This is a genomic window from Nostoc sp. FACHB-110 (assembly GCF_014697425.1).
Lineage (GTDB): Bacteria > Cyanobacteriota > Cyanobacteriia > Cyanobacteriales > Nostocaceae > Nostoc_B.
Genome location: NZ_JACJRU010000005.1, coordinates 1 through 115343 on the forward strand (window position 1 = coordinate 1; position 115343 = coordinate 115343).

96 protein-coding genes, 1 tRNA gene and 2 pseudogenes (1 of these 99 running past the window's edge) are annotated in these 115343 nt (G+C 40.3%); 49 read left to right on the forward strand and 50 right to left on the reverse strand.

What is annotated here, in order from left to right; all coding sequences use genetic code 11:
- The 3 genes from H6G69_RS07030 to H6G69_RS07040 form a co-directional block, all read right to left on the reverse strand.
- Window positions 1-609 carry a PD40 domain-containing protein gene (locus H6G69_RS07030; RefSeq protein WP_190683764.1) on the reverse strand — a complete coding sequence of 203 codons (609 nt, stop codon included), beginning with the start codon at window positions 607-609 and terminating at the stop codon, window positions 1-3.
- Window positions 610-746: 137 nt separating this feature from the next.
- Window positions 747-2117 carry a DUF3370 domain-containing protein gene (locus tag H6G69_RS07035; protein WP_190683767.1) on the reverse strand — a complete coding sequence of 457 codons (1371 nt, stop codon included), beginning with the start codon at window positions 2115-2117 and terminating at the stop codon, window positions 747-749.
- A 102-nt stretch (window positions 2118-2219) separates the two neighbouring features.
- A complete protein-coding gene (locus H6G69_RS07040) occupies window positions 2220-2975 on the reverse strand; it encodes a TetR/AcrR family transcriptional regulator (protein WP_199335808.1) in 756 nt (251 codons plus the stop codon).
- Between the two features lie 129 nt (window positions 2976-3104).
- Between H6G69_RS07040 and H6G69_RS07045 the strand changes: the two genes are divergently transcribed.
- Genes H6G69_RS07045 through H6G69_RS07055 form a run of 3 tightly spaced genes read left to right on the forward strand, consistent with a single transcriptional unit; the run spans window position 3105 to window position 4445 of the window.
- Complete coding sequence (locus H6G69_RS07045) at window positions 3105-4058, forward strand: Rieske (2Fe-2S) protein (protein ID WP_190683779.1); 954 nt, start codon at window positions 3105-3107, stop codon at window positions 4056-4058.
- Window positions 4059-4080: 22 nt separating this feature from the next.
- Complete coding sequence (locus tag H6G69_RS07050; RefSeq protein WP_190683780.1) at window positions 4081-4302, forward strand: type II toxin-antitoxin system HicB family antitoxin; 222 nt, start codon at window positions 4081-4083, stop codon at window positions 4300-4302.
- Entirely contained in the window at window positions 4302-4445 is a 144-nt protein-coding gene (locus H6G69_RS07055) for a type II toxin-antitoxin system HicA family toxin (RefSeq protein WP_190683782.1), read from the forward strand. The genes H6G69_RS07050 and H6G69_RS07055 overlap by 1 nt, the downstream gene beginning before the upstream one ends.
- Before the next feature lie 60 nt (window positions 4446-4505).
- On the opposite strand, the gene H6G69_RS07060 is transcribed toward H6G69_RS07055, so the two are convergent.
- Window positions 4506-5768: a CCA tRNA nucleotidyltransferase gene (locus H6G69_RS07060; RefSeq protein WP_190683783.1), complete on the reverse strand. Its 1263-nt coding sequence runs from the start codon at window positions 5766-5768 to the stop codon at window positions 4506-4508.
- Window positions 5769-5853: 85 nt separating this feature from the next.
- Between H6G69_RS07060 and H6G69_RS07065 the strand changes: the two genes are divergently transcribed.
- The 8 genes from H6G69_RS07065 (at window position 5854) to H6G69_RS07100 (ending at window position 14019) form a co-directional block, all read left to right on the forward strand.
- The gene (locus tag H6G69_RS07065; RefSeq protein WP_190683784.1) at window positions 5854-6102 is read left to right on the forward strand and encodes a Ycf34 family protein; all 249 of its coding nucleotides are present in this window, start codon (window positions 5854-5856) and stop codon (window positions 6100-6102) included.
- A 114-nt stretch (window positions 6103-6216) separates the two neighbouring features.
- Window positions 6217-6867 carry a tRNA (adenosine(37)-N6)-threonylcarbamoyltransferase complex dimerization subunit type 1 TsaB gene (gene tsaB, locus H6G69_RS07070; RefSeq protein ID WP_190683786.1) on the forward strand — a complete coding sequence of 217 codons (651 nt, stop codon included), beginning with the start codon at window positions 6217-6219 and terminating at the stop codon, window positions 6865-6867.
- A 125-nt stretch (window positions 6868-6992) separates the two neighbouring features.
- Window positions 6993-7898 (forward strand): polysaccharide deacetylase family protein, encoded by a 906-nt coding sequence (locus H6G69_RS07075; RefSeq protein ID WP_190683788.1) that lies wholly within the window; start codon window positions 6993-6995, stop codon window positions 7896-7898.
- A gap of 143 nt (window positions 7899-8041) precedes the next feature.
- Window positions 8042-8917 (forward strand): polysaccharide deacetylase family protein, encoded by an 876-nt coding sequence (locus tag H6G69_RS07080; RefSeq protein ID WP_190683791.1) that lies wholly within the window; start codon window positions 8042-8044, stop codon window positions 8915-8917.
- 93 nt (window positions 8918-9010) lie between these two features.
- Complete coding sequence (locus H6G69_RS07085; protein WP_190683794.1) at window positions 9011-9583, forward strand: ureidoglycolate lyase; 573 nt, start codon at window positions 9011-9013, stop codon at window positions 9581-9583.
- A 62-nt stretch (window positions 9584-9645) separates the two neighbouring features.
- On the forward strand, window positions 9646-10419 hold the full coding sequence (locus H6G69_RS07090) for a xanthine dehydrogenase family protein subunit M (RefSeq protein WP_190683797.1): 774 nt from the start codon (window positions 9646-9648) through the stop codon (window positions 10417-10419).
- On the forward strand, window positions 10407-13019 hold the full coding sequence (locus H6G69_RS07095; protein WP_190683801.1) for a molybdopterin cofactor-binding domain-containing protein: 2613 nt from the start codon (window positions 10407-10409) through the stop codon (window positions 13017-13019). Before H6G69_RS07090 ends, H6G69_RS07095 begins: the two co-directional genes overlap by 13 nt.
- A gap of 34 nt (window positions 13020-13053) precedes the next feature.
- Entirely contained in the window at window positions 13054-14019 is a 966-nt protein-coding gene (locus H6G69_RS07100; RefSeq protein ID WP_190683803.1) for an XdhC family protein, read from the forward strand.
- Window positions 14020-14029: 10 nt separating this feature from the next.
- On the opposite strand, the gene H6G69_RS07105 is transcribed toward H6G69_RS07100, so the two are convergent.
- The 3 genes from H6G69_RS07105 to H6G69_RS33645 all read right to left on the reverse strand — a co-directional run bounded on the left by H6G69_RS07105 (window position 14030) and on the right by H6G69_RS33645 (window position 18043).
- Window positions 14030-14527, reverse strand: a complete 498-nt coding sequence (locus H6G69_RS07105) for a YbjN domain-containing protein (RefSeq protein ID WP_190683806.1) — start codon at window positions 14525-14527, stop codon at window positions 14030-14032.
- 19 nt (window positions 14528-14546) lie between these two features.
- On the reverse strand, window positions 14547-17810 hold the full coding sequence (locus H6G69_RS33510) for a DUF4157 domain-containing protein (RefSeq protein ID WP_199335810.1): 3264 nt from the start codon (window positions 17808-17810) through the stop codon (window positions 14547-14549).
- Window positions 17811-17905: 95 nt separating this feature from the next.
- Window positions 17906-18043 (reverse strand): hypothetical protein, encoded by a 138-nt coding sequence (locus tag H6G69_RS33645; RefSeq protein ID WP_206757640.1) that lies wholly within the window; start codon window positions 18041-18043, stop codon window positions 17906-17908.
- A gap of 169 nt (window positions 18044-18212) precedes the next feature.
- Between H6G69_RS33645 and shc the strand changes: the two genes are divergently transcribed.
- The gene (shc, locus tag H6G69_RS07120) at window positions 18213-20120 is read left to right on the forward strand and encodes a squalene--hopene cyclase (protein WP_190683809.1); all 1908 of its coding nucleotides are present in this window, start codon (window positions 18213-18215) and stop codon (window positions 20118-20120) included.
- Window positions 20121-20475: 355 nt separating this feature from the next.
- Here the strand turns inward: shc and H6G69_RS07125 are convergent, their stop codons facing one another.
- Window positions 20476-21348, reverse strand: coding sequence for an S-methyl-5'-thioadenosine phosphorylase (locus H6G69_RS07125; RefSeq protein ID WP_190683812.1), 873 nt, complete (start codon window positions 21346-21348; stop codon window positions 20476-20478).
- A gap of 184 nt (window positions 21349-21532) precedes the next feature.
- Here H6G69_RS07125 and H6G69_RS07130 point away from each other — a divergent pair, with 184 nt between their 5' ends.
- Complete coding sequence (locus tag H6G69_RS07130; RefSeq protein ID WP_190683815.1) at window positions 21533-21736, forward strand: hypothetical protein; 204 nt, start codon at window positions 21533-21535, stop codon at window positions 21734-21736.
- Window positions 21737-21760: 24 nt separating this feature from the next.
- Here H6G69_RS07130 and H6G69_RS07135 read toward each other — a convergent pair whose 3' ends face one another.
- The 3 genes from H6G69_RS07135 to tnpA form a co-directional block, all read right to left on the reverse strand.
- Window positions 21761-24268: a U32 family peptidase gene (locus H6G69_RS07135; protein ID WP_190683818.1), complete on the reverse strand. Its 2508-nt coding sequence runs from the start codon at window positions 24266-24268 to the stop codon at window positions 21761-21763.
- Between the two features lie 139 nt (window positions 24269-24407).
- Entirely contained in the window at window positions 24408-25103 is a 696-nt protein-coding gene (locus tag H6G69_RS07140) for a diacylglycerol/polyprenol kinase family protein (protein ID WP_190683820.1), read from the reverse strand.
- A 43-nt stretch (window positions 25104-25146) separates the two neighbouring features.
- Window positions 25147-25578 (reverse strand): IS200/IS605 family transposase, encoded by a 432-nt coding sequence (gene tnpA / locus H6G69_RS07145; protein WP_190683823.1) that lies wholly within the window; start codon window positions 25576-25578, stop codon window positions 25147-25149.
- Window positions 25579-25628: 50 nt separating this feature from the next.
- Here tnpA and H6G69_RS07150 point away from each other — a divergent pair, with 50 nt between their 5' ends.
- Complete coding sequence (locus H6G69_RS07150; protein WP_190683826.1) at window positions 25629-26075, forward strand: helix-turn-helix domain-containing protein; 447 nt, start codon at window positions 25629-25631, stop codon at window positions 26073-26075.
- Window positions 26076-26145: 70 nt separating this feature from the next.
- The gene (gene yidD, locus H6G69_RS07155; RefSeq protein ID WP_190683829.1) at window positions 26146-26394 is read left to right on the forward strand and encodes a membrane protein insertion efficiency factor YidD; all 249 of its coding nucleotides are present in this window, start codon (window positions 26146-26148) and stop codon (window positions 26392-26394) included.
- Between the two features lie 91 nt (window positions 26395-26485).
- Here the strand turns inward: yidD and H6G69_RS07160 are convergent, their stop codons facing one another.
- Both H6G69_RS07160 and H6G69_RS07165 read right to left on the reverse strand, forming a co-directional pair.
- On the reverse strand, window positions 26486-29653 hold the full coding sequence (locus tag H6G69_RS07160) for a GAF domain-containing protein (RefSeq protein ID WP_190683832.1): 3168 nt from the start codon (window positions 29651-29653) through the stop codon (window positions 26486-26488).
- 513 nt (window positions 29654-30166) lie between these two features.
- Window positions 30167-30781 (reverse strand): annotated as a pseudogene (locus H6G69_RS07165) (ATP-binding protein); the annotation flags it as partial.
- Window positions 30782-31015: 234 nt separating this feature from the next.
- On the opposite strand from H6G69_RS07165, the gene H6G69_RS07170 reads away from it, so the two are divergent.
- From H6G69_RS07170 to H6G69_RS07200, 7 genes are all read left to right on the forward strand, one after another.
- Window positions 31016-33694 (forward strand): type I restriction-modification enzyme R subunit C-terminal domain-containing protein, encoded by a 2679-nt coding sequence (locus H6G69_RS07170; RefSeq protein ID WP_190684348.1) that lies wholly within the window; start codon window positions 31016-31018, stop codon window positions 33692-33694.
- A gap of 36 nt (window positions 33695-33730) precedes the next feature.
- Window positions 33731-34855, forward strand: a complete 1125-nt coding sequence (locus tag H6G69_RS07175; RefSeq protein ID WP_190683835.1) for a DUF4145 domain-containing protein — start codon at window positions 33731-33733, stop codon at window positions 34853-34855.
- A gap of 71 nt (window positions 34856-34926) precedes the next feature.
- Window positions 34927-36351 (forward strand): class I SAM-dependent DNA methyltransferase, encoded by a 1425-nt coding sequence (locus tag H6G69_RS07180; RefSeq protein ID WP_190683838.1) that lies wholly within the window; start codon window positions 34927-34929, stop codon window positions 36349-36351.
- The gene (locus H6G69_RS07185; protein WP_190683842.1) at window positions 36351-37994 is read left to right on the forward strand and encodes a restriction endonuclease subunit S; all 1644 of its coding nucleotides are present in this window, start codon (window positions 36351-36353) and stop codon (window positions 37992-37994) included. The genes H6G69_RS07180 and H6G69_RS07185 overlap by 1 nt, the downstream gene beginning before the upstream one ends.
- Before the next feature lie 102 nt (window positions 37995-38096).
- Complete coding sequence (locus tag H6G69_RS07190; protein ID WP_190683845.1) at window positions 38097-38363, forward strand: DUF2584 family protein; 267 nt, start codon at window positions 38097-38099, stop codon at window positions 38361-38363.
- A 4-nt stretch (window positions 38364-38367) separates the two neighbouring features.
- Complete coding sequence (locus H6G69_RS07195; RefSeq protein WP_190683848.1) at window positions 38368-39207, forward strand: hypothetical protein; 840 nt, start codon at window positions 38368-38370, stop codon at window positions 39205-39207.
- Window positions 39200-39379, forward strand: a complete 180-nt coding sequence (locus tag H6G69_RS07200; protein ID WP_190683851.1) for a hypothetical protein — start codon at window positions 39200-39202, stop codon at window positions 39377-39379. Before H6G69_RS07195 ends, H6G69_RS07200 begins: the two co-directional genes overlap by 8 nt.
- Before the next feature lie 193 nt (window positions 39380-39572).
- Here H6G69_RS07200 and H6G69_RS07205 read toward each other — a convergent pair whose 3' ends face one another.
- The 7 genes and pseudogenes from H6G69_RS07205 to H6G69_RS07235 all read right to left on the reverse strand — a co-directional run.
- Window positions 39573-39863, reverse strand: a complete 291-nt coding sequence (locus H6G69_RS07205) for a helix-turn-helix domain-containing protein (protein ID WP_242072000.1) — start codon at window positions 39861-39863, stop codon at window positions 39573-39575.
- A 106-nt stretch (window positions 39864-39969) separates the two neighbouring features.
- Window positions 39970-41280: a replicative DNA helicase gene (gene dnaB / locus H6G69_RS07210; protein WP_190683857.1), complete on the reverse strand. Its 1311-nt coding sequence runs from the start codon at window positions 41278-41280 to the stop codon at window positions 39970-39972.
- Window positions 41273-42139 carry a DUF6262 family protein gene (locus H6G69_RS07215; protein WP_190683860.1) on the reverse strand — a complete coding sequence of 289 codons (867 nt, stop codon included), beginning with the start codon at window positions 42137-42139 and terminating at the stop codon, window positions 41273-41275. The genes dnaB and H6G69_RS07215 overlap by 8 nt, the downstream gene beginning before the upstream one ends.
- A 28-nt stretch (window positions 42140-42167) precedes the next feature.
- Window positions 42168-44828, reverse strand: a complete 2661-nt coding sequence (locus H6G69_RS07220; RefSeq protein WP_190683863.1) for a site-specific integrase — start codon at window positions 44826-44828, stop codon at window positions 42168-42170.
- 23 nt (window positions 44829-44851) lie between these two features.
- Window positions 44852-46288, reverse strand: a complete 1437-nt coding sequence (locus H6G69_RS07225; protein ID WP_190683866.1) for a site-specific integrase — start codon at window positions 46286-46288, stop codon at window positions 44852-44854.
- A complete protein-coding gene (locus H6G69_RS34640) occupies window positions 46285-47457 on the reverse strand; it encodes a tyrosine-type recombinase/integrase (protein WP_190683870.1) in 1173 nt (390 codons plus the stop codon). The genes H6G69_RS07225 and H6G69_RS34640 overlap by 4 nt, the downstream gene beginning before the upstream one ends.
- Window positions 47458-47562: 105 nt before the next feature.
- A pseudogene (locus H6G69_RS07235) lies at window positions 47563-48477 on the reverse strand (YifB family Mg chelatase-like AAA ATPase); the annotation flags it as partial.
- 66 nt (window positions 48478-48543) lie between these two features.
- On the opposite strand from H6G69_RS07235, the gene H6G69_RS07240 reads away from it, so the two are divergent.
- Entirely contained in the window at window positions 48544-48894 is a 351-nt protein-coding gene (locus tag H6G69_RS07240; protein WP_190683873.1) for a histidine triad nucleotide-binding protein, read from the forward strand.
- Window positions 48895-49123: 229 nt separating this feature from the next.
- Here the strand turns inward: H6G69_RS07240 and H6G69_RS07245 are convergent, their stop codons facing one another.
- Both H6G69_RS07245 and H6G69_RS07250 read right to left on the reverse strand, forming a co-directional pair.
- The gene (locus H6G69_RS07245; protein WP_190683877.1) at window positions 49124-51694 is read right to left on the reverse strand and encodes a PAS domain S-box protein; all 2571 of its coding nucleotides are present in this window, start codon (window positions 51692-51694) and stop codon (window positions 49124-49126) included.
- A gap of 186 nt (window positions 51695-51880) precedes the next feature.
- On the reverse strand, window positions 51881-52576 hold the full coding sequence (locus tag H6G69_RS07250) for a rhomboid family intramembrane serine protease (protein WP_190684351.1): 696 nt from the start codon (window positions 52574-52576) through the stop codon (window positions 51881-51883).
- A gap of 363 nt (window positions 52577-52939) precedes the next feature.
- Here H6G69_RS07250 and H6G69_RS07255 point away from each other — a divergent pair, with 363 nt between their 5' ends.
- The 8 genes from H6G69_RS07255 to H6G69_RS07290 all read left to right on the forward strand — a co-directional run bounded on the left by H6G69_RS07255 (window position 52940) and on the right by H6G69_RS07290 (window position 61801).
- Entirely contained in the window at window positions 52940-54388 is a 1449-nt protein-coding gene (locus H6G69_RS07255) for a site-specific integrase (protein ID WP_190683879.1), read from the forward strand.
- A 102-nt stretch (window positions 54389-54490) separates the two neighbouring features.
- The gene (locus H6G69_RS07260) at window positions 54491-54643 is read left to right on the forward strand and encodes a hypothetical protein (RefSeq protein ID WP_190683884.1); all 153 of its coding nucleotides are present in this window, start codon (window positions 54491-54493) and stop codon (window positions 54641-54643) included.
- A gap of 1043 nt (window positions 54644-55686) precedes the next feature.
- On the forward strand, window positions 55687-56205 hold the full coding sequence (locus H6G69_RS07265) for a Ycf51 family protein (protein ID WP_190683887.1): 519 nt from the start codon (window positions 55687-55689) through the stop codon (window positions 56203-56205).
- A gap of 752 nt (window positions 56206-56957) precedes the next feature.
- Entirely contained in the window at window positions 56958-58142 is a 1185-nt protein-coding gene (locus H6G69_RS07270) for an iron-containing alcohol dehydrogenase family protein (protein ID WP_190683890.1), read from the forward strand.
- 19 nt (window positions 58143-58161) lie between these two features.
- Window positions 58162-58335: a hypothetical protein gene (locus tag H6G69_RS07275; protein WP_190683892.1), complete on the forward strand. Its 174-nt coding sequence runs from the start codon at window positions 58162-58164 to the stop codon at window positions 58333-58335.
- Window positions 58332-59543: an aspartate aminotransferase gene (locus tag H6G69_RS07280; RefSeq protein WP_190683895.1), complete on the forward strand. Its 1212-nt coding sequence runs from the start codon at window positions 58332-58334 to the stop codon at window positions 59541-59543. The genes H6G69_RS07275 and H6G69_RS07280 overlap by 4 nt, the downstream gene beginning before the upstream one ends.
- Window positions 59544-59802: 259 nt before the next feature.
- On the forward strand, window positions 59803-60813 hold the full coding sequence (trpS, locus tag H6G69_RS07285; RefSeq protein ID WP_190683898.1) for a tryptophan--tRNA ligase: 1011 nt from the start codon (window positions 59803-59805) through the stop codon (window positions 60811-60813).
- 58 nt (window positions 60814-60871) lie between these two features.
- Window positions 60872-61801 (forward strand): methylenetetrahydrofolate reductase, encoded by a 930-nt coding sequence (locus tag H6G69_RS07290; RefSeq protein ID WP_190683901.1) that lies wholly within the window; start codon window positions 60872-60874, stop codon window positions 61799-61801.
- 52 nt (window positions 61802-61853) lie between these two features.
- Here the strand turns inward: H6G69_RS07290 and H6G69_RS07295 are convergent, their stop codons facing one another.
- Genes H6G69_RS07295 through moaC form a run of 3 tightly spaced genes read right to left on the reverse strand, consistent with a single transcriptional unit; the run spans window position 61854 to window position 63992 of the window.
- A complete protein-coding gene (locus H6G69_RS07295; RefSeq protein WP_190683905.1) occupies window positions 61854-62237 on the reverse strand; it encodes a response regulator in 384 nt (127 codons plus the stop codon).
- 7 nt (window positions 62238-62244) lie between these two features.
- Window positions 62245-63432, reverse strand: coding sequence for a sigma-54-dependent Fis family transcriptional regulator (locus H6G69_RS07300; RefSeq protein ID WP_190683908.1), 1188 nt, complete (start codon window positions 63430-63432; stop codon window positions 62245-62247).
- 47 nt (window positions 63433-63479) lie between these two features.
- Complete coding sequence (moaC, locus tag H6G69_RS07305) at window positions 63480-63992, reverse strand: cyclic pyranopterin monophosphate synthase MoaC (protein WP_190683910.1); 513 nt, start codon at window positions 63990-63992, stop codon at window positions 63480-63482.
- 37 nt (window positions 63993-64029) lie between these two features.
- On the opposite strand from moaC, the gene H6G69_RS07310 reads away from it, so the two are divergent.
- Window positions 64030-64103 (forward strand) — tRNA-Arg (locus H6G69_RS07310).
- 64 nt (window positions 64104-64167) lie between these two features.
- Here the strand turns inward: H6G69_RS07310 and H6G69_RS07315 are convergent.
- Both H6G69_RS07315 and H6G69_RS07320 read right to left on the reverse strand, forming a co-directional pair.
- Window positions 64168-65361, reverse strand: coding sequence for an MFS transporter (locus tag H6G69_RS07315; RefSeq protein WP_190683914.1), 1194 nt, complete (start codon window positions 65359-65361; stop codon window positions 64168-64170).
- Between the two features lie 42 nt (window positions 65362-65403).
- Window positions 65404-66705: a glycosyltransferase gene (locus tag H6G69_RS07320; RefSeq protein WP_190683917.1), complete on the reverse strand. Its 1302-nt coding sequence runs from the start codon at window positions 66703-66705 to the stop codon at window positions 65404-65406.
- 179 nt (window positions 66706-66884) lie between these two features.
- On the opposite strand from H6G69_RS07320, the gene H6G69_RS07325 reads away from it, so the two are divergent.
- A complete protein-coding gene (locus H6G69_RS07325) occupies window positions 66885-68288 on the forward strand; it encodes a serine/threonine-protein kinase (RefSeq protein WP_190683920.1) in 1404 nt (467 codons plus the stop codon).
- Between the two features lie 30 nt (window positions 68289-68318).
- Entirely contained in the window at window positions 68319-68804 is a 486-nt protein-coding gene (locus H6G69_RS07330; RefSeq protein WP_190683923.1) for a hypothetical protein, read from the forward strand.
- Here the strand turns inward: H6G69_RS07330 and H6G69_RS07335 are convergent.
- The 5 genes from H6G69_RS07335 to H6G69_RS34340 all read right to left on the reverse strand — a co-directional run bounded on the left by H6G69_RS07335 (window position 68770) and on the right by H6G69_RS34340 (window position 73612).
- The gene (locus H6G69_RS07335) at window positions 68770-71358 is read right to left on the reverse strand and encodes a DUF3769 domain-containing protein (protein ID WP_190683926.1); all 2589 of its coding nucleotides are present in this window, start codon (window positions 71356-71358) and stop codon (window positions 68770-68772) included. The two genes, H6G69_RS07330 and H6G69_RS07335, sit on opposite strands and share 35 nt — an antisense overlap.
- Window positions 71359-71694: 336 nt before the next feature.
- Window positions 71695-71811 (reverse strand): photosystem II reaction center protein I, encoded by a 117-nt coding sequence (locus H6G69_RS07340; RefSeq protein WP_015114068.1) that lies wholly within the window; start codon window positions 71809-71811, stop codon window positions 71695-71697.
- A 323-nt stretch (window positions 71812-72134) separates the two neighbouring features.
- Window positions 72135-72845, reverse strand: a complete 711-nt coding sequence (locus tag H6G69_RS07345) for an acyltransferase (protein WP_190683929.1) — start codon at window positions 72843-72845, stop codon at window positions 72135-72137.
- A gap of 125 nt (window positions 72846-72970) precedes the next feature.
- The gene (locus H6G69_RS07350; protein WP_190683932.1) at window positions 72971-73117 is read right to left on the reverse strand and encodes a hypothetical protein; all 147 of its coding nucleotides are present in this window, start codon (window positions 73115-73117) and stop codon (window positions 72971-72973) included.
- A gap of 366 nt (window positions 73118-73483) precedes the next feature.
- The gene (locus H6G69_RS34340; protein ID WP_277883358.1) at window positions 73484-73612 is read right to left on the reverse strand and encodes a hypothetical protein; all 129 of its coding nucleotides are present in this window, start codon (window positions 73610-73612) and stop codon (window positions 73484-73486) included.
- A 993-nt stretch (window positions 73613-74605) separates the two neighbouring features.
- Here H6G69_RS34340 and H6G69_RS07355 point away from each other — a divergent pair.
- Complete coding sequence (locus H6G69_RS07355) at window positions 74606-76642, forward strand: tetratricopeptide repeat protein (protein WP_190683935.1); 2037 nt, start codon at window positions 74606-74608, stop codon at window positions 76640-76642.
- Between the two features lie 14 nt (window positions 76643-76656).
- Here H6G69_RS07355 and H6G69_RS07360 read toward each other — a convergent pair whose 3' ends face one another.
- Window positions 76657-77178 (reverse strand): COP23 domain-containing protein, encoded by a 522-nt coding sequence (locus H6G69_RS07360; protein ID WP_242072001.1) that lies wholly within the window; start codon window positions 77176-77178, stop codon window positions 76657-76659.
- A gap of 136 nt (window positions 77179-77314) precedes the next feature.
- On the opposite strand from H6G69_RS07360, the gene H6G69_RS07365 reads away from it, so the two are divergent.
- Window positions 77315-80383 (forward strand): filamentous hemagglutinin N-terminal domain-containing protein, encoded by a 3069-nt coding sequence (locus H6G69_RS07365; RefSeq protein WP_190683939.1) that lies wholly within the window; start codon window positions 77315-77317, stop codon window positions 80381-80383.
- A 115-nt stretch (window positions 80384-80498) separates the two neighbouring features.
- Window positions 80499-82289, forward strand: a complete 1791-nt coding sequence (locus tag H6G69_RS07370) for a ShlB/FhaC/HecB family hemolysin secretion/activation protein (protein WP_190683942.1) — start codon at window positions 80499-80501, stop codon at window positions 82287-82289.
- Window positions 82290-82511: 222 nt separating this feature from the next.
- Here H6G69_RS07370 and modB read toward each other — a convergent pair whose 3' ends face one another.
- Window positions 82512-84323 carry a molybdate ABC transporter permease subunit gene (gene modB, locus H6G69_RS07375; protein ID WP_190683945.1) on the reverse strand — a complete coding sequence of 604 codons (1812 nt, stop codon included), beginning with the start codon at window positions 84321-84323 and terminating at the stop codon, window positions 82512-82514.
- Window positions 84324-84532: 209 nt separating this feature from the next.
- Window positions 84533-85351, reverse strand: a complete 819-nt coding sequence (gene modA / locus H6G69_RS07380; RefSeq protein WP_190683947.1) for a molybdate ABC transporter substrate-binding protein — start codon at window positions 85349-85351, stop codon at window positions 84533-84535.
- A 286-nt stretch (window positions 85352-85637) separates the two neighbouring features.
- On the opposite strand from modA, the gene H6G69_RS07385 reads away from it, so the two are divergent.
- Window positions 85638-85844 (forward strand): capsule biosynthesis protein, encoded by a 207-nt coding sequence (locus tag H6G69_RS07385; RefSeq protein ID WP_190683950.1) that lies wholly within the window; start codon window positions 85638-85640, stop codon window positions 85842-85844.
- A gap of 38 nt (window positions 85845-85882) precedes the next feature.
- Here the strand turns inward: H6G69_RS07385 and H6G69_RS07390 are convergent, their stop codons facing one another.
- Both H6G69_RS07390 and H6G69_RS07395 read right to left on the reverse strand, forming a co-directional pair.
- Window positions 85883-87499, reverse strand: coding sequence for a serine/threonine-protein kinase (locus tag H6G69_RS07390; RefSeq protein WP_190683953.1), 1617 nt, complete (start codon window positions 87497-87499; stop codon window positions 85883-85885).
- Between the two features lie 152 nt (window positions 87500-87651).
- A complete protein-coding gene (locus H6G69_RS07395) occupies window positions 87652-89706 on the reverse strand; it encodes an outer membrane protein assembly factor (RefSeq protein ID WP_190683957.1) in 2055 nt (684 codons plus the stop codon).
- Window positions 89707-89878: 172 nt separating this feature from the next.
- Here H6G69_RS07395 and H6G69_RS07400 point away from each other — a divergent pair, with 172 nt between their 5' ends.
- Window positions 89879-91219, forward strand: a complete 1341-nt coding sequence (locus H6G69_RS07400) for a lipid-A-disaccharide synthase-related protein (RefSeq protein ID WP_190683961.1) — start codon at window positions 89879-89881, stop codon at window positions 91217-91219.
- Between the two features lie 82 nt (window positions 91220-91301).
- Here the strand turns inward: H6G69_RS07400 and H6G69_RS07405 are convergent, their stop codons facing one another.
- A complete protein-coding gene (locus tag H6G69_RS07405) occupies window positions 91302-92024 on the reverse strand; it encodes a response regulator transcription factor (protein WP_190683964.1) in 723 nt (240 codons plus the stop codon).
- A gap of 295 nt (window positions 92025-92319) precedes the next feature.
- Between H6G69_RS07405 and H6G69_RS07410 the strand changes: the two genes are divergently transcribed.
- From H6G69_RS07410 to H6G69_RS07425, 4 genes are all read left to right on the forward strand, one after another.
- On the forward strand, window positions 92320-93867 hold the full coding sequence (locus H6G69_RS07410) for an ATP-binding protein (protein ID WP_190683967.1): 1548 nt from the start codon (window positions 92320-92322) through the stop codon (window positions 93865-93867).
- 270 nt (window positions 93868-94137) lie between these two features.
- Complete coding sequence (locus H6G69_RS07415) at window positions 94138-94569, forward strand: response regulator (RefSeq protein ID WP_190683970.1); 432 nt, start codon at window positions 94138-94140, stop codon at window positions 94567-94569.
- 253 nt (window positions 94570-94822) lie between these two features.
- The gene (locus H6G69_RS07420) at window positions 94823-96157 is read left to right on the forward strand and encodes a hybrid sensor histidine kinase/response regulator (RefSeq protein ID WP_190683973.1); all 1335 of its coding nucleotides are present in this window, start codon (window positions 94823-94825) and stop codon (window positions 96155-96157) included.
- Between the two features lie 23 nt (window positions 96158-96180).
- Window positions 96181-97308: a HAMP domain-containing sensor histidine kinase gene (locus tag H6G69_RS07425; RefSeq protein ID WP_190683975.1), complete on the forward strand. Its 1128-nt coding sequence runs from the start codon at window positions 96181-96183 to the stop codon at window positions 97306-97308.
- Between the two features lie 241 nt (window positions 97309-97549).
- Here the strand turns inward: H6G69_RS07425 and H6G69_RS07430 are convergent, their stop codons facing one another.
- Window positions 97550-98005: a response regulator gene (locus H6G69_RS07430; RefSeq protein WP_190683977.1), complete on the reverse strand. Its 456-nt coding sequence runs from the start codon at window positions 98003-98005 to the stop codon at window positions 97550-97552.
- A 9-nt stretch (window positions 98006-98014) separates the two neighbouring features.
- On the opposite strand from H6G69_RS07430, the gene H6G69_RS07435 reads away from it, so the two are divergent.
- Both H6G69_RS07435 and H6G69_RS07440 read left to right on the forward strand, forming a co-directional pair.
- Window positions 98015-98254 (forward strand): hypothetical protein, encoded by a 240-nt coding sequence (locus H6G69_RS07435; protein ID WP_190683980.1) that lies wholly within the window; start codon window positions 98015-98017, stop codon window positions 98252-98254.
- Window positions 98255-99032: 778 nt separating this feature from the next.
- A complete protein-coding gene (locus H6G69_RS07440; RefSeq protein WP_190683982.1) occupies window positions 99033-100235 on the forward strand; it encodes an AAA family ATPase in 1203 nt (400 codons plus the stop codon).
- Here H6G69_RS07440 and H6G69_RS07445 read toward each other — a convergent pair.
- A complete protein-coding gene (locus H6G69_RS07445) occupies window positions 100232-100513 on the reverse strand; it encodes a hypothetical protein (RefSeq protein ID WP_190683985.1) in 282 nt (93 codons plus the stop codon). The two genes, H6G69_RS07440 and H6G69_RS07445, sit on opposite strands and share 4 nt — an antisense overlap.
- Window positions 100514-100731: 218 nt before the next feature.
- Between H6G69_RS07445 and H6G69_RS07450 the strand changes: the two genes are divergently transcribed.
- From H6G69_RS07450 to H6G69_RS07465, 4 genes are all read left to right on the forward strand, one after another.
- Window positions 100732-101706, forward strand: coding sequence for a threo-3-hydroxy-L-aspartate ammonia-lyase (locus H6G69_RS07450; protein ID WP_190683987.1), 975 nt, complete (start codon window positions 100732-100734; stop codon window positions 101704-101706).
- A 249-nt stretch (window positions 101707-101955) separates the two neighbouring features.
- A complete protein-coding gene (locus H6G69_RS07455; protein WP_190683991.1) occupies window positions 101956-103263 on the forward strand; it encodes an amino acid permease in 1308 nt (435 codons plus the stop codon).
- The gene (locus H6G69_RS07460; RefSeq protein WP_190683993.1) at window positions 103245-103790 is read left to right on the forward strand and encodes an RNA 2'-phosphotransferase; all 546 of its coding nucleotides are present in this window, start codon (window positions 103245-103247) and stop codon (window positions 103788-103790) included. Before H6G69_RS07455 ends, H6G69_RS07460 begins: the two co-directional genes overlap by 19 nt.
- Before the next feature lie 52 nt (window positions 103791-103842).
- Entirely contained in the window at window positions 103843-104607 is a 765-nt protein-coding gene (locus H6G69_RS07465) for a prolipoprotein diacylglyceryl transferase family protein (RefSeq protein ID WP_190683996.1), read from the forward strand.
- Between the two features lie 52 nt (window positions 104608-104659).
- Here H6G69_RS07465 and H6G69_RS07470 read toward each other — a convergent pair whose 3' ends face one another.
- From H6G69_RS07470 to H6G69_RS07515, 10 genes are all read right to left on the reverse strand, one after another.
- Complete coding sequence (locus H6G69_RS07470) at window positions 104660-104995, reverse strand: helix-turn-helix transcriptional regulator (RefSeq protein ID WP_190683999.1); 336 nt, start codon at window positions 104993-104995, stop codon at window positions 104660-104662.
- Between the two features lie 373 nt (window positions 104996-105368).
- A complete protein-coding gene (gene ssuE, locus H6G69_RS07475) occupies window positions 105369-105935 on the reverse strand; it encodes an NADPH-dependent FMN reductase (protein WP_190684000.1) in 567 nt (188 codons plus the stop codon).
- 30 nt (window positions 105936-105965) lie between these two features.
- Complete coding sequence (locus H6G69_RS07480; protein WP_190684004.1) at window positions 105966-106568, reverse strand: carbonic anhydrase; 603 nt, start codon at window positions 106566-106568, stop codon at window positions 105966-105968.
- A 28-nt stretch (window positions 106569-106596) separates the two neighbouring features.
- Window positions 106597-107757, reverse strand: coding sequence for an FMNH2-dependent alkanesulfonate monooxygenase (ssuD, locus tag H6G69_RS07485; protein ID WP_190684007.1), 1161 nt, complete (start codon window positions 107755-107757; stop codon window positions 106597-106599).
- A gap of 286 nt (window positions 107758-108043) precedes the next feature.
- Entirely contained in the window at window positions 108044-109111 is a 1068-nt protein-coding gene (locus tag H6G69_RS07490) for a methyltransferase (protein ID WP_190684010.1), read from the reverse strand.
- An 82-nt stretch (window positions 109112-109193) separates the two neighbouring features.
- Window positions 109194-110225 carry a methyltransferase gene (locus tag H6G69_RS07495; RefSeq protein WP_190684013.1) on the reverse strand — a complete coding sequence of 344 codons (1032 nt, stop codon included), beginning with the start codon at window positions 110223-110225 and terminating at the stop codon, window positions 109194-109196.
- Window positions 110226-110414: 189 nt separating this feature from the next.
- On the reverse strand, window positions 110415-111440 hold the full coding sequence (locus H6G69_RS07500; RefSeq protein WP_190684016.1) for a GDP-mannose 4,6-dehydratase: 1026 nt from the start codon (window positions 111438-111440) through the stop codon (window positions 110415-110417).
- Between the two features lie 1025 nt (window positions 111441-112465).
- Window positions 112466-113962 (reverse strand): aldehyde dehydrogenase family protein, encoded by a 1497-nt coding sequence (locus tag H6G69_RS07505; protein WP_190684356.1) that lies wholly within the window; start codon window positions 113960-113962, stop codon window positions 112466-112468.
- A gap of 111 nt (window positions 113963-114073) precedes the next feature.
- The gene (locus H6G69_RS07510; RefSeq protein ID WP_190684019.1) at window positions 114074-114775 is read right to left on the reverse strand and encodes a cyclase family protein; all 702 of its coding nucleotides are present in this window, start codon (window positions 114773-114775) and stop codon (window positions 114074-114076) included.
- A gap of 60 nt (window positions 114776-114835) precedes the next feature.
- Window positions 114836-115343, reverse strand: the end of a protein-coding gene (locus tag H6G69_RS07515; protein WP_190684022.1) for a UPF0182 family protein. It continues 2495 nt past the right edge of the window; the window shows 508 of its 3003 coding nt (coding positions 2496-3003); the start codon falls outside the window, past its right edge — the gene reads right to left on this strand; its stop codon occupies window positions 114836-114838.

Below are 115343 nucleotides of genomic sequence, written 5' to 3' on the forward strand. Positions count from 1 at the left end.
TTAACGCCTGTGGACAAGCAGTAGCCGACTACCTTGATTGAAGCAGGAAGAAAACACTAAACTAATCAACTTTCTTTGAGTAAGTTTAGGTAAGTTTTTCGGAGCAGTTTTACCACCATTAAAGAGAGTTTCTGGGGCTGGTTCTTCGGCAATTACAGCTAGTCGCCGACTGTCAGGAGACCAGACAAAATCGGCAACATCACCAGCAAAGTCAGAGATTTTTTCGGCTTCACCGCCTGCTAGATTGAGCAACCAGATTTGTTGTTTTCCAGATTCACGGCTGGAACGGAAAGCTAGATATTTACCATCTGGGCTGAACCGAGGGGAGGATTCACCCTCTTTAGCGTTAGTTAACTGTAATGTTTGGGAAGCATCCCAAGAAGTCATGAAAATATGGCTAGTTTGAGTATCATCTTTGAGATTGCTACTAGTAACTTTGTAAGCAATCCAGTCGCCCCTGGGAGAAAGTTGAGGATCGCTAACTTGGCGAAATGCAAACTGATCTTCCAGCGTCACCAGGCGTTTTGTTTGGGCTTGAGCCTGAAAATTTATCCCCAAGGCGAGCGCTACAACACCACAAGTTAAAGCGATTTTTCGGAAATTTTTCATAATTTTATATCTGCCTTAAGTAAGTCGGTGCAATAAAACCAAACTGTGTGAAGAACAGTAAATAATGCTCAAACTCTTTCTCCCCCTGCTCCCTGCCCCCTGCCTTATCCCAACATTGATTATTTACGCCGACCTACTTATCTAGTGTCTAGAGTTTGAATTGTCAGCATTTGAGGAGGCGTAGCATCTGGTGGATAGATAAAATCCACTTTTACCAGTCGCCGTTGACCAGGAGACATTTTTAATTGCACAAGTGGTTCTCCCATCTGTCCCCGTTGTTGAACTAAATGCCAATATTGGGTTTTAGGTAAGCCATTGTCGTTGTTGTAACGAACACGAACTGTGCCTCGGAAAAACACAGATGCTTCAGGTGGTGAAAGAAAGCGCAGCCCTGGTTTACTTAATTCATCTTCTTTTATAGGCGTTTGAAAAAGCACATTTATAGTTTGTGGCTTACCAGTATTGTTAATTAATGGTAGAGATATGTCGTATTCAATGCCGTAGTTGCCGTGAGCTTCGTAAGCAGTACCAGGATAACGCTCTACTAGTTTGGCCGTTTGGCTTTGTCCAGTACCCATTTTCCCGGCAAGCAGGGTACTTAAACCGTAGGAAAAAGCTTGCCCTGATTCAGGAATTGATAAATCTGAACTATGGGAATTGGTCAGTTGTGCTTGCCAACGAGAACCAATAGCTACCCCTGCTACCCGTCCGTAAATTTCTGCTGCTCCTGCCAGGTGGTCTGGAGGGTTCGGGGCTGGTTCACGCGGCCCAGCAAAATCACCATTTTCTAACAAGTTCTGCCATTCTTCTAAAGTGGGAGCGCGTTCACTACCATCTGGATTCGGTTTAGCAAACATAGCCAGGTTTGCCAGATAAACTGGACTATCACTATACAAACGCAACAAAGTAGAACGTCCATTTAATGGTGGTGTTAAAGTCCTAACAGGAATAGGATGATTCATTAACATCCGGCTTTGTTTTGGTGGAATTATCAACTGGGCCGGCCATCCTGATTGTCGTTTTCCTCTTAGCACATCATCCGTCACGCGATCGCCCGGCCCAGCATAAATATTTCCCGGATTATTTGACTGTATGGGGGGAAGCTTGATAAAAGGCGCATCAGGCTGACTAACATAACTAGCCGCTTGCAATATTTTGATAGTTGCAGGGAAATCACTTGGATTGTAAACAATCACCCCCAAATAAAGAGTCCGCAAATCATTCGGAGTCTCAATCGCTCTAGCAATGTGGTGAGAAAATAAATCAAATCGTCCCTGAAATGGAAAATTCAGGTGTGCGCTAGGTACTCTTTTACCTTGAGGAGGAAATGTAGATAGCAGAATACCTTCACTCTGAACTACTTCTGGGTTATTACTGTTAAATACTGGTACTGGATCAAGATGACCGTTTAAAGGTTTTGTTTGTTGGGGGATAAAGATTTCCTGGGGTGGAGGTGCAACATCTGGTGCTGCTTGAGCTAAAAACAAATAGGAAAGAATATTAAGCATTTATTTAAAAAGCAATTTATCGCTCTGCGTGAAGAATACAACATACCTAATGTATGGTAAAGACGTGAATGCAAAAAGCCTTTCTCATGTTTTTAAACATGACTAATTCAACCTTTGCAAAAACTGTTTACCACAATCTTTGCAGAGATAACGCTGTTTACCGTGACGATGACCATTTTTAGATAGACGCGATGAATAACAGTGAGGACATATCATTACTTTCATTACTTGCTGGGGCAGTGTGTACGGTGTTAAATATGCTACTAGCATTGCCTTGAGTTCTGCATACAGAACTTGACGTTTGCTTTCATTTTGTTTCAGCGCATTTAAGAGTAAGGCGTTATAGGTTCGATGCACTGTCTCTGCGAGGAGTTCACTTTTTTCTACAGCTAAGTCTGGATTCCACTGGCGAAAAAAGGCAGCGAATTGTTGAATTAGCTGTGTATTAAAGCTTTCGTCAAATAGTTTAAATATTTCTGGTGCAACAAAATATTGGATATACACAACGCGAGGAATAGGATCTGCAAAATATTTGGCGTAGATATCGACTGTACACTCGATAAACTCTAATAATGATTGATGCTGCTCGGCTGACTGCATAAGTTTGGTTAAAATTGCTGTCACTCGTTCCATGTGTATTGCTTCGAGTGCATGAAATATGGCGAGTTTGTCGGGAAAAAACTGATATAGAGAACCTATCGCTGTGTCGGCTTTGGCTGCAATTTGATGGGTAGTAGCAGCTTCATAGCCTACTTCCGCAAAAACTTCAGCTGCGGCTTGGAGTATTTTCTCTACCCGTTGCTGACTCCGCTTTTGCTTGGGTTGACGGCGCATCAGATCAGGTTTACTTATGGCCATAGTTGTTGACAAACATGAATAATCTGTCGTATTTTTAATACAAACATGAAAGTTTAGTCACAATTTACTTTAACCTTTTCGAGATTATAGCGATCGCTCTAGTCTCACATACTTTTTTAGGAGGCTTTTATGGCGGTAATTCTCCCTGGCGCACCGTGGTTAATTGCTCACCGCTCCATGCTGGGCATTAACAAGCCTTATAAAGTTGCGCTGAATAATCGAGATTATGTGCTTTGGCAAAATCAGCAAGGTGAAATTTTCGCACTGGATAACGTTTGTCCGCATATGCAAGCACCTTTATCTGACGGCTGGATTTGCCAAGAACGCGGTACAATTACCTGTCCCTTCCATGCCTTGGAGTTTGATGGACAAGGAAGGTTGCATCAGTCTGGTCAAGTAGGAAGCCAACCGTTGCTAACTCCCCTAGAATTGATTATCAAAGATGATTGTATTTGGACATACGCTGGTCATGTACCGAAAATTCCGATACCAGACCTCATCGCCAAAGTTAGCGAAGGGATGAGTTTTGTAGGTGTAGCAGGGGAAAAAAGTATTCGCGGTACTTTTTTAGATAATTTGTTAATCAACTACGACTATAACCATCAATACGGTACACACCGCGATTTATTTGGTATTAAAGCTAATCGCGTTCCGGTGTTTGAGCATGAAGGATATTGGGCTAAAGTTGTGCAAGAACTAGAACGTGAGGATAGTACATGGAATGATATCATCCGCAATCCGCTAGTTATGACTGCACCTAAAACCTATATTGGTACTTTAGAGTATGCTTTTCCATCAGTCCTAACTTTTCGCACCTCTTTTTTACTAGGAGAAATTTTGCAGGTGCATATTTTATATCCAGAAACAGAGACTAATACTAAAACTTTTGTGTTGGTATTTACCAAACCCAAACACCCAATTTTACTACCTTTGTTAAGAGGCTCAATGTTAAGTGCAGTCACAACTGTGGTTGAGCAAGATACACGCGCTATTGAAAATTCTTATCCTCGGCAAACACCGAAGATTCGGCTACCAAAAGAGGAAATTATGTTTCATGCTCAAAAGTTATATCATGATTGGTAAGACTGAGAAATTAGTTTTTTATATGCAAAACTCTTTCACTGCCGTTTTTGAAAAAATAGATGATTGGTATATTGGCTACGTTCAAGAATTACCAGGAGCTAATGTACAAGAGAGAACTTTAGAAGAAGCGCGGGAAAGTTTGAAAGAAGCAATAGAGTTAATTTTAATCTCAAACCGGGAACTGGCAGAGCAGCAACTGTCGGGTAAAGATGTTGTCCGTGAACAAATTACAATTACAGCCTAGTGAAAAGACGTGATTTGATTCGCCATCTTGAAGACAATGGCTGTCTGTTTCTGCGTGAAGGTGGAAGGCATACTATTTATTACAATCCTGAAAATAATAGAACCTCCGCAGTGCCAAGGCATACTGAGATTCTGGATATTTGAGCGGTAAAAATTTGCAAAGATTTAGATATTGCTCCGCCTTAAAACTTTGTCGAGAGAAATCTAACCTTCCAGTATCTGCCGTGCATACTCAATCGCAGCTTCTGCTGTAGTAATTTTACCTTCAGCTTGGGCGATCGCAATCTCTGTTAGTAGCTCACCGACAACTGGCGATGCGGGAATATTTAGTGCTAACATTAGATTTTTACCACTTACTAGTTGAGTGGGATGAGCGACCAGATCATCAGGGTTAAGGTAGCGGCTGATCAAAGGTGAGTAAACCAACAATGATTTGTCGCCTGACATCGCCTCTACCAAAGTATCGTGTACTATAGCCAATACTATGATCACCGGGAAGACATTACCTGCTTCTTGGAACAAAAAATATTGTTCTCGGATAGATTTGCTAGGCGATTTTAGCTGGGGGAACAGTTTCAAAGCAGTGGTTACAGCACGAATTTCAGCCCGGCTATAGGTGAGTTCCTGGAGTTCTAATTCGGCAACTTCGGGGTTCTTATCTACAAGACAAGCGAGTTTGGCTATCCCTAACCAAGTCGTTTTGACAGTATCACGCACATATTGTTGTAATTCTGCGCCAAGTTGTGGTGCAAGGATGGCTGCGGCTGTGTCAATGATGGCGAGTTTATCAAAGCTGGCGGCTCTAGCATTTTTGAAAAAGTGGGAGAGTAAACCATCTTGTCCGGCGTTGGCTAACCAAGGCGTACCTTGGGGACTGGCTAGAAGATAGCCTATTTCGGTGCGGACTCGTTCGGCGGCGACTGTGTTGAGGTGTGATGCTAAAGCGCGAATTGTCGCTTGGGTAGTTGGTTCGATAGTAAAATTCAGTTGGGCGGCCTGACGATAGGCGCGCATTAACCGTAAGGGGTCATCTGCGAGGTTGGCTGGTGATACCATACGTAACAGACCTTGCTGTATGTCAGCACAACCTTGCAAGGGGTCGATGATTTCTTGAGTGTGGGGATTATAGGCGATCGCATTTATTGTAAAATCACGTCTATGCAAGTCAGTCTCTAAACTATTGCCTTCTTGTTGGGCAAAATCAGCTGTCGCTTGGGGAAATACCACACGGGCAATTTTGCGTTCTGCGTCGAGTAAGACAAAACCAGCTTGATAACGTTTAGCGATCGCTCTAGCTACCTGCACCGCATCAGATGGTATCACAAAGTCAAGATCCCAATAATCACGAGTTCTGCCTAAAATCGCATCGCGCACCGCCCCACCAACCATGTAAGCTGGTTGTGGCAAGCATTCCAAGCTAAAAGGCCAATTTTGCGGCGCGAGAATTGCAGAAACAGAACTGTGCATTGTAATAAAAATCAACCCAGCAACTAGTGAAGAATAGCTTGGCTTACGCTAGATTAGCAATAAAGCTCCTGGAGTTGGTTATATTATGTGTATTTGCGTGAACTGCCACTACGTAGACCGCTGTGTAACCTATCATGCTGTAGAAACCCAACACCAACAGCCTCATTTAACCCAGAACCCAACTTTTGACCCCAATGAGCCTTCTATTAACGTTAACATCCGCACCAAAGAGGATGTAATTGAAATGGAATGGGACGTTGTGGGTTGTCTTAGCTTTAAGCAAGAAACGGGTAAATGGGCGAAATTGCGTCCTGGTGAACTAGTACCGACGTGATAGATATGATAGGTCAATTTTCAACGACTACTGCTATTTCTTGGAGTAGTCGTATATTTTTATGATTGAATAAATATCACGCCAACTCTAGAAAAATTCAGATACTTACTCGCTTTGACTCAGGAATTAATCACTTTACCTGCCCACAAATACGCTTTATCGCTGCATACCACCACACCAGAATTAGGCTTGGCTATTAGTAACTTTGCCGACGCAACTCGCTCAAATGTTTGGAATTTAGGGCGTGATTTATCTAGTTATGTGCATCAATATTTAATTGATTTTATCCAACCACAAACTTGGGCAGATTTAGAATTTATTGCCGTTGCTAAAGGGCCTGGTGGTTTTACAGGGACACGTATTGGTGTAGTTCTCGCCCGCACTTTAGGACAACAATTAAATATTCCCGTGTTTGGTATTTCTACTTTAGCAGCAGTCGCTTGGTTACATAAAAATAACAATGAAACAGCAATTGCTGTAGAAATGCCAGCACAACGAGGTCAAGTATTTGGTGCGATTTATCAAGTTAATTCCCATACTTTAGACATCACAGCTTTATTTCCTGATACAGTCCTCACTCCAGAAGCCTGGCAAGATATTTTAGCTAATTGTAATACTGAGTATCAGTTAATTCCTGCGAATTCTGGTTTAGCGGCAACTGTCACAAATATTTTGGAACTTTCTTATCTAGAATGGCGACAAGGAAAACGCCCTAATTGGTCAGAAGCGTTACCTTATTATGGACAACATCCAGTAGAAATTTAAAACTTACTGGCATTTCTCCACATTATAGTTATACTGCTGTCATCACTACGCCAAGTTTTTAGGATAAAACTAAAGCAATTATAGATATAGATGTACTTAATAAATATGAATTAAGGAGTATTGATGTGTTTAGTCAGAAATTCTTCCAAATTTTAACAGTAGGAACAGTTACGCTGCTGTCCATTGGTGGCGGCTTGAGTTTGACAAAGTTGTTACATCAAGATTCGCTTAACAGTGCTTTACCGTTATCCGAATCAAATAACAAAAAACCATCAACAGTTAATTTACAAGATGTGGCTTTAAATGATACTAAAGAAGCTATACCAAAGGAATTTCAAGGAAAAACTATTTATCAAGCCAAATTACCCATAACTGATAAAGTTATTGCATTGACTTTTGATGATGGGCCAGGGCCAAAAAATACCGCCCAAGTATTAGAAATTTTAAAGAAAAATCATATCAAAGCTACATTTTTTCTGGTCGGGGAAATGGTTAGCTTTTACCCGCAAATTGTCAAACAAATTGCTGCTGATGGCCATGTCTTAGGTAATCATACATGGCATCATTGGTATCGTCGGATGGATGTAGCGACAGCCGCCAGCGAAATTAATCGTACAGCAGATATTATCTATAAACTTACAGGTGTGAAAACCACATTATTTCGTCCGCCTGGAGGTTTTTTACATAATGGCTTAGTTGATTATGCCAAAAGCCAAAACTATGCAATTATGATGTGGTCTGATGAATCAGGAGATTCTCAACGTCGTGGACAGGCTGCAAGTCTCATTAAAAATGTAGAAAAAAATGCCAAACCTGGTGGAATTGTATTAATGCACGACGGCGGTGGGAATCGTTCTCGAAGTGTTAAGGCCTTACCACAAATTATTGCAGATTTAAGAGCTAAAGGATATAAGTTTGTCACCATTCCAGAATTGTTAGAAATGCAAACTCAGACCAAAGATGTGGTGACAGCAGAATCATCTATAGTGACTCAAGATGAGCATCCTAACCATCAGTTACAGCATCAATAAATAAATACAGGCAGCTAGATTTTCCTTATCCTCAATTAAATGTAGTACACAATACTATTTGTGATGATTTTGTTGTGTAGCATACACAAAATTAGTATAATGCTGGCGCACTTTTAGGTTGAGCAAATCTAAATTTTAAATCAATGCTGCCTCCCTCTTTTGAACCTATATCTCAGCGTTCTCAGTTAACATTACCGCATAATGCCAGAGTTGCAGTGTGGGTGGTGATGAACGTGGAACACTTTACCTTTGGCAAACTCGGAACAGCAATTCAACCTCATTTGAATAGTTATCCAGAAATTGCTAACTATGGTTGGCGAGATTATGGTAATCGTGTAGGAATTTGGCGATTATTAGATTTATTTGCCGAATTAGAAATACCTGTTACCGCAGCAGTTAACGGCGAGATTTGTACACTTTATCCAGAAATTATGACGGCTATGCGGCAACATAATTGGGAAATTATGGCGCATGGTATTAATAATTCCACTGGTCATAGCGGTATGGATAAAGAAAAGGAAACTAAGTTAATTCAACAAACTTTAGATTTATTAAAACAATCTACAGGTAAACTTCCTAAAGGCTGGTTAACTCCAGGATTTTCGGTTACAGAATCAACATTTGAATTACTATATCAAGCAGGTATTGTTTACACTGCTGATTGGGTAAACGATGACCAACCTTATTGGTATCCTTTACCTAATGGTCGCTTGTTAGCAATTCCTTACACTATCGAAGCTAACGATATTAGTTTATGTTTAAGTAATCGCTTTTCTGGTGCTGATTTTGCTGGAGCAATTATCGACCAATTTGAGCAATTATGGCACGATGGAGAATCACAAGGACGGGTAATGGCGATAGGGTTACATCCGTTTATTGTGGGACAACCGCTAAGATTGAAGTATTTAAAACAGTGTTTACTGCATATTAAAAATAAATCTGAGACTTGGTTAACTACTGGGGAAGGGATTTATGAATGGATGAGTCAAAATATTGGTGTTGTTGACAAGACTAATTAAAATATCACGCAAAGGCGCAAAGGCGCAAAGAATAACGGAGAAAATTAAGCATTAAATTATTAGGTAATCCAAAATTCAATACTACTAAAATTTATGAATGTTTCACAAACCCAAGTTTTAAAAATCCCTGTAATTGATGCTGATGCCGAAAATGTTAAACCTTACGGGCATTTATTAGGCGATGATGTTAGTAAACCAGGGTTAGGTATTCCCTTTTATCAAGGTAGAGTATTAGAAGGGGAAAATATTGATTTTAGCTATCGGGGAACGGCAACTTTTAGAACTGCTAAAATTATGCCGGGATATCCCCCAATTATTTGGTTAGAACGCCATCTGCACATGACGCAAATGTTTATTGGTTTGGGTCAAGCACCATTTATTATGGTGATGTCACCCCCAAATCATGATAATGGAGAAGATTTGCCTAACTTACACCAAGTTCAAGCTTTACGATTTGCGGCTGGACATGGATTATTGTTACATCTTGGTACTTGGCATGATTTTCCCATAGCTTGCGATCGCCCGGTAGTCATCCTCACCGCAAATTCAGATGAAGTTGTCACCGCGTTGAGTCAAATGCAAACACCAGGCGAGATGAACCAAGGCGATGTTTACAAAATTTCATTACCAAAAAGATTGAATTGTGAATTACACTTGGATATTTAATCAAACGCCAAGGAACCTCAGCGATACTCCGCGCTTTCCTTTGCGATACTCCGCGTTAAAAAATGGATTTACTCAACGCTGATACTTATTTATGTCCTGAAAATATTCAAACTATCACTAACTGGGGTGAAGGTTGGACTTGGTTAGCAGGTGGAACATGGCTATTTTCTGAACCACAACCAAATTTAAAAGTATTAGTAGATATTCAAAAATTAGGATGGGATGAAATTGAGGTTAGAGAAAATAATTTAATTATTGGTGCAACTTGTCCATTAATTAAATTATTCCAATATCCTTATCCCGAAACATGGACAGCAATTTCTGGTTTAAAAAGTGCCGTTACAGCCTTAGCAGCATCCTCAAAAGTAGTGAATGTGGCGACGGTGGGAGGGAATATTTGTCTGGCTTTATCGGTGGGAACATTAGCACCAGTCATGGTGGCTTTGGATGCAAGTTACGAAATTTGGAATTTGCCAGGAAATTCACGCCAAGTTGTAGCTAAGGAGTTCCAAATTGGACATAAGAAAACGATTTTGCAACCAGGGGAAATATTACGGCGAGTGTTAATTCCCCTGGATAATTTACAATGGCAAGTTAATTATCAACGCTTTAGTATAGCGGCAACTGACCCAGCTTTAGCAATTGTTGTGACTGCGAAAAATCAGCAACAAATTAGGTGTGTCATTGCGGCAAGTGTGACAGCACCTCGACTAGTAGAATATCAAGATTTAGATAGAGAAAATTTTATTGAAGATGCCAAAGCCAGCGCAAATTATCGACGACACATCACAGAAGTTTTAATTCAGCGATCGCTATCAGCATTATGCAACAGTTAAAATTGCAAGTTAATGGGCAAATTCACACTATCACCTGTCATCCTGGAAGTAGCCTGTTAAGTTTATTACGCCAGTTGGGTTATTTTGGTGTCCATCGTGTTTGTGATACTGGCGATTGTGGAGCTTGTACCGTCTGGGTAAATGATACACCCATCCATAGTTGCATTTATCCGGCAATGCGAATTTCTCATCAAGCAGTTACCACCATTGAAGGAATTTCCCAAAACGGTGAACTCGCACCTATACAACAAGCATTTTTAGCCGCACAAGGTTTTCAATGCGGTTTCTGTACTCCCGGCGCAATTATGAGTGCGGCGAAGTTACCCCAATTATCAGAAGTTGAATTGCGTTTGGCTTTGAAAGGAAATCTCTGTCGCTGTAGTGGATATCAAGCCATTGTCGAGAGTATCTTACTTTCTCAAAACTCCCCATTCCCCACTCCCAACTCCCAACTCCCCACTCCCCACGCCGTCGGACAAAACATCCCCAAACAAGACGGAGAATTAATCGTTACAGGTAAAGCAGCTTACACAGCAGATATTACAATACCGGGATTACTTCATCTTAAAGTATTGCGATCGCCTCATCCCCACGCCCGGATTCGCCATATTGACACCAGCAAAGCCAAAGCACTTCCTGGTGTAGTGGCGGTGTTCACCCACGAAGATGTTAAGAGAATAGCGTACACCACTGCGGGTCACGCCGAACCAGTACCCGATCCGTTAGATCATTACTTATTAGATCATAAGGTAAGATTTGTCGGCGATCGCGTCGCGGCTGTCGTTGCCGAAACATCAAATATTGCCGCACAAGCTTGTGATTTAATTACCGTAGATTACGAAATTTTACCCCATATTACCGACCCCATCCAGGCAATGAATCATGGGGTTATCATTCACGATGAACCAGAATCATCACAAATTCCTGATAGAAATCGCAACATTGCAGGACAAGTATTGCTCGAATTTGGTGATATAGAACAGGGATGGGAGCAAGCAGATTTAATTATCGAAAATACCTATCATTTACCTGCTGTTCAACACGTCCACCTTGAACCCCATGTTACTATTACTTGGCTAGAAAATGATGGTACATTAGTTGTCCGTTCCAGTACCCAAGTCCCTTTTCACTGTCAAAGATTACTCGCCCAAATATTTAATTTACCACTAGAAAAGATTCGAGTTTATAAAGCCCAACTCGGTGGCGGTTTTGGTAATAAGCAAGAAATATTATCCGAAGACCTTTGTGCTTTGGCAACACTAAAAACAGGCAGACCTGTACAATGGGAATTTACGAGAAATGAAGAATTTACCGCCACAAATAGCCGTCATGCAATGACAATTAAAATTAAAAGCGGTGTTAAACAAGATGGTGAATTAATTGCTCAAGATATAGAAGTAATTGCCAATACTGGCGCGTATGGTAATCACGGTCAAACAGTAGTATTTTTAGCAGGTTATATTCCCCTAGGTTTGTATCGTTGTCCTCATAAAAGATATCGCGGTTTTGCAGTTTATACAAATACAATGCCTGCGGGTGCATTTCGCGGTTATGGTGCAACTCAAGGCACTTTTGCAATGGAATCTCAAATTGATGAAATTGCTCAAAAGCTAAATATTGACACTGTAGAAATTCGCTTAAAAAATCTGATTTGTCCAGGCGATGTACTGAATTTATCTAAATCTAACGACCACTTTAACTTAATAGGTAGCTACGCCGTGAATGAATGTTGGGAAAAAGTTATTCAAGCACTTAATTACATTCCGGGTACACCTCCAAGAGTCGAAGGTACGCGTCGCCGTGGTGTCGGATTTGCCGTTTCGATGCAAGGTAGCGGTTTATGTAAAATCCATCTTGCTCAAGTTAAATTATCACACTTGCCTAATAATAAATACGAATTAAGAACAGGTTCTGTCGATGTTGGTACAGGTTCTGATACTACCTTAAGACAAATCGCCGCCGAAGTTTTAAAAGTAAAAGTTACTGATATTAATATTATTGCTGGTGACACCCAAAACACACCTTTTGATGCAGGTTCCTATGCTTCAGCCACAGTGTATATTTCGGGACAAGCAGTGAAATTAGCTGCGGAAGAACTGCTAAAAACCGGAAAAAATAGCGTTGAAATTGCGTATAAAGCAGACGAGTCTACATTAACTTTTGCTGTGCAAGGCGTAGAAGTAGAAGTAGATACAGAAACAGGCAAAGTGCAAGTTTTAAAATGTGTGCAAGCAATTGATATTGGTAAAGCAATAAACCCCCGAATTTGCCACGGACAAGCAACAGGTGGAATAGCAATGGGAATTGGCTATGCTTTCACAGAAGAATTATTTTTTGATGTCCAAGGACGCATCCTCAACCCCACTTTGCGGGAGTATCGCATCCCCACAGCCGCAGATATGCCACCAATGGAAATAATTTTAGTAGAAAAACCTGACCCCTACGGCCCCTTTGGTGCGAAAGGTGTAGGTGAAATTACAACTAATTGTACAGCCCCAGCCATCGCCAATGCGATCGCCCATGCCACCGGATTAAGACTTCGCCAACTCCCCATGACACCCCCACGCATTTGGGAAAAACTAAATAACCCTCGAACTTAACCTCCGCGTTCTCCGCGCCTCTGCGGTTCGTAAAATGCTTGAATTTTACCAACAACTAGCAACAACCTTAAAACAAGGTGCAGCAGTTGTCGCCACCGTCACCAGCATCAAAGGTTCCGTACCCAGAGAAGTAGGCGCGAAAATGTTCATCACGGCTGACGGTAAAACCTATGGCACAATTGGCGGTGGTGCAGGAGAAGCCAAAGTCCATCAACAAGCTTTGCAAATCTTCCCAACAGGCGAAAAACAATTTGTGCAAATAGACTTATCTGGAACAGCCCAACGCCAAGCCGAAGGGATTTGTGGTGGCACAATGTTAGTATGGCTAGAATTATGGTCAGGTAGCGAAAGCTTAAACTTAGTCAATCAAATTATAGATATTTTATCATCCGGGCGATCGGGCGCAATTATCACCCCATTTCATCCAGAAGAAAAACCATATTTAGAAACAGCATATACTCCCAACTGCCCACTACTCAAAAATCACGCCTTAATCGAACCTTTATTACCACCACCCACACTTTTAATTAGTGGCGCAGGACATATTGCCATTCCCCTAGCAAAGATAGCCAAAATTGCAGGTTTTCAAATTATTGTACAAGACGATCGCCCAGAATATACCACCCCAGAAAGGTTTCCTGATGCTGCATTCTTAGTCACAGAACCTATCAACTCAATTCAAGACAATATCGCCAAAATCCCTAACTTATACGTTGCTTTAGTTACCAGAGGTTATATTCAAGACTTGCCAGCTTTACGCCTGTTCTGTAACTTGCGCGTGCAATATATTGGGATGGTTGGCAGCCATCATCGCATTACCACTGTCTTTAAAATGCTGCGTCAAGAAGGAATTTCCCCAGAATTATTACATTCGATATATGCACCTATAGGTTTAGATATCGGTGCTTTAACTCCCGAAGAAATTGCCGTGAGTATTTGTGCAGAATTAATTAAAGTGCGTCGTGGTGGTACGGGTGTATCTTTATCAGAAAAAATGTAACAATAATCAATCATCCTTCCACTTGCTTTAAGGCAAGTTCTGGCGCAACATTAGCATAAATTACCGACATAATTCCCGGCAAATATCTATCCATAATCATGAGGTTGGCAAAAATTAACTGCCCAATTAAATCTGGATTAATATTACAACCTTCAGCTTCAATACTATAAGTTTTATAACGCAATTCTCCATCTTGTAAATCCATTTCAAAATTACCAACAATTAAGCCAAAATTAGCTCTAGTCAAAAACTCTGTCACCGCTAGGCGTTTATTTTCTGGTACACTCACAGGCAAAGATGAGTAAAAAATAAATTGGCGATGTTCTTCGCGTGTCTTAGCAGTACATAGCCACTCGCCGTTTTCACCTTGATAACTCATTTTGAGAATTGGTTCAGTTGCGTGCTGCGAAAATGACCAGTTATGTTGTTGTAAGAAATTAATCACAACTGCCAACAGAGAATTTGTAATAGTTGAGGTATCAATATTTGTGTTAGTTTGAGTAATCATTGTTTACACGCTCAAAAATTTAGAATCCTTCATCATGTTGTGCTTCGGCTGATTCTTTCTTCATCGCTTCCAGCACCTTGTTATAATCCATTGCATGACCTTCAGAAATACCTTTTTGTTTTTTATAAACTGTCAATGCGCCATTATCCATTGCTTTCTTAAATAATCCAGATTCTCCTCGGGCTTTGAGCATTTCATTCCATTTATCAAGCGGTAATTTCCCGCCTTCATCAATTGCATATCCTGGGAAGCGATTTTTAATTGTTTCAACTGATGCGGCTTTATCAGGTTCACCATTGACAATATTAAAGATTGCTTCTCTCGACATTTGGGAAGTCTCAGCAGAGAATTTCACGCCTTTTTGACCGCCAGCTTTCATCATATTGTTATCGCCATAAATCGTATGCAGATACTCGCCACCTTTAGAGTAAACTTTTAGTCCTTCCTTGCAATATTTATCATGGAAGAATTTAGTTGCTGACTGCACATAGGCATTACTTAAAAAGCTATTATAAGCAACAGCATTAAATTCTTCAGCTTCCGCCTGAAAATCATGTTTTTGTCCACTAATTTGCGCTTGTTTTGCTAAGTCAGATTTATAAGGAGAACTCCCCTGAGTTTTAACTACATTGACTTGGGCTTCGTCTAATGAATAGACTTGTTTTGCTTTCCCAGCTAGACCAAAACTGACTTTATTTGTAAAGTTTTTATCCACTTTTTCTTTAGCAAAGCCACTCTTAACTAGTGCCTTCATTAAATTTTCGGCAACATCTGATTTTTTGTTTACAGAATTAATTGAACAATTGTCTGCTGCTTCATCTGGTGTGAGATGTTTCATACTATCGTGTAGAGCAGCCGCATTTCGCCACCACATCATAAAGATAATTTCTGGCTTAATTTGTTGTATGCCCATTGCTGTATTTAGCTGCTCAAAAGAAGTAATTTCTCCCCGAACAATTTGATCGTGTAGTCCTTGGGGATTAGATTGCAAATCTTCGCTAGCAATTGAACTTACCATTGCCCAATCAGATTGGGCGCTATCAAAACTACCCAAACCTTTATCTTGTTTATTCAACCATGCGACAAACCATTGCATGATTTTGGTTTTATTAATTAAATGTCCTGCCGCAAACGAATCTTGTAAATAATGTTCACCAAAAGCATTTTGTAATAAAGCTTTATTTGTATAGTCGGCAACTTCAGCCTCTAACTGCTTTGCTGCCTCTGGCATTCCCATATCTTGAGCTTTTTCGACAAATCTTTTACCATTTACAGCTAAGTTAGCCAGTTCTCTGGCTTTGAGATGATATTTTTCCCAACTTGTCCAACTTTCGGGTGCAAAGTGACAAGCGTTGCGTTCTAAGGCCGCAAAATAGGCTTCACTTTCATCACCTACGCGGCTTGTAGCTGTATTAACTTGTGACTCTGTGCGGATTTCATAAGCTTTATTGACAACAGCTTGCGCTCTTGGCCCTTGAGCTTGGGTAAAATCATCATCTACTGTCAAGGTGTTATGCAGTTGTGATCTCGAGTCACCAAATAACTCTTTATAAATATTGTCTAATTCAATGTAACTTTGTTGGCGTACTCCTTGTAGTAAAGAAAATACATTAGCTTTGGGAGTTTTAGCGATCGCTTCTGGATTACCAAACAAATCAGGTAAAGTATTAATTTCGCTATAAGTAGCAACTAATTCGCCATCCTGACAAGGAATCATCACATAAGGAACTTGCCACTTATCATCCTTACCTTTCTTGATTTTGCCTTTTTCAACAATCTCTGTATCAGCATTTTGCGCCGCAACTCCTTTTTCTTTGACAACTTCGCCAACTTTTACTGCATTAGGATCATCTTTCCATTTCACAAGCCGATCCATTTCCTGCATTAGGGTGTGTTTGACATCTTCTTTTTTACTTTTTGCCAGTTCTAGTTGGTTAGTTAGAGCCGTCGCCTCTTTCCAGTTTTCTTCGCTATTTTCTTTCTTTATCTGCTCAGTCAAAATCTTCAATTGTTTTTCTAATTGCGGAATCTCCCGCACCATCGGAATATTTGCTAATTGGGAAGGCTCAACTTGCCCTAATAAATAATGTTCGTAAGCCGAGTGTCTTTGAATCAGATTCGGTGCAGACTGCTGTACGGCAATTGGCTGATTGATAACTTGACGTTGCAAGCGATCGCTAACTCGCAATGAGTCAAAATTGGTTAAAGGTTTTGTTTGCGCCAGTTCTTCTTCTTCATGGCGTTGAATTGGCTCATTAGTTCCAGATGCAGGCATTCGCATCACTTGGGCGGCGATTTTATCTGCTTCTTGCTCATATCTGTCGCCAGGTGCGCCTATAGTCAGCTTTGTCTGAATATCTTTTTCGCCAGCGCACATTGCACAACTACACCCTGCACCGTGTTTTGCCTCTGTCTGGCGTTGAATTTTAACGCTTGGTGTGCTGCAATTAGGACATGAACAACTCATCCCATGCCTTTGAAGAACATCTGTGAGTTTGCGGTTTAATATATTTGATGTGATAGGCAATCGCATCACCGAAATCTGTCGCTGAATTAAAGGACTCACCGGCACACAACTAGAACATTGACATTCTGATTGACGTTGTAATTCATTACCGCCTGTTTGTTGAATGGTATGCGTCAGTTCATGGGCCAGTAACTCTTTGCCACTATCAGAACCTGGACTATATTTGCCTTCGTTAAAATAAATATGCTGACCGTTAGTAAAAGCTTGGGCGTGTAATTCTTGGTTCATCTGCACAGATGCGCCATCGGTATGTACGCGCACGCCTGCAAAGCTATGACCAAAGCGCGGTTCCATAAAAGCGCGTACCCCTGCATCTAGGGGTTGACCACCGCTTTGATGGCTGCGAATCCGGCTTTCTAAGTTATTCCCTGCATCGAAACTACCATTATTATTCGCTGTCTGTCTTTGGATAGCTGCATCTTCTTCTTGATGACGTTGTACATCAGGTTTCATTTGTACTTCGTCTTCTTCTTGATGACGCTGAATTGTGGGAGCCTCACCAAAAGACAGTTTCATTTGTAGCCTTGGTATTGGCTGTGCAGCTAATTGACTAGTAAATAAAGATACATTAGGTAAGCCATTACCCAGTTGCTTTTCTCTGACTTCTTCTAGTTGTAAATCTGAGTTTTCTTGTGATTGGTTTGTAACTTCCTCTACTTGAGTCTGAACAACAAAGGGGCGCGGTGCGAACTGATTGGACACTGCTGCATCAGAGTAATTAGCAGCTTTGGCTGTTCTTTGTTGTCTGCGTTGCATTGACCCAAACCTCCAGATATTTTGTGCCAGCTTAAAAGCCTCTGCGATTTTACGGCAGACGCTGGTCAGAAATTTGGCACTATCTTATCTGCTGGTTAGTAGCGATCGCCACTATTGATACTCTTATTTACAGTTAGTCGTTCAAGACTGACTAAAAGGAAGTGTCCAGTTTTGACAGATGTTAAAAAACAGCGACACAGGAGCGATGTAGCCGCAACTTTCAGTCCGCCCATAATCAAAACTTTGTATTTAGGATACAACGAGTTTTAAAACACGCCCTAGGGGCCAGGGTGAGTGTACTTCATTTAATTGACTACTACCATTCATCCTTCAGACTTCACACTTCATACTTCCCTGTCGTGGTATCTTTCATTTCATACTTCAGACTTCATACTTCAGTTGATGCAAACACAAGACAGGGTACAAGTTAATAAGGTTGCAGAAGCGATCGCAGCTAGTCAAGATTATCTGCTGTCGCTGCAAAATCCCGCAGGCTACTGGTGGGCGGAGTTAGAATCTAACGTCACCATCACAGCTGAAGTTGTCCTGCTGCATAAAATCTGGGGAACAGACAAAACCAGGTCATTACATAAAGTTGAAACCTACTTGCGTTCTCAACAACGGCAGCATGGAGGCTGGGAACTGTTTTATGATGATGGCGGCGAACTCAGCACCTCTGTAGAAGCATACATGGCATTGAAGTTGTTGGATGTACCTGCCACTGACCCAGCAATGCTGAAGGCGCGAGATTTTATTCTCCAACGCGGCGGTATCAGCAAAACTCGCATCTTTACTAAGCTGCATCTGGCATTAATTGGCTGCTACAACTGGCGCGGTATCCCTTCCCTACCGCCTTGGCTGATGCTTTTACCCCCAGCTTTCCCCGTCAACATTTATGAAATGTCTAGCTGGGCGCGTTCTAGCACTGTACCACTGTTGATTGTCTGTGATGGTAAACCTGTTTTTTCAATTGACCCAGCCATTACCTTAGATGAGCTATATGCTGAAGGTGTTAATCAAGTTCAGTATGAATTACCCCGTCAAGGTGACTGGACAGATTTATTCTTGACTTTAGACCAAGGCTTTAAGTTAGCCGAAAGCCTCAATTTAGTTCCCTTCCGCGAAGAAAGTCTCAAAGCCGCCGAAAAATGGATTTTAGAACGGCAAGAAGTTACAGGCGACTGGGGCGGCATTATCCCCGCTATGCTAAATTCAATGCTGGCTTTGAAGTGTCTGGGTTACAAAACATCTGACCCCATTGTTGAACGCGGTTTTCAAGCCCTTGATAACTTTGCCATTGAAACAGAAAATAGCTATTGTGTGCAGCCGTGTATATCACCTGTATGGGATACAGCTTGGGTAATGCGCGCCTTTGTAGAGTCTGGTATTGCGCCTGACCATCCTGCGGTTGTCAAAGCTGGCGAATGGTTGCTGCAAAAGCAGATTCTCGATTATGGTGATTGGGCGGTGAAAAATCACCAGGGTAAACCCGGTGCTTGGGCTTTTGAATTTGACAATCGTTTTTATCCTGATGTGGATGATACGGCGGTAGTGGTTATGGCTTTACACGCTGCCAAGTTACCTAATGAAAGTTTAAAACAAGCTGCGATCGCTCGTGCTTTAAACTGGGTTGCATCTATGCAATGTCACCCCGGCGGTTGGGCTGCATTTGATTTAAATAACGATCAAGAATGGCTAAATGCCATACCCTACGGCGACTTAAAAGCCATGATTGACCCCAACACGGCTGATGTCACCGCCAGAGTATTAGAAATGTTAGGTGAGTCTAACTTATCTATTGCACCACAAAACCTTGAACGCGCCCTCAACTATCTCATGGCGGAACAAGAACCCGAAGGTTGTTGGTTTGGTCGTTGGGGAGTGAATTACATCTATGGAACTAGTGGCGTTCTTTCCGCTTTGGCGTTAATTAATCCCCAAAAGTATCGCCTCAGCATTGAACGCGGGGCAGCTTGGTTAGTCGGTTGTCAAAATGCTGATGGCGGTTGGGGCGAAACTTGCCGCACTTACAACGACCCCAGCCTGAAAGGACAAGGACGCAGCACCGCATCTCAAACAGCTTGGGCTTTGATTGGCTTAATCGCAGCAGGCCAAGCCACTGGTAAATTTGCGATGGAGGCGATTGAACGCGGGATTAATTATCTCGTATCAACTCAAAAGCCTGATGGTACTTGGTTTGAAGCTGACTTTACTGGTACTGGCTTCCCCTGTCATTTTTATCTCAAATATCATATGTACCAGCAATATTTTCCCTTAATTGCCTTGGGACGTTATCAGAAAATTAAATAAAGCAATATTTTTTAAGAAGTTAGACCACAGATGCAGTATCTGTGGTTTTTTATTTAATCAATATGCTTACACTAATTCTCTATAAAATTGTGCTTGCTTATATCCCCAAATTCTTTAAGAAGTCGAGGATATTAGACTCTTGCATGAATCAGATTGTGCCTATTAAACAAGTTAATTTTCCATAACTCTTTGCGTCTTTGCGCCTCTGCGCGAGGTTGAAAATTCTGGTTTTATAACATTCTTACAATAATTCTATTGTTGTTATGAATACATTATAAATGTTATAGTTTAATTTCGTTTAATTCAACGTAGTTTAACCCAACAATAATGTTGAATTTCACTACGTTGATTAATTCTATAAATACTTTTGCAACAACAATTTCAACTTCTCTTTCGTCTCTTTTGGTGCTTTATCTAACTGAGTTAAAATTGCATATTTCAACGCTGAGTGGGCATCGCTAGATGGTGGATTTTCACTCAACCGGCGGACAGTTTCTTGAATTACTTTTTGGGCGTTAACGGCATTACGTTGCAAATTACCAATCACCATTTCCACGGTGACACTATCATGATCTGGATGCCAACAATCATAATCTGTCACCAATGCCAAGGTTGCGTAGGCAATTTCAGCTTCTCTGGCTAACTTAGCTTCGGGTAAATTTGTCATCCCAATGATTGTTGCACCCCAGCTACGATAGAGGTTTGATTCGGCTTTGGTGGAAAATGCTGGCCCTTCCATGCAGATATATGTGCCACCGCGATGTAGGGTGACATCTGGTAAATTTAAAGATGCGATCGCATCTGCTAATACCCCAGCTAAATTTTGACAAATCGGCTCACCAAAGGCAATATGAGCGACAATTCCCTCACCAAAAAAGGTCGAAACGCGATTTTTTGTGCGATCGATAAACTGATCTGGTACTACCATATCTAAGGGTTTCGCTTCGGCTTTCAAAGAACCAACCGCACTCGCCGAAATTAAATACTCTACACCTAGTTGCTTCATTGCATAGATATTGGCGCGAAATGGCAACTCCGAAGGCAACAAAGTATGATTACGACCATGACGTGCTAAAAAAGCTACTTTTGTCTCTCCTAGTGTGCCTAAAATCACAGCATCCGAAGGCGAACCAAAGGGAGTTTGAATTTGTAATTCTTCTACATCCTTGAGGGCTGCCATTTTGTATAGGCCGCTACCACCAATAATGCCAATTCTAGCTTGAACCATAAATTTGAAGCTGTTACTTGCTGATCTGCCTTGTATTTTACAGAAAAGCTGAGTCTTCGACGAGTTAGAATTAACAATTTATCCATATTTTGGGTGTTCCGTATGCCTACGAATGACGGATGTAATCATAAACTGTTATTGTCATAGTACTGGGTTACAAATAGCACACCAATCGGTAAAGTATATGCTAGCTACCAGTTCTTCAAAGCAAATGTCACTAGAAAACCTCTTAGAACATATATTTACCATTCGCAGAATTACGCGCCAAGATCAGCAATTACTAATGTCAGCATTGCTGTCAAAAGATGGTTTGAGTGAACAAGAACATCAGCAAATCAACAGAGTTTTTGATGCTTTGAAAAAAGGTCTTTTAAAGGTTGTAGATTAACTAGGCAATAAAAACCTACACCTATCAACTTCTACTGCTACCGACTGTAGACAAACCCAAAGGGCCACGAGTCACACCCAATTGATTTTGCAGCTTCAATTCCCGCCAGAGTTGGGAACCTGTGATTTTGCCTTGGAGTAATTGCTGATAGCGTTGTATTGTTTTTGTCACTTCGGCTGGTGTTTCATTGACAAATTCAATGCGGAAGTGACGTAAACCTAATTGTATGAGATGCTGTACGTACTCTGCGCCTGTTTGGGCAGTGCCATTAAATACTGTATTGCGACAACCTGCATCGGCTTGGAGGACGTGTTCGCTACCTACTCGGTCTCTCAACTTGACTTGGTGCTTTTCACAGGGTCTTCCACAGTTGGTGTAATCAGTTCCTTCAGATAAAAAGGCACAAAAAACACAGTGTTCCATGTGGAACATCGGCATATGTTGATGGACTGTAACTTCAAACCATTGAGGCGGACAACTAGTTAGTAAATCTTCTAATTGATGAATATTTAAGTCATAAGATGCTGTTAGTCTTTGCAAACCAAATTGCTGTTTAAAGTAATCAGCTGTTAAGGCATTAGCAACGTTGAGAGAAAAATCGCCGATACGTTTGTCTTCTGCAAAAAATTGTAACTGATCGTAATTTCGCACTAAGTAGCCATCAGCACCGGAGGCGCGGACTTGTTGTAAAATCCAGTTTTCTCCAGGTTTGGTAATGCGGGGAGGTGCAACCCAAATAGTCGGGCGTGGGGAGTGTTGATGTACTAGTTGTACGGCTTGGCGATAGGCGCGGGGGTCTTCAAATTCACAGTATAAAGTTTCCACACCCGCTTGCAGGGCAGCTGGGAGTTGTTTGAGGTTGCGGACTAACACAATGAGTGAGGGAGATATAGGTTCTACCTCAGGTAAAGCAGGGAGTAATTGTTGAAAGGAAGCCTCATGACGCAGTTGCCAACGTTTGGGTTGACTGCGTAACTCTTCTAATTGGGTTACGATGTCTCGACGCATTCGGTTTAACTCACTCACTGGAACCATGACTGCACCACGGAGATGATTAGTTAAATTTCCCAAACAAAAAGGAGTGTTACCAAGACGACCAAATTGTTCTTGTAAGCGGACTGTATCTAAAGGTTTAGTGTGTGCCTCAACTAAGGGAATTGTTGATTCTACTTGGACGATATTACCAATTTCATCACGAGCGATCGCCATCAAGGCTTGACCAACTTCGCCATAAATCTCTAAATTAATCGGACGCTGAAATTGCGGGTTGTCTCCAGCAAAAGTTTGACGCAGTTGTTTATCAAGTTCTGGGTCACTTGTTTTCCAAACTTTATCACCTAGATGAATGCGCCGGAAATTCAGGTTGCCTTTACCAAAGGTCAGCAGCGCTTCTTGACCTTTTTGTGTCACCGCATAAACTCGGCCACCTTCTTCCTTAGCCTCTGGATGACCGCAGTCAAATACAATACCATCACCTGGTTTAATCGGGGCTACTAAACTTATCGTTACTTGTTCGTTGCGAATGCGAGTGACTTCGCCTAGATAAACCCCCCGCTTTTTGCCAAAACGCGCATGAACTAATTCTTGATTATTAATTCCGCCGAACCAACCACTGTAAAGCCCGCGAGAAAATGCCATTTCTAAGTTGTATTGTGCTTGAGATGAGATTCCTGTATCCGTTTCGCCCATGACTTTATCTAAAGCTTGACGATAAACACGGGTAACATTGGCAACATATTCAGGTGCTTTTAAACGTCCTTCAATTTTGAGACTAGTGACACCAGACTTCACCAATTCTGGCAATACTTCTAACCCTGCCAAATCTTGAGGACTAAGTAAATATTTGCGATCGCCTAAATCTACAATTTCATCATCAGCAATTAAATCATAGGGCATCCGGCAAGCTTGGGCGCATTCACCTCGGTTCGCTGACCTTCCACCCAAGGCTTCACTAGTCAAACATTGACCAGAATAAGCCACACACAAAGCACCATGAACAAAAACCTCTAACGGTAACGTAGCATTTTGAGAGATTTGCTGTTGAATTTTATTAATTTCCTGAACAGAACATTCCCGCGCCAACACCACCAACTGACAGCCGAGGGATTTGGCAAATTCCACCCCAGCCGCACTAGTAATTGTCATCTGAGTGGAAGCATGAATGGGAAAATCAGGTGAGAGGTGACGAATTAAACGGCAAAGCCCCACATCTTGCACAATAACTGCATCTACACCCGCCGCCATAATTGTGCGGAGATATTGTTGGGCTTGGGCTAATTCTTGCGGAAATATCAATGTATTGACTGTGACATAACCCTTCACACCCCGCAGATGCAGAAACTTCATCAATTGGGGTAAATCTGCTTCGGTAAAATTTTGCGCCCGCATTCTGGCGTTAAACTTATCCAAACCAAAGTAAATCGCATCAGCCCCATTTTCGACAGCAGCTTTAGCACATTCCCAATTCCCTGCTGGTGCAAGTAGTTCAGGACGTTGAAGAGGGGGGAAGTTGGAGGAGCGATCGCTTTTCATTAGACTTGGATCAGGTTAAATATCACCATAGTGATTTTATCGAAGATAATAGGCGATCGTGGGATACCTCTCTCTATGCAGGTGAAATCATATTTCTCATAAACCATACGTCAGACCAATAGCTATCAAGCTAGCACCATCAGAATAACTGCATCAAAAAAAATGCCAAAGCGGCACTACCCAAAGGTACAGTCAAATTATCAATCCCTAAAAAAGAAACAGCCTCTAAAGCTGTCGCCACTATCGCCACAACTAAAGAAACTACCCAAATTTGCCAAATATTTCCTTGCACACCCAGCAAAATGAAAAAACAGACAACATAGCCAGCTAAAGCCATCGTCAAAGAACCTTCCCAGCTTTTATTTGCCCCAAAGACTTGATACTTATGTTTGCCAAAGCGTTGTCCGACTAAAGCAGCCAGTCCATCTCCCCAAGTCATCACCATAATTCCAATAGCGGCATATTGGGGTTGTTGTATATACCAGAACCAAGCAACTAAAATCCCAAAACTCACAGCATAAAAAAATGTCCCCAAACTTTGGCGACCAACACTGTTAATTCCCGGTAGAATTGGCAAACGATAAGACAATAGAGTAATCGCACTCGCTAAAATTGAGGCTGTAATGCCTACACTCATCGGAATGTCTAACCACCAAGCCAGCAGAATTACATTACCAGTGCCGATATGAACTATCTTCCTGACGATTTCTGCATCATCAGTTGCCAAGCTTGCTACCCACGATACAAGCAGAATCAGTAAAACCCACACTGCAACGATAGTGATTTGCAGCCACAAAGATGGAGTTGATGTTAAATCAAAAATCAAAGTCAACAAAGATGCTAAACGCTAGAGAACTTTTACCTTTGTTTCCAATTTATCAGAAAAATGGGTTTAAACCCCCGTCGTAGAACGACGGCTTTGCTTGATTCTGTATGTATTTCTTGAGAACTTCAAGTGGCGCACCCCCAAGCGAAGACACGAAATAGCTAGGACTCCAAAGGGCTGGTTTTCCGTAAGGTTTAGGGTATCCAGCTTGACCATACCTACGACTGGATACACCTTTTAAAGCATTAACTATTTGAGATATTGAAAGTTTGGGTGGAAACTCAATTACTGTGTGGATATGATCTGATTCTCCATTAAACTCAAGTATCTGAAAATCCATTTTTTTTGCTACTTCTACAAATGATTTGTGGATTAGTTCAAGGCTTTCATGAGTAAAAATCTTTCTTCTATATTTAGTAACACAGACCAAATGTATTTTTAGGTCTGAAATGCTATGTCTTTCATGCCTTAAACCACTTGTCATCTTTGACTGACCAATGTAGAATATTTGAACAGACCAATATTAACACAAGCATGAAAGCTAGGTATCAGTACAGATTCTATCCAACAGACCAACAACAACAGAGTTTAGCTCAGTTGTTTGGATGTGTTCGAGTTGTCTGGAATGACGCTTTAGCTATCTGTAAGCAATCCGAAAAAATACCAGGGTACAACAAACTCTCGGCAATACTTACCCAATCTAAAAAGACTGATGAAAGAAAATGGCTATCTGATGTTTCTTCAGTGCCACTACAGCAGTCTCTTAGGCACTTAGATGTAGCTTACAAAAACTTTTTCAACTCCATTAAGGGCAAGAGAAAGGGTAAAAAAGTTGGTATTCCTAAATTTAAGAAGAAAACCAACTCGCAGTCAGCAGAGTTCACCGCATCTGGTTTTTCTATAATAGAAATGGTCGGCATGGGGCATCAGCACGACCTTAAACGGACGGGGAGCGACCATAAGACTACGAAGAGTAGCTAGTTGCTGTGAACCGTCAAGAATCACCGACGTTCTACGTCGGTGAGTATGTCAAAAGATTTAGGCTACGAAAATGAAATTATTATTGATTTGGCTGATTAAAGGTTACAGAATGTTTATCTCGCCGTTGTTTTTGCCAACGTGTCGCTTTCAGCCGACTTGCTCGATGTATGCTATTCAAGCAATTGACAGATTTGGTGTGTGGCGTGGTGGTTGGATGGCTATTCGGCGGATTTTGCGTTGTCATCCATTCCATCCAGGTGGTTATGACCCAGTACCCGAAGTAAAATCGACAGCTACAGAAGACTGCTGTCATCACTGATTAGTTGAAGATGATCAGCGAATCTTCATTTAAATTAGAGAACAGAGAATAGGGAAAAATTATATTCTCTGTTTTCTATTATAGATTAGCTTTAATTATGTCCAGTTTGCTTAATGGGTAATTCCACAATAAACTCTGTACCTTTACCAGGTTCAGATTTACAGTAAATCTTACCTTCATGTTTATCTGTGACAATTTTGTAGCTAATGGAAAGACCTAACCCAGTACCTTTACCAACCATTTTAGTAGTAAAAAATGGGTCGAATAAGCGAGCAATTACTTGTTCTTCCATACCTAGTCCGTTGTCGGCAATCCTAATAGAAATCCATTCGTCGTTGAGCATTGAGGTAGAGATACGGATTTCGCTAGGCTTGAGTGCCAGCAATTCTGGAGAAGTATTCGCATTGCGCTCTTCTAATGCGTCAATAGCATTAGATAACAAATTCATAAAGACCTGATTTAACTGGCCAGGGTAGCATTCTATTAAAGGCAAATTACCATAGTCTTTGCTGATCTGGATAGTATAGTTATCAGTAGAAGATTTTAAACGATGTTGCAAAATCATTAATGTACTATCTATACCTTCATGAATATTTGCTACTTTAAATTCGGCTTCATCAAGACGGGAAAAATTTCGCAAAGAAGCAACAATTTCGCAAATTCGCTCAGTGCCAACCTGCATAGACTGAAATAATTTTGGTAAATCGTCGAATAAAAACTCTATTTCCGCTTTTTTGAAAAACTCTTTGATTTCTGGAGCAGTATCAGAATGATAATAGCGATACAGTTCTACACAACGCAATAAATCTTGGGTGTATTGATGAGCGTGTTGTAAGTTGCCGTGAATGAAATTAATTGGGTTATTAATTTCGTGGGCGACTCCTGCTACTAGTTGCCCTAAACTAGCCATTTTTTCTGCGTGGATAATTTGCATTTGGGCAGTGCGTAGCTCGTTGAGGGTATGAGCAAGTTGATTGGCTTCTTCACGGGTTTGACCCAGCAAACTCGATTGTTGGAATAAGTTGGCCTGACGCAGGGCGACGCTGATTTGCGCGGCTACTTGGGTGACAAATTCTAGTTCCCCGTCTTCCCAATTTCGAGCATGGGTGCATTGATGAATACATAACAATCCCCAAAGCTCATCTCCTTCCATTAACGGCACGACAATCTGTGCTTTGACTTGAAATCTTTCGATAACATCCAGGTGAGGTACTTTAGTACCAACACTATTGACATCAGAAATTACTTGTACTTTCCCTTGGCGATATTGTGGCGCGAAATGATCGCCAAAACAATAATCTTGCACTTTGACAGCTAGGGCAGAATCAAATTTGTGGACTACATCTTCAGCGACAAATTCACCACTACAAAAACCGACATCAGGATCAAAGCGGAAGATGCCAACTCGATCTGCTTCGAGCATTCGCCGCACTTCTTGTACTGTAGTCTTTAAGATGGTTTCTAAATCTAAAGATTCCCGAATTTTGACAACTAAATCAAATAAAATCCGTCGCTGTTCTGCTGACTGCTGTAGTTCATTAGCACGAGTTTGAACTTGGGCCATTGTTTGGGAGCTTTGTAGTGCTACTCCTAGTTGGCTAGCAACTTGTCCCAAAAATTCTACTTCGACGTTATCCCATTGACGCGGTGCAGAATGTTGATAAGCCGCTAACAATCCCCAGAGATTTCTGCCGACAAAAATGGGGGTTAAAGCATAAGCACGAATCTTGAATTGTTCTAAAACCTCGAGATGACAACGCGAGTGTCCGGCTTGATAGATGTCATTGACGGCAAAATTTTCGTTGTTGCGGTAGCGACCGCCTCTGGTTTCTTGGAGGTGGGTATCTTCCCAAACGAGATTTTTGCCAAAAGGATTGATACTATCCCATTGTGCTTCTACCATACCGAAATGACTGACAAATTCACCACTCCAGTCTGAATTAAAGCGATAAACACCGACTCGCTCAACTCGCAAGAGTTTACACACTTCTTGACAGGTTGTTTTCAAAATTAAATCAATGTCTAGAGAAGAGCGGATTTTGCCGACAACTTCTGTCAGAGCGCGTTGGCGAGCGATCGCTTCTTGCAAGGCTATGGCTTGTTGTTTTGACTGTGCCAAGTTTTCGGCTTGCTGAATTGCCACTCCTAACTGTGCGCCTACTTGTCCAAGAAACTCGACTTCGTAATTTGCCCATTGGCGTGGGCCAGAGTGTTGATAAGCGGCTATTAATCCCCATAATTTTGTCCCGGTGAAAATGGGAGCTAAAATGTAAGCCCGAATTTTGAATTGCTCTAAAACATCGAGATGACAACGTGAGTGTCCGGCTTGGTAGATATCGTTGACTGTCAAAGTTTCGTTATGGCGGTAGCGTCCGCCTTTGGTTTCTTGGAGGTGGGTATCTTCCCAAACCAAATTTTTGCCAAAGGGATTGATTCTATCCCATTGCGCTTCCACCATACCGAATTGGCTGACAAATTCACCACCCCAATCTTCATAGAAACGGTAAACAGCTGCTCGCTCTAGCTTCAGAAGCTTGCACAACTCCTGACAGGCTGTGTTCAAAATGATTGCTGGGTTCACAGAAGAGCGAATATTGCCGACTACCTCTGTTAAAGCTCGCTGACGCGCAATCGCATCTTGTAATTCGTTGGTGCGTTGTTTGGTTTCTTCTAAAATTTCTGCCTGCTGCATAGCCAAACCCAGATTGGTCGCAGCTTGACTGATAAATTCAGTTTCGTGGGCATACCACTGCCGTGGTGACGAGTGTTGATAAGCAGCTAGCAATCCCCAGAGTTTTGCGCCAATAAAAATCGGCGCGATCGCATAGGAGCGAATTTGAAACTGTTCTAATACCTCAATATGACAACGTGAGTGTCCTGCATCATAAATGTCATCTACCGCAAAGGGTTCGTTTTTACGGTATCTGCCTCCTTGGGTTTCTTGCAAATGAGAATCTTGCCATACTAAGTCTTGCCCAAAGGCTGTTAATGTATTCCAGGGTGATTCTGCAAAACCAAAACTATTGATAAAACTACCACTCCAGTCAGGATTAAAGCGGTAGATTGCGACTCGTTCAATTTTCAATTGCCGACAAATATCTTGACAAGAAGTCGCACACAAAGACGCTAAATTTATACAAGCACGGATTTTCGCTAAAATTCTGGTCAAAATCTTTTGATACTGCAATACTAGTGCCAATTTTTCATGACATTCCTGCTGCTCTAGGCGGTGTGAAATTTCAAACCCATTGGTTGTCATAAATTCTAGTCAACAATCATACTTTTTGTTAGTGTTCCCTTGTTTATTTCTCTATTTACAAAGCTGAACAAAAACTTTAGTCAGCTAAATATAATGATTGCGTTAAGGCTGTAAAAATTAACCTGTGACTGACATTAAGTATAGTATTTAAGCGATTCCCAGTTAAGTGAGGTACAGGTAATGTTTTGAAACGCAGAGGGTCGCAGAGTTAAGCGCAGAGGTACGCAGAAATTTGTACTTCAGCAGACTAGGAAACGCTATATACTCGATTAATGAATAAATAGTGGAAGCAGATAGTAGGCACTCAGGAATAAATTTGTTGATTGTTCATTTAGGACTGCTAGAGGTTGTTTTTTGGCTAATGACTGACTTTTTAAGCAAACAACAAGAGTATTTTACTTAGTTGAAATATGCTGTAATTACATGAGTTTTTCAATATATTGATGGACAATACAAAGCAAAAAAGTAGATTATTACTGATGTGTAATGAAATATTTTATACGAAAATATTGATTACAACATTCTATCGATGGTGCGATACTGAATTGCTTCTGCCACATGGTGGGCTTGCAGGTCATCTTCCCCAGCTAAATCTGCAATGGTACGAGCAACTTTGAGAATGCGATCGCTAGCTCTAGCGGATAAACCCAGTTTTTTAATAGCGGCTTCTAATAAACCACGACTACTATCATCTAGCTTGCACCATTTTTGTAGATGACGGCTTTGCATTTGGGCGTTACAACGCAGACTTGGTTCAGATTGGAAGCGGGAAATTGTGCGATCGCGCGCTTGCTGGACTCTTTCTCTGACGGTGACGGATGACTCGCCTGTAGGTTGTTGAGTAATTTCTTCGGGTTTGAGTCGATTTACGGCTACCTGCAAATCAATTCTATCCATCAATGGCCCGGAAAGCTTTGACCAATAATGTTCTCGTTGTCTGGGTGAACAGGTACATTGTTGAATCGTATCGCCGTAGTAACCGCAAGGACAAGGATTAGTACTGGCTACTAAAGTAAACTGTGCTGGAAAAACGACTGATTGCTTGGTGCGAGAAATCGTCACATAGCCATCTTCTAAAGGCTGACGCAAAAATTCTAAAACATCCCGTTTAAATTCCGTGAGTTCATCTTTGCATTTTCTATAGTTATTTCTTATAACCCTTGCAAAATAAGCTTTGTAGCTGTATGTCATTCATATAAACGATAAACAATAGTTTTTTCTGTATATTTCTCTCACATTCAAATAAACTATACAATTTTGAAAAATCTGTAATTGACATTAGCTTCTGAATTGATTTATACCAGGGTAGGTAGTGATGATAAAAATGCTACCGCAATTCATTTACTACCCTGGAAAATACAAATGGCTCAAGAATCTGAGTGGAAGACTAGAAAAGACAGAATTGACAAAAAGCTGCGCTCGTTAAATCCTAGCTGGACAATTATTAAATACACCAACACTTTAGATACGACTTTACTGCAACGCCATGCAGTCGAAGAGTATCCCACAGCTAGTGGCCCTGCTGATTACGCCTTATTTGTCAATGGTCAACTGTTGGGCATAATTGAAGCAAAGAAAGTCGCGATCGGCGCACAGAATGTTTTGGAACAGGCTAAACGTTATTCGCGGGGAGCTTTGAATGGAACTGGAAATTGGCGAGACTACCGAGTTCCCTTCCTGTATTCAACAAATGGTGAGGTAATTTATTTTCTTGATGTCAGAGCAGAACAAAATATTAGCCGCAAAATATCAAACTTTCACACAGCAGATGCCTTAACAGAATTATTTGAAAAAAATTCAGCAGCCAGCTACTCCAGATTAACAAGTCTTCCAATTGAATCAATTGAGAATATTCGCCCTTATCAAATAAGAGGAGTAGCCGCTACAGAAGCAGCAATGATGAAAGGTCAACGTGCCATTTTGATTGCTATGGCAACAGGTACTGGAAAAACCTACATGACAGTTGCCCAAATTTATCGGCTGCTGGAAGCTAAGGTGGTACAGCGTATTTTATTTTTAGTTGACAGAAGAGCATTAGCTGCCCAGGCAGTTAGAACGTTTGCCTCTTTCAACACACCAAGAGGAAATAAATTTAATCAAGAGTACGAACTTTATAGCCAAAGGTTCCAGCGAGAAGATTTCGCTGATGATGAGAAATTTAATTCTCAAATTTTGCCCAGTTCATACTTAACATCCCCTCAAGGAACCCATACATTTGTCTATGTTTCCACTATTCAAAGGATGACAATCAACCTATTTGGTACAGGTAGTGCTGATGCTTCCGAGGATGGAGATATTGAAGAAGAAGCTGATGCAGAAAAACTGGATATCCCGATTCACGCTTTTGACTTAATTATTGCTGATGAATGTCATAGGGGTTACACCTCCAAGCAAACAAATGCTTGGCGAAATACTTTGGACTACTTTGATAGCATCAAAATTGGATTAACAGCGACTCCTGCTGCTCATACTGTTTCTCTCTTTAAAGAAGTAGTTTTTCGTTACACTACAGAAGAAGCTATAGCAGATGGCTATCTAGTAGATTATGAGCCAATTTATATTTACTCTAATATTCGCATTAAGGGTGCGTTTCTTCGTGCAGGGGAACAAGTAGGGGTGATTGACACAGCAACAGGACAAGAAGCTTATGACCAATTAGAAGATGAGCGAGAATATTCTACAGAAGAGATTGAGAAAAAAATTACAGTACCCGATAGCAACCGCAAGATTATTCAAGAGATTGCTCAATATGCTTATAAGCATGAGGGAGAAACAGGACGTTTTCCTCGAACTTTAATTTTTGCAGTTAATGATTTACCCCACCAATCTCATGCTGACCAGATTGTCAGCATTTGCAAAGAAGTATTTGCAAAAGGTGATGATTTTGTTCAGAAAATCACAGGCAGTCCCAGTGTAGACAGACCATTGCAAAAGATACGTGAGTTTCGTAATCGTCCGCAGCCGAAGATTGCTGTAACGGTGGATATGCTTAGTACAGGTGTAGACATCCCAAGCATAGAATTTATCGTGTTTATGCGTCCAGTTAAATCTCGGATTCTATGGGTACAGATGTTAGGTAGAGGAACTCGTCTGTGCGAGGGGATAAACAAAACACACTTTAAAATATTTGATTGTTTTAATGGAACACTTATTAAATATTTTGCTAATACTACAGACATTAGGATTGAACCACCACGTAAAGACCCAGTTCCCATAAAAAAATTAATTAATAACATTTATCAAAATCTTGACCGAGATTATAACGTTAAAACTTTGGTTAAAAGATTGTGGAGAGTTGACCGAGGTATGAGTGGGGAAGCGAGGCAGATGTTTGCTAACTATATTCCTAATGGAGATATAGGTCAATTTGCAGGTGAGTTACCACAAAAGCTTAAAACAGATTTTACTAATACACTTAATTTATTAAAAGATAATGGTTTACAAGACTTATTAGAAAATTATCCAAGAGCTAAATCAGTTTTTATAGTTGCATATGAGCAAGAAGATAGTGTCTCCTCTGAAGTAATTATTCAGGGTAAAAAACCAGAAGATTATTTAGACAGTTTCTATCGTTTTGTACAAGACAATATAGAACAAATAGAAGCAATACAAATTTTATTAAAACGTCCTAGTGAGTGGAATACTAATGCTCTAAATGAACTCAAAGAAAAGTTAACACGTAATCAATTTCGTGAACAAGACATCCAAAGGGCGACACAATTAGTGCATAATAAAGCTTTGGCTGATATTATCTCAATGATTAAACGGGCTGTTAATGCTCAAGAACCTATTTATACAGCAGCAGAGCGTGTAGACAGAGCCATTGCGTCTGTTAGCTTGGGCAAGACATTTAATAACGAGCAGCAGCAATGGTTGGGTTATATCCGAGAACATCTGGTGCAGAATCTAACCATTGAAATTAATGATTTTGAATATGCACCAATTTTTGAGAGAGTTGGAGGAATTGGAAGAGTAAAAAAGGTGTTTGGAAAAGGATTTAATGCTTTAATTAACGAAATTAATGCTGCAATTGTAGCTTAGAAATATTAAATGATATTTTATAATATAGGATTTTTCATGATGAAAAGTAAAAAAGATAAATTAACACAATGGCCTATTCGTTGTGAGCATTGCGGGAATAAGACACTAATGGAAATAATTAGTGAAGGAGATTATCAAAAATATACGTATGTAGATTCTGATGGTTCAGATTACGAAGGTCTAAATTATGAGATAAATACTTATTGCTGTCCTAATTGCAAACAGTTCAATATTGTGCAATATTATCAAAAATTTGATTTTTATTCTGAAGAAAATATTGAACAATATGGGTGGAACGCTCAATACTTATATCCTTATCGCAAAGAATTTGCTGATTCTTCTAATGAAGCCAAAAATATTAAAGACATATATAGAGATGCCGAAATAAGTTTTAAAATTGAGCTTTATTCATTAAGTGTAATAGCCTGTAGAAAAACAGTGGAATTGTTATGCTCATACTTTGATAATGAACAATCACAATCATATAACTTAGTGCGAAAGCTTGCAATAATGCGAGATAAAGGTATTATTGATAATAAATTATATGATTGGGCATATTTTTTAAGAATTTTTGGTAATGAAGCAGTTCATACTAATAAAAAATTTTCAAAAGAAGATGCTAAAGATATCCTTGATTTTACATATGTTTTAGTTGAGTACTGTATAGATTTTGATTATAAATTTACAAAATTGCTTGAAAGAAGAGGAAAATCTAAGCCATTATTAGATAATAATGTCAATACTTTAACGGAAGAAGTCGTTAATATACTTGTGCAGTCCTTAAATGCTGGGGAAGCATCAGTACGCTATTATGCAGCTAGTACATTAGCACAAATAAACCTCGAACTTGATAAAATCATACCAGTATTGTTAAATTTAACAGACAGAACTAAATTTAGCCCTAACGCTATCAATTGTTTAAAATCTATTGGTCTGAATGCTATTCCAGAATTAATTAAAGCTTTAGAAACAAATAGTAGCCATAATGTTCGTGCTGCTGCTGCCACTATATTAGGGGATTTAGGAAATAATAATATTGATGTAATGACATCTCTTGTTAAATCCTTGAAAGATACAAATGATGAGGTTCAGTATAAAGCCGCTATGGCTCTTGAAAAAATAGGTGTTGATGCTATCATTACATTTGCTCAAAATGTATAATAGCTAAGTTAGAAGAATCAGTTTACTCTTAGCTTGGCTAATTTTCCTTTATATTAATAAAGTTAACCACTGTGTCCGACATTGTAAATAAGCTTTGGGGCTTCTGCCATACTCTTCGTCATGATGGAATAGACTATGGTGATTACATTGAACAACTTACATATTTGCTATTTCTTAAAATGGCAGATGAAAAAGGTATTGATATTCCAACACAAGATGGCATTGAGTATGACTGGAACAGCCTTAAAAAACGTTCTGGTACTGACTTGACAGACCATTACCAAACATTATTACAAGTAATGCGGCAAGCACCTGGGATTTTAGGTGATATTTTCGCTCAATCCATGCCCCGATTTAATAATCCTGTCAATCTCAAACGCATCATTACAATGATTGATGAGGAAGAATGGACAGCTTTAGACGTAGATGTAAAAGCGGCGGCATTTGAAGGTTTATTAGAAAAAGCAGCAAGTGAAGGTAAAAAAGGTGCCGGACAATATTTTACACCGAGAGTTTTAATTCAATCTATTGTCAGGGTAATGAAACCTGACCCTAGAGTTAGCCCTGATTTTAAAATTTGCGATCCAGCCTGTGGGACTGGTGGCTTTTTGGTGTCTGCTTATCAATGGTTATTGGATATCAGTGGTGGAGCCTTTGAGCGTAGTATAGTTCCGCGGATAAAAACTCAAACCTATTATGGTCAAGATTTAGTTCCCCGCCCTAGACGATTGGCGTTGATGAATTTGTTTTTACAAGGTCTACAACCAAGAATCTATTTAGGTGATGCAATCTATGAAGCTGATAAAGGCGAAAAATATGATTGTATTTTGACAAATCCACCATTTGGAACTAAAGGAGCAAACCAAATACCCGATAGAGATGATTTCACGATTGCAACGAGTAACAAGCAATTAAACTTTGTTCAGCACGTTGTGAGTATCCTTAAGTCTGGGGGTAGAGCAGCGATGGTTTTACCTGATAATTGTTTATTTGAGGGTAAAGCAGGTGAGGTATTTAAGTTATTAATGGAAGATTGTAATTTACACACCATTTTGAGATTACCGAGAGGAACTTTTACACCTTATTCTCAAGGAGTAAAAGCAAATGTAGTTTTTTTTCAAAAAGGTTTCTCAACCGAAAATACTTGGATATTTGATGCACGTTCTAATGTCCCAAGTGTAACTAAAAAAGAACGTCCGCTAACTCTTAAGCATTTTGCAGAGTTTGAGCAATGTTACGGTGATGATCCTAATGGAAATAGTTCAAGAAAAGATGTAGGAGTTGAAACCCGATTTAAATGCTTTAGTATTCGTGAAATCCAGAATCGAGATTATAAACTTGATATTACTTGGCTGAAAGATGAAAGTTTAGAGGATGGAGATAGTTTGCCAGAACCCCAAGATTTAATGAGTGAAGCGATTATGCAATTGGAAGCAGTTGTTGATGATTTAAGAGATATCTTCCAATTAATTGGAGCTAGTGGAGAGGATTCATAATGAGCCTTGTTGTACCATTCGACGAGATTTTTGCACAAGAAATAGGGTTACTCGCTAAACATCATACTTGGGAGAGAGTTGAAATTAAACTAGTTGCTGAAATTATTAATGGTTTTCCCTTTAAATCTAGCCTTTTTTCTAAAGATAAAGGCTTTCCTATAATTAGAATTCGTGATATATCATGCAGTAAGTCAGAAACTTATTATATAGGGGAATATGTTGAAGAATATGTGGTTTTATCAGGCGATTTACTCATTGGAATGGATGGTAATTTTATCTGCTGTGAATGGAAAGGGGAGAGAGGGTTATTAAATCAACGAGTATGCAAAGTAATAACTAATGAAAAATACTTAGTTAAAAAGTTTCTACTTTATGGAATTAATGGCTATTTAAGTGCTATTCAAAAAGCTACCTCGTCTGTTACGGTTGCACATTTATCATCTTTAGATATTGTAAAGATTCCTTTTCCGCTCCCTCCTCTCAAAGAGCAACAGCGCATTGTAGCAAAGCTAGAAAAACTATTAGCTAAAGTTGATACCTGTAAAGAGAGACTCGGCAAAATTCCTGCTATCCTCAAGCATTTCCGCCAATCCATCTTAGCTGCTGCTTGTTCCGGCCGCCTCACTGCTGATTGGAGGGAGGGTAATCCTGATGTAGAATCAGCAGAGGAATTGTTAAAAAATATTAGATACGAGCGTCGAAATGTATGGGAAGAAAATCAGTTAAGTAGGATAAAATTAAAGAAAAAACAGCCTAAAGTTGATAATTGGAAACAAAATTATCAAGAGCCTGCGTTCCCAAAAATAGAAGAAATTTTTTTTGAAATACCAGAAAGTTGGTGCTATTCGTTTATAGAAATTTTGCTTTCTACGACTAGAAAGGGTATGAAGACAGGCCCTTTTGGAAGCCTCCTTAAAAAGCATGAGCATCAAACAGAAGGAGTTCCTGTCTTAGGAATAGAAAATATAGCTGCAATGGAATTTATTCCTGGAAGCAAAATACATATAAGCAAAGAGAAAGCAAATGAATTATCAGAATATGATGCCAGACCAGGCGATGTTTTAATATCGCGTTCAGGAACAGTTGGTGAAGTTTGTGTTGTACCTGAAGGGTTAGGCGAAGCAAGAATATCAACCAACTTAATGCGTATAAGCCTAGCTCCTAATGGATTAGTGCCTGCTTTTTTTTGTATGCTTTTTAACGGTTCTCCATTTGTTTTAAATCAAATATCTGAATTATGTAAAGGCAGTACACGAGATTTTTTAAATCAGGAAATCCTTTCATCTATAATTTTTCCGATCCCCCCTCTTTCCGAACAACAAGAAATAGTCAATCGAGTACAAACCTTATTTAAAATAGCTGACCAAATCGAACAACGCTACCAAAAAGCTAAAAGCTACGTTGATGGCCTCTCCCAATCTATCATTGCCAAAGCCTTTCGTGGTGAACTCGTTCCTCAAGACCCCAATGATGAACAAGCTTCCGTTTTACTGGAACGCATCAAGGCTGAATGGGCAAAGCAAGAAGGCAAGACTAGAGTGGTTAAAAAGTCTAAGTCCACAGGTAAAATTACAGGATCAACTAAAAGTAAAGTTAAGAAACAAAACTTAAAAATAATACAACCAAAATTGCCAGGATTTTGAATAATTTGCTAGCTTATTAAAGCTGCTTATTGGTATCGTATTAAACTAAGTTTAACAAAAAATATTTAAGCATGTAAGCTATAAAGATGGCAAGGAATAATTATGGGAATGCCCTGTGAAGTCAACAGTATCTTAAAACTTAAGCAATCTCAAGGCTATCCTGAACAACTAAAAATAGGAGAGCAGTATCAGGCTATCAAAGAAGACTATAGAATTATTCCAGTAGATGTCCCTATTCCTCTAGTTAATAATGACTGGGTTGCCTATGCAGATATTATTATTAGAAAATTAACGTGGGAAAATAAGCAAACTATTGTAGTTTTTGAAATTGATAGAATTTATGAGCAGCCCTTTAAGGTAAAAATTTGAACTTATGTCAAAGCTAAATTTGCAGTCTTTAAAGAAAAACTTTAAATATGAAGTTGACTATTTACTTAGCAAATTTAAGCTTTCTCAAGCTGTTGTTTTTATTATTACACTTTTATGTTTAGTAGTAACTGGATTGGGTGATACAACTTCTTTTTTTAACAGCAACAATAGTTTTATACCTAAAGATTGGACTTGGTTTAATAGTAAAAAATTTGTTAATTTATTAGCTGCGTGTATAATTTTAATTCCTTCTATACTAACCTGGCTAAATGAATTTAAACGTCAATCACAAGAGTATAGTGAAATATCTGAACTTGTTGTAGAAAATGTTATACCTAGAATACAAAACGAATTAATCATTTTTAAAGAGAATTTAAAAACTAAATTTAATATTTCTGATAATATTAGATTATCTGTTTTTGTACCTATAAGATACAGCTTATGTAATTGGAAATTACAAATGGTCTGTAAAACAAGTAATATTCCTGATAAAGAGCTTATAGCAGCTTTTGCACTTAATGAAGGTGTTTTAGGATATACTTTTTTTAAGACAAGAAAACAACATATAGAATTTATTGATGTATCTAACAATAATAATCTTCCTAGTAAATACGTTCCATTGAATCAAGATAATTTTAACTTAATAAATAGAGATATTAAGGCGGTTTTGGTAGTCTCTGCATTTCAAAATGGTTCAGTTGCGGGTTTACTAGCTATAGATACAGAAAATTTATTAGATTTAAGTAAAATGGAAGATTATAAATTGCATAGTGACGCATTAGATTGGATAATAGCTAGAAGTAAAGCAGTTAAATGGATTTGGAGAATTAAGAATAATGTCTAAATTATTTCCAGACATTACTAAGCATGAAAGAAAGTTAGTTGATGTTATTTCGGATGGCAGTGCAAAAACATACGTATATAAAGATGTTAGCGAAAAAAGCTCTGAAGGAAATTTTTGGAATAAGCTAATTGATAAAATTTCCAATAAGTCCCAAAAAGAATCTAACTCATAATTGTTTTTGGCAGAGCCTAGTGAAAAATTGTATATGTTACTGAAAAATTTTCATTAGTCTTCTGCCAATCTAAGCTAATAAACCTTTGCTCATAATGATTAGCAGAGGTTTTTACTTTATGTCTCATTATTGAGGAGAAACTATTCAATCTTGTTTAGATATAACATTGCAGTTTTTAATATTCAAACATCCTTCATTCTTCATGTTCTACATGAATTTTGTAGTTAATAAAAAGCTTAGGGATGGATATATTCATAGCATTGGCCAGCTTTTCAATAGTTTCGAGCGAAGGATTTAGCTCACCTCTTTCCAGGTTTGAAATGTTAGGACGGTGAAGTCCAGCCCGCTCTGCAAGCTGTTCTTGTGATAAATCCAGTTCCCGCTTACGCCGCCTGACCGCTTTGCCAAAGCGTTGTTTTATGTCTAGTTCATTATTTTCACTCACTGCACAATCTTCAGAAAGTGCAAGAAACAAATCATCCAATATCTATTATTTATTAGCCAACTGTAATTTTTAAATTCATTAGTTCAAGAAGAATTTAAGCTACAGGACATTAACACGGCAGTTTAAATCAATTGTTGATTTTAAATCAAACTATAATATCACTAAATTTTCCAATAGCAGCATCAAAAATAACTTTACAAACTCCAGTCCGGCCGTTTCTATGCTTTGCTACATTAATCTCTATTACATTTTTATCTGATGTATTAGAGTTATAATATTCATCTCGATAAAGAAGCAGTCCTATATCCATATCCTGCTCTATATCTCCTGAATCCTTAATATCCGCCATTGTAGGACGTTTATCTATTTGATTTTCGACACCTCTATTAATTTGGGCTAATGCTACAAAAGGACAGTTAAATTCCTTAGCAAGGTCTTTAAATGCACCAGAGAATTTCCCAATGGTTTGCGCTCGATTCGAGGCTGCTCTATCTCCTAGTTTTTGGATATAATCCATGACTATCAATCCTAAACTTCCCCTTTCATACTTGACTCGACGCAATGCAGAGCGCATTCTAGTAAGATTCTGGATACTGGCTGGTGTATCATCAATAATAATGGGTGAGTTATTTAATACCTTTAAAGCTGTACTAAGTTCAGCTATCTCACTTTTATAGACTTTGTTATGGATCAGCCGATGAGAATCAATTTTAGCGTGCATTGCTAAAAATCGCTTCGTTAGCTGTTCTTTATTTGTTTCTGCACTGAAAAATACTACAGGAAGATTGTAGCTTAGAGCAACGTGATTTGCGAAATGACAGCCAAGCCAAGTTTTTCCCATTGAAGCTCTGGCTCCAATTACAATTAAATCTTCCTTAACCAATCCACCCATCAATTTGTCTAAGTCTATTAATCCTGTAGATAAAGCAGGAGTTACTTCCTGCCCTAATTGCTTTACAATTAAGGCTAGAGAATTGCTGATTGCTTCTGGGCTAAATTTATCAGTTTTATTTTCTGTAATTCTAAATATCTTCTCTTCTGATAAGTCTATAACTTTCTCTAAATCAATAGTAGTGTCAAAACCTAGCTCAACAATTTTATTTCCTGCTTCAATTAGTTGACGGCGTTTATATTTTTCTAAAACTAATTCAGTATAGCTGTCTATATTGTCTGCTGATACTTTATTATTTGCTAACTGGGCTAGTTTATTTCGTCCGCCAACGTTTCTTAGCAGCTTGTGGTCGGACAACCAACTGCTAACAGTCATTATGTCTGTTAGCTTATCTTGATAATACAATTCTAGGGCTGCTTTATAAATTTGTTGATGAGCAGATAAATAAAAAGCATCAACAGGTAGGTTATCGGCAATTTTACTAATAGCACTAGCATCTAGCAAAATACTGCTTAGTATGTTTTCTTCGGCATCTGTATTCTGTGGTATAGATTTCTCATTCATTTGGTTGATAAAAAATCCTACTTAAAATTTTCAGTTCTTCTGGTGAGGCGAATTCTTCCTCTATTGTTGACTGGGTATTATTAAAATTATTTGTTGTTATATGGCGATTAGATGTGGGCTTATGTTTTTTATTTGGTACAGATTCTTTCTTAATTGCTGCGTATAGCCATTTACTAAAATCACCAATCTTAGTGCCTTCGCCGATGGCTTCTTTTAAAGCTTCAATTGCATTGATAACAACAGATTCTGGCTTTGATTTAATCTGTTTCTTAAATGTTTCATTAAATGAAATATTTAGCGAGGATAGCTCGTTTTCAACTTGTTCCATAAAGCTGAATTGCTGAGATTTTAATTCATCTTTGTTATTTTTAGATGTTTTCCCATTAATTGGCACAACATTATCTCCCTGAGCAGGTAGATTTTGTACAGGTAAATCAACTACATTTGCTTGGGCGGTATGCAAAGAACCTTGCAATTCTTTAATTACAGTGCGTAAACGCTTCACCTCATCCTCTAAGTCTACAACCTGTGCAGCCTGTGCTAGAAGCTCTTTGTTCATTCGCCGCTGCTCATCTAGTATTGTTTGCAAGCGCTTATTTGATACTTTCAGTTTTTCTAGTTCATTTTCTAATACATCAATGTTGCGTGTAGTGCGTGGTTTGTGGGTGGACTCCTTCTGTTGTTTCTGTGCTTGTTCAATTTCATAACGCAGGTGCTTATTAACAAAGCCAACACTGAAACCAGTTCGCCTCGCTACCTCATTCTGGCTAATAGTGACACCCTGAGCTTGCATTTCCTGAATGACAGCGTGAGCAGAAATAACTCTCTCTTCACGCTCACGGGCAGAACGTTCTCGCACCTGTTGACCATGACGGCTACGTTCTGCCTCATCCCAGTTCCGGTGAATTTGTCGCTTTATTGTCTCGCTCATTTGCTCCCTCTAGTGCATCAATAATACTCTCTAGAGCGTTTACAATTTGTTTATAACTTTCATAAATTTCTGAAGAGCCATGATTAAAGGCAATCTCCTCTTTTATTTTTAATTGCTCAAGTTGAGATTTGTAATGGGAAAGTTTATCGGCAGAAGCAACATGAAAACCGCAAGTGTAGCAACGTCCAAAGCGAGGACAGAATTCCCGGAAGGAGCAGTAGCCATAAAGGGGTTCCCCATTCAGCATTTTTAGCCCATCCAACTCGTGTAATTCTGGGTTCTGGCGCAGGCTTTCAGGATTGCTCTCGTAGGGATAAAATTTCTGATCAACATTTGCCATTACAGTAGCTACATCCAGCAGTTGACCAGGCTCATAGCGCGTATAGTATCGCCTTGTAGTGCGTTCATCACGATGTTTGAGCCAGATACGGACGAAATCTAAGCTAAAGCCATTGTTAATAAGATGCGTAGCCCGTGATGGTCTTAAAATAGCTCCAGTAAACTTTACTAGTTTTCCGTTACTATCTTGAATATTGCATTTTTGAATGAGACAATTGATGGTTTTGACCATAGGATTATTCCCAGATGTAACTATTGGCGGTCGCTTGATAGGTTTCATGAACGGATAGCTTGGGTAGCTAGTTTTCCCTAATTGCTGATAATGACAGAAAAGGTAAGAGTAATCCTCACCAAAAAGTTCATTAATATAAGTTTGCTGCTGTTGAATGAGACGAACAAGGTCAGTTGTAATAAAGAGTCTATGCTCATCCAATGATTTTTCACGCTCAAACTCCACCCACCAAGTAGTCCCGTCTGGGTCGAGCTTGAGACAGTCTTTACGAAGATGGCACAGTTCGCTAGGACGAGTACCCAGCCAAAAACCTAGCATGAACATGAGTTGTAGTGGTTCTGGTAAAATGTGAAGATTGTCTCGAATTGCTTCAATAACTGACTCTTCTAATGGGTCAGGTTCACTCTTAAAGAGCTTCGGATAGTCAAAAGCAGTAATTAGTCTAGGTAATGTGATAAAATTCTGCGTTTCATTTCCCCATCGGAAAAATGTATCTAAAGACTTGATTTCCAGAGTAAGCGTATTCTTTTTTATATGATCACGTTCTTGATTATAGTAAGTTGCTAACAAGCTTCGGTTAACTTGTTGCATACAAGTTACTCCCTGTTGGTCAATAAAACGTCCAAAATGCTTTAATTTATAGATTTCAGTCTTTACCGTTGTAGATTTGATACCTGACTTTATACGCCAAAGTATGTAATGTTTAAGCAAGTCTTTGAACCAACTAGAACCAGAGTTATTAAAGTAAATAAATAACTGCCTAAAGTCGTACTCCGGAGTATTTGGATAGAGTTCTCGTAAATCCCATATATCTTCCTCAAACTTCCAAGGTTGAGGAAGGATGGTTTTTCCTAGCATTCGGCTGGTGTGATTGCTCCAAGGTCGTCCTTCTCCTTTAAACTCTTGACCACAACCTAAGCAAATCACAAATATTATTTGCTTCTGAACTTTATTGTCATAGAACTGTGTCTTCAAAACTGCCTTTTTCTGGTTACAGTTTGGACAAGTAATATTCTCCATATGCTGCAATCCTGGAGGGTCATAACAGGTATGTATCAGTTTACCCTTCAGAAAAATACGTAATCGCTTCTTACCACCCTCTAAAAAATGCTTGCCACAGTCCTTGCACACACATGGTTGAACTGTATTGCCATGTTTACGTCTTTTAGATTTTCCATCTTTAAAGGTTTTGGAACTTCCGCAGTGTGGACATTCTAATTCAGCTGGTTTAGCCGTTGTAATTCTCGGTTTTCTACGATCTACGTTCATACTCTTTGGAGTGAAAGACTTACCGCATTCCTTGCACTCGCATCGCTGAACAAGACCATGTTCGTGTTTTTGTGGACTTCCGCGTTTAACAGTTTTAGGGCTGCCGCAGTATGGGCAATCTACATCAGCAGGTTTAGCAGGTGTTTGGCCTGTTTTACCACCCTCTAGGAAATACTTGCCACACTCCTTGCACAGACATACTTGAACTGTACCACCATGTTTACGTTTTCTAGGGCTTCCGTGTTTAAAGGTTCTCGAACTTCTACAGTTTGGACAATCTACATCAGCCGATTTAGCTACTACTCGGCGTTTCCTACCACCCTCTAGAAAACATTTTCCACATTCTTTGCATCGGCATCTTTGAGCAAGTCCATATTTACGTTTTTGAGGGCTACCGTCTTTAAAAGTTTTTGAACTTCCGCAGTTTGGACAATCTACATCAGCGGGTTTAGCAGGTGTTTGGCCTTTTTTACCATCCTCTAAAAAATACTTGCCACATCCTTTGCACACACATGGCTGTACAAAACCACGTTTACGTTTTTTAGGACTTCCTCGTTTAAAGGTTCTAGAACTTCCGCAGTTCGGACAATCTAAATCAGCCGATTTGGCGCTTCTACTACTTGGTTTTATACTTTTTGGAGTAAAAGACTTATCACATTCCTTGCACTGATATCTTTGAGCAAGGCCATATGTGCGTTTTTCTGGTTTTCCACGTTTAAAGGTTCTGGAACTCCCACAGTTTGGGCATTCCAAATCATGTGATTTTCTTTGACTCATTATGTAAGCTTTTCTACTTTGATTTATTGCAACTTAGCAATGATAGGGTTAAGAATACTGATAAGCTGATGGGCACTGTTGGCACGACGACTATCAGACTGCCCATTTTCCAGACAATGCTCCAATAGCTTTTGGTTTTCCTCTCTTATCTCCAGTAATCTAAGTAAATGCTCTTGTGCAAAACGAATATGTTCACAACCTAAGCATACGTATTCAAACTCACAGTCTTTCATAATAAGAGGTCTAGTACAAACCCCTAGTTCCACTTGCCTAGCTAACCATTCTCGACGAAGAAATTCACTATCCTGGTCAGTACGAATAGTAATAATCTGTGCATCTTTGTTTACTAGCACTCTATTTATACGTTTCTCCTGCTGTTGTGGTGAAACTTGAACATAGAAGTCCTGCATATCTGGGTTAGTATGTCGTAACCCCTGCTGAATTAAATCAGGCCGTTTACCCATACGATCAGCTAATGTTGCATAAGTACGTCTAAACATATGAGTAGTTACATACGCCAACCTGCCGTCATTAGTACGAATATTGTTTTCTTCAATCAGCCTTTTTAATAGTAAATTCATTTTTCTGCCTATGCTTTTGATTTGTTCCTGTTTATACCTAAATGTAGGTGGCCAAACCTTAGCCGGAAATCCTTCTTGAAGGACAATCCAGTTTGGAAATAACCAAGGAAATTCGTTCCCAAACTGCTGTCTGACAAATGCTTGCTGTTCCTGTACTAGCAGTATCAATTCTTCAGGTATGTCTTGCTCTTGTTCAATATCATCTTGTTTGCCTGTGCAGAGACGGATTCGAGCTACTTCCTTGCGGCATCTCAAACAATCCAAGGGAATTTTAGCAATTTCGCTGGTTCTAGTTCCCAAAGTCTCATGTAGCTTGAAGACAAGATTGATAGGTTTATCTAGTTGTCCAAATGCTATATCAATCTTATACTTGACTTCTTCCGGGATAATTTTAGGAAGTTTTACTTGGTTATCTCTTTGAGATTTTGTTTCAATTTTAAACTGAATAAAACCTAGTTGCTTTAGTGTATAAAATAATCCTGAAATAGGAGATTTTTGAGATGGGTTTGCATTTACCCATTGCTGCACGACTTGAGGGCTTAATGCAGATGGTGTGACATATCCCTGTTTAACCAACCAGCCACTAAATTTTTTGGTTGCATTAATAATAGATACTACGTAGCCTAATAGCCACTTCCGGTTTCCAACTGCAATAAGTACTGTCAATTTGACTAACTCTTTCAACCAATCCAGAGCAATTCCCTCAAAACTTATACTCTTTCTTGCTTGTCTGTGTGCATTTCCTCTTAGTGGAGGTAAGTCCTGCCATATGTTCCAGATATCTCGTTGCAACCTCACATCCGCGATATAGGCGAATGCTTGATGTTCAGGATGAGAAACTATCTCAAACAATTCCGTCTGTTGTAATGCTAGGCTCATTTCTCTTTCGTAATACGTTCCATTTCTTCTAATATTTCAGCCTCTGCAAAGGAGTGATCATAAATGTCTAAAGTTGTAGAGATTGACTTATGCCCCAACTGTCGTTGTACACTCTTTGCTATCTTCGCTTTATCTTGCTCTTTCCGCCTTCCCTCACGAATGTTGTGAGTTGCAAAGGTGTGCCTAAACAAGTGCGGATATACCCTTTCTACATCGATACCCGTTTTTTGATGAAGCCGTTTTAACAACTTGTTGAGATTTTGTGGTTCCAATGGTTTACCGTAACTAGGTGAACCTTTATGTAGGACGACAAAAACCATGTCATGTCCGAGATTTTTGACAACATCATGGGGATAATCAATATCACAGTAGTTCGTAAGGATTGTGCAAAACTCTGAATCTTTTATAAGTGCAGCTAAAGATAGTTCGCGTTCTCGACCTTTAGCATAAGCATGATTAACATTGTCTCGACGTACTATCTTCAGTGTTTGAGCCTTCCAATCTATATCAGACCAATGAAGCCCCAGTAGTTCACCCTTTCGCATACCAGTATCAGCCAGGAGCCAAAGGATTAGCTTGTCTCGATCTTGGTAACAGGCATTAATTAGGATACGCACTTGATCAGAGTTTAGACAGCCAGGAAAATTTTGTGGCTCCTTATATTTCACCAATCTGACTTTAGCAGGTAACTCCTTTCTGTAGCCTGCAAACATCCCACTTCGTTTCTCTCTATAGAGTTTGCGATATTTCCACAGATTTTTGTTATCGATAGTTCCATTGCTGATGTGAAAATCATAGAATTGCACCACAGCAGTCAATGCCAGGTTCGCTGTAGATTCGTTACGTGGAGCCAAAATATCTTTTGAATTAGGAGAAGGGAACTTTTCCTCAAGTAGCAATCCCCCAGTTAAATACCAGTAGCCGAACTCAGCCATTTCCTCTTGATTAAAGTCCTGCCAGTTAAGCATTTTTATGTCTAGATATTTCCAAAAAGCTTTGAGCTTCTCTGCGTATGTCTTAATTGTTCCGACAGCAGAACCGCCTAATTGCTTGAACCGCAGAAACCGCTCAACTGGCTTAATAACCTGATAATTATCATCGACCAGATGCCACCTAACTAATTCTTTACCGTCCGGTAGCTGTTGTACTGACTCAAGAACTTTAGCCACTATGAATAGTGTGAATAGTGTGAATAACTTACTTAAAAATGAGTTTATATGATTAGTGGTAACGTTGTTGTTGTTTTTTTGAATAGATAGTTAATGTCTATAAAACAAAAAAAGTATGCCACGGTGGGATAAGGAAATTTCTCCAGGGCGAGGAAAACTGCCACCACCAACTAAAGAAGGCCCCGATGCGGAATGATGTGGACTGCGAAAAGGCCGATCTCGGACTAAAGAACCACGATTTTTTAATAGCCCAGCCACAGAATGAATCCGCGTGACTTCCAATGCTTCACTAAATTCCAACGGTGGTAAAATACCTGACAAGCGTCTTGCTAGCATTGTTTTGCCACTCCCGGGCGGCCCGACAAAAATCAAATTATGTCCACCAGCCGCCGCAATTTCCAACGCCCGACGCGCATGAGCTTGTCCTTTGACATCGTGTAAATCTGCACTAGGATAAGATCCTGACACTGGGGATATTGTTTGATCTATCTGTACAGGTTGGCAACTGCTGGGATTATTCAATAAATTAACTACTTCTGCTAAACTTTGACAACCATAAACACTCAATCCTTTGACGACAGCTGCTTCTTGGGCATTATCAGCAGGTACAACTAAACCTGTAATTCCCATTTTGTGGGCTGTAGCTGCGATCGGCAATACTCCAGCCACGGGACGAAGACTGCCATCTAGGGAAACTTCACCTAAAAATAAGAAATCACCTAATAAATCAGCATTAATTTGCTCAGAAGCTGCTAATATACCTATGCTAATTGGCAAATCAAAACAAGGGCCTTCCTTACGCAAGTCAGCCGGAGTCAAGTTAATCACGATTTTTCGCATCGGAAAGGCAAAACCAGCATTTTTTAAGGTGGCCTTGACTCTTTCTTTTGATTCTTGAACCGCGCTATCTGGTAAGCCCAAGACGATAATTCCTGGTAATCCCCCTGATACATCAACTTCTACGCCGACTTTGACAGCATCAATGCCGACGATTGACGCACTCCAGACTCTAGCAAGCATGAGCTAATTATTTCTTATATAACGCTGAACCTTTAGAATCTGTAGCAGAAGAGTAGGTAGATCGACATGAGTGAAACCACAGAGACAATTTTTAGTAAAATCATTCGTCGGGAAATTCCCGCCAATATTGTATATGAGGATGATTTGGCTTTAGCTTTTAAAGATGTGAATCCGCAAGCACCAGTTCATATATTGGTGATTCCCAAAAAACCCATAGCCAAATTAGCAGAGGCTGAAACTCAAGATGCCGCTTTGTTAGGACATCTTTTACTGACTGCTAAACATGTTGCCCAAGAAGCTGGTTTAGAAAACGGTTATAGGGTGGTGATCAACACTGATGCTGATGGTGGTCAAACTGTCTATCATTTACATTTGCATATTTTAGGAGGACGGCCATTGGCTTGGCCTCCTGGTTGATGCTTCAACCAAGTTGCTGTCAAAGATAGTAACTTAGGGTGGGTGTGGGGTGTGGGGTGTGGGGTAAAAAGACAGCCCCAACAACCTTTATCGAACCAGCCCCGTCTGTTCAAGACGCGAGCGTTGGTGGGAGTTCAAGCTCCTTCCAACGCTGTCTTCCCTACACCCTGTTATTGACCCTTCCCGAAACCCTTGATTTTGATGACGAAGCAAAACGAGAATTATCCAATTACAACTGAAGTAGACTAACGATCGCACTGACTAAAGTCTCTGGGTCTACAGGTTTTGATACATGGAGTTGAAAACCGGCTGTGAGTGCTTGCTGTTGGTTCATTTCTCCAGCGTAAGCTGTCAGGGCGATCGCTTTGATATTGCCACCTTGTTCGGGTGTTTTCTGACGCAACTGTTTAATCAGCATATAGCCGTCTACTTCTGGCATCCCAATATCACTAATCAAAATATCTGGTCTGGATTGGGAAATTTCCGCTAAGGCTTCGGCGGCTGATTTAACTGCGGTAACATCAACGTTGTAATCTTGCAAAATAAAGGTCACTAAGTCTCTAATATCTGGTTCGTCATCTACTACTAAAATTTTTACGCCTGCCAGATTTGGAAATTCTGCGAGATCGTCAGGGAATTGTTCTTGTGAACGTTTGACTGGTTGGTTCATCACCAATAAGGGTATTCTGACGGTGAAAGTCGCACCATTACCCTCGCCGAGACTTGCTGCTTTGACTGTACCGCCATGCATTTCTACTACCTGACGGACAATTGCCAACCCTAAACCTAAACCACCAAATTTGCGGGTTGTTGTGCCATCAGCTTGACGAAAATAATCAAATACATAAGGCAGAAATTCGGGTGTAATGCCTTTGCCTGTGTCGCTGACTTGAATTTGCGCTTGACCATCAATTTCTTGAATCTGAATTTCTACTTGACCTGCGGCTGGCGTAAATTTGACTGCATTTGACAGTAGGTTCCATACCACTTGTTGCAAGCGATTGGGATCGCCCATGACTTGCCCAATGCTATGGTCAAAGACTGTCTGAATCTGGATAGATTTGGCTTCGGCGGCTAGGCGGACTGTTTCTAATGCGGCCTCAACTACCATAATTAAGCTGACAGGACAAGTGTTTAAGCTTAATTTGCCTTGGAGAATCCGAGATACATCTAGTAAATCTTCTATTAATTGAGTTTGTAATTTGGCATTACGTTCTATAGTTTCTAGGGCTTGTTTAGTGGTTTTGTCATCGAATTTGCGATTCCGCAGCAATTTTGCCCAGCCCAAAATGGGGTTGAGTGGGGTTCGCAGTTCATGGGAGAGAACTGCTAAAAATTCATCTTTAATCCGGTTAGCGACTTCCGCTTCTTGACGGGCTAGGCGTTCTTTTTCTAATAACCGCGCGCGTTCTTGTTCTGCTTGTTTGCGATCGCTAATATCTAAGACAAAAGCAACACCGTTATTTTGGGAATCATTTAATAAAGCTATGCCTAACACAATGGGGACTCGCTTACCGTTGCGGTGGACATATTCTTTTTCATAAATTTGCGAAACTCCCCTAATTTGTACTTCTGCCAGTGCGAGTTCGTCTAAATGTAAATATTCTTTGGGGGTGAATTCTCGCCAACTCAGTTTACCTTGGGCAGTAAACTCATCACGGGTATAACCTGCTAATTGTAAGTAAGCATCGTTAGCATCGGTAATATAGCCATCACTATTCCAAAAAGCTACGCCAATTAAGTTAGATTCCGACAATTGCCGGAATTTGGCCTCACTTTCGCGTAATGATTGTTCGACTCGTTTGTGTTCAGTAATATCACGAGAAACGATAATTACACCTTCTATGCTTTGCCCGTAATTACGTAATGGGGTGAGAATATATTCGTAATAACGCACTCCATTTATGGTGAGTAGTTTGCATTCATCTTTGATGGGTTCGCCAGTGGCCATCACCGCTTGTTGTTGAATTTCGATTTGTTCGGTAAAGTCTCGCGGCAAATCTAGGTCTTGCAGAGTTTTACCTAAAATTTGTTGCGGTTGGAAACCCAAAATTGCTGCACCGCCATGACTCACATACTGATGGCGGCCAGCGCGGTCAAAAATATAAATATGATCTACAGATGCAGCTAAAATCCCATTCAAGAGATTGGCTTGTTCTTGAATTTGGGTTGTGAGTTGGCGGGTGTTTTCTTCTGTCTGCTTGCGATAGCTAATATCCATGCATACGCCTAACATTCGCTGTGCCTGACCCTGCTCGTTATAATAAAATTTGCCCCGGGCGGATATCCAATGTAGGCTTTGGTTTGGCCAAATCACGCGAAATTCATCTTTGTAGTCAATTTTGTTTGTCAAAGCAGTGGCAATTTTTTCTCTGACAGATTCTCGATCCTCAGGATGTAAACAAGCTAGAAAAGCTTCATAAGTTCCACTAAAGCTACCAGGAATTAAACCAAATAGCAATTCATGACTTTCTGACCAAATTACTTGATTCGTAATAATATCAAAGTCCCAAAAGCCCATCCATGCAGCGTCTATTGCCAGTTTTAACAATTGTTCGCTTTCTTGCAGGGCGATTTCCACTTGTTGTCTTTCTGCTTTTTCTTGTTGGAGTTGTTGCAGGGTAAAAGCCATGTCTGCTTGACTGTGAGGATTTTTTTGTACTGTTTTTTGCTGTGCTTTAAGTTCAGTCAATTGCGCTTCTAGTTCTGCTTGTTTGTACTGATACTGAATTTCTAATTCCTCTAACTCTGCAACACGCTGCCTTAAAGCTGTTAATTCTTCTCTATCCTGGTCTAGCATCTTGAAAACCATCAGCTATACAAAATCATCCTAGAAACGCCAGAAACTCTACAGAGTAAATTGAGTGTTGATTCTTGCCTATTCACTACCATCTCTTACTTTATATATAAAGTATTCTGCCGCAAGATATATGTTAAATTGTGCAGGCTGGAATTGCCCTATTTCTTTGTGGAGAAATTTGGTAATTTATTTTAGGCTTTTGATATACGCTATCCCAATCAGTCCACCGATAATTTGCAACCAGTAAGCAAGTCCAAGAGCATTTGCACCTGATGGTTGTATATTTAAGCTGCCGATGCCATAAAAAAATTGTTGGACAAACCACCAAACTAAGTAAAAAATTACTGGTATTTCCGCCGGGATATATATCAGCAATAAAGGCAAAACAGTATAAATTTTTGCTTGTGGGAAATTAAAATAATATGCTCCTAAAATTGCCGCGATCGCACTATTCGCACCAATTAATGGTACTATCAAATTTGGTTCGGCTAGTATTTGCATGATCCCTGTACAAATCCCAGCAATTAAATATAATATTAAATAACGTCTATGTCCCAAGCAATTTTCTAGACTTTTGCCAAATACCCATAAAAAAATTAAATTACTTAATATCTGGCTAAAGCTAGCATGAATAAATAAAGCTGAAATGAGCCTCAAGCAATGCCCAATTAAGACTAGCCAAGCAGCAGAATTGCTAAATATTGCCTGAATTGCCTCGTTTATGTGGGCGGGAATTATGCCCCAACTGTTGACAAATCCACTTAATTGTCCAGTACTTTCTAATTGTAACTCCCAGAAAAATACAGCAATATTAATACCAATGAGCCAATAATTGACAATTGGTTGATGACGATTAGGACGGCGATCGCTAATAGGAATCATCAGCATCCATTATTTTTATTCATCAGTCAGGTTAGCATAGCTAGATTAAATTATTCAGGAAAAATCAGATACCAAGATTGATTGACCAAACATAGTTATCAATCTCAAATCCAAAATCTCAAATCTAAAATTGTGGGAGCATTTCGGTAAAATGGGTGTGTTTATCAATAATCTAAAAAACACCTAATTAGCCAATTTGTATGTTCTCAACAGCAGACTTTCTTCAATACACCTAATTGACAAGACTGGTAAATAATCTTATTCTTGGCGCATCCTTGTATGCCTGCTTTTTAAGCATATAATTCTAGCTTATGCTCTTAAAACAGTTATTGGACAACCATTAATTAATCCAAAAATAAGACAATGCCAAAAACTAAACTACATAACACTTCTAGCGTTGCACCTAAAAAAAATGACATTTTTGATGATTTTGAGCCACCCATGACGACTGATGGGAGTTATCTAGGAATCCAAAAACACGTTAAGGCTACTCAGCAACATCTTCAAAAAAAGTTTGAGCAAAAATTCGATGAAGCCAAGCAACGCCTAAAAGCAGCTAAAACAAGAGTAGGGTTAGTAGTTGCATCGGGTACTATTCAGTTACAAGCCACACTCCCTTTAAGGGATGGTGATACGGATACAAAGGGAACAGGAACTAAGCAATATAAAATTTCCTTAGGAATACCAGCAAATATAGACGGGTTAAAAACAGCAGAAGAGGAGGCATACGAACTAGGTAAATTAATTGCCCATAAAACCTTCGAGTGGAATGATAAATACTTAGGTAGATTAGGGAAAAAAATAATTGAAGAGTCTAAACCTAAAACTTTTGGAGAATTGTTAAATCAATTTGAAGAAGAATATTTTAAAGCGAGACCTCGTAATAGAAAGAGTGAAGGTACTTTTAAAAATCATTTTGATATTATTAAGCGTTTTTTTGACAGTGACCAACTAGTAACAGAGGCAGAAGTTAAATCATCCATCAATAAAATTCCCGCAGGTACAGCTACCCGTGTAGCTACCATTTCAGCGTTATCTGTTTTGTTTAAATTATTTTCAATTGAAATTAGCTTAAAGGGATTAAAGAGTGGTTACAAACCGAAAAGGAGAATGCCACCTAACAAGGAAGATATATTAGATTATTTTCATTATTTTCAGCGATATGCCGCCGAGCGTAACTATAGAGCAAGTAGTAAATCTTATGTTGATAATTGGAAGTTCTGGAGATGGTGTTACGGTATGTTAGCTACATTTGGCTTACGTCCAGAAGAATTATTTATTAACTCACATATTGATTATTGGTTAAATCCTAAAAATATTGATAATGCCTGGAAAGTCGATAAAGATTGTAAAACAGGAGAGAGAGTAGTTTTTGCCATTATCCCTGATTGGATAGAAATATTCGATTTAAAAAATATTGAATATCTAAATCGATTAAAGCAAATTTCAAGCTCTCTATTGACACATATACAAGTTGACTCACAAGTAATTACTCTAGCTTTGTGGTTCAAAAAAGTAGGTATACCATTTCAGCCTTATGACTTACGCCATGCTTTTGCAATTAATGGACATTTATTAGGAATATCTATAAAAGTAATGGCTGATAATATGGGACATTCTGTTGAAATGCACACATCCACTTATCAGCGTTATTTTTCTGAAGAAAATAGAAAGCAAATGATTAATGAAGCGTTAAGTAAAAAATCTGAAGTCGAATTACTTAGAGAGGAGAATATCAACCTGAAAGAAAAAATAAAAGCACAACAAGAAATAATTGCTAGATTACAAGAACAATTGAATAAGCAAAATTAAGAATAAAGAAAATTGAAGATTTCACAAAATAGTAAATAAACCTCTAAATAAACTTATAGAGGTTTATTTTTTTGCTGAACTACTTACCATTTAACTAAAACAATGGACAAAGCTAAGAGAGTGACAATTAAAATCGCCGGGATTGAAGTAGAAGTATTTCAGTTACCTAACAATGAATATGTGATGAGCCAATCACAGGTAGCGGAAGCGATACTAATGTCTGAAATTTCGTTTCGACGTTTTTTGAATAACTAACTTCTTAAATCTCCATAAATCCACAATAAACCTATGACAACTAAAACATTAACTCCTGAGAAGATTGAACAATTGAAGGAAATTAGAAAATAATTAGATGAATTACAAAAAAGGAGTGAGCAAAGAATTATTGAGTTAGAAAGAATGATGATGAATAACAAGTTATACTGCGAATAACCTAAGTGTAACTGTTAACAGAAAACCCCATCTGCAAATATAAGATGGGGTTTTTATTTTTTAATTGTTAGTAATCTAAAAATATTTTAAGTATCTGATTGTTTCTGTTCATCTAATGCTTTTTGAATCGCACGACGGCAGAATTCAGGTGGATCATCTTGCTGTTGTACTTCTTCCTTCATAGTTTTGGTAATACGCAGATTCAAGCGTTCAGTATGAGCAAGAGAAGTTACTTTCTCTGTATCACGCTAAAAACCACCTTGAGCAAGTGATTACCCATCTGGGAATGCAATAACTCAATACTTGACGCTAATCTCTCCTATCACCTTACGGCACTCCTGAAAATGGGGTGCTTTTCTTTTATCTGTATATGTTCTCTAGTTATTGGAAGAGTTATCCGATAACTTATTCAACAACTACAGATGACATGGAAACAGGTTGATATATTCCATTGAAATGTACATTACACCGACTTGTTTGATTTCGTTACATTATCAAATAAATTCCTTCCATGCCTTTCTATCATCCTATTTTGATAATGTAACAGAATCAAGACCTTTGTTGTCACTATCCAGAGTGCTTATGTAGAAAGCTTTTTAGTAACTATGTACTATATGTGCCTGTTTATCCATCTACCCGCTAGTTGTTGGATAAGTTGTTGAATAACTTGTTCAAATATAGATTTTGAAGCAATACGCAGAGATGATACTGTATATGTTCAGAAGTTAAGACATAAGTAAGCAATTTTTTTTAAACTAAAATTTATAAATTTATTTATAGTTCGTATGTACTAAATAGAGTAAATAAGACAGAACTAAGATAATATAAGTACCTAAATTGTAAAACCTTTAACTAGCAAGATTTTTATGATGCAAGAAAACTTTCTTCAATACACCCAATGGTCAGGTATCGCCACATTGGTATTTGCTGCTTTAGCAGTGCTGGCTTTTATTTTTAAGTGGGGCATCCGCTTTCGGCTGGTAGGTACAACAGGTTTTATGCTGGTACTAACAGGTGGGTTGTTTGCACTTTCGTTAGTACCCTTGAGTCGCACAGTGATTCCCGGAGCAGAAAAATTTACCCTGGTTTATGATAACGGTGCGACACAAGCGGTAATTGCCATTTCCCCAGAAATTTCCCCCACAGGCTTAGAGGCGACTCTGCGTCAAGCAGCTAGTAACCTATATTCCTATGGGCGTTTAGGCAAACGCAGCGATAATGTTTTAACAATTCGCGCCCGTACTGTCATACATCCCGAACCTGGGGTAACTGTACCACTTTATCTTGGTCAAATTAAACGTACCCTAGAAACACGGGAAGATGCGGAGATGGCAATTGAGATTTATGCTGATAAATTTGCTCAACTGCCTAAACCAACTGCTTAATTATTAGGGTTTGGGGTGTAAGGGTGTGAGGGTGATGAAACTCTGATTCAATCATGATTTTTAGAGTCATTACTCACCACTCTTTTAAAAACCTACACTTGGGAGGTAGGGAATGGGGAGTGGGGAGTTTGTCCCATCAAATACAGCAGTTTTCAGGCAATGAGGTAAATTCCTCTAGTAGTAAGCCCCTAGTACAAGTCGGCGTAAATAAACAGACCATAAAAAATTGCTAAAAGGCTTGTGGTATCGCTATTCTTTCTTTTTACTTTTGCCTTTTTACTTTTGCCTTGTTATACTAGCCTCTTTTCCCTGTCAAAATGACATTGATTTTTTGTATTTCACTATACAATAAATATTATTTTTAGATTAAGATATGACTTACTAATTAAACTGATGGAAACATCTTGAATAGGTGCTGTTTGTAGCGCAGGGTAACAGGTGAGTCATTCTTTGCCTTAAAACCACTTCTGATTTTAGTAATTGCAGAGGCGTTTACTGGGTGTCAGTGAATGATATCGTGAATTACTTATATAGTTATTCAAAACTTTGATAGTTCAGAATTTGAGGCTAATGGGCAACATTCAAGTCATGCTACGCCGTCAACACAAGCAAGTAAGGAAATATGAAGTATAAAGTGGGGAGTATGAAATTTTATCCTGCTGGGCAGGATAGTATTCATCTTCTTAACTTTCTGCACTATATGTAAATTTACTAGGATTAAGAAAAATCAAGGTTTTGCCTAACTAGGTTATATGCCGGATCAATCTACTACTACATTGTCTACTCAAACATCTAGTTCATTACTAGCACTAGCGATCGCACCTGCCAAGGTGATTCGCGGTGTTGGGGTGTTGCAAGCAGCACCAGCTGAGATTGCCCGTTTAGGCACTCGTCCTTTAATTATTTCAGGCGATCGCACCCTCGCTATCATCCAAACAAGTTTACAACCGTTGCTCGAAGGGCAACAATTACACACGATGGCTGCGGCTTATGGTGCAGATTGTTCGGAAACTAGTTTGAAGTCTTTAAGAAAGGCGGCTAAAGAACATAAAGCTGATGTGATTATCGGTGTTGGTGGTGGTAAAGCATTAGACACAGCCAAGCTAGTTGCCCATCAATTGCAACTACCCGTGGTGACAATTCCTACCTCAGCCGCGACTTGTGCAGCTTGGACTGCCCTTTCTAATGTGTATTCAGAAGCAGGGGCATTTTTGTATGATGTGGCTTTATCTCGCTGTCCTGATTTATTGATTCTCGACTACGATTTAATTCAAACTGCACCACAACACACCTTAGTCGCCGGGATTGGTGATGCTATTGCTAAATGGTATGAAGCATCAGTCAGTAGCGGCCACCTCGAACAAACTTTGATTATTGCCGCAGTGCAACAAGCCAGAGTTTTACGCGATATCTTATTCCAAAAGTCAGCTGCTGCTTTGCAAAAACCAGGTAGTGAAGTTTGGCAAGAAGTTGTTGATGCAACTGTGTTATTAGCAGGTGTCATTGGTGGACTCGGTGGGGCGCAGTGTCGAACTGTGGCCGCCCATGCTGTACACAACGGTTTAACTCACATTGCCGGACACAGCAGCATCCACGGTGAAAAAGTTGCCTACGGGATTTTGGTGCAACTGCGTTTAGAAGAAATGATTCAGGGCAATCAGTTAGCAACCACAGCCCGACAACAGTTGTTAAAGTTCTACGCAGAGATTGGCTTGCCACAAAACTTAAGTGATTTGGGACTGGGCAACATTACATTAGGTCAGTTACAAACAGCTGCGGAAATTGCCTTAGCTCCTAATTCTGACATTCATCGGCTACCTTTTAAGGTGGCATTGGAACAGTTGATGGCAGCTATGGTGTCAACAACTGCACCAACCGATAGTAGAGAAGCCAACAATCGAGTGACTGCCAAAGCAGTTGACGAGATAGAAGAGTAAATTACGGCAAACGGACTTTATGAACTTTGAACTTTCCCCAGCCAATAACATAGCCCATATCCACCATTGGAATTTGGGGGAAATTCATCTTTGGTTTTGTGATTTTTTTGCCACTAACCACAGCAGCCAACTGTGGTGCATTGGAGACATTTTAGCCATAAATCAACTGTATCAAGAAGTGGTACATCAATGACACTGAATTGGATCACCCCAGCAGAACGCATACAACAACTACCTCCTTATGTATTTGCCCGTTTAGATGAACTGAAGGCGAAAGCGCGGGAACAAGGTTTGGATTTAATTGATTTAGGTATGGGCAACCCCGATGGCCCCACACCAGAGCCTGTGGTAGAAGCAGCAATCGCCGCTTTGCAAAACCCCGCGAATCATGGTTATCCACCATTTGAAGGCACAGCAAGTTTTCGGCGTGCCATCACCAATTGGTACAATCGCCGCTATGGTGTAGTGCTTGATCCTGATAGCGAAGCTTTGCCTCTACTCGGTTCAAAAGAAGGATTAGGCCATTTGGCAATGGCTTACATTAACCCTGGAGATGTAGTTTTAGTACCTTCGCCAGCGTACCCCGCCCACTTTCGCGGCCCTGTAATTGCTGGGGCGCAAGTCCACAGCTTGATTCTCAAACCAGAAAATGACTGGTTGATAGATTTGGCCGCAATTCCCGAAGAAGTTGCCCAAAAAGCCAAGATTCTCTATTTCAATTATCCCAGTAATCCGACAGCCGCAACGGCTCCGCGAGAATTTTTTGAAGAAATTGTCGCCTTTGCGCGCAAATACGAGATTTTGCTGGTACATGATTTGTGTTACGCAGAGTTGGCTTTTGATGGTTATCAACCCACCAGTTTGTTAGAAATTCCTGGCGCGAAAGAAATCGGCGTAGAATTTCACACCTTATCTAAAACCTATAATATGGCTGGTTGGCGAGTAGGTTTTGTGGTCGGTAATAGTCAAGTCATCCAAGGCTTACGCACACTCAAAACTAACTTGGATTACGGTATTTTTGCCGCCTTGCAAACAGCTGCGGAAACTGCTTTGCAATTACCAGATGTATATTTGCATGAAGTCCAACAACGTTACCGCACCCGCCGCGATTTTCTCATTCAAGGTTTAGGCCAGTTGGGTTGGGATATTCCCAAAACCAAAGCCACCATGTATCTGTGGGTCAAATGTCCTGTGGGGATGAGTTCTACTGATTTCGCCTTGAATGTTTTGCAGCAAACAGGCGTAGTTGTCACCCCAGGTAATGCCTTTGGCGTTGCAGGTGAAGGCTACGTGCGGATTAGTTTGATTGCCGATTGCGATCGCTTGGGTGAAGCTTTGCACCGCTTAAAGCAAGCAGGTATCCGCTATCAACCAGAAGCACTAGTTACGGCTGAGTGCTGATTCTAGCAATTTTGGATTTTAGATGAAGAAAATTTTTCCATCCAAAATCCAAAATTCAATACCAACTTTTGCTCCTGCTTTTTTTAGTGATTCAGCTAACTAGATAGCGTTGGTGCGCCCATTACCCTGCTTTCTTCATAGTTAGTTTTTCACTGGATACGATATTATCCTCCTAGCTCACAATCCCCGTTAAAATTGAATGAGTTTTGTTACCGCCACTTTACACAGCGCGGGTGAGAGATAACTTAAATTGAAATTTATGGGCAAGCAGCGTGTTCTTTCTGGAGTTCAACCAACAGGCAATTACCATCTAGGTAACTATTTGGGAGCCATTCGCAACTGGGTAGAAGGCCAGAGCGAATACGAAAATTATTTATTTGTGGCTGATTTGCACGCAATTACAGTCCCGCATGATCCGGCCTTGTTAGCATCTGATACTTATACCTTGGCGGCTCTTTATTTAGCTTGCGGCTTGGATTTAAATCATTCCACGATTTTTGTGCAATCTCATGTTTCTGCCCACAGCGAACTCACTTGGTTGCTCAACTGCATTACACCCTTAAACTGGTTAGAAGATATGATCCAGTTTAAGGAAAAGGCTGTCAAACAGGGAGAAAACGTCAGTGCAGGTTTATTAGATTATCCGGTACTGATGTCAGCAGATATTTTGCTTTATCAAGCCGATAAAGTACCTGTGGGGGAAGACCAAAAGCAGCATTTAGAATTAACACGGGATATTGCGGCGCGGTTAAATCACTTATTTGGTCAACCAGACCAACCAGTATTGAAATTACCAGACCCCCTCATCCGTAAGGAGGGGGCTAGGGTGATGAGTTTGGCCGATGGTACACGCAAAATGTCCAAATCTGATCCTTCTGACTTAAGTCGGATTAGTTTACTCGATACGCCAGAGCAAATTCAATATAAAATTAAGCGTTGTAAAACTGACCCGATTCGGGGTTTAACTTTTGACGATCCTGAGCGTCCAGAGTGCAATAACTTGTTAACACTGTATATGCTGCTGTCTGGTAAAACGAAAGAAGCAGTCGCCGCAGAATGCCAAGATATGGGCTGGGGGCAATTTAAACCATTATTGACAGAAACCACAATTAATGCTTTAAAACCCATCCAAGAAAAATATCAGGCCATTATGGACGATCGCAGTTATTTAGATTCTGTATTGCGTGAAGGCCGCGAAAAAGCCCAAGCGATCGCTAATCAAACCCTAACACAAGTCAAAACTGCTTTAGGCTACTCAATCCCTGTTTAGCTTTCGCTTTGGGGGGTGATTCATAATACTCTGTAAGAAACCAGATTATTAAATGATTATGTATCACACCCATAGCCCAACAAATCTGAGTTTATTTCAAACAGCCGCGCAAGCAGGCGAATTCTTAGTGACAGCCGAAGTTGCCCCCCCAAAAGGGGCAAATCCAACCCACATGATTGATATGGCGGCGACCCTTAAGGGGAGGGTTCATGCCGTCAATATTACCGATGGTAGCCGCGCCGTGTTGCGGATGTCATCACTAGTGGCTTCAGCGATTTTATTCCAAAACGGCATAGAACCAATTTGTCAGATGGCTTGCCGCGATCGCAACCGCATCGGTTTACAAGCCGATATCATTGGTGCGAATGCTTTAGGCATTCGGAATATCCTAGCTTTGACAGGCGACCCAGTAAAAGCAGGCGATCACCCTGATGCCAAAGGCGTATTTGATTTAGAATCAGTGCGACTTTTGCAACTAATTCAAAAAATGAATTTGGGTTTTGATTGCAATGATAAACCCTTAACCGATGGCGCAACAGATTTATTTGTTGGAGCAGCTGTAGACCCACAATGTGCAAGTTGGTCAGGTTTGCAAAGTCGCTTTGAACGCAAAATTGCTGCCGGAGCGCAATTTTTTCAAAGTCAATTAATCACTGATTTTGAAAGGCTAGAAAAGTTCATGGATAAGATAGCTTCTGTCCATAACAAACCAATTTTAGCCGGAATTTTTCTGTTGAAATCAGCCAAAAATGCCCAATTTATTAATCGGTGTGTTCCAGGTGTAAATATACCTGAACACATGATTGATAGATTAGCTAAAGCCAAAGACCCATTAGAAGAAGGGGTAAAAATTGCTGCCGAACAAGTCCAAATAGCACGGCAATTGTGTCATGGTGTCCACATGATGGCCGTCAAGCGGGAAGATTTGATTCCCAAGATTTTGGATTTAGCCGGAGTGCAGCCTGTTGACTTAGTTGGGGCGAAATAAAAGAAAGTAGAGACGTTACATATAACGTCTCTATTGTATGTTTCTGCTATCACTAGTTGAGAAAGTTGTAGTAAGCCGAGTCTATCGTTTTTAATAATTTGGGGATGTCATAAGGTTTAGAAATAAAATAAGCAATTCCTAAAGATTCTGCTAGCTCGTCTAAGTAGCCGTAGGCTGTAGCTAATATTACTGCTAGTTTGATTCCATCTGCTTGGAGTTTTTGATAAACTTCAACTCCTGTTAATTCCGGCATTCTGTTATCTAAAATTAATAAATCTGGTTGCTCATTAATTACTTTTTCAATTGCTTCTTTGCCATTTCTAGCTTCTTGGACTTCCCAACCTTCTGCTTCTAAAAGGAAGGTGAGCATTGCCCGACTATCATCATCATCATCTGCAATCAGGACTTTACGCTTTTCTATATTTTGATTATTCATTGCTGATTTATTTAAGTGGTAGATAAAAAATTTGTGATGTTGTTTCTGATTGAGAAATATGTAAGCATGAAATAGCGGTAAAATTAACTTGTACTAAATCTAAACTAGAAGTTTTACTGGCTATAACTTTGACAATGCCACTTTTGCCTGCTTGATCAAAAGCTTGCAAAAAATAACGCAGTAGTTGACGTAAAAGGCTTCTAGAATCGGCAATGACTGTAATGGGTTCGTCCCACTCAGTTACTATTTCTACCTGACGAATTGCTGCTTCTGTAACCAGTAAATCTACTAAATCGGAGATACAATCAGTGAGAATCACGGGTTGGCGCATTCCCATCTCGAAAGATGCTAAATTTCTCCAAATAGCAGCACGACGACGAAATATTTGAATTGATTGTTCAGCTTGTTGGAGCAATTGCATGGCGTAGTCTAAGCGGTTTACCGCTACCATCCGGGAAATCACTTCCAGTTTTAGGCGTGCTGCTTGATTCACCTGGATAATATCTTGCCTTAATTCTTCTAATGGCTGATATTCGTTGGGATTTGACTGTAATACGCGACGCACATCTTTTTCTAAAATAGCAATCAATAATTCTGCTTCAATTCCCCTAGAGGCACAAAGTAAGATTTCCTTTAGTCTTTGTCTGGCATCTGCACGACGTAGAGAAATACTGAGTACGCCAATAATTTCTTGCTTGTCATTGCGTAGAGGTATTCCTTGACAGGTAAATGGATGAAACCCGTCAATAAAATGCTCGTGACTGACAATTTCTACATAGTCTGTGGCTGCTAATGGCGTACCAATACCATTGGCTCCAGCTACGGCTTCAGAAAGTAAAGAACCAGGCCCGGGAAAAGGTTCTGGGCCTTGTACAGTTTGCTTGTCTCCTACTACATCCAAGACGATCGCATGTTGATCGCCTAACATAACTGCATGACGATCTGTACCAGCAGCTTGAGAAAGCATTCGGATATAAGGAGTAGATACTTGAATTAAATCACGCTTTTGTTCGATTAAACGCTCTGTATCTAAAGTTGATAGTTTTTCGGCTTGGAGAGCATAGGGGTTCGCGCCTTGCAGATGCGATCGCTCCCAAGCTTGATATATGCTGGGGCGTAACATCTGTGATTGAATTGCGCCTAGAGATTTATAGACGCGTCGTGCTTCTAAAACATCAATGTCTAGGGGAGACATGGCTGTAACATCCCTGAACTGATCAATGTCAGCTTCATATTTTCATCTTAAGCAGTTATAACACTGCTATAATCTCCTGATTTTCCTCCCGTTTTGCTAATTAAATGAATCGCTTCAATTTGAATCGACTTTTCTAGAGCTTTGGCCATGTCGTATAAAGTCAACGCAGCTACAGAAACGGCAGTTAAAGCTTCCATTTCTACCCCGGTTTCGGCTTTGGTTTTGACAGTAGCTTGAATGTGATAACCAGGTAGTTGGGGATCGGGAGTAATTTCGACAGTAACTTTTTGCAACGGCAATGGATGACATAAGGGAATTAAATTAGATGTTTGTTTGGCTGCCATAATGCCAGCTATCCGCGCTGTTGCTAGCACATCTTTTTTAGGTGTATTGCCAGCTTCTATTGCGGCTAAGGTTTCTGGCAACATCCGCACCCTAGCCGCGGCCACTGCTTGGCGGACTGTGGGGGTTTTGCCAGAAACATCTACCATCTGTGCTTGTCCTTGAGCGTCGAGATGGGTTAATTCCGTAACAAAATTTTTTGAAGAATTGTCTTGCATTTTTAGAGAAAGTAGTGCTAATATATTTTTCTGGCAGGGGCGTGTAGCTCAGTGGACTAGAGCACGTGGCTACGGACCACGGTGTCGGGGGTTCGAATCCCTCCTCGCCCGTTTAATAAGTAAAAAGTAACAAAGTAAAAGGCAAAAAGATATAGCTCTTTTGCCTTTTCTTGTTTTAACTAATATCATTCAACGAATAGGCATCTGCACCGCGACCTACGGCAAAACGTAAAGAACCAGAAAAATTTTTATTGCAGAGGCTCACAAAAATTAGCAATGCTAAGAAAGTTAAGCCAGTAGTGCAAGCAAACATATTGCGATAGCCTAGTTGCTCGCTGATATATCCCAATATTGGGGCTGCAATCGCAATTCCCAAGTCAAACCCCGCCATACAGATGGCAAAAATTTGCCCCCGTTCTTGTGGCAGTGAACGATCTGCCATCATTGTTGTGACCATTGAAATGACTGTCCCACCACCGCAGCCTTCGACGATGGCAGATATCAAAAAATCATTGGTACTGTTAGCTTGCCATAGTAGAAAGCAAGCCAATGTATAAGCAACCAAACCAAAGGTAATAAATAAACCACGACCGAACCTATCGCTAGCTCGTCCAGTAAATATCCTCATCGTAAAGCTAGAAATGGCAGTAACGGTAAAAAACCAGCCACCATTAAAATTCACCGCAGTAGATTTAATAAATAAAGCCACAAAGATATGCACAGCACCAACGGCTACACCTACTAACAACATCACAATCGCGGGTACTCTCACCCTGGGACTGAGCAAAATTTGGGCAAAATTAGGATGATGACTTTCTGATGGCGATTGGGTATTTAATGGGGGATTGATGACTTGGGATGCACACAATAGTCCGATAATAGCGATCGCTGCGGTAAACAAAAATAGCTCTCGATAGCCAAAACTCGCTTGTAAATACCCACCGATGGCTGGGCCAATGGCTAACCCGATAGGCGCGGCTAAACTCATGTAACTAATAATTTCGCCACGAGTGGCTACAGGAGCTAAATCAGCCACTAAAGCTATGTAACCAGTGGTAAAAGCCGCAATGCTAACACCGTGAAAAATTCGCAGAAAAAATAATAATGGGATAGATGTAAAGAGTAAATAGCCAAAAGGTGCGATCGCTGCTACTATCAGTCCAATCAATAAAACAAGCTTGCGGCCACGCTGGTCGGCGAGTTTCCCCAACATTGGACGAAACAGTAACAAACCAATGGCAAAGCCACCCATGACAATACCAATTTCTTGTTTGCTACCGCCGATATCTTCAATGTATAGCGGTAGAGTTGGTAGAAATGCAGCCGTACTTGACCAAAATAATAAAGCTGCCGTAAATAAAATCAGCACGAACTATATATAGCCTGAAGTTTTCCCATTAATTATAATTGCTTAAAACTTGATTAATCCCATTTCATATAAGCCTTGGCGGAGTCTTTTGGCTTCTTGAGGGTTATGCTGTTCATGCAGGATAATAGCATTTTTAAAAGCTGTTATACTCGCTTGAACATTGCCAATTTTTAACTGCACAACACCTAAATTTTGATATGCTTCGGCATAGTAAGGATTCAATTTGATGGCTGTTTGATAACAGGATATAGCTTCCATAAATAACCCTAAAGCTTTGAATGTCATCCCCAAATTGTAATGACCAGCCACAAAATTTGGGTCAATTTTCAAAGCAGTTTCGTAAGCTTTTTTGGCACTATTTAAATCGCCTGCATCTTTAAGTAAGTTACCTAAATTGTTATATGCTCCTAACTTCAGCATGGGATAAATCGGCAATTTAATCGCAGCTTGATAGTGAATTAGTGCTTGTTGCGGATTTTTTAAATGGGTGTGAGCAATGCCTAAATGATAGTGGAGTTCATATAATATGTCGTAGTTTTCTTCTGAGTGCATCATCTCCGGATGCAGAGTATTAGCTGCTACGCTAATTACATTCATCGGCAAAGACTTTAAATTGGCTCCAGAGTTGTTGAGAGAATTAGCACTTCCTGTCGCCTGATTTAAGCCTCGTTGCAATAATTCCAAACCTTCAGTGATTTTGCCAGATTCGACATACAGCGCGCCTAATTTACTGCAAACATAAGGATCATTGGGATGAGTTGCTAAAAACTCTAACATTGCAGCTTGCGCTTTGACATATTTGTTATTTTGAGCGATCGCTGCTTTTTGATAACCTACATGGAGAATCCCTAAACCATGCAAATAACCTACTTGCCAATGGGGTTCTTTTTTGATAATCGCCGCCACACTATCATCTACTAAGGCGTGATAGGGACGTTCAAAGCGAATCTCTGGATGGTTGCGAAATAACCGCGATACCAAAGAATAGGGAGATTGGGCAGCACCCACTTCTTGACGGACGAGATTAATTAAAATATATTCATCGGTTTTCATAACTGCTTTGATTTGCGGCACAATGCTAGGTGTGAGCAACTCATCAGCATCTAATACCAGCACCCAATCACTTGTTACATATTTTAATGCGGCATTGCGGGCTGTACTAAAATTATTAGACCATTCAAAATAATGAACTTTAGCACCGAATTCTTGGGCAATTTGAGGAGTGCGATCGCTAGAACCTGTATCTAGCACGATCATTTCATCTACAAAATCTTTAACACTATTTAGGCACTTAGGTAACGCAGCTTCTTCATTTTTAACAATCATGCACAGACTAATACTCATAAGCCAAAGTAAATTTATTGATTTTTATGTATTGGACATAATAGATGCTGCCTAGTTTGCAAATCAGAAACAGGGTGTAGAACAGAAATATACCACTCAGCACTTACCACTTTATTGTGTGCAAAAATCAAGATTAACAAATCAATGGGTGAGTAATTCAAAAATTAAGGGGAAACTTCATGCTGGGTCAAACAGTCGGGGGACGCTACCAAATTCTCACTCAGTTGGGAAGAGGCGGGTTTGGCACAACTTTTATCGCACAAGATATGCAACGTCCAGGAAATCCCAAGTGTGTGGTTAAACAATTTAAACCACTGGCTAACGATCCCTACACCCTCAATGCTGCCAAACGTTTTTTTGATCTAGAAGCAGCTACTTTAGAAATGTTAGGGAAACATGACCAAATCCCGCAATTATTAGCTCACTTTGCCGAGAATGCAGAATTTTATTTAGTACAAGAATTTATTCCTGGTCACGATTTGAATGCAGAATTACCTCCTGTCAGTGCAAAATTAACAGAAACAGCAGTTATTCAACTATTAAAAGAGATTCTGATTGTTTTAGCATTTGTTCATCAAAATCATGTCATTCATCGTGACTTGAAACCAGAAAATATTCGCCGTCGAGAATCAGATGGCAAAATAGTTTTAATCGATTTTGGTGCTGTTAAACAAATTAGTACCCAAGTCACTAATGTTGAAGGACAAACAAGTTTTACTGTAGCTATTGGTACTCCTGGTTATATGCCTAGCGAACAAGCTAATAGCAATCCTCACTTCAGTAGCGATATCTATGCAGCCGGAATTATTGCTATCCAAGCTTTAACCGGGATAAATCCTGCCGCTGGTACTCATTCTGTTCCGAAAAATCCTGTGAGTGGTGAAATTGATTGGCGGGAAAAAGTCAAAGTTAGCCCACAGTTTGCCAAAGTTTTAGATAAAATGGTGCGCTATGATTTCCGTCAGCGTTATCCCAATGCCGAGTCAGTCTTGCAAGCATTAGAGATGCTACAGAAAGCACCATTAACTAAACTCAAAAATTCATTACCGCAAAAATTTTTTCTCGGCTTGGGAGTTACAGCGGTGATTGCTGCTGGTTTAATATTTTTATGGCAAATTAAAAACAATTCACTTAATTTTATTGAATATATAGCTCACGGCGTAAAAATTAAATACCCTGACAATTGGGCAATGGAAGAAACACCCAATGCTGTGACTCAAGATTTAGTGACATTTTTATCACCAAAACAAAGTGAGACTGATAATTTTTCAGAAATTTTAACTATTCGCATCGAACCACTTAATAGCACTTTAAATGAATCGAAAAACTTATTTATTCAAGAAGTAAAAAATACAGTCGATAATGCCCAAATAGAAAGTTCCGGCGAAACCACACTAGCTAATAAACGTGCCAATCAACTCGTCTTTACAGGCACAAATGATGGCAATAAGCTAAAGAGTCTACAAGTTTGGACTTTATATAATGATAACGCTTATATTATTACTTACACTGCCAAAATAGAAGATTATGATCAGTTTTTGCCCTTAGCAGAAAAAATGATTCAATCATTTGTAATTGAATAAAAGATAGGCTAATCATAGCTAAGTGGGCGAATGAAATTCGCTACTACACAAGCAAAGTCCACCTGCGTGGACTCAGACAAAATCAAAGCTTTCCAACCCACCTTAGGTCAATACAGTTCAGTTCAGGCAACAGCTTGGACTGGTGTAGGTTGGGTGGAGGAACGGAACCCAACATTTTCATGGCTTTGTTGGGTTACGCTATCGCTACACCCAACCTACTATTCTCTTAACTCAGACAAAATCAAAGCTTTCCAACCCACCTTAGGTCAATACAGTTCAGTTCAGGCAACAGCTTGGACTGGTGTAGGTTGGGTGGAGGAACGGAACCCAACATTTTCATGGCTTTGTTGGGTTACGCTATCGCTACACCCAACCTTGTATCTTAACTGCGTTGGGCGGGTTCCCCGACTCCCTCAGTGGCGCGCGATTTGCCATTGCCCAGTGAGAGTTTCTGGCAAAAATGTTTTGTGGTATGAGTTGATTACTCCCGACGCACACCACCAACAACTGGTTTAACTTGGTTACTAGAAAATGGATCTGTACCGCCAGACCAATTAAAATCACTAATGCGAATGCTAAAGCCGCCTAATTCTAAAACAGGGTTGTATCGCAGGGTAATTCCATAGGTGCGGCGGCTATATTCTAAAATGTAGTCGGTGCTGCTTTCTTTGCCTGTATCTAGGTTAACTGAAGTTTGAAAACCTAAGCGAAATGGCCCATAAATTTGTTGAGTAATTCCAGCACTTAATACTCTATTATCAACCGAGCGGTCAAACAAAAAAGGTGATAATCCACTATTTAAACCTTGAGAATAACTAACATTAAAGGCTGTGTAATCTAAAAAAGGACGAGAAAAATGTCCGATTTGTCCTACTAAGCCAATAGTGCCGATGATGGTGTTTTGGGTATCACCACTGGTGTAATAACTACTAGTTGCTGTCACACCTGCGACTGCGGTGACGTAAGGCACAACAGGATTAGCAGTGTAACGTAATCCTTCGGTGGGTGTAGCTGCTAAAGGTTTGCCGCGCCATAGAGGTATGCCAGTGCTAAGGGCGGCACTCGCTTGCAAACGACCAAGAGAAATGCGATCGTTATCTCTGACTGGTTCGAGTAAATCTTGGCGGTCAGTATTGGCGTTGATATATTGTGCGCCGGTTTGATAAGTTAGGTTAACGCCACTTTTTCCTAAAGGCACAATGGGAGAAGTAATCACCGCTCCCAAACTACTCTGCACAGTTTGAAAGCCGAGAGTACCGTTATATAATCTGTCGCGGTAGCTATACTCCAAGTTTAAAAGATGCGGATTGCGATCGCCTAATGCTTGTTGCAAGCGCACACTCGCCCGCAAATTATCTTCAACTTTGTCTAAATTAAAGCTGGTTAGTTCTCCTGAGGCACGTAGCGTAGTTTTTGGGCCGAAAACGGCATTGGCTCTGGTTCTTACACCAAATAAACCGCCAATGTCATCGCTTCCTCCCTGCACCGCTTTTTGAACGAAAAATTGCGGTGTAATTATCCAGCGTGCTTGTTCTGTATTGATCGGTGTAAAGGCACGTTCTAAATATAAACCTCCCCTGTCATTGCCATCAAAGCCAGGAGAAACAATTGCTGGAGTGACTTCCTGTTCTCGACGGTCAATAGTTCGGTTATCTAATGGTATCGGTAAAGTAAAACTTTGGTCAAAAACTAAACGTTGCCTTTGAGTTGTAATCCGGTCTATTAAAGGGGCTTGACGCGTCAATGTCACCTTATCTGCCCTTAACTCTAATTCTGGTGGCGAAAACGGGTCATTGGTAATTCGCACATCCCTAGCTTGCCAACCGCGCGGATAAAAATCGATGTGTCTAGCTTCAAATCTCAGCCGCTTCACTTCTCCACCAGTTGTTGATGCTGGCAAATTACTCGCTTCTCGACCACCAAGGTTAACATTAATTCCACCAGGACTATTTACCCCTGTTAATGGTTGATTGGCGCGAATGCGATCGCTTGGTGGTCGTTGCGGTACACCACCAGCTGTAATATCTGTAGGTAAAAAGCCCAAATCTGTGGAAGATGTAGGGATATAAATTTCTCCCCTACCGTTTTCTAATACACCACTATCTTGGAGAAAATTATAAGTGAAGCGTTGACCGCGTAAGAGTTGATCGCCTCTGGTTAAGGCGACGTTGCCTTCTCCTACAGCAATCAAGTTGGCTAGATTGACTTGGAGCCTATCGGCATCCACCACAGCCCCATCAAATCGCACTACAACATTGCCTTGCGCTGTGACAATTCGTCGCTGTTCGTCATACTCTTGTCTATCAGAGACAACTTCCACAATTCGCTCGCGGACTACTGGTGTGGTGGGTGTAACCGAAGATGGCTGTTGGGGAGTTGTCGTCGCCGGCGGTGTTGGTGTTGCTTGGCTTGGTGCTTTGAATTCTATACTACTTGGGGTAGCCGATTCACTGGTGAGATGGCGAGACTTAAACTCAATAATATTTTGGACTGGGCGATCGCTCGCCACACTATCATTAAATGTACCTGAGAGATTCAGGCTTTTTGGTTGCGCTGGCGGTGCAGGTGTGGGAGTTTGCAGTTCTGGCTGAGTTATTTCTGCCACAACTTCCCCATGAGAGGGAAATTGGGGAATAGCTGCACTAGGTTGAGCAATTTCTTGATGATTGACTGGTGAGGAGACAGTAGCCTTAGGCGTTACATCATTACTATCTGGCGACTGGAGAGAATATCCAACACTTAAGGGTTGTCCTAAATTTGCCGCGCTCTTGGCATTACTAAATGCAGGTAGTCCGGCTGGTATGGTTTCTGGCGGATGAGGAGTGGGGATGTTGTGAGTTTCTAATTGTTCAGACTCCGGCGGGGAAGAAGAATTAATGACTGGTGAATTGTTGGCTTCTGCCAAACTTGGGCTTTGCGGCGTTTGAGCTAGCTGCTTTGGCTGTTGTTGAGGATTAACAGGCTCTATTAATGCCAGGGTATTACTATCGCTAGCCGATGTTAGGGAATTTACAGGTTTTGCAGGTTCAACAATAGGAGGTGGTGCAGGCGGCAGAACTGGATGAAGCATATCTGGGCAAGATTAACCTAACAAATAGCTAACTGTTAGCCGGAAAGATGAACTATCTAAGTCTTCCGACTTTTGCTCTTTGCCTACACGCAGCAAGCCGCTAAAAGGAGGAAATCAAATTGCCAAAGAAATTGCTTTGCTAAATTTCCTCCACTTTGCAGCCTGGAGGTTAACTCCCTACTGGGTATTCAACACAAAGGGAAACTCCGTAATAGCCACTGGCTGCGGATTTTCCCTGTTGTCGCAACTGCCATTCAGTTGTAGGGTTGCAAGCAAGTGTCCGTGACTTTTGGTAATTTCCACCTTCTGGCAGTCGCGGATAGTTTGTCTGGTTTCTTACTCTAAATCCCGGCGGCCAGGGTTACGAGCAGGGTCATTCGACAAGAATCCGAAGACAAAGATAGTTACAAAGAAGGCAACAACAATATAAACAGCGATTTTTAAAGTCAGCATAGAAATATCTCCTAAGGGGGTGAGAAAAAGCTCCTCTAAGTATCTGCCATGCAGAAAAGATAGCTACTTTATCTTACCCAGATATTGTCTCGTTTTGAGCGTACTCTATTGAGAGTGGAGAGCTACGTGATGACTACTCCATAGAGTATGGCACAAGTTTTGATATTATCTCATGCTTTGGTTTATTTGATGGTAGATGCTGCAAACAATTTGGTTGTTGACGTTCGATGATTGCTTAAATGGCTAATCTTGTGACGTTAACTCATGAAAGAGGTTTCCCAATTCCCCAAACAAAAATATTGCTTTTTCAACCAACAGCAAAATTACTTTCCCGATACCCCTACACCTTTTTCCCACAACTTCTGATGAATGCGACTTTTAATTACTCGTGCAGGTACGCCTACAGCTACAGAAAATGGCGGGATATTTTTATTCACCACTGCGCCTGCACCAATCACGCTACCTTCGCCAATTGTTACACCATCTAATACTGTGACTCCATGTCCTAGCCAACAATCATCTTCAATCACAATTCCTTGACGAGTCACCCCTTGGTATTTAATCGGTTCAACGGAATTGGCAAAATTATGATTGTTGGCATAGATACCTGAATTGGCGGCAATCATACAACGCTTGCCAATTTTGATGTTTCCTGGCCCTTCGATACAAACACCAGGGCCGATAAAAGTTTCTTCATCGATATAGATGGAAGTATCTGCTAAACAACCTATATCAACATTGCGCTCAATCGCTACGCTATTGGCTAAATAAACTTTATTGTTGGGGTGTCCTTGAGCATCTATACGTACACCTTTAAAGATATATACTCTCTTACCGACTTCAATACTCGCAGTGCCGAGAAATTCCACGCCATTTTGGATATAAACTGAACTACCTAATTGAGCAAAAATCTGACGATATACCAAATTGCGTAGTTTCGGGCCAAGAGCGATTGTGGGGATATCTCCTAATAATGTAGTCAGCAACAATTCTTGAAATCGCTGTAATTTAGTGCTATGTAGCTGATTATTCATGACTCGATATACCTTAGATAAATTAGGTTAGGTTGGCTAGTTTTGAATATTTTTATGGGTCTGCTGAATTTAGGGTTTACGTAGTCAGATGAAATAGGGTTAAGGCTGCCAAAATCTTCCAACCCTCAGTGACAAACTTGGGTACGTAAATCCTGTGGTAGTGCCATTGATTTTGATTTGCTCAATTTGTTGATTGAGCTGAAGATTGTCTGAGGCTGTTGGCGGGTTCTGTCAATATAAGAACGTGCCAAACTAGCTGGATTGGATGACATCTGCAATCTCTTGATTTTGATGCGATCGCACCAGATAATTTCTCTGGCAACTCATCTAGAAAAAGCTATAATTACGCCTCATATTTGCTGAATTTGAAGTTAATTGCAGAATTCAATCTCCAACTATGAATTTGGAAAATTGGGATATAAAAACAACAGAATTTGACAAGCTAGAAATTACGTTTTTACTCAAGCTGTTGTCTATCTATGATTATTTGTTGTTTATTAGTTACCCTATTTTTTAATTCCGTTCAACAACACTAATTTGCATTGATTTATGCCAAATACTGAAGGGCAATTCAGCACTCAATCAAAATTGAATGTTAGTTGAATCTTGCTTGGTATTTTTACCAAAATTAAATCTTGTTAAGGTGGAGTGTCACCAACTTCAGCCATCACATTAAAATTTACCATCGGTGCAAACAAGTAGGCGCTTCCCCGACTGCAATGACGAATTTCTTGCAATAAATTTTTAGAGTATGCTGCTCTGCTCATGTTGCACGCCGATGATTTCCAAATTAACAATGTCACGATTTCATTGAAATGAGTGGCTTTTCATAATAGTTGCCTCTCAGAATAACACATTTTATTTTTAATGGCTCACTCTCAAGTTAGAGGTTTGAGCAAATCTTGATTCAAGGCAAAAAGTAACGATTAATACAATTATTCATGATTTATGAATAAATTGATACCTTGAGGCATCATTAACCAAGTTACTTTTAATAAGTAATATAGGAATCCGGTTTGATTTCTGAATCTAGTTGTGTAAGTAGGGAGTAGGGAATGGGAAATGGGGAGTAGGAAAAAAATTGCTATGGATGTACTAAATTTTTGGCAAAAATTAGTATCCCTCTAGTTTCTTGTTTTCTATTCTTTGTTCCCTTTTCCCTACCTACATAAGTTATGTTCAGTAATCAAAGCGGCTTACTATATTTTTTCAAAAAATTACTAATATAAGTTAAGTATGATAATTAATTTTTTAGATTTGATTTGCTGAAATATTATTTAATTTATCAATATATAAAATTACTAGTTTAGTTAAAAAAAACTCAGTACCCTTTCTCTTAATTGTTTTCTATCTTCCCTCTTTAGTTGAGAAATTATGTCAAATTGCTACAATGAATCCACAATTTTTGCTCAAAGCCAGCTTTTAGATTATACATAATTACTAGACTGACTGCTACATAATTCATAATCTGATGATTTAAGTATCTGGCACAATTTACTACCTGTCAGGCAAAATATATGCATCATCCTAGTTTGAGGAGCTACGGCGTTGGTAAGACTCTACTGTTAAAATATTTGAAAACTACGGTAGTTTAGATGTATCCGGAGATTGCCAATCTCTAGGTTATCTGTTGCAGAAGCATACTATTAATCATTGAGGAGAATAGTCAAAATTTTTACGTGAATGCTAAAATTATTAATTAACATCAAATAAAAATTTCTTTATTTTACTACTTTGATAGTTTAATATATGTGAGCTTTATGAAGCCGCTTGGTAAATTATTACAACAGGCTGACCTCGTTTCCTCAGAACAGGTAGAAATAGCTCTTCAAGAGCAGACACAAGTTGCGGGAATGCGGCTGGGTGAAATTCTCGCTTTACATGGATGGTTAAAGCAAGAAACGGCTGATTTTTTCTCGCAGCAGTGGCCGATGCTCCTAGAGGAAGAATCCAAACAACCTTTAGGTAAGTATTTAGAAGAAGCTGGGTTGTTAAACAAATACCAAATTAAGGCAATCCTTACTGAGCAAACACAGCAAAATCTTCGTTTTGGGGAATTAGCTGTGCAGAAAGGATGGTTAAAACCTAGTACAATTCAATTTTTTTTGGAGCATCTTGCACCAGTAACCCAATGGCCAAATCATATCTGGCGACATACAGAGGCTCCAACCTATGAAAGTGTGACACAGACAGAAGAACAATTACATTTGGCAATGGTAGCTCCACAACAAAATGATTTGAAAACCGCAAACCAAGTTCAACAACCAAGTTTAGAGATGAATTTGGCACAACCAGAATCTTCTGAGTTCAAACTATTGAGCCGTAGTGCTGTCAAAATATTTAAATTATTTGCCTTAGATACAAAAGCCGAATCTCCAAAAGATTTACTCAGAGAAATTATCTTGTGGACAGATGGACAACCGATGTTGACGCAAAAGCTTTGTCAATTATTGGCAGAGTCAGAGTCATTTCTTTCCACAGGTGCTGAAGCTGAAACTGTAAAACAGTTAATACAAAGCAACTTGATTGACAATTGGGAAACACAAGCCGCAGCAGAACATTTACAAAAGTTGCAATCAAAGATTATTCACAATCAGGAATGCGATCCGTTGTTTTTGTTGGAAGTATATCAACAAATTTGGGAACAGGGCGAACTCTCGATTGATAATAGTCCAGAACAAGTAGAATTACTACATTTAGGATTAGTCAAACAACAAAAAGACAAGCTAAAACTCGGCAACCGCATTTACCAATCAGTTTTTGATCGCAACTGGGTAAAAGTGGAATTAGAGAAAATGCTGCATCCCTCGTTGGCCCAAACAGCAATCTACGATCCTATTTCGTCAGCTACTACGATTAATGTCAGCAAAACAATGGCTCCAGCAGAGTCTACAGTGAGCAAACGATTGCTGGCGTTATTGGCTATAGCTGCTTTGATGATTTGTGGTTCTGGCTTGATGGTTTTAGGGTTTAGTGTGTTTAAGTGGTTACAAATTGAAACAATTTTTAAAAGTGGGAATGCGTTATTGCATGAAGGACAATATCAGCAAGCGATCGCCAAGTACGATAACATTGTCAAAATTGATAGCAACTACTACCAATCTTGGACTAACCGTGGCTACGCCTTAGCGCGGCTGAGAGATTACGACCAAATGCTGGAATCTTGTAAGACAGCTACTTTGATTAATCCCCGCGCCGTTTACGCGTGGAATTGCCAAGGTGAAGCTCTCTATAATCTCAAACAATATAACGCGGCGATCGCGGCTTATGACCAAGCCATCATTCTCAACTCAGAAGATCCAGCATTTTGGATTAATAAAACCGAAGCCCTACTAGCAATGCAGCAATCAGACAAAGCTTTAGTTTCGGTGAATCAAGCAATTAATTTATTAACCAAAATTTGGCAGCAGGAACCACAAGATGCTAATGCAAAAGAGTTAGCCATTGCTTATAGCTATCAAGCTAAGGTGTTATTGCAAAAAACAGACTATGAGAACGCCTTGAACGCTTTTGAGCAGGCATTAAAATATAATCCCAAATATTATGTAGCCCTCAGAGGAAAAGGCATCGCCTTACAAAATTTAAAGCGAGACGATCAAGCGATCGCACAATTCTATTATCTCCTAGACCATCATCAACTAACTAATGCCCAAAAAGCCGAGTCTTGGTATTATTTGGGGTTAAGCCTTTGCGAATTTCGCCAACACGATAAAGCAATCGCCGCCTTTAACCAAGCTTTAAAATTCAAACCCGATTATGCTGCCGCTGTACGTGCAGTAACAGCTTGCTCCAAATAATACAGTTATGAACATTAAAACGGCCAAAACCAAGGTCTAGTATCTGTGTATGTACGGCTCACAGTTCTGACATTAGAGCTTTGTGCTTGCTTAAAATCTTTCCCTAACATCTCATATAAAGCTTGGGATGGATTGCTGGTGGATGGGAAACTAAATAAAAATTGAGCGCTGTAATGATTGCAGCCAATACCTCTACGCTCTACCGCACACACAACAGATTGATTGTTTAACTTATCGCTTGTCAAATACATTGAACTATCTGCATTATAGATAGCCTGCAAACCTTTCGCGGCATTTTCACAGGTTTGCAATGCGTTTGTGCTAGAGAAATATTTTGGCAGGAGATTCAAAATCGGATAGTCTTTGACAGTGCCTTCTTTGTTCAAAGTCACAATTACCTTTGGCGTATTGGTATTAGCTTGACAAGTAACTTGCACACGATTGTTAGCTTGACTGGGTGTAGAGAATGTGGCAACAGCACCCAAAGCGACTATTGACCCCATTCCCAGATTTGCCAAAGACTGCAATTTCTTCATATTACTTCACTCCTATTCTTGACCAATATTTACGCTTGAATATAGACTCAATATTATTATTTTCTACTTGAATTTACTTAAATCAAGATAAAACGTCAAGTAATTTTTCAGTGGAATTCATGATTCCCTGTTCAAAATGAAACAATTTTTTCATCAAAATTTCATCTCCAGTAGTGTCAGTATTTGCTGCTTAGTTGCCGGGTTGCCTGCCCAAGCCCAAATTGCTGCGGATAATACAGTCAACACCAACGTTATTTCCTCTGGCAACAACTTTGAAATTACTGGAGGAACAGCAGTCGGCAGTAATCTGTTTCATAGTTTTCGAGAATTTTCTGTCCCCACGGGTGGCGAAGCTTTTTTTAACAACATTAGTAATTTAAGTAACATTACTAATATTATTAGTCGGGTAACAGGTGGTAATGTTTCCACTATTGATGGCTTAATCCGAGAAAACTACGGCGCCAATTTGATTCTAATTAATCCTAGTGGAATTACATTTGGTGCTAACGCTCAACTCAATATCAGTGGTTCCTTTTTAGCTACTACCGCTAACAGCCTCAAGTTTGAAGATGGCGGAGAATTTACTACTGACACCACCAACCCCCCTGGACTCACGATTAGTGTGCCAATTGGCTTGCAATTTGGGACAAATCCCCAGCCAATTAACGTGCAGGGGCAAGGGCATAATATTAGTCTACAAAGTCCGATATTTCCACCATTTACCAGAGGCACTACCACAGGACTAAAAGTGCAACCGGGAAATACCCTCGCCTTGGTAGGAGGCGGGATTAACCTAGAAGGTGGAACACTAACAGCCGAAGGTGGACATATTGATTTAGGTAGTGTAGATGGCGGTTTTGTCAGTTTAAATCCTAGCCCTCAAGGTTGGAATTTAGGTTATCAAGGAGTCACCAGCTTTCAAGATATTGCTCTATCGCAAAAAGCCTTAGCAGATACCAGTGGCTTAGGTAGTGGTTCCATTCAGTTACAAGGGCGCAATATCTCCATCGGCGATGGCTCAATGGCTTTGATTCAAACCAAAGGAACAGAAACCGCAGGTGGAGTTAACGTCAATGCTTCTGAATCTTTAGTTTTGTCAGGAACCACCGCTGACGGACTAATTTCCAGCAATATCTTTACTGAAACTATTGGTAGCGGCAAAAGTGGCGATATTAACGTGACAACTCCCCGCTTAATAGTGCAGGATGGCGCGGCGATATCTACTGCTACTCATACGTCGGCTCCCGGTGGCAACATAGACATTCAAGCAGCTGATTATTTACAAGTATCGGGATTTTCAGCGGTTAATCCCAGTCGCTTTAGTAATATCACAGCAGGGGCTTTTGGCGCGGGGGTAGGTGGTAATTTAAATATTGCCACTGGTGATTTGATTATCGGCGATCGCGCCTTCATCTCTTCCACGGCTTTTGGCAGTGGTAGTGCCAGCAATGTGAATATCCGTGCCACCAACACAGTCGATATTACAGGCACAGGCTTTGTAGAATTTCAACAGACTTTTCCCATAGGAGCCATCTTAGGAACACTCAAACCCACTGATCGGGGAACTGGGATTTTTCTGGGAACTGAGGGTATAGGCGGCGGTGCTTCTGGTAACTTGAATCTGGAAACTGCCTCCTTAATTATGCGGAACGGCGGCGTGATTTTTAGTCCCGCATTTTTGCAAGGAAAAGGCGGCGACTTGAATATTCGGGCCTCTGAGTTGATAGATTTAAATGCTGCGGCCATTCAAGCCGGAAATAGCTTAGGCAGTAGCGGCACAGGTGGCAAGATTAGCGTTGATACCAAGCAGTTGAACTTGCAAGATGGGGCCACAATCATCAGTGCCGCATTAGGCAGTGGTGCAGGTGGTAATGTGGAAATTAAAGCCAGCAACGGCATCCAAATCTGGCGCACTCCCCCTGAGGCGGCAATTTTAACTGGGATTTACACCAACACTACTCTAGGAACTGGTAGGGGTGGTGACTTAAAAATTGATACAGGCTATCTGTTCATCAAAGATGGAGTAATTGCTAGTAATACAGGTGCTTCCCTGCCCACTCGTCTTATTCAAGTGGGAGGCCCAGGCGGAAATGTGGTGGTCAATGCCCGTGAAGCAATAGAAATATCCGGTGTGTTACGAGACCTGAGATTTCCCAGCGGTTTGGGAACCACTGGTTATAGTCCTTCTCGCTCAGGTAACTTAACCATTAATACTAAAAAGTTGATCTTGCGCGAAGGTGCTGATGCTTCAACAGCAACTTTGAGTTCTGGACAAGGGGGAACTTTAACTGTCAACGCTTCTGATTCCATCGAACTCAGTGGGATCACTATTAGTGGCATCACATTAGGTGGTTTATCTGCTGCGGCTGGTCGGGCTAACTTACCAGAACTCAGAACAACAGGTGCTTCTGGTGACATCAGGTTATTTACAGACAAGTTAATTGTCCGAGATGGGGCCAAAGTGGATGTAGAAAGTTTAGGCCCTGGTAGGGCAGGAACTTTGCAAGTTGTTGCCAATTCTATCTTTTTAGATAATCAAGGCACTATATCTGCTGCGACAACCTCCGGTGAAGGTGGTAACATCTTCCTGCAAACAAATTCTTTACTAATGCGTCATAACAGTCAAATATCAGCAACGGCTGGTGGCAGTGGCAACGGAGGGAATATTGACATCACTGGCTTTAGTCCTGCCAATTTTGTGGCAATTTTAGAAGATAGCAAGATTACGGCTGATGCTGTCGAGGGTAGAGGCGGCAATATCCGGATTAACACCAAAGGATTCTTTTTGTGTCCGACTTGCCAGATTAGTGCTGCTTCTGAATTAGGAATTGCCGGACAAGTCAGCATCATTACACCAGAGGCAGAAAATAATTTTGAAGTGCTTGATTTACCTCAAGAAGTGGCAAAACCGGAACAAGTGGTAGCCCAAGCTTGTAAATCGGCAAGAAGACAAGATCAAAGCGAATTTACCATCACTGGACGCGGTGGATTGCCACCTCGCCCTAGCGAACAGCTAAGTAGTAGTGCTTTGCTCGATTTTGGTTCTGGGGTTGCCAATGTTACTTCTCCAGCACAGAATAGTTCTCAACTACCACCACCAGCCCGTGGTTGGTATGTCAATGCTCAAGGTGTGGTAGTGCTTGCCAGTCAAACACCTAATCCTACTCCTTATGGCTCGGGATTAGCAGCTGCTAATTGCCAATGAGCTAGTAAAAAAAGGATAAAAGATGAAGTAGAAAATACACAAAAGCAATCTATTATAGGTGCTTGATTGATGCTGAAAGGTACTAGATGTTTTGTTGTGCTAGCCGCTTAAGAGAATGCAAGAGCGTAATATAAAAATTGCGATCGCGGAGATTGTGAAAGTTAAGGCAAATTTTCCAAGACAAGGTTACGTTTTATCTCCTTGTCTGAGTTTGTTAGTTTTTTTGTGCTTGTTGGGTGGTGCAAACTCAGCTTGGGGTCAGCCGATTAATCCAAATCCAACTAACCCCAAGCCTACAGAACAACCCCTACCGAATCCTTTACCGCCAACCAACGCACCTATCCAAATTCCGCCTAGCCCACCACCAACTCCAGAAGAAGCGGCAGATATTCCTGGGACAATTACTGTCCAGCAGTTTCAATTTGTTGGAAATACAGCTTTTAGTCAAAAAAACCTCAATGCAGCGATCGCTAATTTTACTAACAAACCAATTTCCTTTGCAGAACTCCTCAAAGCAGCAAATCAAATCACAGAACTTTATATTCAAAATGGCTACATTACTTCTGGGGCTTACATACCCAGTCAAGAATTTCGCTCTGGGATCATCAAAATCCAGGTTGTCGAAGGCGGTTTAGAAGATATTCAAGTCAATGTGATTAAAGGACGCTTGAATACAAATTACGTCCGCAGTCGTTTAGCGATCGCTACAACAAAACCGCTGAATATCAACCGCTTACAAGAAGCCTTACAACTGCTACAGATCAATCCTTTAATTGAAAGCTTAGATGCAGAACTAACTGCTGGCACTAGACCAGGGGTGAATTCCTTAACAGTGACACTCAAAGCCGCCAGAACTTTTCATGCTATATTCAGCATTGATAATAACCGCAACCCCAGCATCGGCAGTTTTGAACGCAGTGTCGCCATCTCAGACGCTAGCTTGTTGGGTGTTGGCGATCGCTTTACTTTAGCTTACAAGAATACCGATGGCAGCAATAGTTTTGAGGGCGGTTATACTTTGCCGATCAATCCTCGCAACGGCACTGTCGGCTTCAACTTTCAGGTGACGGACAATACAATTATTGAACCTCCGTTTAATGAATTAAATATTGGGGTAAATTCTCGGGAATTGCAACTAACATATAGGCAGCCAATTATACAAAGAGCCTCACCAGAAATTAGTGAAGAACTAGCGTTAAGTTTGACAGCCGCCAGACGAGTTAGTAAATCTTCGATTCAAGGCGTAGATTTTCCTTTATTCCCTGGCGCAGATAATCGGGGCGAAACGAGGATATCGGAGTTAAGTTTTGCTCAGGAATGGCTACAGCGCAGCCGCCAAGAAGTTTTAGCTGTGCGTTCTGACTTTAATCTGGGAGTGGGAGCTTTCAACGCCACGGTTAATAACAACGAACCAGATAGCCGATATTTTCTCTGGCGGGGACAACTAATTTATTTACGCCTCCTTGGTCAAGCCACAGAAAAAAGAACGGCTCCTACTTTATTGTTGCGTTCTAATGTGCAGTTATCGACTAACTCTTTACTTTCTATCGAACAGTTGAGTTTAGGTGGTCAAGGCACAGTGCGCGGTTATCGCCAAGATGCCTTACTAGGCGATAATGGCATTTTTGCTTCCGCCGAATTGCGATTACCCATTGCCTACTTCCCAGACATCCAAGGAACTTTACAGGTTACACCTTTTATTGATGTTGGTACTGTTTGGAATACAGGCACAGAAAATCCTTCCACCAATACTTTATTAGGCTCAGGTTTTGGTTTGCTTTGGCAAATGGGAGATGGGTTAACAGCAAGGCTAGATTGGGGTATTCCTATAGTCAATCTTGATACCAACAAGCGGACATGGCAAGACAACGGCCTATATTTTCAATTGGAGTATCGGGCGTTTTGATCGATATCGATATACCAAAGTGCTGAGTGCTGAGTTATGAGTGCTGAGTATAAACTCGGTATTCTCAGGAGTTTCAGCAATCAACATAGTCCTAATCTATGCCTCGACTGCCATATCAAATTACCCCGGAGGATTGGTCTAAAGCCTCCCTTTTTAAGAAGAATAAATCAGAAAATATATTTCCAAACGCAAAGCGCAAGAAAGATACACCCTATACCCCGTTCATCCCATCAACATCAAACGTATCGGATCTAAACGCACATACCAGGGAAAAGCGCTGTCTTTCATTTGTACCCACTTTTCTTTAAAGACTTCTGCTTGCAAATCATAGTCTTGAAGATTATTGGGAGGATTATGTAATTTTAAAAATAATGTCATCCGGTGGGGCGTTTCACTGATTCTGACCAACCAGCAAGCAAAGGTATTTGCTGCAGATGAATCATCGCAAAAGATAATTTGATGAGCGCGAATCCCTACATGAGTTAATTCTGGGGGAATTGGTTCTAGAACTTCTAAATTACAGCCCCAATCAAGAGCTTGAATTTGTTGCACTTCTTGACTTACAGCGCGCGAGAAATTCTTGCATCCCGTTAACTGGGCCACACTGACAGTGGCAGGATGCTCAAAAATATCGTATTTAGACCCATAATGCACGGCTTGGCCTTGTTCTAATACCAATAAGTTTGGACATATTCGGTATGCTTCTTCCATATTGTGGGTGACAAATAAAGCCACGCCTTGATAGTCGGCTAAAGTGTCTGTCATCTGCTGTTCTAATTGGCTACGCAGATGGGTATCCAATGCCGAAAAAGGTTCATCTAAAAGTAAAGCTTCTGGTTGACTGGCTAAGGCTCTGGCTAGGGCGACGCGTTGTTGTTGTCCGCCTGAGAGTTGGTGCGGATAGCGATCGCCTAATCCTTGCAATTGCATAGCGATTAATTGGTCTTCTATCTGGACTCGCATAGTGCCTGTGGACAATCCTTTTGGCAAACCAAAGGCAATATTTTCTGCCACTGTCATATTCGGGAACAGTGCATAGTTCTGGACTAAAAAACCAATGCGGCGATCGCGGCTAGGTACGTTAATACCTTTTTCTGAGTCAAACAAAACTCTGCCATTCAAAACTATCCGCCCTTTTGTGGGCGTTTCAATTCCCGCCAGACAACGCAAAATCATACTTTTACCTGCACCAGAGCCACCTAATAAGCCTAGTGCTTGTTCGTTGGTACTGAAAGATACTTGCAAATGAAAACTGGGTAATGTTTTTTCAATATCTACAAATAATCCCACTTCCGCAGAGGCAACAGCAACAGCAGAAATTAAACTTGGCTGTGGTGCTTGTCTATTTTGTCTTTTTCTGATTTTTTCTCCTTGCTTGGCTTTGATTTCTTGCCAGAAATTAACGGCAATAATTCCCGACAGAGAAATGATCATAATTGCGATCGCCCAAAACCAAGCCTCATTCATAGCCCCTGCTTCGACCGCAAAATAAATTGCCATCGGAATAGTTTGAGTTTGTCCGGGAATATTCCCCGCTAGCATTAATGTTGCCCCAAATTCACCCAAAGCCCGAGCAAAAGCCAAAGTAGTGGCAGCTAAAATTCCTGGTAAAGCCAAAGGTAAGCTAATTCGCCAAAATATAGTTGATTCACTTGCACCCAGGGTTCTAGCTACTCGCAGCAAATTGAGATCGATTTGTGCAAAGGCTCCCAAGGCAGTTTTATACATCAAGGGAAAGGAAACCACAGTAGCCGCGATCGCTGCGCCATACCAAGTAAAAACAATAGTGAAATCAAATGGCTCCATTAATTTACCAACCGGGCCATTTTTACCAAAAAATAGTAACAATAAAAATCCCACAACTGTTGGTGGCAAAATTAAAGGCGCAACAAAAATACTTTCAATTAATGATTTTGCTTTGCCACGATAACCCAGCATCCAATAGGCAGCAGCAATGCCTACAAAAAAAGTAATAAATGTTGCTAATAATGAAGTTTTTAGCGATATCCAAAGCGGTGATAAATCTTGAGGCATAGTAATTTTACAATAGCGTGTATTTTTCTTAGTTAACTTTTTTAAATTAAGTAATTTATCTCTCTTTCTCTAGGAATATTATTTTTTTGTATCTTTCTTTGTGTACTTAGCGTACTTTGCGGTTCGTTATCAAATTTTTTTCCAATGGCTAATATTATTTTTAAACTGACATATTTACTCTTTAACATGTCAAACATTTTTGCTATTTTTCAACTTCTAGAGACAGTAAAGCCTTGTTTTTCAAAAATATTTTTAGCATCATTAGTAGATAAAAACTGCTCAAATTCCTTTGCATAATCTACATTTTTACTACTTTTTAACACTGCAATTGGATAGACAATTGGAGAGTGAGTATTTGCAGGAGCAGTAGTTACTACTTTAACTTTTGAGCTACTTTTAGCATCAGAAAGGTAAACTAAGCCAGCTTCTGCATTACCAGACTCTACATAATTTAAAGCTTGGCGCACATCTTTGGCATAGACTACTTTAGGTTTAATTTGGTCAGTAATTTTTAAAGAAGTTAATATTTGTTGGGCGTACTGTCCCGCAGGTACACTTTTAGGTTCACCTATGGCAATTCTTTTCACACGAGGTGAAGTTAAATCTTTGATATCTGTGACGGCTGAAGAATTTTGCGGTGCTATTAACACCATCTGATTAGTTAATAAATTTTTACGTGTATCATCAACTAATAATCCTTTTTTATCCAGCGCATCCATTTGTTTGGTTGCAGCTGAGATAAAAACATCAACTTTTGCACCTTGTTCTATTTGTTGCTGCAAAGCTCCTGAGGAACCAAAGTTGTAGACTAAGTTAATATTCGGTTTTGCTTGAGTATAGATTGGTTTGATTGCTTCTAATGAATCTTTTAAGCTTGCAGCCGCAGAAATAGTTAAACTTGTTGTTTGGGCTGTTGGACTAGTATTTACAACAGCAGAATTAGGTGTATTTGCTTGACTACAACCAACAATTAACAAGCAAGAACATAATAGCCAACCAGCAAAAGCCAAAATGTGTTTACGAGTCATTAACAGCCTCTCAAACAATTTGTTCATATTACCAACTTAGCATTTAAAAAGTTGGTATTAAATATGAAATTTCTCGAAAAAACTTGAGATAGTTTAGCTAATGGCTGTGACTAGATTAATACCAGAGAAGTTGGTATAATGTAGTCTTTGCTACATTCCTTAGATTTACGCAGTGTGGTAGAAGTTCAAGAGTCAACTTATCCGCTTGAATCCTGAATTCTGCTATAAATCCCCTCCTTCTCAATTTACTTGCAGTAAACTAATACCATCTTGTGAGGAGTGCATGATGGTAAATCAAAAATTGGCGCAATTACTATCTTTTGGTTTTATCAGCTGTTGTTTTTGTCTGGGCTTAGGCATTGGTATTTTCATTCGCTTTGGGCAGTTGCAACCATCAAATGCGGCTACTACTACCGAACCTACAAGAATTCCGTTTGCTATTCCTATGCCGACTCCATCACCAGATGATGATGTGTTAACTTTAAATCCCTAAAAAACGAGTAGAGACGTTGCATTACAACGTCTCTGAGTTTAATTACTATTAGACTGTGGTTTTTCTGGAGTCTTTTCATCCTTTGGCGATGACAAATCAGCAGAGGAATTTTGCTTATTTTCTACAGTCGGTACAACCACAGCAGAAGAATCAGAACTTTTAGGTTCTGTGTTTGGTGGTGCTACGGGGATGACTATAGAATCTGGTCGCTTATTAGCTGGTGTGGGAATAATCACAGGCGGTGTAGGATTGGCTTGCGATCGCTTAGGTGAATTTTTGCGCGATGCACGATACTCCCTTAACTTATCTACCAGTGATGGCGAAGTAGAAGTGTTAGGCGAAACCGCAGCTTGTTCGGAATTCTGGGGTGGAGAATTTTCTAATTTAGCTGGTGTTGTATTTTCCAACGCCGCGCTGCTGTTACTACTTACAGGTTCGGCTGTAGGTACAGGACGAATGCGCTTGCGCCGTTTTATTGGATTATATGCAGAGTTAGTTTGCGTATTTTTAGCGGTGTTAGTTTCTTCCGCCACTGGGGATGCGGAAATTGTGGGATTAGGTTTTAGCGGCGATTCCGTGATGGGGTTCTCAAACAGGGGTTTTTTCGATGAGGGGGACTGCGTAGGAGATGAAAATATACTTGTAATGCCAAAACCCGCACTCGCCGCCACTAAGGCAATACCGACACCCAATAATACTTTAGAGTGTGCTATTTTCTGGGCAAAAGATGTGACAGGCTGCAATAGCGATGAGCGCTGGGGCTTTCTTTTAAATATGGTCTGCTGTGAAGATAAATCGATAGTGGCTACCATATTTGTGGTGACAGGTTGAGGGTTGGCATTCCCTACACCCCCAGGTAGCAGTTGCAGCCACTCTACTACTGTTGCTGGACGAAAACGCGGATCGACAGCCATACCCCGCATCACTGCTTGATTAACTGCGGCACTGATGTGTGGTTGTAGTTCTTTTGGTGAAGGCATTTTTTCGCGATCGCGTAACAAGGCTGGCATAGGAACTTGCCCTGTTAACAACGCATACAAAGTTGCGGCTAAACCATAAACATCTGTTGCCGGTGTGCGCGGTGCTTGCGTTAAATACTGTTCAATTGGTGCATAGCCTTCGGAAACTATGCCTGTGTGCGTTTGTTTCACACCGCTATTAAATTCTCGCGCGATGCCAAAGTCAATTAAGATGACTTCTTGCGTACCTTCACGCAAAATAATATTATCTGGTTTGACATCTCGGTGTAGTAGCCCATTGTTGTGAACCACCTGCAAAGCCGCGCCAATTTGCCGGATATAATGAATGGCTGTGGCTTCTGGTAAAGGTATAGCTGGCAAAATAAAAGCGTTACCCAAAGTTTCGCCAGGAATATATTCCATCACCATATAAGGCAGTCCATCTTCCACAAAAAAGTCGCTAACCCGGACTATGTTGGGATGGATACAAGTAGCTAGCCTTCTGGCTTCATCTTGGAATTGGCGCTCAAACTTGGCAAAATCTGGGTGTTGCCGCAGCTTTTCATTAATGGTTTTCATCACTACTTCGTGACCTAAATAGTGATGCGTAGCTTTAAACGTAATGCCAAAACCACCGCGTCCGATTTCTTGGGTGAGGGTATATTTTCCACCCTGCAAAATTGTGCCTGCTAACATAGTAAAGTTTTGCGTCCTGAGTCCTGAGTGAGCGGATATTATGGATATCCCGAAATTGAACAGCCTCCAATGAAAGTTAAGCCTTAATCTTTTTAATAATACAGTAGGGTCATGGTCATGCCTCTTGAAAATTAAGTGAAGAAACAGTTGCTCTAAAATCTCTGACCTATCCCTAAATGCACCTTACTTTCTCCTTGGTCGTTAATGCCATAGTCAGCGCGAAGTAACCCCAAGGGTGAATCTAAACGGACTCCTGCGCCGTAACCAAAGCCGAAGCCTGGTTTATCACGCACCCCTGCGGGATCTCCTAATACAGTATTCCCAGAACCTAAATCTGAAGCGAAGTCAGCAAATAAAACACCACCAACTATCGGCAAAATCGGGAAGCGGTATTCTGCGGAAGCTAAAACGTAACTGCGACCACTGCCAACTTTCCCGCCATCATAACCGCGCACCGAGTTGGAACCACCTAAATTAAAGGCATCATAAGGTGGTAAATCGCCGATAACTGTACCTGCTTGGAGGTTTAAGGCAAACACTTGTGGTTGCTTGCTGTCGTAGACCTTAACTGGCACATATTGGCTGTAATTGGCTGTAATGCGATTGAGAGAAATATTGCCTTGGCCAATGGGGATTGATTGTTCGGTACTCAATTTCAGTAAGGAACCTTGGGTGGGGTTGAGAGGATTATCTCTTTGGTCTTTAGCGGCACTGAAAGATACGGTAGTTAGGTCATCAATACCTGTACCACTGGCAGAGAGGGGATTGCCTTGAGCGTCTTTTGGCGTAATATTACCTTGGCGATCGCGGATTGTTGTTCGGGTATAATTCAATCCTAAGGAAGCATCCCAACCGTCAATCGGTCTTTGCAAGCTGACACTACCACCAATTTGACCTTCTCTGACTTTATCGCCGTTAGCTAACTTGATAGTATCGTCAAAGGTTTCCGAAAGTTCTTGGCGACGAAAGCCATTGACGGTGTAACCTAGACGGTCAGGATTATTTTGACGATAAGGACTAATCAATTTGCCATCAAATTGCAAATCACGAGAACTTAAACCTACATTTAAATTTAAAATATCGTTCTTACCACCAACATTTTGGTCTTGATAATTGACTGTGCCAATTATTCCTTGATCGGCATTATAACTACCACCTAAGTTAATTGCCCGCGCGCCATTTTCTTTGAGTTCGTAGACTACATTTAAATTGGCAGCATCTCCTTCTAAAGCGACGTTGACACTTTGAAATAAGCCTGTACGATATAGCTGTTGAATATCTTGCTGTACCAGTTTTTCTTGAAAGATTTGCCCTTGTTGGAGTTGAATTTGCTGGCGGAGAAAATCTGGTTTGGTACGCCCAGTCACAGGATTACCTTTATCATCTAAGGTTTTACCTGCGTCGTTGACAAAGCGAAACTTAATTTCACTGACTAAACCTTCGGCAACGTTAATGTTGAGAATCCCCTCAGGGCTGGGTTTAATTGATAATACGCGCCCCAAGTTATAACCTTTGTCGGCGTACCATTTGTTAACTTGGGCTACAGCTTGTCTTAGCCCTGCGGGACTGATGGTTTTGTTCAATTGGGGTTGAAAATTTTCTAAAGCTACTTGATATGTCAGTACCTTTGCGCCGGAAAGTTGCAGCGATCGCACTATTACAGGTTGCACCTGATACACTACACTCAATCCGGCTGTTGTGCTGCGGCTATTGACGTTGGCACTGGTAAATAAACCAGTGTTTAAAATGGCTACGACATCCTGTTGCAATTGGTTTTGGCTAGTGTCTCCACCAGTTTGGGTTTTGATGACTTGGCGTATCACTTCCTGCAATTCAGGAGTCGCCCCTAGTATTTGTATATCTGTTGCGGTAACTACTAGGTTATTGTTGGTTGGTAGAGAATTGGGGGGTGATACAGGAAGTTTGATGTTAGGATTTTGCGGTTGCACCTGGGGAATTACTACGGAATTTTTATTTACCTCTGATTTGACAACGGCCGATTTTTGAGAAAATTGTGGTAAAGCAACAATTTCAGGTGATGCAATAGCCTTTACAGGTGTAGGTGTCTCTTCAATTACAGGAACTACAAAATCTTGATTTTTGTTAGTGTCGTTTGTTTGGGTAGTGGGTGCGGCTAGTGCTTGTTGAGTGACGTTGCTAGCCGCTAAAGTAGCTAAAGTTAAAATTGCTGCTTGAGAAATTTGCATAAAAAATAATTACTAATTTATAAATCCTAATTCGTAATTGCCGAGCATTAATTTTGACAGCTTAAAGTAGGCAGATACCCGACTTCTGTAAGGGAATCAGCAGACCATCAGACAGCTATTTTAATTACGAGTTACTAATTTTGTTGACCCTGAATTTTGATGTTTTGTTTCTATGAGTAATGTATCTCCTGCGTCTCTAACCTCAGTAAATTCTCAATTAAAGTTACTGGTTTTAAGTAACGGACATGGAGAAGATATGATTGCAGTGCGAGTTTTGCAAGCACTCCAGCAACAATCAAACCCACCAGAGATTTTTGCTTTGCCATTGGTGGGGGAAGGACACGCTTATCAACACTTAGGTATTCCCCTGATTGGTGCGGTACAGGCAATGCCTTCTGGTGGGTTTATTTATATGGATAACCGCCAACTCATGCGAGATGTCCGTGGTGGTTTGGTACAACTGACTCTTAGTCAAATTCAAGCTATGCGGCGTTGGGTGAAGTCCCAAACAAAATTAGGCAATCATACGGCGGTGTTAGCGGTGGGGGATATTGTACCACTGTTGTTTGCATTTTTTAGTGGTACAGACTATGCTTTCGTCGGCACAGCGAAATCAGAATACTATGTGCGAAATGAAGCGGGATTATTACCACGCCAGTCAAAATCTGCGCGCTGGGAAAATTTCTCTGGTTCCATTTACCATCCTTGGGAACGCTGGTTGATGGGTAGTCGCCGTTGTCGGGCGGTGTTTCCTCGGGATAGTTTGACGACAGAAATTCTGCAACAATGGCCAATTCCTGCCTTTGATGTGGGGAACCCGATGATGGATGGTTTGACACCTAGTTTTCTCAAGCCACAATTTTATACGGCTGATTTCCAAAAACAAGAGTTGAGGCGGCCTTTGGTGGTGACATTGCTACCTGGTTCTCGGCCACCAGAGGCTTACGAAAATTGGCAAGTTATTATGCAGGCGGTATCTGCGTTGTTAGCTGATTTTACCGAGCGAGATAGTATCGTATTTTTAGGTGCGATCGCGTCTAGTCTCGATATCACCCAATTTTCCCCAATTCTACACGCCCAAGGATGGCAACTCCATACAGAATCACCCATTTCTTTACCTGACAACCATGTAGCAATATTCAAGCAAAGAAACACATATTTGCTGCTTTCACAACAAGCATATAACGATTGTTTACACCTAGGAGATGTGGCGATCGCAATGGCAGGCACAGCTACAGAACAATTTGTGGGTTTAGGCAAGCCTGCGATTGCTATTTCTGGTCAAGGGCCACAATACAATCCGGCTTTTGCCGAGGCCCAAAGCCGCCTTCTCGGAGACTCTTTGATTTTAATTGAGCAGCCAAACCAAATAGCGAAGGTGATGCGATCGCTGCTAAATCATCCTGACAGGTTACAAATTATTGCTGAAAATGGTTTACGTCGTATGGGTAAACCCGGTGCTGCACAACGCATTGCTGAATGCTTACTAGAAAGTATGAAGTATGAAGGATGAAGTATGAAATATGAAGTGTCTATTTCAAACTGACCTTGGGGTTTTGCTGTGAAATACAGTCTTCAGCCTCCAATCTTCATCATCATGCAACTAATCCAGAACGTAATGCCCGGACAGCAGCTTGGGTACGGTCATCGGCGCAGAGTTTGTTTAAGATGTTGCGTACGTGGGTTTTGACTGTGCCTACGGTGATGTAGAGTTTTTCGGCAATTTGGCCATTGCTGCATCCGGCGACGATTAATTCGAGAATTTCTAATTCCCGTTGCGTCAGGGGATAGGTTTCTAAGACTTGTTCGTATTCTGTGGCTAAGGCTTCGATTTTTACGGTCTTTGGCTTGTCGCTACCTGCAACTTCACCGGGAATACCTTGGCGCATTTTGCGTAATACTACATTAGCGATCGCTGGATCAATCCAAGAATTCCCGCCGAAGGTTGCTTGTATTGCTTCTGTTAACTTGCTGATGCTGGTTTCTTTCATGTAATAAGAGTCTGCACCTGCGGCGAAAGCAGCTAATACAGCATCTTCTGTATGATCCATTGTCAAAATCAGGATTTTGGTTGCAGATTGCCCTGACTCTGCTTGATAGCGTCGAAACTTGCGGGTGAGTTCAATGCCATCCATATCCGGCAAGCCGATATCTACCACCGCTACATCTGGCTTTGCTGTCTCTAACAGTTTCAACCCTTGAGTGGCATTGGCGGCTTCACCAATTACTTTCAAACCACTGTGAGCCTGTAATGCTGCTTTCAGACCCATTCTGGTTAAATCATGATCCTCAATTAAAATAATGCTTATTTCGTTCATTGCTTAACTCTCTCTTCTTTGATTGCGCTGTTGAAAGTCTGCGCTTTTGTCAACTAATTTATTTAATTTACCAAACCAAAGATAGATGATATGACAATAATGTTGCATCCACCGATAGAAGTAGGAATTTGAATTGTTTTTAAATGGATAGATGTAAAAATCTAGCCCCGGATATATGGCTATCTTACAATAAAATATGAAATATTTGTCACAAATATTGAATTATGTCATTAGTTGAGGAGTTGTAACCTATCGCAATAATTAAAATAATTTGAAAGCTTAAAAGCTGCAAAAAATGAACAAATCACAACAAATTGAAATTATTCTCGGAGAACCTCAAGCAATTACCAAAGCTATCTTTAATCAAGGGATTAAATTCATTGGATTAATGCAACCAGATGGAAATCTTCTAGAAATTAATAACTCAGCATTAAATTTTAGTGGACTTAATAGTAGTGAAGTAATTGGTCGTCCATTGTGGTCAGCTTGGCGATGGCGGAACTCAAAGCTTACCCAAAAAAAATTGCAAGCAGCTATTTACCGTGCAGCAGCAGGTGAATGCGTAGATTCTCAAGTTGAAATTTTAGGCAATGGCGATCGCTCTTTGACCTGTGAATTCTTGATTAAACCCATCAGGAATCAACAAGGCAAGGTGATTTTTTTAATCTTAGAAGGTCACAGCCTTGCTGAAGCAGACCCTGGTGTGGTTGAAGATATTGCTACTATCTTTGATAGTGAAGCTAGATTCCGCATCATGGTTGATCAAGCTCCGGTGATGATTTGGATGTCTGGTGTAGATAAATTATTTAATTTTTTTAATAAAAGCTGGTTAGAATTTACTGGTCGCACCATTGTACAAGAGTTTGGTCATGGTTGGACAGAAGCTGTACATCCTGAAGATGTGGAGCAATGTATAAATACTTATACAGATGCTTTTGAGGCGAGATCGCCCTTTGCGATGGAGTATCGACTGCGGCGATTTGATGGCGAATATCGCTGGATTTTAGATAAAGGTACACCCCATTTTGCTAGTGATGGGATTTTTGCGGGGTTTATTGGTTCCTGTATTGATATTAGCGATCGCAAACAAACCGAATTAGCACTTCAACAACGCGCCGAAGAACTCACCAGATTAAACACTATCCTGACGCAAACTACAGCGATGTTACAAAAGCGCAATCAGGAATTAGATCAATTTGCCTATGTCACTTCTCATGATTTAAAAGCCCCCCTGCGCGCGATTGCGAGTATTTCCGAATGGTTAGAAGAAGACTTAGCCGGTCAACTTTCGCCAGAAAACCAGCATCAGCTAAACTTATTGCGCGGTCGAGTACATCGGATGGAAGGGCTGATTAATGGCTTATTAGAATACTCGCGTGTTGGACAAATTCATACAGATTTATCTGTAGTTAATCTCCAAGAGTTGTTACAAGAAGTCATTGATTCCTTAGAACGCCCCTTAAGTTTTCAGATGAAAGTGGCAGAGGGAATGCCTACTTTCACAACCAAGCGAATTCCTTTACAACAAGTATTTACAAATTTGATCGAAAACGCTATCAAACATCACTCCCGCCCTGATGGCCAAGTCACAATTTCTGTCCAAGAGCAAGGGAGATACTACAAATTTACGGTTGCGGATGATGGCCCTGGCATATCCCAAGAGTATCACCACAAAATATTTAGCATTTTTCAAACTTTAGAAGCACGCGATCGCAAGGAAAGTACTGGTATTGGTTTAGCGATCGTCAAGAAAATTGTCGAGACTGAAGGGGGGACGATTCATCTTGATTCTCAAGTCGGAGTGGGCAGCAGCTTTTACTTTACTTGGCCTAAACAATTCTAGCGTTACACCGCTCCAGCCTATGATACAAGATACGTGCCTATAACTCTCACTAATGACTGAGGACAGGGATTACTAAGCTCATTTACAATCATAGTGAGCTTGGGAAGCCTCTGGCTTTAACTTTACTATGTAGTTATTACCTAAATATTATGTTGTTAATAACGGATTATAAATGAATAATAAGTAATTAACAACTAATAATCTATTTTATTTTAATAATTGAATTTGAGAAAGAAATTTTAAAAAAACTAAACTATTTAATTGACAAAGATGCTAGAAAGACTGATTAACATACTACTTGTGGAGGATGATGAAGTTGATATTATGAATGTCAAACGGGCGTTCAAGAAAGTCAATATTACTAACCCACTTTATCTAGCTAGCAATGGCATTGAAGCATTAGCAATGTTGCGGAGCCAGAATCATCAACCCCCCAAAGTTCCACCAGAACGGCGGTTAATTTTATTAGATTTAAATATGCCAAAAATGGGCGGCATTGAATTCCTGCAAGAATTACGCGCCGATCCCAAATTGCGCGCCACTCCGGTAGTTGTGATGACAACTTCCAACCAAGACCAAGATAGAGTAGAAGCTTATAACTTAAATGTTGCTGGCTACATCCTCAAACCCGTAACATTTAATAGTTTTGTGGAAATGATGGCCACACTAAATAAATATTGGCTATTGTGTGAAATTCCCTAAAATCGCCAAACTATAACTTCATCAACATATATTAACAGTCAGTGGGGAGATAAAGATAAATGCACCTCATAAAATTTAAAAATAAAAATTGGATGAAAATCCATATATAATATTTAATACTGTTATTAAAATCTGTTAACTTTAAAATTAATCAATTCCTAACTCTATCTCAAATCTAAAATTGTTTAGTTGGATAGTCTAAAAATAGAAATGATACACATCAACCCGCATAGGACAGTGAAAAGAAAAGCAGATGGAAGAGACCTTAAGAATTTTGGTTGTAGACGATGACGACGTAGACCGGATGGCAGTCCGTCGAGCCTTGGCTCAAGCAGGTGTCAAAATGGAACTGTCTGAGGCTGGTAATGGAAATGAGGCACTATTAGCTGTGCAGCATACCACCTATGACTGTATTTTTTTAGATTATCGCTTACCAGATCAAGATGGTTTGACACTGATCAACAGGCTACGTGCATCAGAAATCAAAGTTCCTTTAGTCGTTCTTACCTCGCAAGGCGATGAACAAATTGCGGTCGAGTTGATGAAAGCAGGTGCTACAGATTATCTTGCCAAATCTCGCGTATCTTCAGAAGCATTAGCGCAGATTTTACGCAATGCCATCAGAGTACACCGCGCCGAAATGCAAGCTACACTGGCACTTCAGCAATTAAAAGAAAGCCACGAGCAACTAATTCGCAAAAATCAAGAATTAGAAAAACAACGTCAACAAATTCAACTCCAAAATTTAAAGTTATTAGAAGCATCTAGATTAAAATCGCAATTTTTGGCTACGATGTCCCATGAATTGCGAACTCCGATGAATGCCATTATTGGGTTTTCGCAAATATTATTGCGTCCAAAATTTGGACATTTGACCGAACAGCAAACCGACATGGTAGAAAGGATTTTAAATAACGGTAAGCACTTGCTGATGTTATTAAATGAAGTGTTAGATTTTTCTAAATTAGAAGCAGGAAGACTAGAATTAAAACCAGAATTATTTGACTTAACAACAGTAGTCAATACGACTGTTGGCGAAATGAATTCGTTAGCAGAAGCGAAAAAAATTACTTTAGAATTAGATATTCAATTACAAAATACTTGGGTATTTAATGACCCAGTACGAATCCGGCAAATTTTAATTAACTTGTTATCAAATGCGATTAAATTTACAGAAACAGGTGGGGTCTGGGTAGAAATTCAGGAAATATCAGATAATGTTATTGTGATCGCTGTCCGTGATACAGGTATTGGCATATCCGCTAAAGATTCTAAACATATATTTGAAGCTTTTCGTCAAGTTGATCAAACCCTCACGCGTAAATATGCAGGTACAGGATTGGGTTTGGCAATCATTGATTCTTTGGTGCGAATGATGAATGGCAAAATATTTTTGGAAAGTCAGTTAGGCATCGGTTCTCTGTTCCGCATTGAACTACCAAGACAAATATCACCCAAAAGCGGAGCCGGAAAAATCCCGGCTTTAAACATGGATGGAGAAAATATTTTTTTCTCGGCTCATAACCCTCATCATTCATCCTCTCCGCCGCGCCGAGCTTCAATAAGACATACAAACTTAAAACTATAAATTAGGATCTAAATTAATCAATCATGTCTGTAGTGGAACAATCTAACAAGGGTAAAATTCTGGCTGTCGATGACACTAGAGATAATCTCATTTTGGTGCAAACGATTCTAGAAAGTGAAGACTATGAGGTTGATATTGTCTCAGATGGCATCTCAGCTTTGAAATATGTTGAACAAACCCCACCGGATTTAATTCTGCTGGATGTGATGATGCCGGGAATGGATGGTTATGAAGTCACAAATCGCATTCGCAAAAACCCTGCTTTTCTGAAAAACTATATTCCCATTCTTTTAATTACAGCCTTTCATGAATCCAGTGTGGTGGAAGGATTAGATGCGGGTGCGGATGATTTTATTCGCAAACCATTCGATACAGATGAATTATTAGCGAGAGTGCGCTCGTTAATGCGGCTGAAAAAAAGTTTAGACGAACAACAAAAAATGGCTCGTCAACGAGAAGACTTTGTGTCTCGTCTGACTCATGATTTACGCACCCCCTTAGTTGCGGCTGATCGAATGCTGGGTTTGTTTCAACAAGAAACATTTTGCAAAATTTCGCCCGAAATGAAACAAGCTATCTCAGTCATGATTCGCAGCAATCAAAACTTAATGCAGATGGTTAATACCTTGCTAGAAGTCTATCGGATGGAAGCTGGGAAAAAGACCTTTAATGATGAAGTCTGCAACTTACCAGAAATAGTTCAAGAAGTAGTCAGCGAACTCGCGCCACTAGCGAACGAGAAAAATTTAACAGTAAAAGTTGATACTAGCGGTTTAGAACCTAATCAAAAAGATCCTGGTTTTGTGATGGGTGATGCCTTAGAATTACGCCGAATTTTTAATAACCTCTTGGGTAATGCCATCAAATTTACTGACACAGGCGGTATTACCATTCGCCTCACCGAAAACAACAATTCTTCAGAAAAAAACTGGGTGAAAATTGCTGTAGAAGATACTGGTTATGGCATTGCGCCTGAAGACCAAGCAACTATTTTTGAACGATTTCGTCAAGGCAGAAATAAACGCTCTGGTAGCGGCTTAGGACTGCATTTATCCCATAGAATTGCTGAAGCCCACGGCGGGAATATTACTTTATCTTCGGAACTGGGTAAAGGTAGCGTGTTTACAGTCAAACTACCAAAAAATATGTGACAGTATCCACGATTGTGAGTAAGCTGTTAAGCACTTAATTTGCTTGTTTAGACAGCATGGGAGCAGGGGAGAGGGTTTGAAGTTTTTACCAACAATTCAAATTCTGCAACTTGAATGCACATCAGCTTAGAAGGTGACTAGAGTGAAGTTAAAAGTCAAAAGCTAAAGAACAAAAGTTAACTCCTGAAATTTCCAAGCTCAGTAGTGAATTTTTTACTGTTATCTTTTGCCTGACTAAACTTTAATCCTGACATAATCCATAACTAGAATAAGGCTCTAGTTTGCCGCATAACAAACGGCGTACAACTGCTTCTAAATCTTCCAACAGAAATGGTTTACTAATATAGTCGTTAAAACCTGCTGTGAGAATTTGTTGTCTATCTTCTCGAGTTGCTAAAGCTGTTACAGCTAATACAGGAATGTGATGCGTGAGTGGTTCTCGCTTTAGATGACGTACAACATCAATGCCATTAAAAGTTGGTAATAAAATATCTAACATAATTAGGTCTGGCTGATATTCTTTAGCAACCACAACAGTTGATTTACTGTCTGTTTGGCAGATGAATCTACAGCCGAGTGACTCCAGCGCATAACTAATCAGCAAAAGATTATCATCGTTATCTTCCACCGCTAAAATTAACGGCTGCTGACAGTTTTGTTGCTTTGTATCATTGCTGAGGGAATGTGCTGTGTACATCTTTTTTCCATGAAAATCAATTGGGATTTATCGTCTTGTTTGCTTGTTGGCGATGGCAGACGAACTATCCCACAAGGGATAGGATGGAGCGAAAAAATTAGCGACTGTTTTGCGATTGCATCTTGGAATGTGGAAAAATTAAAACTTAACTTCATTGATTTAGCAGATACTTTTCGATTATACGCAAAATTACAGAATTTTTTTGGCAAAGGCTCATCCTCTATTCATCTAGGAAACCATCCGCTATGATCGTCTATATAGGGCGGCTGTTTCCGGAAAATGCCGAGCAAAGCTAATAAGTATAAATGCTTGGTGAGGCTAAAAACGATCGCCAGCTATCAACTACAAAAATTTAAGTTTTATTAGCAAAAATGAAGTTGTAGAAACAACAAATTCAACTATTAATCTCTGGTCTTTGTAACGACAATTTATAATTGTGTTGTCATTGGAAAAGAAAAATCTATCCCAGGAGTATTATAATCAAGCTTTCTTTCTTCCCTAAGATAATTCTATCTGCTAAATGAGCTTATTTTCCAAGCCTTTGGGCAGATTTATCCGCCAGATTTAGTTATTAATTATTCATAAAAACAATCGCAGGTTTGCTAATTAAAACTTAATACACTGCTCATCCCGAGCATCTCAACTTTGGCAGTAAATAGATATTAGCCAAATCATGATAATTACCTAGGTAGCTTGGTAATTTTTCAGCTACCACTTTCACATTAGGTTCCTTTAGTAAAGAAATGTACGCGCTAGGAACACCAGAAATCTGATTACCGACGTTTTTCAGCCAACTTTCGCTTATCCTTAAACCAGCGTGCTCCCGCTAATTTTCACTTCAGCCATATTTTGACTACAAAAAACCAGGAATTGACGCATCTGACGTTAAATACTACAATGTAGTATAACAGAATTGTTGATATGGCAACTTCTATACAAGTAGTTTATAGTACAAGAAAACTTTTTAAACCTTCTGATCTCACCTCTTAGCCAAGCTGAACGAAACAACAGCCTGATACATACAAATATGGAATTTGATTATTTTAACGGCAACGACAGTACATCCAATAATCACAAAAAACAAAACTTACTTACTAGTGGCTGGCGACCATTACAAAGAGATTTAGATTGGAATTTTTTATGGGATTTAGCGCAAAATGATACTAAAGAATTAACCCAAAAAACCTTTAATGTAGCTAGTACCTTTGCCGAAGTATTAGGCAGAAATAATTATACTTGGTGGGCTAACTTATTAAGTGTTGCCTCGGAAAATACCCGGTATGAAATAGAGAAGTTTTGGAATTATATTACGCCTGATCCCCAATCGCCAGATCATCGGTATAAAGAGGTTTTAAGTACCGAAACACCGATATTACAATTTGTGAGCCGTAACAGTATCCCTATTGATTATGTTTTAAATCGCCTACAAGAAATTACAGTTTTACGAGTTTTACAAATTTTAGGTCGTCCTGATTTTATTACCCAATATTATTCTGAAAGAGATTTTTATTTACCAACGGAAAAATTCATCAGTTGGGAACGGCTAGATGTGATTAATACAGTTTCAGCTTATTGGGAAATTTATGATATCTGGCTGCAAATTGAACCATACGATCGCGGACGGCGACAGTATACTTTAATGGCGACAGATTTAGCACCACTAGTCAACAAAGCCACCTATGATTTAGCCGTGATGTTAAGTGGCTATCAAAGCCGAGTGGGTAAAGTCCACAGCCAATTTCCCATTCGCACCTTTCCCCCAGAAATTCAAAGTTTCACCGACGCATTACAGCAAGCAGTACTGAATCAAAATCAGTTAGCAGTGGTGGTACATGGCGAACCAGGTACAGGGAAAACCGCTTGGACACAAGCCGTTGCCAAAGAAATTTTGATGCCTTTGGGCTATGTCATATTTATTTTGGATCATGATGCGATCGCTAATTTTGTCCCGCCAACTTATTTAGAAAAAATCTGCATCATTATTAATGAAGCTGATAACTTAGCCCAAAATCGGGCTTCAGAAATTGCCCAATCTAATAATAAAACTGAACATATTTTAAGTTTGTTAGATGGCACTTTATATCAAAGCGTCATTGATGACTCTGGGATTCAAATGAAACAGCGATTAGTTGTGTTAATGACTTGCAACACTACCGAAAGATTAGACCCGGCAATGTTACGCAAAGGGCGAGTAGATTTAATTGCCGAATTTACCCAGCGATTTGTTTAAGGTGAGGGAAAAGTTTGTTCTATTTTTAACTGGCGATCGCAAGTATTAATTAGGATCATCACACTTCTGTACAAACTAATCATCGAAATCCCCAAAGGGCTGCGCTGGCCATATTTAACTTCCAGGCTTTCAAACCAATGTTGAAATTGCTGGTCAGACCAGCCTTGTGCTTCATCTTCCAAGCAACCTTTGAGCATTTCTAAGCCACACTCTCCCGGGAATTCAGCCACGATCGCTACTTGCTTGCACTCTTGAATAGATTCAACCACAGCAATCATGATCGTAGTCCGAGTCCTTTTAGGTATTTTTTGTGCTTGATTGTCCCTAAAAGATGCTTGCATAATTACTCAGATATTGTGAAAACAATATCAATCATTGGTACTTTGTTCATATACATTTATTAATCTAATCCAAGAATTTTTCCTGTTCCACAAGAGACATTTATATTTATTTCTGGTAGTAGATGAAGTGATAGCTGAAATTAACACCTACACTCATGTCACAACAAAACTCTGTCACTATCGACGATATCACAGCCGCACAAGCAAGACTGGCGGGAATTGCCCACCGTACACCGATACTCACTTCGAGAACGGTTAACGATCGCACCCAAAGCCAAGTATTTTTTAAATGTGAAAACTTTCAACGCACAGGCGCATTTAAATTTCGTGGTGCGTATAATGCCTTATCGCAGCTATCCCCGGAACAACAGCAAAAAGGTGTAATCACCTTCTCTTCTGGTAATCATGCTCAAGCGATCGCTTTAGCAGGAAAATTACTCCATATTCCTACGACAATCGTTATGCCAGACGATGCCCCAGCAGTCAAGCAACAAGCAACTCGTGGCTATGGTGCAGAAGTAATTTTATATAATCGCCAAGAAAGCGATCGCGAAAAATTAACTAAAAGCCTAGCAAGCGATCGTCATCTTACCCTCATTCCCCCTTACGATCATCCCCACATCATCGCCGGACAAGGAACCACAGCCTTAGAACTAATTCAAGAAGTTGGTCAACTGGATTTATTATTAGTCTGTTGTGGGGGTGGGGGATTGATTTCTGGTTGTGCGATGGCTACCAAAGCACTTTTACCCAATGCCAAAGTCATTGGAGTCGAACCAGAACTCGCTGATGATGCCACTCGTTCCTTCCACAGCAAAACCCTGCAAACTGTGACCAATCCGCAGACAATTGCCGATGGTGTGCGGACACCCAGTTTAGGTAAACTCACGTTTCCTCTAGTTTTAAATTACGTTGACGATATGGTGACAGTCTCAGAAACCGCCATTATTAACGCAATGTTTTTCATTTGGGAACGCCTCAAAATAGTTGTCGAACCTACAGGTGCATTAGCCGCCGCCGCTTTATTTGAAGGTGTCGTCAAAGCACCAGGCGCGAGAGTTGGTGTAATTATTAGCGGTGGTAACGTCGATTTAGCACAAATATGTAAGAAGCTAGAGGTTAGGGAATAGAGGCTAGTTGAATAAAGTTTTATAGCAAAGTGCTGAGTGCTCAGTGCTGAGTGCTGAGTATAAACTCGGTATTCTCATGAGTTTTAGCAATCAACATAGTCCTAATCTATGCTTCAACTGCTATATACCTCTGTTGCGCCACTGAGGGAGTCAGGAAATACAACGCACTGGCTTCTTTGCGCCTCTGGGGTTTGTTTCTAGGTTTTTGCTAAGATAAATAGTTACATAAATTAACACTTTCTTTGCAGTATGACCACAATCAAGACTGCTTTTTCCGCACCGCAAGCAGAAGTCACGCGATTGTTTTCTCACCTGAAAGTTGATGGCAACCAACTGACTCATCAACCAGGTAGTGTGTTAGGAAGCACAGCCTTAATTGCAGGCACAACTGTTGGCGCAGGAATTTTGGCCTTACCTGCGGTAACATTGCCTTCTGGTGTCATACCTTCTACAGTTTTACTAATTGCCGTGTGGTTGTATGCTTTAATTTCCGGGTTATTAATTGCCGAAGTCAGCATTAATACCATGCGTTTGGCAGGCCGTCCGAGTGTAGGTTTGTTAACAATGGTAGAAAATACCCTCGGTCAGGCAGGAGCACGAATTTTTGGCGGCGCATATTTATTTTTGCATTATGCCTTACTAGTAGCTTATATCACCCAAGGCGGAGATATTTTGATATCTGCGGTTGCCCATCTGTGGGGTATGCAAATTCTACCTAGCTGGGTGGGAACAGTTGCCTTTACGCTGCTATTTGGCGGCATTATGTATTTAGGCAGAGAAAAGTTAATCGAAAAATTAAATAACGCCTTTGTGGGAATTGTCTTGGCATCTTTTTTAGGATTATTACTGTTGGGAATTACCCAAATTAAGACTGTACATTTTTTATTTCAAGACTGGAATGCTTTAGGGACAGCAATACCAGTGATGTTAGTGGCACTTTTTTATCATAACGTTGTGCCAGTTGTCGTCACCCAGCTAGAAGGAGATAGCCAAAAGATTCGTCAGTCCATCACTATTGGTTCGGCAATACCTTTAATCATGTTTTTGGCTTGGAATGCAGTGATTTTGGGTAGTGTCAGTCCTGATATGATTAATAGTGTGAATCAAGCTGTGTTCGATCCACTGCAAGTTTTACGGGCTGGTAGTGGTGGAGAATGGTTAGGGGTATTAGTATCTATCTTTTCAGAGTTTGCGATCGCCACATCTTTTATTGGCTTTGTGTACGGCTTGCTGGATTTATTTAAAGATATTTCGCCAACAGCCCAAACACAAACAACTCATCGCTTACCTTTATATTCGTTGATATTGTTACCACCAATGAGTTTAGGCGCAATTAATCCCAATATTTTCTTTGCAGCTTTAGATTTTGCGGGTACATTTAGCATCTCTATTTTAGGCGGCATCATCCCCGCCTTAGCAACGTGGAAGCAACGTCAACAACTGCAACACAGAAATCAACTTGTCCCTGGTGGCAAGCTCACATTAATTATGATGATTAGTGTCGCTTGCGGCATTATTTTGAAACAAATTATTGCTTTATGGATAATCAACGCCTAGTCAAAATTAGTAAATTTTTGAGTAAACATTTACGCCACCAACCAGAAAGTCTCGGAATTACACTGGCGGCTGGTGGCTGGGTAAAAGTGGATGAACTTTTAGCAGCTTGCGCTCAACATCAGTTTCCAATTAGCCGTGACGAGTTAGCCGCAGTCGTCGCCACGAGTGATAAAAAACGTTTTTCCTTTGACTCTACAGGTAATCTCATCCGCGCTAACCAAGGACACAGCGTAGAAGTTGATTTACAATTGCTAGCTGTTGTCCCGCCAGATATTTTGTATCACGGTACAGGAGAAAAATCAGTCGAGTCGATTTTACAAACAGGACTGTGCAAAATGTCTCGTCATCATGTCCATTTATCACGAGATATTGCTACAGCCAAAACTGTTGGCACAAGGCATGGTAAACCTGTAGTTTTTGCTGTGGATGCAGCTGCTATGCATCAAGCAGGTTATACTTTTTACTGCTCCGATAATGGTGTTTGGTTAGTAGATGCCGTGCCACCTGAATATCTACAGAGAATTTAAAATTAACGAACTACTGGGCGTGAGAACAATCTATCACTGAGCTAAGTAAATTGTGAATTTTCCTGTTTATTTTTGGTTAGGTTCATTGCGGATTCATCCGCATATTTTATTTGAATCTTTAGCTTATACTGTTGCCTTTCGTTTGTTATTGCGGAATGTGAAAAAAGATGCGATCGCACCGAGCCAACGCAGTTTTGTTATGCTTGGTGGTATGGTTGGAGCTTTAATTGGCGCAAAGGTATTAGTCGGATTACAACATATAGATTTAACTTGGCAAAATCCCCAACAATTATTATTAATTCTGGTGCAGGGAAAAACAGTAGTTGGTGCGCTTTTAGGGGGATTAATTGGTGTAGAAATTACCAAAAAAATTGTCGGAATTAGAGAATCAACGGGCGATGTTTTTGCCATTCCCTTGATTGTTGGGACAGCAATTGGTAGAGTAGGTTGTTTTTTAACAGGGTTGAGCGATCGCACTTATGGAATTGCCACTACATTACCTTGGGGCATCGATTTTGGTGATGGCATTTTGCGTCACCCTACACAATTATATGAAATTTTATTTTTAATCTGTTTAATATTTTTATTAAAACTCCGTCGCCGCTATCAATATCAAAATGGCGATTTATTTAAGTTTTATTTACTTTCTTATTTAAGTTTTCGATTTTTAATTGATTTTATCAAGCCAGATTTCCATCCTCTTTTTGGTATTAGTTTTATTCAGCTTGCTTGTTTAGTAACACTAATATATTATTGCCGGAGTATTCCTCAAGTATTCAGTTATCGCAAACGTACAGAGGTTAAAAACAAGAATTGAAAAGGTAAGGATTCATCTATTTTGGCTTTTTGTCCAACTTAAAATCAACAAATTAATCTCGCCCTGAATCACAGCAAGGAAGTGCAGAGGGAATTGTATGAATATTGCGAAATCCGGCTAGATATTTTTCTAAAGCGTTAAATTGCGCAATATTTAAACTATAGTAAATCCATCTTCCTTCTTGGCGCGAGTTAACTAAGCCAGCTTCCTTCAGAGTTTTGAGATGAAACGACAGTTTTGACTGACTTACCTCCAAAGCATCACATAAATCACACACACATAATTCTCGCTGTCGCAGTAATTCCAGCACATTAATTCGCAGAGGATCGGAAAGTGCATGAAAAGCCGCAGCAATTAAATGGGGAATAGTCGAGGTAGAAGATTGCATGAAACTTGATTTTGCTGAAAGTGCCTATTTCTATTGTGATCAAAAAAGCTCAAATATAAACTATTTTTCAATTTTGCTCGTCTTTTAGTGCAGGTAGAAGACGGGTTGCGATCGCATTTTATTCTTCTGGTGGTAATTTTTCAATTTGTGCGATCGCAAGCTGTAGTAATTCAGTTGTAGTTGATGTCTCACACCATTTCACGAAAAAAATGATACATACTTCTTTCCCCTTGCCCCCTGCACCCTGCCCCCTTGCGGTCTATTTGCATCAAACTTAAAGTGAAACGGTATCACCCATAGGCACAAATAGAAAGAAACAGATGGATAAAATCTACCCATCTGTAACAAGTAAGCGGAGGTATAAACTTGTGTGTTAGTTAGCGTGTGCTAGTTGTGGAGATTCAATTGCGGAGAATTTCACGGCTTTGACGAATTCTTGCAGCACGTCTTTGAGCCTTTGTTCGAGTTCTTCATCTAGCAGGACGCTATCATCGGGTTGCTTTTGAATTTGTTTATCGACTGCATACACGGTGGCGAGAATATGCCGTGCGCCTAACTCACCTAAGATGGGTTTGAGGGCATATTCAATAGCTAACAAATGGGCAATTGTGCCGCCAGTTGCCAGAGGTAACACGACTTTGCCTGTCAATGATTTTTGCGGGAGTAAGTCTAAAAATGCTTTGAGTATGCCTGTATAAGCAGCTTTGTAGATTGGGGTGGCAATAATTACGCCGTCGGCTTGGGCTAATAAAGCTTTGGGTTGTTCTAAGGCGGGGCTGTCATACTTGCCAAATACCAAATCTTCCGCAGGTAAATCGCGCACAGAAATAATATCTATGTGTAGACCTTCTTTTTCTAATAGTTTGGCGGCATATTCCAAAATTCCGTAGGTTCTGGAAGGATGGGAAGGACTACCAGCGATCGCTAAAATCCGAGTCATGTAAATACACTCCTAATTTATACAATTAATTCATGGTGATTTTGTCTTGGTCTGCATAGCCTCGGCTGTGTTGACCTTCTCACTCAAACGTTCGTAGGGGCGGCGTAAACTCATTGTCTCCACTTCCCAAATGTAGCCATGAATCACCACATCATCGGGAATCAACGGAGATTGACGTAGCAATTCCACCTGCTGTTTGCAGATTTCGTCCACATCGGTAAAGGTTTTAATCCATTTGGAAAATACACCTTTGGGTAGTTTCAACTCTGGTAAGGCGGGGTCAACTGCAACTGCATCCACATCGATCCCTCGGCTGCGTAACACTTCACTGAGAAAGTCTCCAGAAGCACTCATCATGCCGCACTCGGTATGATTAATCACAATAATTTCTTTGGTGTTAAAAAACTGTGTGGTTAACATTGCTGACCGAATGGCATCATCTGTCACTAACCCGCCAGCATTACGAAAAATATGTGCGTCGCCTTCGCCAATTCCCAAGGCTTTTTCTACTGGTAAACGTTCATCCATGCAGGCTAATACCCACAAGCGTTTATTGTTGGGTATGCCCAATTGTCGCCGCAACGCCCAAGCTTCTTTTTGGGCAATTTGTTCGTCAATTTGTTGATGTAACATAGCGGCTAATCTCCCATTCCTTGACTATTTAGGATATGGACGCAGCTTTGTGCTGAGGCTGTTGCTTCAGGAATTCTTCATTAGCAACAATCTCGCCAAAGGGGCTGATGATGTGTTTTTCTTCAACTTTGGGCAAGTTTTCTAACGGCAAACGGGGGAATAATAATTCGGCAACACGATAAGCTTCTTCTAAATGGGGATAGCCAGAAAGAATAAAGGTTTCAATTCCCAAGTCTGCATATTCCTGCATTCTGGCGGCGACTGTATCGGGATCACCTACCAGTGCTGTACCTGCACCACCACGCACTAAACCTACACCCGCCCACAAATTTGGGCTAATTTCGAGTGTTTCGCGGCTACCTTTGTGTAGCTGACTCATGCGGCGTTGCCCTTCCGAGTCCATCCGCGCATAAACTTTTTGGGCTTTGGAAATAGCTTCATCATCCACATAGCGAATCAATTGATTAGCTGCGTCCCAAGCTTCAGTTTCAGTTTCCCGCACAATGACGTGCAGCCTAATGCCAAACCGCAAAGTTCTACCTTCAATCTCTGCAAGTCTGCGAACTGCGGCAATTTTCTCAGCAACTTGCGCTGGTGGTTCACCCCAAGTTAAATAAACATCTACGTGCTTGGCGGCGATTTTTTGGGCAATGGCTGAGGAACCACCAAACCATAACGGCGGATAGGGCTGCTGCACAGGCGCAAACACTATTTTGCCGCCTTGAATATCTAGATACTCACCCTTTAGGTTAACAGTTTCGCTACTAACAAGCGATCGCCATATCGTCAAAAATTCATCTGTTAATTCATAACGCTCATCATGACCCAAATGCAAGCCATCTCCAGCGGCCTCCACCGGATCACCACCTGTGACAACGTTAATCAACAACCTCCCCCCAGACAAGCGGTCAAACGTCGCCGCCATCCTCGCGGCTAACGTTGGCGACATCAACCCCGGACGTATCGCCACCAAAAAACGCATCCGTTGAGTTAGGGATACTAGAGTTGATGCCACAACCCAAGCATCTTCGCAAGACCTACCTGTAGGTAACAAAGCCCCCGTGTAACCCAGGTCATCCACTGCCTGTGCAATTTGTCGAAAATATGGAAAGCTAACAGCTCTACCGCCTGTTGCTGTTCCTAAGTAGCGCCCATCGCCGTGGGTAGGGATGAACCAGAGTAACTGCATGAATCCTATCCTTTTTAAATCGGTAACTCTATCGATTTACCGTATTTTATCTTGGATAAGAGTATTGCATATCCTACTTAGGTAAGCAAGAGATTTTTGAAAAATTGGGTGATATGCTATTAGTCACCTAATTTGCAGTTTAGACCGCAGGGAGGCAAAGGGCGTAAGTCCTATTCATCAGGTGATAGTCAGCTGATGTGCATTTAAGTTGCAGAATTTGAATTGTTGCTAAAAACTTCCAACCCTCTCCCCTGCTCCCTGCCTACCCCATCAATGGGATATTGTTTTAATGGGAAATCTCTGACTTCGGCTTTTCACCTGTGACAATGCTCCAATAGCCAAAAGTTGGGGTAACTTGAATATTGATAAAACCAACTTCATTCATCATTGTGGATAGTTCTAAACCAGAATATTGCTGTCCTCCGGCGCACCAAAGTAGCATAATTAGATTATATGCTGCTGTTGAAAGTGGTGCGGTGCGATCGTCATTAAATAGCCATTCATGAACAATTAAACGTCCACCAGGTTCTAAACTGTCAAAGCTTTTTTGCGTCAGAAACCGACATTGTTCTGGTGTCCAATCGTGATATATCAGCGAATAAAAGTGTAAATCTGCTGAAGGTAAATCATCTTGCCACATATCGCCAGCATGAGTGTTAATTTGATTTTGTAACCCATGTTGACTAATAAATTCTTGGGCGACTTCGCAGATAGGTGCTAAATCAAAAACCGTTGCTTTTAAACTCGGACATTTTAAAGTTGCACCAATAGAATGAGCGCCAGAACCACCACCAATGTCTAACATTTGCTGATAATTGGCAAGATTAATTTTTTCTGGCCATGCTAAAGCCGCAGAAATACTCGCAGAGTGCATAGCGCGGGTAAAATTCCTGGCAATTTCATCTTGTTGTTCGTGAACTTCAAAGACATCTACGCCTTCATAAACTTGAGTCTTATCTGTTAAAATTGACTTTTTAATTCCCTCATAAGAATAAGAACTGGCGTTAGCAATCATTAAATCGAAATAGCCACAAAAAGAAGTCAAGCTAGTTTCTAATAAATACTCACGCGCCACAGTTGTGATATGGTACTGATTGTCTTGAAACTGTACTAATTCTAACGATGTGCATATAGATAAAACTGCACTAGCAGAACGATGTGCCAAATTGAGGCTTTGACAAATTTCTAAAAGAGTCCGAGGACTTTCTGCTAACAGGGGAAATAGTTTTAACTCATGTGCTACTAAGACAGTTGGAAAAGCATGTAACCCAATAATGACATCCCAAACTTGTTTACCGTCTGTTTGCGGTTGGGGAATTGAATTAATTTCGGGTTTGATAATTTGTTGAACCATTCTATTTGTCTCTCAATTTGAGGAAGTAGTAATCAAGGAAAATGCTGGAAGCGATTTTGTAGAGATAGTTACTTAGTCAAAATTACGGCTTTGTCGCACTAATCAAAGAATAGTAACCGTAGGTGGGAGTGATAGATATATCGACAAATCCGCATTCGGTTAATAGTTGCTGAATTTCTCTAGCTGTGAATTGCTTACCTTCTGTCACCCAAACCATACACAGAGAAAATGCTGTAGCCACTAAAGGGCTATCTTTGGTATCAGATAAGAGTATTTCGTGGAGGTAAATTTTCCCACCTTTTGGTAAGGCAGCAAAGCTACTGCGCGCAAGATGGAGACATTTTTCGCGTCCCCAATCATGAAAGATATTACCAAATAAAATTGCGTCGTAACCTGAAGGAAAAGGATCTGTAAAGAAGTTGCCTGCTTTCGTATCAATTCTTGCTTGTAGTCCAGCTGCGGCGATGTATTTGTCTGCAATTTTACACACCACTGGCAACTCTAGAATGGTACAACGCAAATCAGGATAATGTTGAGCCAAGGCAAAACAAAACGCACCAGAACCACCACCCACATCAAGAAGGCGTTTGACACTTGTAAAGTCGCCTCTAATAGCAGCACCAACCGCCGGAGAGACTGTTTGGCTGTGCATATGGCTAGTAAAGGCTTTGGCTTGTTCTGGTTCTAGTTCATGAGTTTCCCAAATATCTTTATCTTCGTAGATGGTAGATTTATCATTGCGTAATGCTGTCAGTAGCGATGCGTGGGATAAAGGAGTGCTTCGCATTAGATGTAAAATTCCACCCCAGTAAAAAGGACTTTGAGGTAAGAGGAAATTGCGAGATACTTCTGTAATCGCAAATTTCTCATTTTGTTGCACTAGATAACCAAGGGATGTCATTACTCCTAACAAGGCTTCTGTGGAACGGTGTCCTAAATCTAGGCTTTGGGCTACTTCATCTGCTGTCGCGGGTGATTTTTCTAACAGCGTAAATAAGCCTAGTTCATCGGCAACGGTGAGTGTGGGAAAATGAAACATTGACATCCATGTTTCCCACAGTAAGCGATCGTCACAGGTAGGGATAGACAATTTTTTCGTTTGCTGTTCTGACATGAATGAAAATCCTTATATGTACTGATTGATTCAACTGCTGGAAAAACTGAAGTTTTTACCAGATAAGAAGTTGAAGATGTCTGCGTGGCTAAGTGGTGTCCAGAGCAAATAAAGCCATCGTCTAAAATCAGCAAAAAGCAAATAAACTAGCTATTCTCTACCGTTGCTTTTTACTTTTGCCTTGTTGTCTTAAACACCTACTATAAGTGGAGTTTTGCCGTTGGCAAGGACGGGACTAGAGAAAAACTCTAAATACCATTCGACGGTTTCTCTTAGGCCTTCTTCCAATGAATAACGAGGAGTCCAATTTAAAACATTTTGTGCTTTTTGAGTAGAGACGTGCTGATGCCAAATTTCGCTATGAGGTGAAGGTATAAGTATTGGCTCTATATCTTGACGATTCATGATTTGCTGAATCTTCTGTACTATCTCTAACACTGTCCAACTACCGCCCATTGCAAAGTTAAATGCTTCTCCATGTACCTCTGGATGTGCTAAACCTTCAAACATAGAAATGTATGTGTTTACAGCGTCTTTGACATATAAAAAATCACGCTTGAAACTACCTTGAGGTGGCATTTTGACTATGGGAGATTCATTTTTTAACAGACGGCGAATAGTGTTAGGAATTAAGCGATTTAAGTTTAAATCGCCACCGCCGTAAATGTTGCCAAATCTCCCTATAGCTACTGGCAATTTATAGCTGTGATAATAGCTGCGAGCAATCATATCAGCACAACTTTTAGAAGCATCGTAAGGATTTTTCCCAATGGTTGGTAGGTCTTCTGTATAAGGTAGAATTGGACTGTCACCGTAAGCTTTATCGCTGGATGCAATGATTACTCGTTGTACTAAATCAGAATGTATCCGACAAGCTTCTAAAACGTTATATGTGCCGCGAATATTAATTTCAAAGGCGAGGCGAGGTTTTTCAAATGCTAAACCTTCAACGGAGATGGCGGCTAGATGAAATACTGTATCAATTTTGTAGTCACAAATTACTTTTTCTAGCAGGTTGTAGTCTTCTATAGAGCCAATAATGTTTTGTACTCGATGAAACAGTCCATTCTGCACAAAATAACTATTAGGATTCCAGTCAGCTAATATGGTGACGACTGTCGCTTCTTGCTCTAGGAGGTATTGACTGAGCCAAGAACCCATAAAACCGGATGCTCCGGTGACTAACACACGACGCTCACGCAGATGCTTATTCATGAATGTACCTGACGGAAAAAGATTCTTTTTTAGACAAACTCGAATTTCACCACATTTATTGTTGTGGCAATTTAAGCTACACAGCAGTTAGTTCAACAAAATACTGTAGACTCTGACAAAGTTGGATAGATTTTTTGATGCTGAAACTTGGGAATTACAAGAGTTACGGCAAAAAATATCTGGATTTGTCAGATGAAATCTAGAGGCTTCAAATATTCAGTAGTCTGCTATCAAACATGGCTGAGATGATATCAGATACTTAGTGTGAGTCAGCTAAAATTTAATCAGTGATACCTTGTTTAGCAGCGATCGCCTACGACCTAAAATACCCCAAATTACTGCTTAGTATGGATTTTCCAATATCGAAGTTTTTTACCTACTTACGTAGTATAGGTAATTAATTTCGTATCTCTTACAATTGTTAAACAAATATAAAAAAAAGATTAGCGTGAATATACTTAATTAATCGCTAAAAAATATGATAAAAATCACATTGTCAAAAATAATCACTGTATTTTTACTGGCTATGAAGATGAATACTTCAATTTTAAATAGATTTTTTCAGCTTCCTCTAGTGAAAATCCTTAATAGAAGATACTGTAGGAATTCGGTTTGATTTGTGAACTTAGTCGTGTAAGTAGGGAGTAGGAAAGAAGATTGTGTTGGGTGTACTGATTTTTTCCTAAATCAAATATGACTTCCATAGCTTATGAATTAGTATGGATAGTTATTTTAGTAATATCAGTAGTGTAAATTAAATACAAAGTAAAAATTATACCTGCAGAATTAGTGATATTACGTTTTTGTTATATTTTCCTGACTTAATGAAGATAAACGGCATTTATGTTAAATAAGCAGGAAAAAATTAGCACACACTCAAATAATGACACAATAGTTAGATTTGGAATACAAATCTATTAATTTCTCCCAAGTAAAAAATAAATTTGTACATAAATCTTACCTAAGTAGTAAACAAACATCTAACTTAAGTTGCTTGCAATTTTGGAAAATAAAGACTACATCAGTTAATTGCGGTTATCTATTTGAGCGCGTTGCAAGCTGCCGGAAAAGTCAACATAGACACTTTTCCATTCTGTAAAGACATCTAAAGCAGTGGTTCCAGCTTCGCGGTGGCCATTACCTGTTTGTTTTACACCCCCAAAAGGTAAATGCACTTCTGCGCCGATGGTGGGGCCGTTAATATAAGTTATACCTGCTTCAATGTCACGCATAGCTGCAAAAGCGCGGTTAATATTGCGTGTATACACTGAAGAAGAAAGTCCATATTTGGTATCATTGAGAATAGCGATCGCTTCTTCAAAGGAATTAACCTCAATTAATGCCACTACCGGGCCGAATATCTCTTCCCGGGCGACACGCATCTCAGGGGTAACATTATCTAAAATAGTTGGCAAAAAGAAATTACCTTCTTTTAGTAGCCCATCCCTGGCTATTTCCCCGCCAATTAATATCTTTGCCCCTTCCGCACGGGCAATGTGCATATATTCATTTACCCGTTGCAGTTGTCTTCGATTAATTATCGGCCCAATTTCTGTATCAGGGTCATAACCTGCACCTAAGCGTAATTTAGCAGCACGCTCATAAAGCATGGTAGTAAACTGTTCTTTGATGTCGCGGTGCAAAATTAAACGACTCGTAGCCGTACAACGCTGGCCTGTCGTCCCAAATGCACCCCAAACAGCACCATCTAAGGCTAGTTCTAAATCTGCATCTTCCATCACCACTTGGGCATTTTTCCCGCCCATCTCTAAACAGACGCGCTTGTGAGTGCGTCCGCAAGTTGCGCCCACATAAGCCCCAGTTTCTGAAGAACCTGTAAACGACACTAAATCAATATCAGGATGTTCGACTAAAGCTTTGCCGACTTCTTCACCAACACCATGCACTAAGTTAATTACACCTGGCGGTAAACCTGCGGCGGCGAATATTTCCACAAGTTTAGTTGCACAAGCGGGTGTATCTTCTGCTGGCTTGAGGATGACTGTATTACCACACACCAAAGCTGGCATAGCTTTCCAACAGGGAATAGCTACAGGGAAATTCCACGGTGTAATTAAGGCACAAACACCAATAGGCATTCGCACCGTCATGGCAAATTTGTTAGGCATTTCTGAAGGTGTGGTGACTCCAAATAGCCGCCGTCCTTCGCCTGCACTATAAAAAGCGCAGTCAATACCTTCTTGCACATCGCCCCTAGCTTCTGTGAGGGGTTTACCCATTTCTCGACTAATTAATTGGGCGAGTTCTTCTTTATGCTGGAGTAATAATTCTCCCACACGAAAAATATATTCGGCTCTAGCTGGGGCGGGAACTTTTCGCCAACTAATATAAGCTTTACGGGCTGCGGCTACGGCTTTATCAACATCCTCAGCTTGGGAACGGGGAAAGGTGGCGACAACTTCGCTGACTAAGGCTGGGTTGCAACTATCGAGAGTATTTTTGGTGAAAGCATCCAACCACTGACCATCTAGATAATTTTGGCAAGTTAGCGTAGTCATAATAATTACTGCTTAAATTAAAATTTTTTAGAGAATTGGTATATTTGATTTGTTTTTCTAGGGTATCGCCAAGATTTAAGAATGGGTGGAAGAGAAGAAAGTTATACACAAAATTTAAGGCACAAACGCCAACACACCTACAGGAGAACCAGAACCGCCACGTAATCTTAGAGGTGCGATCGCTAGTGTAGTACCCTTGGGTGGTAGTTGGTCTAAATTAGTGAGATTTTCTAGGACAATACCAGACTGTGCCAAAATTAAATGATTAGTAGCAAAGCTTTGATCATTTCCTGGGTCTACACCATGCGTATCAATGCCTACACCAGAAATTCGTCGTTGGTTGAGTAAAAACTGCGTTGCGTAGCTGCTAAACCCTGGAAAGTGCATCATACCTTGAGTATCTTGGTTAAAGAAGGCGCGTCTATCTCCCCACTTATGTTGCCAACCAGTGTAAACTAGCACCACATTACCGCTTTCAATTTCGCCGTGTATTTCTTCCCAAGCCAAAATATCAGCAATAGTTAAAGCGTAATCAGAATTATCAGCAGCCGCTACGCAGATATCGATAACCACTGCCGGAACCACTAATAATTCAGCCGGGTATTGTTCAATACCTGCACCATCAGCGAAAAAACTATTAGGGGCGTTAATATGAGTCGCGCTATGTTCTCCTATAGAAAAACGCCGCAAATAATAACCATCATCAGGAATTTTGGCGACGGTGGTAAATTCCACTGGCGGGTCGCCTGGCCATTGCGGGATATTTCTGTCGATAATATGGCTAAGGTGGATAACTCGTGAATAAGTAATTTGCATAAATAGTTAATGTACATTTGTCCTTTGTCATTATTTATTTTTATCCCCTGTTCTTCCTCATCACTGACTAGGTGTAGTTCCCTCTTCAAAGGGACGCACAATAGGCGGTGGAGGTGTAATTTCTGGTTGAAAGATGCCTTGTAGTGCTTGTTCTAGGGTTTGGGCCATGACGATGCGGTTTTCGTAAGCTACAACTACGCGCACTAAAGTTGGCAAACTATTTTGCGCTGCTTCTAAATAGATAGGCTCAACATATAATAAAGATTGCTCAATGGGAATAACTAATAAATTACCTTGAATTGCTCTAGACCCTTGGCGGTTCCATAAAGAGATTTGCTGGGAAATTACTGGGTCTTGGTTAATGCGGGCTTCAATTTGTTCTGTTCCGTAAACGAGGCGTTCTTTAGGAAAGATATATAACAAGAGTTTACCGTAATTCTCCTCATCAGATCGCGCGGCTAACCAAGCAATTAAATTTGTGCGCTGTCTGGGTGTGTAAGGTAAAAACAGCAGAAATTCCTCTAGTTGCACGTTAGGTAGGCTAGTGATTAAATAATACGGTTCTACT

Bases quoted from the DNA above. Each gene is read 5' to 3' on its own strand.
- H6G69_RS07030 (WP_190683764.1), bottom strand. From the start codon at position 609: ATGAAAAATTTCCGAAAAATCGCTTTAACTTGTGGTGTTGTAGCGCTC.
- H6G69_RS07035 (WP_190683767.1), bottom strand. From the start codon at position 2,117: ATGCTTAATATTCTTTCCTATTTGTTTTTAGCTCAAGCAGCACCAGAT.
- H6G69_RS07040 (WP_199335808.1), bottom strand. From the start codon at position 2,975: ATGGCCATAAGTAAACCTGATCTGATGCGCCGTCAACCCAAGCAAAAG.
- H6G69_RS07045 (WP_190683779.1), top strand. From the start codon at position 3,105: ATGGCGGTAATTCTCCCTGGCGCACCGTGGTTAATTGCTCACCGCTCC.
- H6G69_RS07050 (WP_190683780.1), top strand. From the start codon at position 4,081: ATGCAAAACTCTTTCACTGCCGTTTTTGAAAAAATAGATGATTGGTAT.
- H6G69_RS07060 (WP_190683783.1), bottom strand. From the start codon at position 5,768: ATGCACAGTTCTGTTTCTGCAATTCTCGCGCCGCAAAATTGGCCTTTT.
- H6G69_RS07065 (WP_190683784.1), top strand. From the start codon at position 5,854: ATGTGTATTTGCGTGAACTGCCACTACGTAGACCGCTGTGTAACCTAT.
- H6G69_RS07080 (WP_190683791.1), top strand. From the start codon at position 8,042: ATGCTGCCTCCCTCTTTTGAACCTATATCTCAGCGTTCTCAGTTAACA.
- H6G69_RS07085 (WP_190683794.1), top strand. From the start codon at position 9,011: ATGAATGTTTCACAAACCCAAGTTTTAAAAATCCCTGTAATTGATGCT.
- H6G69_RS07090 (WP_190683797.1), top strand. From the start codon at position 9,646: ATGGATTTACTCAACGCTGATACTTATTTATGTCCTGAAAATATTCAA.
- H6G69_RS07095 (WP_190683801.1), top strand. From the start codon at position 10,407: ATGCAACAGTTAAAATTGCAAGTTAATGGGCAAATTCACACTATCACC.
- H6G69_RS07100 (WP_190683803.1), top strand. From the start codon at position 13,054: ATGCTTGAATTTTACCAACAACTAGCAACAACCTTAAAACAAGGTGCA.
- H6G69_RS07105 (WP_190683806.1), bottom strand. From the start codon at position 14,527: ATGATTACTCAAACTAACACAAATATTGATACCTCAACTATTACAAAT.
- H6G69_RS33510 (WP_199335810.1), bottom strand. From the start codon at position 17,810: ATGCAACGCAGACAACAAAGAACAGCCAAAGCTGCTAATTACTCTGAT.
- H6G69_RS33645 (WP_206757640.1), bottom strand. From the start codon at position 18,043: ATGGGCGGACTGAAAGTTGCGGCTACATCGCTCCTGTGTCGCTGTTTT.
- shc (WP_190683809.1), top strand. From the start codon at position 18,213: ATGCAAACACAAGACAGGGTACAAGTTAATAAGGTTGCAGAAGCGATC.
- H6G69_RS07125 (WP_190683812.1), bottom strand. From the start codon at position 21,348: ATGGTTCAAGCTAGAATTGGCATTATTGGTGGTAGCGGCCTATACAAA.
- H6G69_RS07130 (WP_190683815.1), top strand. From the start codon at position 21,533: ATGCTAGCTACCAGTTCTTCAAAGCAAATGTCACTAGAAAACCTCTTA.
- H6G69_RS07135 (WP_190683818.1), bottom strand. From the start codon at position 24,268: ATGAAAAGCGATCGCTCCTCCAACTTCCCCCCTCTTCAACGTCCTGAA.
- tnpA (WP_190683823.1), bottom strand. From the start codon at position 25,578: ATGACAAGTGGTTTAAGGCATGAAAGACATAGCATTTCAGACCTAAAA.
- H6G69_RS07150 (WP_190683826.1), top strand. From the start codon at position 25,629: ATGAAAGCTAGGTATCAGTACAGATTCTATCCAACAGACCAACAACAA.
- yidD (WP_190683829.1), top strand. From the start codon at position 26,146: ATGAAATTATTATTGATTTGGCTGATTAAAGGTTACAGAATGTTTATC.
- H6G69_RS07160 (WP_190683832.1), bottom strand. From the start codon at position 29,653: ATGACAACCAATGGGTTTGAAATTTCACACCGCCTAGAGCAGCAGGAA.
- H6G69_RS07170 (WP_190684348.1), top strand. From the start codon at position 31,016: ATGGCTCAAGAATCTGAGTGGAAGACTAGAAAAGACAGAATTGACAAA.
- H6G69_RS07175 (WP_190683835.1), top strand. From the start codon at position 33,731: ATGATGAAAAGTAAAAAAGATAAATTAACACAATGGCCTATTCGTTGT.
- H6G69_RS07185 (WP_190683842.1), top strand. From the start codon at position 36,351: ATGAGCCTTGTTGTACCATTCGACGAGATTTTTGCACAAGAAATAGGG.
- H6G69_RS07190 (WP_190683845.1), top strand. From the start codon at position 38,097: ATGGGAATGCCCTGTGAAGTCAACAGTATCTTAAAACTTAAGCAATCT.
- H6G69_RS07195 (WP_190683848.1), top strand. From the start codon at position 38,368: ATGTCAAAGCTAAATTTGCAGTCTTTAAAGAAAAACTTTAAATATGAA.
- H6G69_RS07200 (WP_190683851.1), top strand. From the start codon at position 39,200: ATGTCTAAATTATTTCCAGACATTACTAAGCATGAAAGAAAGTTAGTT.
- dnaB (WP_190683857.1), bottom strand. From the start codon at position 41,280: ATGAATGAGAAATCTATACCACAGAATACAGATGCCGAAGAAAACATA.
- H6G69_RS07220 (WP_190683863.1), bottom strand. From the start codon at position 44,828: ATGAGTCAAAGAAAATCACATGATTTGGAATGCCCAAACTGTGGGAGT.
- H6G69_RS07225 (WP_190683866.1), bottom strand. From the start codon at position 46,288: ATGAGCCTAGCATTACAACAGACGGAATTGTTTGAGATAGTTTCTCAT.
- H6G69_RS07240 (WP_190683873.1), top strand. From the start codon at position 48,544: ATGAGTGAAACCACAGAGACAATTTTTAGTAAAATCATTCGTCGGGAA.
- H6G69_RS07245 (WP_190683877.1), bottom strand. From the start codon at position 51,694: ATGCTAGACCAGGATAGAGAAGAATTAACAGCTTTAAGGCAGCGTGTT.
- H6G69_RS07250 (WP_190684351.1), bottom strand. From the start codon at position 52,576: ATGATTCCTATTAGCGATCGCCGTCCTAATCGTCATCAACCAATTGTC.
- H6G69_RS07255 (WP_190683879.1), top strand. From the start codon at position 52,940: ATGCCAAAAACTAAACTACATAACACTTCTAGCGTTGCACCTAAAAAA.
- H6G69_RS07260 (WP_190683884.1), top strand. From the start codon at position 54,491: ATGGACAAAGCTAAGAGAGTGACAATTAAAATCGCCGGGATTGAAGTA.
- H6G69_RS07265 (WP_190683887.1), top strand. From the start codon at position 55,687: ATGATGCAAGAAAACTTTCTTCAATACACCCAATGGTCAGGTATCGCC.
- H6G69_RS07270 (WP_190683890.1), top strand. From the start codon at position 56,958: ATGCCGGATCAATCTACTACTACATTGTCTACTCAAACATCTAGTTCA.
- H6G69_RS07275 (WP_190683892.1), top strand. From the start codon at position 58,162: ATGAACTTTGAACTTTCCCCAGCCAATAACATAGCCCATATCCACCAT.
- H6G69_RS07280 (WP_190683895.1), top strand. From the start codon at position 58,332: ATGACACTGAATTGGATCACCCCAGCAGAACGCATACAACAACTACCT.
- trpS (WP_190683898.1), top strand. From the start codon at position 59,803: ATGGGCAAGCAGCGTGTTCTTTCTGGAGTTCAACCAACAGGCAATTAC.
- H6G69_RS07290 (WP_190683901.1), top strand. From the start codon at position 60,872: ATGTATCACACCCATAGCCCAACAAATCTGAGTTTATTTCAAACAGCC.
- H6G69_RS07295 (WP_190683905.1), bottom strand. From the start codon at position 62,237: ATGAATAATCAAAATATAGAAAAGCGTAAAGTCCTGATTGCAGATGAT.
- H6G69_RS07300 (WP_190683908.1), bottom strand. From the start codon at position 63,432: ATGTCTCCCCTAGACATTGATGTTTTAGAAGCACGACGCGTCTATAAA.
- moaC (WP_190683910.1), bottom strand. From the start codon at position 63,992: ATGCAAGACAATTCTTCAAAAAATTTTGTTACGGAATTAACCCATCTC.
- H6G69_RS07320 (WP_190683917.1), bottom strand. From the start codon at position 66,705: ATGAGTATTAGTCTGTGCATGATTGTTAAAAATGAAGAAGCTGCGTTA.
- H6G69_RS07325 (WP_190683920.1), top strand. From the start codon at position 66,885: ATGCTGGGTCAAACAGTCGGGGGACGCTACCAAATTCTCACTCAGTTG.
- H6G69_RS07330 (WP_190683923.1), top strand. From the start codon at position 68,319: ATGAAATTCGCTACTACACAAGCAAAGTCCACCTGCGTGGACTCAGAC.
- H6G69_RS07335 (WP_190683926.1), bottom strand. From the start codon at position 71,358: ATGCTTCATCCAGTTCTGCCGCCTGCACCACCTCCTATTGTTGAACCT.
- H6G69_RS07340 (WP_015114068.1), bottom strand. From the start codon at position 71,811: ATGCTGACTTTAAAAATCGCTGTTTATATTGTTGTTGCCTTCTTTGTA.
- H6G69_RS07345 (WP_190683929.1), bottom strand. From the start codon at position 72,845: ATGAATAATCAGCTACATAGCACTAAATTACAGCGATTTCAAGAATTG.
- H6G69_RS07350 (WP_190683932.1), bottom strand. From the start codon at position 73,117: ATGTCATCCAATCCAGCTAGTTTGGCACGTTCTTATATTGACAGAACC.
- H6G69_RS34340 (WP_277883358.1), bottom strand. From the start codon at position 73,612: ATGAGCAGAGCAGCATACTCTAAAAATTTATTGCAAGAAATTCGTCAT.
- H6G69_RS07355 (WP_190683935.1), top strand. From the start codon at position 74,606: ATGAAGCCGCTTGGTAAATTATTACAACAGGCTGACCTCGTTTCCTCA.
- H6G69_RS07360 (WP_242072001.1), bottom strand. From the start codon at position 77,178: ATGAAGAAATTGCAGTCTTTGGCAAATCTGGGAATGGGGTCAATAGTC.
- H6G69_RS07365 (WP_190683939.1), top strand. From the start codon at position 77,315: ATGAAACAATTTTTTCATCAAAATTTCATCTCCAGTAGTGTCAGTATT.
- H6G69_RS07370 (WP_190683942.1), top strand. From the start codon at position 80,499: ATGCAAGAGCGTAATATAAAAATTGCGATCGCGGAGATTGTGAAAGTT.
- modB (WP_190683945.1), bottom strand. From the start codon at position 84,323: ATGCCTCAAGATTTATCACCGCTTTGGATATCGCTAAAAACTTCATTA.
- modA (WP_190683947.1), bottom strand. From the start codon at position 85,351: ATGACTCGTAAACACATTTTGGCTTTTGCTGGTTGGCTATTATGTTCT.
- H6G69_RS07385 (WP_190683950.1), top strand. From the start codon at position 85,638: ATGGTAAATCAAAAATTGGCGCAATTACTATCTTTTGGTTTTATCAGC.
- H6G69_RS07390 (WP_190683953.1), bottom strand. From the start codon at position 87,499: ATGTTAGCAGGCACAATTTTGCAGGGTGGAAAATATACCCTCACCCAA.
- H6G69_RS07395 (WP_190683957.1), bottom strand. From the start codon at position 89,706: ATGCAAATTTCTCAAGCAGCAATTTTAACTTTAGCTACTTTAGCGGCT.
- H6G69_RS07400 (WP_190683961.1), top strand. From the start codon at position 89,879: ATGAGTAATGTATCTCCTGCGTCTCTAACCTCAGTAAATTCTCAATTA.
- H6G69_RS07405 (WP_190683964.1), bottom strand. From the start codon at position 92,024: ATGAACGAAATAAGCATTATTTTAATTGAGGATCATGATTTAACCAGA.
- H6G69_RS07410 (WP_190683967.1), top strand. From the start codon at position 92,320: ATGAACAAATCACAACAAATTGAAATTATTCTCGGAGAACCTCAAGCA.
- H6G69_RS07415 (WP_190683970.1), top strand. From the start codon at position 94,138: ATGCTAGAAAGACTGATTAACATACTACTTGTGGAGGATGATGAAGTT.
- H6G69_RS07420 (WP_190683973.1), top strand. From the start codon at position 94,823: ATGGAAGAGACCTTAAGAATTTTGGTTGTAGACGATGACGACGTAGAC.
- H6G69_RS07425 (WP_190683975.1), top strand. From the start codon at position 96,181: ATGTCTGTAGTGGAACAATCTAACAAGGGTAAAATTCTGGCTGTCGAT.
- H6G69_RS07430 (WP_190683977.1), bottom strand. From the start codon at position 98,005: ATGTACACAGCACATTCCCTCAGCAATGATACAAAGCAACAAAACTGT.
- H6G69_RS07435 (WP_190683980.1), top strand. From the start codon at position 98,015: ATGAAAATCAATTGGGATTTATCGTCTTGTTTGCTTGTTGGCGATGGC.
- H6G69_RS07440 (WP_190683982.1), top strand. From the start codon at position 99,033: ATGGAATTTGATTATTTTAACGGCAACGACAGTACATCCAATAATCAC.
- H6G69_RS07445 (WP_190683985.1), bottom strand. From the start codon at position 100,513: ATGATTGCTGTGGTTGAATCTATTCAAGAGTGCAAGCAAGTAGCGATC.
- H6G69_RS07450 (WP_190683987.1), top strand. From the start codon at position 100,732: ATGTCACAACAAAACTCTGTCACTATCGACGATATCACAGCCGCACAA.
- H6G69_RS07455 (WP_190683991.1), top strand. From the start codon at position 101,956: ATGACCACAATCAAGACTGCTTTTTCCGCACCGCAAGCAGAAGTCACG.
- H6G69_RS07460 (WP_190683993.1), top strand. From the start codon at position 103,245: ATGGATAATCAACGCCTAGTCAAAATTAGTAAATTTTTGAGTAAACAT.
- H6G69_RS07470 (WP_190683999.1), bottom strand. From the start codon at position 104,995: ATGCAATCTTCTACCTCGACTATTCCCCATTTAATTGCTGCGGCTTTT.
- ssuE (WP_190684000.1), bottom strand. From the start codon at position 105,935: ATGACTCGGATTTTAGCGATCGCTGGTAGTCCTTCCCATCCTTCCAGA.
- H6G69_RS07480 (WP_190684004.1), bottom strand. From the start codon at position 106,568: ATGTTACATCAACAAATTGACGAACAAATTGCCCAAAAAGAAGCTTGG.
- ssuD (WP_190684007.1), bottom strand. From the start codon at position 107,757: ATGCAGTTACTCTGGTTCATCCCTACCCACGGCGATGGGCGCTACTTA.
- H6G69_RS07490 (WP_190684010.1), bottom strand. From the start codon at position 109,111: ATGGTTCAACAAATTATCAAACCCGAAATTAATTCAATTCCCCAACCG.
- H6G69_RS07495 (WP_190684013.1), bottom strand. From the start codon at position 110,225: ATGTCAGAACAGCAAACGAAAAAATTGTCTATCCCTACCTGTGACGAT.
- H6G69_RS07500 (WP_190684016.1), bottom strand. From the start codon at position 111,440: ATGAATAAGCATCTGCGTGAGCGTCGTGTGTTAGTCACCGGAGCATCC.
- H6G69_RS07510 (WP_190684019.1), bottom strand. From the start codon at position 114,775: ATGCAAATTACTTATTCACGAGTTATCCACCTTAGCCATATTATCGAC.